This is a genomic window from Pararhodobacter zhoushanensis (assembly GCF_003990445.1).
Taxonomy (GTDB): Bacteria; Pseudomonadota; Alphaproteobacteria; order Rhodobacterales; family Rhodobacteraceae; genus Pararhodobacter; species Pararhodobacter zhoushanensis.
The window spans coordinates 275,578-388,091 of the sequence record NZ_REEZ01000004.1 but is presented as its reverse complement, the minus strand read 5'-3'; the positions used below and the strand labels follow the sequence as shown (position 1 = coordinate 388,091).

The following is a 112,514-nucleotide window of genomic DNA, read 5'->3' as shown; positions in this document are numbered from 1 at the left end:
CATGTCACCCAGCACGGCGTCAACAACGCCGCTGGCATCGCGCAAGGGTCCACCGATCAGGCGATCATCCATCAGGAAGGCTCGGGCCACACCGGCACGATCTCGCAACACGGCGGCAACAACGCCTATGGCCTCTTCCAGTTCGGCCAAAACACCAACGCCGCCGTCGCCCAGAACGGCGGACAAACCGGCCTGACGCTGCAATTCGGCTGGTAATCGCAACCCCCTCCCAGCCGGGTGGCGCGGGCGGTCCTTCGGGGCCGCCCGTTGCCTTTGGCGCAGTCCCGGTGCATGTCGGGGAAAACGGAGGGAGCCATGCAAGGCAAAAGCTGTTGCGCACCATCGGGCCGGGGCACTGTCCCCGCCGCCCCGGCCCTGACCCGGCGCGCCTCGGATGAGCTGAAGGCGCTGGTGGCCGCCACGCTGGTCCCGCTCAAGGGCGGCTTCTTCGAGATGGGCGCCGCCAGGGGCCGCTACCCCGATGACCGCGACAGCCCGCCGCGCCGCGTCTGGCTCTCGCCCTTCTCGATCGCGCGCACCAGCGTCACCAACCAGCTCTTCGCTGCCTTCGTTGCCGAATCCGGCTATCGCACCACGGCGGAAACCGAAGGCTGGTCCTTCGTCTTCCACCTGTTCCTTGCCGACCCCGCCGGATACCGCGAGTTCCCGGTGCAAACCCCGTGGTGGCGCGCCGTCGCCGGGGCGACCTGGGCCGCGCCCGAGGGGCCGGGCAGCGACTGGCACGACCGCGCCACGCACCCCGCCGTGCATCTCAGCTGGTTCGACGCGCAGGCGCTGGCCGAGTTCACCGGCACCCGCCTGCCGACCGAGGCCGAGTGGGAATTCGCCGCGCGCGGCGGGCTGAAGGGCAAGCGCTTTCCTTGGGGCAATGACCTCGTCCCCGCCTCAGGCCATCGCCACAACATCTGGCAGGGGGATTTCCCCCACACCAACACCGCCGATGACGGCTTTACCGGCACTTGCCCCGCCGATCACTACGCGCCGAACGGCTACGGGATCCACAACATGACCGGCAATGTCTGGGACTGGACGGCCAGCTGGTTCGGCGACCTGCCGCAAGCGGCCGCCCTGCCCCCGCGCGATCCGCAGGGACCGGACCAAGGCCCGGGCCGGGTGATTCGCGGCGGCTCGTACCTGTGCCACGTCAGCTATTGCGAGCGGTATCAAACCCATTCGCGCAGCCACAACACCCCCGACAGCACCACCGGCCATACCGGCGCGCGTCTGGCGCTCTGACCCATCATCTTGTTCTAAATACTCAAAAAAAGAGGGGGCCAATCGCGGCCCCCTCTCACATTCATGCAGCTGATCCGCCTCAGGCGATCTCAAACTTCAGCGGACGCACCTGACGGAACATGCCGGTCTGGTTCAGCGTATCGACCACTTTGGGATCAATCGCCTCATCCAGATACAACAGCGCAATCGCTTCCTCGCCCGAGCCCGACCGGCCCAGCGTGAAGTTGGCGATGTTGACGCCGTTCTTGCCCATGGTCATACCCAGCAGACCGATGATGCCCGGCACATCCTCGTTCGTGGTATAGAGCATGTGCTCGCCAATCTCGGCGTCGATGTTGATGCCCTTGATCTGGATGAAGCGCGGCTTGCCGTCCGAGAACACCGTGCCGGCCAGCGAACGCTCGCGCTTGTCGGTGACGATGGTGATCTTGATGTAGCCCGCGAAGGTGCCCGACTTCTCCTGATGCGTGGTCGAGATCTGGATGCCACGCTCGCGCGCGACGATCGGGGCCGAGACCATGTTCACATCGGGGTTCGAGAACTTCATCACACCCGAGATCACCGCGCAATCCAGCGCCTTGAGGTTCATCTCGGCGGCGGTGCCGTCGTAGAGCACGTTGATCGCGCGGATCGGCTCTTCGGTCAGCTGCCCGGCGAAGGTGCCCAGATGCTTGGCCAGCGCGATCCACGGGCCCATGACGGCGGCTTCCTCGGCGGTGACCGAGGGCATGTTCAGTGCGTTTTGCACAGCACCGGTCAGCAGGTAGTCCGACATCTGCTCGGCAACCTGAAGGGCGACGTTCTCTTGCGCCTCGGTGGTCGAGGCACCCAGATGCGGGGTGCAGACCACATTGGGCAGGTTGAACAACGGGCTCTCGGTGGCGGGCTCGACGGCGAAGACGTCCAGCGCAGCGCCGGCGATGTGGCCCGAGGTCAGCATCTCGGCCAGCGCCTCCTCGTCGACCAGACCACCACGGGCGCAGTTGACGATGCGCACGCCTTTCTTGGTCTTGGCAAGGTTCTCACGCGACAGGATGTTGCGGGTCTTGTCGGTCATCGGCACGTGCAGGGTGATGAAATCGGCCCGTGCAAGCAGATCGTCCAGCTCGACCTTGGTCACGCCCAGTTGCTTGGCGCGCTCTTCCGACAGGAAGGGGTCATAGGCGATGACCTTCATTTTCAGACCAACGGCGCGGTCGCAGACGATGCCGCCGATGTTGCCCGCACCGATCACGCCCAGGGTCTTGTTGAACAGCTCAACGCCCATGAACTTGGATTTTTCCCACTTGCCGGCGTGGGTCGAGGCATTGGCTTCGGGGATCTGACGCGCCACGGCGAACATCATCGCGATGGCGTGCTCGGCCGTCGTGATCGAGTTGCCGAAGGGCGTGTTCATCACGATGATGCCCTTTTTCGACGCGGCGGGAATGTCCACGTTGTCAACGCCGATCCCGGCGCGGGCGATGACTTTCAGGTTGGTCGCGGCGGCGATGATCTTTTCGGTGACCTTGGTCGCCGAGCGGATGGCAAGACCGTCATACTGACCGATGATTTCGGCCAGCTTGTCTTTGTCCTTGCCCAGTTTGGGCTGGAAATCGACGTCGATGCCACGATCGCGGAAGATCTGGACGGCGGATTCGGACAGGGCGTCGGAAACGAGAACGCGGAGGGCCATGATGGGGCTCCTGAAATCTGGGGTAAGGTGGCGTAAGGTGGGGTTGAACCCCACCCTACGGGCCGGGCTCTGTAGGGTGGGGTTCAACCCCACCCTTGTGATGTCAGGCGGCCTGTGCCGCGATCTCGGCCTCAAAGGCCCATTCCAGCCACGGCATCAGCGCGGCGACATCGGCGGTTTCCACCGTCGAGCCACACCAGATCCGCAGACCCGCCGGCGCATCGCGATACGCGCCGATATCCAGCGCCACGCCTTCCTTCTCCAGCCGTTTGGCAACGGCTTTGGCGAAGGCAGCGCCATCGGTGATGCGCGCATCGGTGAACTTCAGGCAGACCGAGGTGGTCGAGGCGATCGCCATGTCTTCCGCCAGATTGGCGATCCAGGGCTTCGCGGCGACGAAATCGTGGATCACCTGCGCATTGGCCTCGGCCCGGGCGATCAGCGCCTTGCGGCCGCCCAGCGATTGCGCCCATTTCAGCGCAACGAGGTAATCCTCGACCGCCAGCATCGAGGGCGTGTTGATCGTCTCGCCCTTGAAGATGCCCTCGATCAGCTTGCCGCCTTTGGTCATGCGGAAGATCTTGGGCAGCGGCCAGGCGGGGGTGTAGCTTTCGAGCCGTTCCACCGCGCGCGGGCTCAGGATCAGCACGCCATGCGCGCCCTCACCACCCAGCACTTTCTGCCAGCTGAAGGTCACCACATCGAGCTTGTCGAAGGGCAGCTCCATCGCGAAAGCGGCGCTGGTGGCGTCGCAGATGGTCAGGCCCGCACGGTCCGCCGGGATCGCATCGCCGTTGGGCAGACGCGCACCCGAGGTGGTGCCGTTCCACGTGAACACGACGTCCTTGTCGAAATCGACGGTGGTCAGGTCGACGATCTGGCCATACGGGGCTTTCTTGACCACCGCGTCCAGTTTCAGCTGCTTGACCACATCGGTCACCCAGCCTTCGCCAAAGCTTTCCCAGGCGAGCATCTCGACCGGGCGCGCACCCAAGAGCGACCACAGCGCCATCTCGACAGCGCCGGTGTCCGAACCCGGCACGATGCCGATGCGGTAATCGGCGGGCACGCCCAGAACCTCACGGGTCAGGTCGATGGCCTCGGCCAGCTTGGACTTGCCCACCGCAGCGCGGTGCGAACGGCCCAGCGGCGCGTCAGCAAGCATGTCCAGCGAAAAGTTGGGGATCTTGGCGCAGGGGCCAGAAGAAAAACGCGGATTTGCCGGCCGCGTGGCCGGGGTGGTCATGGTAGACATAGTACCCTTCCAGATAGATGCCTCTCGTTGGGGAGAGGTGTCCCGCTGCAGGGCATAGCCGCGACACCCCCGGTTCCACAAGCGGGAAAATCGCGGCCCAGCCCCCGCCTGTGACGATTCATCAGCCCCGCTGTTCCCGATCGGAAACCTGCGCACCGGGCGGCGACCGGATGCACAGACACTGGCATCACCAGCGCATTCGTGCTTAACCGCGCGCGTGTTTTGCTTGCACGAGAAGGGCCCGCACCGCCATGTTCACCGCCACGCTGCTGACCTCACCCACGGCTCCGACCCTTGAAACGGCCCTCGCCGAATCGCTGCGCAACGCCTGGGGCGGCGGCACGTTGCGCTGGCTGAATCCCGGCATCGCTGCCGAGTTCGAGGTCGCCACCCTCCCCGCCAGCCGGTGGGAAGCCTGGGACCAGCTGCAATCCATGGGCGTGGACCTGTGCGTGCAAGACAGCGCCAACCGCCGCAAGGCGATGCTGCTGGCCGATATGGACAGCACAATGATCGAACAGGAATGCATCGACGAGCTGGCCGATATGGCCGGCGTCGGCGCGCATGTCGCGGGCATCACGGCGCGCGCCATGAACGGTGAACTGGATTTCGAGGCGGCGCTGAACGAGCGGGTCGGCTTACTGAAAGACCTGCCCGTCACCGTCATCGAACAGGTGCTGGCCGAACGCATCACCTACATGCCCGGCGGCAAGGTGCTGATCGCGACGATGAAAGCCCATGGCGGCCACGCGGCGCTGGTTTCGGGCGGGTTCACCGCCTTCACACAGAAGGTCGCGGCGGCGCTGGGGTTCGACGAAAACCGCGCCAACACCCTGCTGGAAGCCGGGGGCAAACTGACCGGCACGGTCGCGATGCCGATCCTTGGCAAACAGGCCAAGGTCGATGCGCTGATCGAGATCACCGACCGGCTGGGCATCACCCCCGCCGATGTCATCGCGGTGGGCGACGGGGCCAATGATCTGGGCATGCTGCAACTGGCGGGTGCGGGCGTTGCGCTGCACGCCAAGCCCTCGGTCGCGGCGCAGTGCGAGCTGCGGGTGAATCACGGCGATCTCACCGCGCTGCTTTATCTTCAGGGTTACGCTGTCAGCGATTTCGCGGCAGTCTGAGCGCGCGCCGCTTGCGGCGTCGGACGTGGGGGTTTTGCACCCCCACACCCCCGCAGAGTATTTATGACAAGATGATAAGGCGCACGGGCGCCTGGCAGGGAGGTTGCGCATGGCTCAGGAGAGCATCGTCATCGGCGGGGGCGGCGAAGCCTATGCGACGCCCGAGGAACTGCTGCTGAAATACGGCAACCGCCACGGGCTGATCGCGGGCGCGACCGGCACCGGCAAGACGATCACCATGCAGATCATGGCCGAAGAATTCAGCCGCGCCGGGGTGCCGGTGTTCCTGACCGACATCAAGGGCGATGTCGGCGGCATGGCCGTGGCCGGAACGCCGCGCGACAGCTTCCAGCGCCGCGCCGATACCATCGGGCTGGGCACGCTGAGCTACGCCGCGATGCCGGTCACCTTCTGGGATCTGTTCGGCCAGAACGGCCACCCGGTGCGCACCACCATGGCCGATATGGGGCCCTTGCTGCTGAGCCGCATTCTGGAACTGACGGACGCGCAGGAAGGGGTGATCAACGTCGCCTTCCGCATGGCCGATGAAGAAGGCTGGCCGCTGCTGGACCTGCCCGACCTGCGCGCGATGCTGCAGTTTCTGGCCGATAACCGGCAGGACGTGTCGGCCAAATACGGCAATGTCACCACGGCCAGCATCGGCGCGATCCAGCGTCGCCTGCTGGTGCTGGAGAATCAGGGCGCGGCCAGTTTCTTTGGCGAACCCGCGCTGGACATCCACGACCTGATGCAGGTCACCGCGCAGGGCCAAGGCCACGTCAACATCCTGCACGCCGAGCGCCTGATGACCACGCCGCGCCTCTATGCGACCTTCATGCTCTGGCTGTTGTCCGAGCTGTTCGAGGAGCTGCCCGAGGTCGGCGATTCCGACCAGCCCAAGCTGGTGTTCTTCTTCGACGAGGCGCACCTCTTGTTTACAGGCGCGCCGCGCGCGCTGATCGAGAAGGTCGAGCAGGTGGCGCGACTGATCCGCTCGAAGGGTGTGGGCGTGTATTTCATCACTCAGAACCCCGATGACGTGCCCGACACCATCCTTTCGCAGCTGGGCAACCGCGTGCAGCACGCCCTGCGCGCCTTTACCGCGCGCGACCAGCAGGCCCTGCGCCGCGCCGCGCAGACCTACCGCACCAACCCGCGCTTTGACACCGAGGTGGCGATCCGCGAAGTCGGCGTGGGTGAGGCCATGACCTCGTTCCTTGAGGCCAAGGGCATCCCCGGCATGGTCGAGCGCACGCTGATCCGCCCGCCTGCCTCGGCCATGGGCCCCTGCGATGACGCCGTGCGCCGACAGATCATCGCCGCCTCACCCATGGGGCGCAAATACGACACGATGATCGACCGCGATTCGGCACAGGAAATGCTCGCCCGCCGGGCCGAGGCCGCCGCCCGTCAGGCCGAAGGTTTTGACGCTCGCGGCAAAGACGACGAGACCGAGGAGCGCTATTCCCGCGCCCGCCGCTACCAGCCGCCGGGCAGTATCCGCAATCGACGCGGTGACGATGACGACAAGCCGCGCAGCACATCCCGCTCGAGCGGGCGCAGCTCCAGCCGGTCCTCGCGCAGCGATTCGGTGGTCGAGGCTTTCACCAAATCCATGGCCCGTTCTATCGGCACCCGCGCCGGCACCGCCATCGTGCGCGGTGTTCTGGGCGGATTGTTCCGGGGGCGGTAACGCCCCTGCCCCCTCACCTTGTCACAAATACTCAAGGCCGCCGATGAAAACCCACGCCCCGATCCCCATCCTGCGCAGCTTCGACGAAACCAGAGCGCGGGAGTTCTACCTTGATTTTCTGGGGTTCGAGGTCGTGTTCGAGCATCGGTTCGACGCCGACGCGCCGCTCTATCTGGGCCTGCGCATGGGCGACTGCGTGGTGCACCTGTCCGAGCATTACGGCGATGCCAGCCCCGGCGCGGCCCTGCGCATCGAAGTGGACGACGTTGACGCCTATTGCCGCGCGCTGAACGCCAAGGGCTACCGCAACGCGCGGCCCGGTGTGACCGAGCAGCCCTGGGGCAGCCGGGACATGGCGATCAGTGACCCGTTCGGGAACCGGCTGGTATTCTGCACAAGGGTGGCGTGAGGGCGGCAATCGTTAAGATTTCGCGAACGCGCGCCTGCAAGCCGTTGAACTTAAACGCAGCGGAAGGTGTCCCATCGTGGGACATCACCCCTGCGGCGACATCGCTTTCCTTTGGCGGGAACGCTCCAGCCCCAGCTGACGCTCGCGCCAGATGATCAAGATCCCCGCCGACATCACGATTGTCGCGCCGATCAGCATCGTCTTCGTCGGCACCTCGCCGAACACCCAATAGCCGATCGCCAGCGCCATCAGCATCGACGCATAGTCGAAGGGCGCGATCAGCGACGCGTCGGCCTCGCGGTAGCTGGAGGTCAGGAAGATCTGCCCGACCCCGCCGACCAGCCCGATCAGCACCAGGAGCCCCGCCTCACCCGGTGAGGGCAGCACCCAGCCATAGGGGATGGTCAGCAACGACAGCCCGGCCGAGGTGACCGAGAACCAGAAGACGATGGCCGAAGTCTGCTCGGTCGCCACCAGCTTGCGCACCGTCACCTGCGCCAGCGCCGCGCAGACCGCCCCGGTCAGCGCCAGCATCGCGCCCAGCGCCTGCCCGTCGCTCAGATCCGCGCCGACCGACAGGCGCGGCGAGAGCACGATCATCACCCCGGCAAGCCCGGCGAAAACGGCGGTCAGCCGGAACACGCGGACCTCCTCGCCCAGAAACATGGACGCGAAGATCACCACCAGCAGGGGGGCGGCGTAGCCTATTGCCGTCACTTCGGGCAGTGGCAGAAAGGCCAGCGCGGCAAATCCCATGCCCATCGCGCAGGTGCCGACCAGCCCGCGCCAGAAATGCCCCAGCGGGCGCGAGGCCTTGAGCCCGGTGCGCAATTCTCGCCGGTAGGCCAGCCATCCCAGAATCACCGGCAGCGCAAAAGCCGACCGGAAAAAGACCGTTTCGCCCGGAGGAATGTCATCAGACAGCGACTTGACCATGCTCGACATCGCGATGAACATCGTGACCGCGATCAATTTATACAGGATGCCGCGGATCGGGCGCATGGGCTCTCCTAGGTCGTGAACAGGTTTACTATCACATCTTGGCAAAGGCGCAGGAAGTGCAAAATTCCCTCTGGACACCGCCCGCGCCCTCGCCTAATTAACGGCCACCCAGAAGGCAGACGCCTTCACCCGTGCCCGGGTAGCTCAGGGGTAGAGCAGTGGATTGAAAATCCTCGTGTCGGTGGTTCAAATCCGCCCCTGGGCACCATTTTACCAAATGATATCAATATTTTGCGCTATAGGCGCCGGCAGCTCTATGAGCGTATTCAGAACTGGGTGCCAACCGGGCGCCTCGAGTGATGAGGTGTGTGTAATCGGTCGGATGCCACTTCCAGAGATGTAGAGGGTCTTCGGTGGACCCTACTCCGGCGGCGCAAGAGCCTAGCCGCCTTGCCCGGCTCTCAGGAAAAGCCGGGCAGACGGTGCCTAGCCGTCAGGCGCCGCGCAGGCGCTGCATCAGGGGTTGTGCGTCGATGCTTGTCCCCGCCCAGGCGACGAACTGATCGGGACGGACCAGCACCAGCGGCGCGCCATAGGCTTCGGCAGCAGTGCCGGTGTCACGGACGACGGTGAGCGGCACGCCCGCAGCCTTGGCGGCATGAGCAAGGGCTGTGACCTGAGCCTCGGCGGCCCCCTTCAGGGCCAGAAGGGTGTAACCGGCACCCAGGGCTTCAAACACATTGCACCCATCCGCCAGCACTTGCGGCGTCAGGTGGTGGCCTACGCGCGCCGCAACCTCGTGCCCGCCGGTGGCCGAGGGTGCGCCCGCGCTGACCCCCACCACAGGCGATCCGGCATAGTTGGGGGCGAACAGGCGCACATCGCTGTCATCCTCGCTGCGCGCCTGCCATGCTTTTTCGAAGGCGGCGCGGTCCTGATCGGGCGCGTAGGTGGACAGAAAGCTGCGGTCCTCGCGGATGTATTTGGCGATGAAATCCTCGATGGTCGAGGCGAAGACGCCGTGCCGCTCGGTGTGATAGCTGTCGAGCAGCGCCTCGGTGCCCCAGCCCTGCACCATGGCGGCCAGTTTCCAGCCCAGATTGACCGAATCCTCCAGCCCCGAGTTGATGCCGAAGCCGCCGTAGGGCGGGTGCGAATGCGCCGCGTCGCCGGCCAGGAACACGCGGCCCTGCCGGTACTGATCGGCCAATGTGAAGCGCAGATCCCAGAAGCCGACATGGTCGATGCTCAGATCAAAGGGCACGCCTGCGGCCTCGTGCAGGAAGGCCGGGAAATCAAAGTTGTCAGCCGTGGTGCCCAGCGGCACGGGGGCGTGGAAGAACCAGCTGGTGCCGTGGTCGACGCGGCCAAAGAACAGCCAGTAGCCGTCATATTTCGGGTTCAGCACGTTGTAGAACGCCTTACCCGGATAGCGCTTGAGCAGCGCGTCCAGCTCTTCCGAGGTGAAGACCACCAGCGACATCAGCTTGCGGTGTTCCTGCTGCGTCTGGGTGATCCCCGCCGCCTGACGCACCATCGAATGGCTGCCATCGCAGCCGACCAGATAGCGGCCGCGCACGCTGTCGCGCCCGGGGCCATCCTTTTTCTCTATATGCAGCGTCGCGCTGTCGGCGTCCTGTTCCACCCCGGTGCCGGTCCAGCCATAGCGCAGGGTGATCGTGTCGATCTGCGCCGCACGGGCGCGCAGGACCGCTTCGGTCGCGTATTGCGGCAGGCGGGCGTTGCGGCTGTAGTAGAAGTCGCGCAGCTTTGAACGTTCCAGCCAGTCGTGCTGATACTCCCCGGTCAGTGACCCATAGCAGGTGATCCCGCCGATGCCGCTGTCCTTGGGGATCGGATGCGCCTCGTGCAGCGCCTGCTCGCAGCCCCAGAAGTGGAAATGCTCGACCGTGCGCTGGGTCAGGTTCTGGCCCTTGGGGATCGGTTGTGGCGTGGCGTGGCGCTCGACCACGCAGACCGATACACCGCGCAGGCCCAGCTCGATGGCCAGCCCCATGCCGACGGGACCGCCGCCGTTGATCACCACATCAAAGATCTGGGCGTGGGGGCTTGTGGGTGTCATGAGGGCTCCGATTCGCGGCTATTCAGGGGTCAAAATCTTGCAGTTTGAGAAAACGGCGGCTTTCCAACCCAGATTCTCTATCTCAGGATGCCGAATATACAAGGAGACTCAAGGGGGAGAAGAAAAATCGTATGTGGTATGACTATTTTGTTTGAACACCCCAGAATTCTTGCGTAGCTTGAAGGGGCTGAAACAAGGCAACGGCCAATGAGGCGGGCGACTCACGCAGAGCGGAGGCTGTGCGCCCAGAGCTTCGGGCCAGAGGGAGGATATATGACGATTGTGAGACCCCTGACGGGGCTGACGGCGCTTGCGCTGGCTTTGGCCCTTGGTATCGTGCCGGCAACCCGCGCCGCACAGGCGCAGGCCACGCCCGACAATTTCATCGTGGCCGTGGCCGAAGAGCCCGACACGCTGGACCTGACCTCGACCTCGCACGCGCCGGGTGGTCGGATCACGCTGGAGAACATCACCGAAGGCCTGTGGCGCACCACGACCGACGGCGAAGTTGTGCCGGGGCTGGCCTCGTTCGAAGCGTCACCCGACGGGATGATGATCACCTTCCACCTGCGGCAAGACGTGGTCTTCCACTCGGGCGACCCGTTCACCGCCGAGGATGTGGTCTTCAGCCACGAACGCATGACCGAACGCGCGCCGCAATATGCGCGCCGGGCGCGCAACGTCGATCATCTTGAGATCGTCGATCCCTATACCGTGCGGATGGTCTTCAGCCGCCCCGACGCCGGGCTCTTGCCCGCGCGCGGGTTCTCGATTGCGTCGAAAGCCTATTTCGACCGCGTGGGCGAAGAGGAATTCACCCGCCACCCGGTTGGCACCGGCCCCTATGAATTCGTCAGCTACACGCCCGGCTCCAACATGGTCCTGCGCCGCTTTGACGGCTACTGGGGCGACGCCGTGCAGGTCGAAAACGCCACGTTCCGCTTTGTGCGCGAGGCCTCGACCCGTCTGGCGCAGTTGCAGACCGGCGAAGTCGGCATGACCATGGACGTGCCCTATACCGACGTGGAATCCCTGCGCAGCGCGGGTTTCGGGCTGGAGTTCCTGAACGCCCACCCGACCGTGGGCATTCAGTTCCAGACCACCAATCCCGATGTGCCGTGGCATGACCCGCGCGTGCGTCAGGCCTTTGCCTATGCCATCGACCGCGAAGCGATCATCGGCGGCTTGCTGCAAGGCGTGCCTGCAGTGTCCGAGGCCGTGACCGAAGGCGAGCTGGGCTATGATCCCGCGCTTGAGTTCCGCGCCTATGACCCGGCCCACGCGCGGCAACTGCTGGCCGATGCGGGCTATCCCAATGGCTTCGACATGCCGTTCTACATCTGGGGCGGGGCGTTCGCTGGCTTGCGCGAAACGGCGGAAGCGGTGGTTCTCTATCTGCAGCAGGTCGGCATCAACGCCGATGTGCAGACGCTGGAGGCCTCGCAATTCCTTGGCATGCTGCGGGAGGTTTCCGGCTCTGAGGACGGCGTTTACGTTGGCATCAGCGCGATGCCCTGGGCCAACCAGAGCGACCCGATCGAGGCGCTGACGGTTGCCTTCTATGGCCGCTCGCCCTTTGCGCCCTACCGCAACGCCGATGTCGATACGCTGATCGCGCAGGCCAACACGCTGCTGGACCCGGCCGAGCGCGGCCCCGTGCTGCAGCAGATCTTCGCGCTGATGTACGAGGATGCGGCGCTGGTGCCGCTGTGGAACTTCGTCGCCGTCTATGCGCAGGCCGAAGGGGTCGAGTTTACCCCGACGCAGCGCTGGTTCCCGGTGGTGCAGCTGCGCGATGTCAGCTTTGACTGAGTAACTGACCGAGCGACTGGCGGCGGGCCACACCGGCCCGCCGCTCCCCAAGACCTGAAACGCGGAACATTCCCATGACCGACCTGTCCAGCGCCGAGCCGATCTGGCTCAAAACCATGACCCCCCAGCTGGAATTCGCCTTTGCGACCAAGGTGATCGTCAATCCCGCCCGCGCTTTGGGCAACCTGCACGGTTCGGGCACGCGGTTGATCATGACCGTCGGCGGCGGCACCGTCGAAGGCCCCGCGATCCGCGGTACGATCCTGCCGGGTGGCACCGAATGGCCGCTGGTGCGCCCTGACGGCGTCGACAGCATCGACGCGCGCTATTCGTTTGAAACCGACGATGGCACATTGGTGAACATCCGCAACACCGGCTACCGCGTGATCCCCAAGGCCCTGCGTGACAACATGAAGGGCGAGGTGATCGACGCCAGCCAGTATTATTTCCGCACCTATTCGGTGCTGGAAGCGCCACAGGGCAAATACGACTGGCTGACGCGCAATGTCTTCGTCGGCTTTGGCGAGCGTCACCCCGAGATCCTGCATCTTTGGTACTACAAAGTTCTCTGACGCCATGGCCGATTACGACTACATCATCGTCGGTGCCGGGACTGCGGGCTGCGTGCTGGCCCGCCGGTTGAGCGAGGACCCGCGCAAGCGGGTTTTGCTGCTGGAAGCGGGCGGTGGCGACACGCACCCCTATCTGCGCATGCCCCTGGGTTTCATGAAAGCCCTGCGCACGCCCCGTTTCACCTGGCCCTACTGGTCCGAGCCCGAGGCGCAGACCGGCAACCGCCGCGTGCCGATCCCGCGCGGGCGGGTGATGGGCGGCTCGTCCTCGATCAACGGCATGTTCCACATTCGCGGTCATCGCGGCGACTATGACGAATGGCGGGATCTGGGCTGCGCGGGCTGGGGCTATGACGATGTGCTGCCCTATTTCAAACGCTCGGAAACCTCATGGCGCGGCGAAGGGCCGTATCATGGCGGTGACGGGCCGGTGCAGCTGAGCCGCATCCACAATGTCGGGCTGTTCGAGGAGGAGCTGCGGCAGGCCTATGCCGACGCGGGCTATGCCCTGACCGACGACTACGACGGCGAAGATCAGGAGGGTTTCGGCCCCGGCCAGATCACCGTCGACAAACGCGGTCGCCGCGCCTCGGCCGCGCGGGCTTATCTGACGGCGGAAGTCCGCGCGCGGCCCAATCTGGCGATCCTGACCCGCGCCCTGACCGAACGCCTGCTGTTCGCGGGCGAGCGGGTCAGCGGCGTTGTGGTCCGCCACGGCGGTGGCGTGCACGAGATCACGGCGGGCGAGGTGATCCTGTCCGCCGGGGCCTATAACACCCCGCAACTGATGATGCTGTCGGGCCTCGGCCCCGCCGCGCATCTGCGCGAGCACGGCATCCCCGTGCGCGCCGATCTGCCGCGCGTGGGGCAGGACCTGCTGGAACACCCGCGCCTCGATCTGGTCTATCAGGCCGCGCGGCCCGAAACCTTCTCGCGCCAGCTGCGCTGGGACCGCGCCGCGCTGTCGGCGCTGCGCTGGTGGGTCAGCGGGACGGGGCCGTTCTCCAGCCACGTCTGTTCCGGCTCGGCGCAGTTGCGCGTGACCGAAGGCGTGGACCGGCCCGACATCCAGATCCTGTCCAGCCCGGTCGCGATCCGCGCCGATCTGTGGTTCCCGGGCCTGACCCCGCCGCCGCCGCATGCGTTCTACGCGTCGATCTGTCTGCTGCACCCCAAAAGCCGGGGGCATATGGAACTGCGCTCAGCCAGCATCACCGATGCGCCCAAGGTCTTTCTGAACCTGCTGAGCGACGACGAAGACGTCGCCACCTTGCGCCGGGGCCTGAAAGCCGCGCGGCATGTCTACGACATGCCGACCCAAGCCGCGCTGATGGCGCACGAATTGCAACCGGGCGCGCCGCTGCAAACCGACGCCGAGATCGATGCGGCGATCCGCGCGCAGGCCGGTGTCACCCAGCACCCGGCGGGCACTTGCCGCATGGGCGTCGATGACGCCGCCGTCCTCACCTCCGATCTGCGCGTGCGCGGCGTCGCGGGGCTGCGGGTTGCGGATGCGTCGATCATGCCAACGATCCCCGGTTCGAACATCAACGCTGCGGTGCTGATGATCGGTGAAAAAGCCGCCGATCTGATCAAGGGCGCGGCGTGATGCACGCGCCCGCTTTGCCCTTCCCTTCGTCCTATGACGACCTCGCGCTGTGCGTCCCCCAAAGGACCGGCGCCCCGACCTCAGGAGACGCACGGTGACCACCACGGACGCCCCGCCCCTCACCTCGCCCACGCTGCGCCGCGCCAAGCGGCGGCTGACCACGCTGTTCGGCCTGCCGATCATCCCGGTGCTGCTGCTCGCCCCCATGGTGATCTGCGGCCTGTTTGGCCCATGGATCTGGCCGCATGACCCGCTGGGCATCAGCTTTGGCATCCGCCTGCTGCCGCCGCCATGGCTGGAAGGCGGCAACTGGAGCTATATTCTGGGCACCGACCAGTTCGGCCGCGACCTGTTCAGCCGGTTGATCGAAGGCGCGCGGATCGCGCTGATCGTCTCGACCGTCAGCGTCTCGGTCGCGGCGGTGATCGGCACGGCGGTCGGCATGATGGCGGGCTATTACGGCGGGGTCATCGACATGATCCTGATGCGCATTGTCGATGTGAAAATGTCGATCCCGCCGGTGCTGCTGACCATCCTGATCGGCGCGGCGCTGGGCGGCGGGCTGGCGACGATCCTGATTTCGATCATTCTGGTGTTCTGGGCCGATTACGCGCGAGTGATCCGTGGCGAGACATTGGCGCTGAAACGCACAGGCTACGTGCAACTGGCCAAGGTGGCCAATGTCAGCGACCGGCGGATTTTCCTGCGCCACCTGCTGCCCAACCTCGCCCCCACCTGCATCGTATTGATGACGCTGCAATTCGGCGCGTCCTTGGTGATCGAGGCTGCGATCACCTTCATCGGTCTGGGCATCCAGCCGCCCGCCTCGGCCTGGGGCCTGCTGGTGGCGGATGGGCGCACGTATCTGTCGACCGCCTGGTGGATTCCCACCTTCGCCGGTCTGGCCATCGCGCTGACGGCGCTGGGGGCCAACCTGCTGGGCGACTGGCTGCGCGATTATTTCGACCCGAAACTGAAGAAACGGTAAGCGCCATGCTGAACTATATTCTCAAACGGCTGGGGCTGGCGGCGATCACCATCTTTGGTGTGCTGCTGCTGATCTTCATCGCCGCGCGCGCCTCGGGCGACGTCACGCTGCTCATGCTGCCGCAGGATGCGACCGATGAGATGATCGCCGCCTTCCGCGCCCAGCACGGGCTGGATCAGCCGGTCATCGTACAGTTCTGGCAGTTCCTGATGGGCATGCTCGGCGGCGATTTCGGCACCTCGCTGCGCTATCAGCGACCTGCCATCGAAGTGATCCTGCAACGTCTGCCCGCCACGCTGGAGCTGACGCTCTCGGCCTTCGGTCTGGCGCTGGTGCTGGGTGTGACGCTGGGCATGCTGTCGGCCTATTGGCGCGGTTCGGTGTTTGACCGGGTGATCCGCGTCGTCGCGATCATGCTGCAATCCATGCCGGGTTTTTGGCTCGCGATCATGGCGATCCTCGTCTTTGCCGTGACGCTGGGCTGGCTGCCGACCTCGGGGCGCAACGGCTTTCTGTCGCTGATCATGCCCGCCGTCACGCTGGCCACATTCCCGCTGTCGGGCATCCTGCGCATGACGCGCTCGTCGATCCTTGAGACGATCGAAAGCGAATACGTCAAATTCCTGCGCATCAAGGGCGTGCCCGAAAGCACCATCCTGTGGCGCCACGCCCTGCGCAACGCGCTGATCCCGGTGATCGCGCTGTGCGGCTTGCAGCTGGGCAACCTGATGGGCGGCGCGGTCATCACCGAGACGATCTTCAACTGGCCCGGACTGGGCAGTCTGATGATCGAGAGTTTCGTCAGCCGTGACTATCCGGTCATTCAGGTTGGCGTGTTGTTCATCGCGACGATGCTGATCCTGCTCAATCTGGCGGTTGATCTGCTGTTCTGCGTCGTTGACCCGAGGATCCGTTACGCATGAGCTTTGACCAGACCACAATCGAACCGCTGCTGGCTGTCAGCGACCTCTCGGTGGAAATCGAAGGCCGCGAAGGCCGCACCGTGCGCGCCGCGCGGGGCCTCAGCTTCTCGGTCGGCAAGGGCCGGGTGATGGGCGTCATCGGCGAAAGCGGCAGCGGTAAAAGCATGACCGCGCTGTCGGTGATGCGCCTGCTGCCGCGCGCCGCCAAGGTGACCGGCGGGCGGGTGATGTTTCAGGGCGAAGACCTGCTGACCAAATCGCCGCGCGCCATGCGCAGCTTGCGTGGCCGCGCGATTGGCATGATCCTGCAAGACCCCTCGGTGTCTCTGGACCCGCTTTATTCCGTCGGCGATCAGATCGACGAGGCGCTGCGCATGCACGCCCGCATGGGCAAGGCGGAACGCCACGCCCGCGCGGTCGAGTTGCTGACCTCAGTCGGCATCCCCTCGCCCGAGGACCGGCTGGACCAGTACCCGCACGAGATGAGCGGCGGCATGTTGCAACGCGTGGTGGCGGCGATTGCGATTGCGCTGAACCCGGCGCTGCTGATCGCGGATGAGCCTACAACGGCGCTGGACCCCACCATTCAGGTGCAGGTGCTGGATCTGCTGGCAGGGCTGCGCGACCGGCTGGGCATCTCGATCCTGCTGATCACCCATGACTTCGGCGTCGCGGCGCATATCTGCGACGACATCATGGTGATGTATGCCGGTGAAGTGGTGGAAATGGGCCCTGTGCGCCAGATCTTCGACCGCCCGGCGCATCCCTATACCCGCGCGCTGATGCATTCCTCGGGCGCGCCCGAAGGGGGCAACCGGCTGCCGACCATCGACGGATCGCCGCCCGATCTGGCCGACCTGCCGCCGGGCTGCGCCTTTGCACAGCGTTGCCCGATGGTGCAACCGCGGTGCCGGGCCGAAGCCCCGCCGCGCCGCGCCCTGACCCCGGACCACAGCGCCGCCTGCTGGCGCAGCGAGGAGATCCCGGCATGAGTGATCTGTTGTTGGAAACCCGCAACCTGAGCAAGCACTTCTTCTTTCGCAAGGGCCTGCCCTTCGCGCGCTCGAAAAGCGTGATCCGCTCGGTTGATGGCATCAACCTGCAAGTGCGCGCCGGGCAAACCTTTGGTCTGGTTGGCGAAAGCGGCTGCGGCAAGTCCACCACCGCACGGCTACTCTTGCGGCTGATGGAGCCGACCGAGGGCGAAATCCTGTTCGACGGCGCGCCGGTGCATCAGGCGACGGGGCCTGCGCTGAACGCGTATCGCAGCAATATCCAGACGGTGTTTCAAGACCCTTATGGCTCGCTCAACCCGCGCATGAAGGTGCGCGAGATCATTGCCGAGCCGATGATCGCCACCGGCCGTTTCAGCCGCACGCAGATTGACCACCGGGTGGCTGAACTGCTGGAACTGGTCAACCTGAGCCCGCGCATGGCGCAGCAGGGACCGCACGAGTTTTCCGGCGGGCAGCGCCAGCGCATCGCCATCGCCCGCGCTCTGGCGCTGAACCCACGGCTGCTGATCCTGGACGAGCCGGTCTCGGCGCTGGATGTGTCGGTGCGCGCACAGATCCTGAACCTGCTGGCCGACTTGCAGGACGAACTCGGGCTGGCCTATTTCATGATCTCGCATCATCTGGAACTGGTCGCCAGCATGTGCGACTGGATCGCGGTGATGTATCTGGGCCGCATCGTCGAACAGGGCCCGGCGCGGCAGATCGCCGACAACCCGCGTCACCCCTACACCAAGGCGCTGTTTGCCTCGGCGCTCACGGTCAATCCGGGGCCGCTGAAAACCGAACAGCGCAAGATCGAGGGCGAGGTGCCGTCGCCCCTGAACCCGCCCAAAGGCTGCCATTTCCACCCGCGTTGCCCGCTGGCGATGGATGTCTGCCGTCAGGTGGCACCCCCCAGCGTGCCGGGACCGGACGGGTCCGTGGCGACCTGCCACGCCCTGACGCAGAGCGTCGCGGCTTAGCGCGGGTCGGCGGACGGCACGAGGCCGTCTTGCAAGAACTGAGCGGCGCGCTGGGTGACGGCGCGCTCGCTCGCCACGCGGCTCAGCGAGTCGTTGGACACCAGAAACAGCTGCATCAACCGGCCGAACTCGGCGGCATCGTCGCCCAGCACCGCCAGCGCCCGCAGGCTGGCAGCGCGCGCCAGTGGCAGCGCGGTTTCCACCAGCGTCCGGCCTTCATCCGTCAACTGCAGCAAACGGCGGCGGCGGTCGCTGGGATGCGGGGTGCGGTCCAGATGTCCCCGCCGCACCAGCTCGGTCACCACCGACGCCGCGGTCGAGCCATCCAGCGCCAGCCAACGCGCCAGCGCGATCTGCTCCAGCGGCTCGGCCACCTCGACCACGCGCAGCACGCCGTAGCGGCGCGGCGTCAGGTTCACCGGCTGGCAGCAGTCGATGAACGCGGCCTCCAGCGTCTGATGCGCCCGCCGCAGCAGGAAACCAAAGGCGGTGTACAGACCGAAATGCCCCGGAAAATCCTCGGCGAAAGCCTCTTCGGTGCCGAAATGGACGGTGCCATCCGGGCGGATCCATTCGGGCGGCGAGGCAGGAACATTGTCGATCAGCCGCTGAAGCAGCGATTGCAGCGTTGCCTCATCCTGGGGCGTGAAGGCATGCAGCAGCTTGCCCTTGTTGGTCATCGCGAAATCGCGCGCCAGCTGGGTGCAGGCCATGCCGGCGCGGGTCGCCGTCACCTCATTGCGGCGGGCATCACGGGCCGAGCGTTCGCAGCGCAGAAAACCGTGCTGTGCCAACCCGTTGACCACCATGGACGCGGTGGTGCGGTCCACGCCGATACGCCGCGCAAGGGTGATCTGATCAATGCCGGGGCAATCGCAGACAACCACCAGCGAGGACATCTGCGTCGGCGTGATGCCCAGCGATCCCAGATCCTCGACAAAGGATGCGTTCGAGATCTGATGCGCGCGCCGGATCATGTAACCGGGGCGCGTATAGAACGTATCCAGCGTGGCCGCGATGCGCTGCGCTTCGGCATCGACCGGCTCTTGGGTCAGCGCCGCAAGCAGCGTGTCAGCATTGGCAGTTGCGTTCATCCCGGGCCCTGATCATTCCACGCGCAGTGTCATCTGATGATTTCTCTGTCGATTGGCGGATTTGCCCCCCTATGGCAAGGCTAAAGCTCCCAAGTCTGGCGCTTTGTCACCGCCTGTGGCCTTGAAGGCAACGGCGCTGCAGCGCGGCAAAGGGGTGCTTCTGCCGTTGGATCGCAGCAAGGAACAAATACGGGTCCCGTATATTCATTTCTTGACTCACTAATCCATCAGACATATGACGAATAAGGCCGGTCTGTGGTGCAACGCGTCGCAGAGATCCGGCCCTTGCGGCGGCAAAACAGGGGGCGGGAGACCCTTGCGTCGCGGGATCAGCGAATGGGAGGAACACCATGACAGTGAGACGCACCGCCTCTGCGGTGGCGATGGCACTTGGCCTCACGGCCGCCAGCTTTGCCCCCGCTCTTGCCTCGGACGACATGTTCGTCGTGGCGATCAACCACCAGCCCGACACGCTGGACCCGACGATTTCGGTCAACACCGTGATCTCGCGCCCGGTTCTGGAAAACATCATCGAGCCGATGGTCGGTCTGGATGCCCAGGGCAATCTGGTGCCCGGCGTCCTGTCGTTCGAATACTCGGACGAGGGCCGCATCCTGACGCTGCGTGTGCGCGAAGGCGTGACCTTCCATTCCGGCGATCCGCTGACCGCCGACGACATCATTTTCAGCCACGAACGCACGGCGGAACGCTCGCGCATCTACCAGTCGCGCCTGCGCAATTTCGACCATATCGAGCGCGTCGATGACATGACCGTGCGCATGGTCTTCAGCTCGGCGGACGTCACCTTCCTGCCGCCGCGCAACCTGTCGATCGTGTCCAAGGCCTATTACGACCGCGTGGGTGAGGACGAGTTCGTCTCGCACCCCAACGGCACCGGCCCCTACCGCTTTGTCAGCTATACCCCGGCGCAGGAAATGATCCTTGAGGCCAACCCCGACTACTGGGGCGGTGAGCCTGACGTGAAGCATCTGCGCTTCGTGTTCGCCGGTGAGGACAGCACCCGCGTGGCCATGCTGCGCGCTGGCGAGGCTGACCTGATCCTGAACGTCCCGTTCATGGAGCGCGACCGCCTTGAAGCCGACGGCTTCACCACCGCACAAATCGCGGTCACACCGACGGTTTCGGTTCAATTTACCCTCAACAACCCCGATGTGCCCTGGCATGACGTGCGCGTCCGGCTGGCGGTTGCCCATGCGATTGATGCCGATGGTATCGTCGAAGGGCTGTTCCACGGCGTTCCGGGCCGCCACCCGCGCTTTGCGCCCGGCGAAGTCGGCTATGACGAGACGCTTGAAAACTACAGCTACGATCCGGCGCTGGCACGGCAGTTGCTGGCCGATGCAGGTTACCCCAACGGCTTTGATATGCCGCTGATCTGGTGGCACGGCGAGAACTCGGGCCTGCGCGAAACGGCCGAGGCTGTGGCGCTGTATCTTCAACAGGTCGGCATCAATACGCAGGTCTCCAGTCTGGACGTGCCCGATTTCGTCGGCCGCCTGCGCGCCGCGACAGCGAACCCGACGACCGAGGATTGGGTCGGCATCACGCCCACTCCGATGGCCGAATATTTCGACCCGACCATCGCGCTGGCCTTCACCTATTGGTCGGCCTCGCCCTTCTCGCAATACCGGAACGAGGCGTTTGACGCGCTGGTGGCACAGGCCGTCCAGACCGTCGATCCCGAGGTTCGCGGCCCGCTGGTGGTTGAGGCAACGCGCATCCTGCACGACGACGTGCCGCAGATCTCGCTGTGGAACAACATGGCCGTCTACGCCATGCGCGACGGGGTCCACTATAACCCGCCGCCGCGCCATCTGGTCCGCGCGATGATCTCTGAAGTGACGCTCGACGATTGATCTGGCGGGCGCCGGGCCTGTCCCGGCGCCCCCTTGCCTTGACGGGGAACTGCAATGAACGAACCGGGTCTGGAATTCGTGTTTGAAGCCACCGGCGGCGTCAGCCCGCCGCAGGTTATCGGTCCGGTGCCCACAGGGCGGCGGCAGGTGATCCCGATTGATGCGGGCGGCCCCTTCGTTGGCCCGGACATCAGCGGCCATATGGTCAGCGGCTTCGACTGGCAGCTGATCCGCGCCGATGGCGTGACCGAAGTCGACGCGATGTACCTGCTGGAAACCGACGACGGCGTGCGCATCGAGTGCCGCAATCGCGGCGTTCGCCACGGCCCGCCGTCCGTCATGCAACGCATGATGCAGGGGCAAGAGGTTGATCCGGCCGAATATTATTTCCGCACCACCCCCGTCTTCACCGCGCCCGAAGGCCGCTACGACTGGCTCAACCGCAGCGTCTTTGTCTGCACCGGCGCGCGCTATCGCGACGGCGTGAAGGTGCGTTTTTACCGGGTGACCTGATCGCCCCTTGCGGCCCGCGCAGCGCGCGGCCTGACCCCACAGAACAGCGAGACGATCATGCAGGCTTTTCCCAACCATCCCAGCTTTCAGGGCTTCAACAAACCCTCGCGCATGGAGGCCGACGTCAAGGATCTTGAGGTCATCGGCGAGGTTCCCAGCGATCTGGACGGCATCTTTTTCCGCGTCGCTCCCGATGCGCAATTTCCGCCCCGGCTGGGCAACGACATCCCGTTCAACGGCGACGGCATGGTCTCGTCCTTCCGGTTCAAGAACGGGCGCGTCGATTTCAAGCAACGCTACGTGCGCACCGACAAGTTCAAGCTGGAACGTGAGGCCGGCAAGGCCCTGTTCGGCGCCTACCGCAACCCGCTGACCGATGATGAAAGCGTCAAGGGCGAGTATCGCGGCACTGCCAACACCAACGTCGTCGTGCAGAACAAGAAGCTCTGGGCGCTGAAAGAAGACAGCCCGCCGGTGATGATGGACCCCTGGACACTCGAGACCGAGGGCTACAGCGATCTGGGCGGCCAGATCACCAGCCAGACCTTCACCGCCCACCCTAAATTCGACCCTAACACGGGCGATATGTGCGCGTTTGGCTATGCGGCCAAAGGTCTGATCACCCGCGACATGGTTTACTATGAGATCGACCCGCAGAACAAAATCAAGCACGAGGTTTGGTTCGAGCTGCCCTATTACTGCATGATGCACGACTTTGGCCTGACCGAGGATTACGCCTGTTTCCACGTCGTCCCCATCGTCAGCTCATGGGAGCGTCTGGAAGCCGGGCTGCCGCATTTCGGTTTTGATACCACCAAAGAGGTCTATCTGGGCATCCTGCCGCGTCGCGGTGATGCCAAGGACGTGCGCTGGTTCAAGGCCCCCAACTGCTTTGCCAGCCATGTGATGAATGCCTTCAACGACGGCGAGAAGGTCTATTTCGACGTCCCGATGGCCAAGAACAACGGCTTTCCCTTCTTCCCCGATGTGCACGGGGCCGAGTTCAACCGCGCCGAATCCGCCGCCCGCATGACTCGCTGGTGCGTGGATCTGGGCAGCAAGTCGGACGGGTTCCATTCGATGGTGCAGTTGTCCGATTTCATCGGTGAATTCCCCCGCATCGACGACCGCTATGCCTCGATGCCCTACCGCCACGGCTACATGCTGGCGCAGGATTTCGCGCGCCCGCTGGAGCTGCCCAATGGCCGCTCGATGTCGGGCCTGATGACCAACGTCCTGGGCCACATGGACCACGCCACCGGCGAGACCAAAAGCTACTGGACCGGCCCGACCTCGACCCTGCAGGAACCCGCCTTCATCCCGCGCCCCGGCAGCATCAACGAGGGCGACGGCTATCTGGTCGCCATCGAGAACATGCTAGCCGAGCATCGCTCGGATCTGGTGCTGTTCGATGCGCAGCGCGTCGATGAAGGCCCCATCGCCCGCATGCCGCTGGAACTGCGTCTGCGCGGCGGGCTGCACGGCAACTGGGTGCCATCGTCGATGCTGCCCGAGGCCCCCGCCGCATGACCACCGGCTACGATGTCATCGTTGTCGGTGCCGGGTCGGCGGGCTGCGTGCTCGCCGCCCGCCTGTCCGAAGACCCCGCACTGCGGGTGCTGCTGGTCGAGGCGGGCGGGTCCGAGCGCACGCCGGTCGTCTCGATGCCGCTGGCGTGGTTCAAGGCGATGAACACGCCGTCGCTGGGCTGGGGCTATGAAACCCAGCCCGAACCCTACGCCGACAACCGCCGCATCCCCGTGCCGCGCGGCAAGGTGATCGGCGGGTGCTCGTCGATCAACGGAATGATGTATTCGCGCGGCGCGGCCAGCGACTACGATGGCTGGGCGCAAAAGGGCCTGCGCGGCTGGTCGTTTGACGACGTGCTGCCGTATTTCAAACGGTCCGAGAACCACTGGGCGGGTGCGTCCTCGCACCACGGGGCAGGCGGGCCACTGAGCGTGGCCGCGCACCAGCCCGACGCCTACGTCCACCCTCGCCTGCAACAGACCGCGCAGGCGATGGGCTATGCGCTCACCGATGACTTCAACGGCGCGCAGCACGAAGGCTTCGCCACGCCCGAATTCAACACGCATCAGGGCCGTCGCGGCTCGACCGCCGCGCGGTTCCTGCGCCCGGCGATGGCGCGCGGTAACCTGACGGTTCTCTCCAAGGCGCTGGTCAGCCGCGTGCTGATCGAAGCGGGCCGCGCCGTGGGGATCGAGGTGCAGACGGGCGGCGCGGTCCAACGGATCACCGCCACCCGCGAAGTCGTCCTCTGCGCCGGTGCCTACGGCTCGCCGCAAATCCTGATGCTGTCCGGCATCGGCCCGGCGGACGAACTGCAAGCAGCGGGCATAACACCCCTGCACGACCTGCCCGGCGTTGGCCGCAACCTGCAGGAACACGCCTCGATCGCGCATTTCTATCAGGCCTCAGGCGATTTCACCTTTGACCGCGAGCTGCGGCTTGACCGCATGGCCCGCTCGGTCCTGCGTTGGGCCGCGAATGGCTCGGGCCCCGTCGGGGGACTGCCGGTCGGTTTACAAGGGTTCGTGCGCACGCGCGAAGGTCTCGACCGGCCTGACCTGCAACTGCTGATCAGCCCGCTGGCGATGAACAACCACGTCTGGGTGCCCGGCCTGCGCCCCTCTGTCGGTTCGCGCTTCTCGGTCGCCAGCGTGCTTTTGCATCCCGAAAGCCGGGGCTGGGTCAAGCTCGCCTCGAACGATCCCGCCGCCAAACCCTTGATCCAGTACAACCTTCTGCAAGCCGAGGCCGACCGCGCCGCGTTCCGCCGCTATGTCCGGCTGGTGCGCGATTTCTTCGCCACCGAGCCCGCCGCCAGCATGGTCACCCGCGCCATCCTACCCCCCGACGCACTGCAATCCGATGCCGAGATCGACAGCTTCGTCCGCGCCGCCGTGCGCACAGCGATGCACCCGACCTCGACCTGCGCGATGGGCACCGGGCCGGATGCTGTGCTCGACGCCGAGTTGCGCGTGCGCGGTATCGACGGGCTGCGGGTGGCCGATTGTGCCTCGATGCCCGACATTCCCGGTGGCAACACCCAGGCCCCGGCCATCATGATCGCGGAAAAGGCAGCCGACCTGCTGCTGGGCCGCACGGCCCCCGCCCCTCAACACATGGAAGACGCATGACCGATCCTTTGGCGCTCACCTATGAGCATGCTTTCGACATCCAGATCAACTTTGACCGCCGCTGGTCCACCGGGCCGATCTATGGCGGTGCTGTGCAGGGCTATACCTCGGTCGGCGAGGGCAGCGTGATCACCGGCCCGCTGCTGAACGGCAAGCTGGTCGATTATTCCGGGGCCGACTGGCCCGTGGTGCGCGCCGATCACGTGGTCGAGCTGAACGCGCATTACATGATCGAGGCCGACGACGGCGCGCTGATCTACATCCGCAATCTGGGCTACGTACACCGCCCGCTGCGCACACAAGGGCAAGGGCCGGACGAGCCCGCCGATGTCCCCGCCTATTTCCGCTGCACGCCCTATTTCCGCGCGCCCGAGAATGGCCCGCATGCCTGGCTCAACCGCACGGTGATCGTCGGCGTCGCGCAGCGCCGCCCACAGGTCGATCCCAATGACCCGCCCGACCATTCGCTGTTTCGCTACTACGCCATTCGCTGAGGTGATCCGATGACCCAAGACCCCACCATCCCCCTGCGCGCGGCTCTGGCACAGGCCCCGGCGCAGCAGTTCATCGACGGCGATTTCCGCACACCCTGCGGCGACGGGCTGATCGACATCCTCGACCCCGCCACCGGCGCGCTGCTCTCGCAGGCCTCGGCCGGTGAGGCGGCGGATATCGACGCGGCGGTGAAGGCCGCGCGCCAAGCCTTCGACGATGGCCGCTGGTCGGGCCTGCCCCCCGCACGGCGGCAGGATATGTTGCTGAAACTGGCAGATCTGGTCGCCGCCGATGCCGACGCTCTGGCGCTGACCGAGAGCCTCGATAACGGCATGCCGCTGATGATGGCCAAGATGGGCGGCGTGATGGGCGCGGTCGGCATGCTGCGCTATTTCGCCGGTTGGGCAACCAAGCTGGGCGGCGAGACGATCACGCCCTCATGGCCCGGTGAATGGCTGGGCTACACCCGGCGTGAAGCCGTCGGCGTGGTCGGCGCGATCACCCCGTGGAATTTCCCGCTGGTCATGGCCGTGGGCAAACTGGCCGCCGCACTGGCCGCTGGCTGCACCGTGGTGCTGAAACCCGCCGAGCAAGCGCCGCTCTCGGCCATGCGCCTCGCCCGGCTGGTGGCTGAGGCAGGCTTTCCGGCGGGTGTGGTCAACATCGTCACCGGCTATGGCCATCAGGCCGGGGCCGCGCTGGTTGCGCATCCCGGCGTGGACAAGATTTCCTTCACCGGCTCCACCCTCGTCGGCCAGCAGATCCTGCGCGAGAGCGCGGCGACGATGAAGCGCGTCACGCTGGAACTTGGCGGCAAATCCCCCACCTTCATCTTCGGCGACGCGGACCTTGAGCGCGCCATCCCCGCCGCCGCGATGGGCATCTTCGGCAATGCAGGGCAAGTCTGCGCCGCCGGCTCGCGCCTGTTCGTCCACACCAGCGTTTTTGACCGCGTGGCCGAGGGGCTGACCGCCCGCGCGCAATCCTTGCGCGTCGGGCCGGGCACCGATCCGGCGACCGAGATGGGCCCGCTGATCAGCGCCCGCCAGCGCGACCGGGTGGCCAGCTATATCGAGGCCGGGCGCGAGGCGGGCGTCAGCCTGCTGGCCGGTGGCAACACCAAGGGCGACGCGGGCTATTTCATCGAGCCGACGATCCTGCTCGAACCCGGCGCCGATCTGAGCGTCTCGCGTGAGGAAATCTTCGGCCCGGTCCTGTGCCTGATGCGCTTTGGTGACGACGATCTCGACACCATCGCAGCGCGCGGCAACGATTCGCAGTACGGGCTGTCCTCGGCCATCTGGACCCAGGACATCACCCGCGCGCACAAGCTGGCCAACCGGCTGCGCGCCGGGACCGTGCGCATCAATGGCTCGGGCCCGCCCGATCCGGCGCTGCCGCTGGGCGGCTTCAAGGCCTCGGGCTTTGGGCGTGAAAACGGGCGCGCCGGGCTGGAAATCTATACCGAGTTGAAAACCGTCACCGTGGCGCTGACCTGAGGAATGACCATGACAACCATCACCGGTTCGCAGGATTACCCGCAACTCAAGCTGCACATCGACGGCGAATGGCTGGGCGCCGAGGGGCGCCGCAGCTTTGAGGTGCGGCACCCGGCCACGGGTCAGGTGCTGGCCGAACTGCCGCTGGCCAATGCCGCCGATCTGGACCGCGCTTTGGAGTCCGCCGACAAGGGCTTCAAACTCTGGCGCAAATCGACGCCCGAGGAACGCGCCGCCGTGCTGACCGGGGCCGCGCGCCTGCTGCGTGAGCGGGGTGAGATGATCGCCCGCAACGCCACGCTGGAAGAGGGCAAGACCCTGCAGGAGACCAAGATCGAGCTGCACGGCTGCGCTGATCTGTTCGACTTCTACGCCGCCGAAGCCAAGCGCATCTATGGCCGCGTGCTGGTGCGCCCGGATGGTGAACGGTCCTTGGTGATGAAAGAGCCGGTCGGCCCCGTCGCCGCCTTCGCGCCGTGGAACTTCCCCATCCACAACCCCGGCCGCAAGCTGGGCGCGCCCATCGCGGCGGGCTGCTCGGTGATCCTGAAACCGGCCGAGGAGGCCCCGGCATCCGCCATGGCCGTGGTGCAGGCGCTGCTCGACGCGGGCCTTCCGCGCGGCGTGTGTCAGCTGGTGTTCGGCGTGCCCGATGAGGTCTCGCGCCATCTGCTCGCCTCACCCGTCATCCGCAAATGCAGCTTCACCGGCTCGACCGTGGTCGGCAAGCACCTGATGAAACTGGCGGCTGACAATGCCTTGCGCACCACGATGGAGCTGGGCGGCCACGCGCCGGTCATCGTGTTCGACGATTGCGATTTCGACCGTACCGTCGATCTGCTGGCGATGGCGAAATCGCGCAACGCCGGGCAGGTCTGCGTGTCACCGACGCGCTTTTATGTGCAGGACGGCATCCACGACCGCTTCGTCTCGGCCCTCAGCCAGCGGCTGGCGGCGATGCGGATCGGCGACGGGCTGGACCCGGCCACACAGATGGGCCCGATGGCCAATGCCCGCCGCCCTGAGGCGGTCGAGGGCCTGCTGGCTGACGCCACCTCGCGCGGCGCGCGGGTGCTGACGGGGGGTGAGCGGATCGGCAATCAGGGTTACTTCTTCCAGCCAACCGTCCTGACTGACCTGTCGCTCGACGCGCGGATCATGAACGAAGAGCCGTTCGGCCCGGTGGTCGCCGCCGCCCGGTTTCAAAGCTTTGATGAGGTCGTCGAGCAAGCCAACCGTTTGCCCTTTGGTTTGGCCGCCTATGCGTTTACCGAGAACGGGCGCATGGCGAACCGGATCGGGGCCGCGCTGGAGGCCGGGATGGTCGGCATCAACGTGATGCGCATGGCCTATGCCGATGCGCCGTTTCAGGGCGTCAAACACTCGGGCCACGGGTCCGAGGATGGCCCCGAAGGACTGGCCGCCTGTCTGGTGGTCAAGAGCATTCACCAACACTGAGAACGGGCCCCAACAGGCCCAAAAGGGAGGACTACCATGAAGATAGACATGCTGATCGCGGGCAAATCCGTGGGTGCCGACAGCGGCAAGACGTTTGATCGCCGCGATCCGGTGACCGGCGACGTTGCCACCACCGCGCCCGCCGCCACCGCCGCCGACGTGCCCGCCATCATCGCCGCCGCGCAGGCAGGCTTTGACGTCTGGTCCAAGACCGGCCCGAACGAGCGCCGCCGCATCCTGAACGCCGCCGCTGATATTCTGGCGTCGAAATCGGCTGAATTCACCGAACTGATGACGGCCGAGACCGGATCGACCGGGCCGTGGGGCGGGTTCAACGTCTGGTTCGCGTCGGGCATCCTACGCGAGGCGGCCTCGATCACCACGCAGATCAAGGGCGAAATCATCCCGTCCGACAAGCCCGGCTGCATGGCCATGGGTCAGCGCCGTCCGCATGGCATCTGTCTGGGCATGGCCCCTTGGAACGCGCCGGTCATTCTGGGCGTCCGCGCCGTGGCGGTTGCGCTGGCTTGTGGCAACTCGGTGATCCTGAAAGCCTCGGAAATGTGCCCGGCCACGCACCTGCTGATCGGCACCTGCTTTGCCGAAGCCGGGCTGCCCGATGGCGTGCTGAACGTCGTCACCAACGCGCCCGAGGATGCCGCTGGCCTCGTCGCCGCGCTGATCGAACATGACGCGGTCAAGCATGTGAACTTCACCGGCTCGACCGGCGTGGGCCGCATCATTGGCCGTCTGGCTGGTGAGAACCTCAAACCGGTGCTGCTGGAACTGGGCGGCAAGGCCCCGCTGATCGTTCTGGACGACGCCGATCTGGACGGCGCGGTCAACGCGGCGGTGTTCGGCTCGTTCATGAACCAGGGCCAGATCTGCATGTCGACCGAGCGGATCATCGTTGACGAGAAAATCGCCGACGCCTTCGTCGCCAAACTGGCTGAACGCGCCGCCGCCCTGCCGGTCGGCAACCCGCGCGGTCAGGTGGCGCTGGGCTCGCTGATCACCCAAGGGGCGGCGGAAAAGATCGACGCGCTGGTCGCGGACGCTGTGTCCAAGGGCGGCAAACTGCTGGCCGGTGGCAAGCGCGACGGGGCGATCGTTCCGGCTGGTGTCATCGACGGCGTGACCTCGGAAATGCGCATCTACCGCGAGGAAAGCTTTGGCCCGGTCAAATCGGTGATCCGCGTCAAGGGCGACGACGAAGCGGTGCGCGTGGCCAATGACACCGAATACGGGCTGTCCTCGGCTGTCCATTCGCGCGATCTGAAGCGCGCCATGGCGGTGGCCGAGCGGGTCGAGAGCGGCATCTGCCACATCAACGGTCCGACCGTCTCGGACGAGGCGCAGATGCCCTTTGGTGGCGTGAAAGCCTCGGGTCACGGGCGTTTTGGCGGCAATGACGGCATCACCGAGTTCACCCAGATGCGCTGGATCACCATCGAAGATCCGCACCAGCACTACCCGATCTGATCGGACGTGAACGGCAGGTCGCGCCCCGGCGCGGCCTGCCTGCAGGTGGCACCAGTCGGGTGCAGAAAGGGCGGCCCAAAGGCCGCCCTTTCGCGTGTCTGACGTGTTCCCCCGCCAACCCGGGGGGCGTGCCGGATCAGTCTTTCTTGATCGTCTTGTCGTAATAGGGCACCGGCGCGATGGTGGCGCGGATCTCGGTCAGCTCGTGCTCTTCGACCGTGCTGCGGCGGCTGTTCGGCTCGCCCCAGAGCAGCGTCACCTCGTTGCCGACCACGGCGTGCTCAATGTCCATCAGCGCCGTCGACAGAACCGCACCGGCGTTCGACGAGTACGACATCCAGTTCGACACACCGACCGGCTTGCCGTTCGAGAGCACCTGATCCGCCTGAAACGACGAATACATCGGCACCGGCAGCGAGATGAACTTGGTGCGCGGCCCGTCGGTGCGCAGCGAGTTCTTCAGCACGCGGAACACATCGTCATTGTTCCAGATCAGCGTCATCTTGCGGCGCTTCTGGTTCAGCTTCAGCTCTTCCAGCGCGGCCCGACCGATGAAATCGTGGTCGAAGTTCACCAGATTGCCGTAACCCACTTCATACGGCTCGACATAGTAATCGGCGATCTTGTCCGAGATATAGCTGCCGCCCAACGATCCGGCGGCCTCGAACGACTGGGCCGGGATCCAGGCGCGATATTCGGCCATGTCGTCGGTTTCATAGATCGCGGGCAGCGGGCGCGGCATCCAGCCGCTTTCCTGCGCGGCGGTGCCATAGGTGACCGAGCCCGCCTTGCGCAGCTTGTATTTCGCACCGACACGCTCGACCGCCTCACGCACCGCAGCCTGATCGTCCCAGTCGCCGTACACCTCAAAACCCGGCGTTCCGGCCATGCCATGCCGCACGGCGCGCACATCGCGACCAGCGATCTTGAAGGCACCCATATGGAAGAACTTGATGTCCGGCAGCGTGCCGTCGGTCACTTCCTGCATCAGGGGCAGCGCGTTGGGGCCCTGCACCTGAAAGCGGAACACATCACGCCGGGCGCGCGGGCGGATGAAATTCTCGTCGCGGGTGGAGGTGACGTTCAGGTCGGTTTTGGTTGCGTTGAACTCAACCCAGTTCGCCGCTGTGGGCGGGCCGACGACGCGCATGAAATCGTCTTCCTCACGGAACACCACCGCGTCCGAGATCATCCGGCCGTCGGGGCCGCACATGACCACCTGCTTGGCGCGCATGGTGGTGAAATTGTCGTGCCGGTTGGTCGACAGGCGCGACATGAACTCCAGCGCATCGGCCCCGCGCACATGCACTTCGGTCATGTGATAGGTCTGCTCCAGCAGCGCGACGCTTTCTTTCCACGCGCGCTGTTCGTCGCGCCAGTTGGTGAATTCAGCCGGGATGCCCGGAAAGATCGTGGTGCCCAGCTGCGACGAGCGCAGCAGGTTGATCGCGCCGCCTGCGGTGTCGAGCGCGTCTTGCAGCGTCGCCGGGGCGAAGGTTTGGGGTTTGTTCATCGGATCCTCCCTGGTGTCTGATGGTGCGCGGCTTTCTGGCCCGGCGCAGTCTAATGTTTCGCAATGCGAAAATTCTTGCTTATAACGAAAAGTACGGAGCGGTTTAGGCTCCGTCAAGCCTGTTCGCGTGACGATACACGTAAATTTCGCGCTCAGTCGCCCAGCACCGCCCGCAGCGTTGGATAACGGGCCAGTTGAAGGGCAATCGACGACGCAACGGCGCGCAGCTCGTGCAGGCGTTCGCTGACCAGCGCCTCGGGCGCGACCATGCCGCTGTAGCCCGAGCTGTTGATCGCGGCGACGGTGCGACCCTCATCGTTGACGATGGGCACGGCAATGGCGGTGATGCCATAATCCAGCTGATCCACCGTCGTCGCATAGCCCTGCTCGCGCACGCGCAGCACCTCTTCGCGCAAGGCCCCCTTGTCGGTCAGCGTGCGCGAGGTCAGCGGCACCGGCGTCAGCCCCTCAAGCCAGCGGTCCAGCGCGTCATCGGACAGTCCCGCCAGCATCACCCGGCCAATCGAGGTGGCAAAGGCAGGATAGCTGGCCCCCACCACGGCCGAGGCGCGCCGGGCGCGCTGCTGCGAGTAATGCGCGACGTAGATCACGTTGTGATCGTTCAGCGTCCCGACCGAAGCCGCATCGCCAAACGTCTCAACCAACCGCCGCAGATCGGGCAGGATGATCTCATCCACCCGCGTGGCGAAATAGAACGACGAGCCCAGCGCCATCACCTTGGGTTTCAGGTGAAAACGCTTGGCGTTCTGGCCGACATAGCCCAGCTCGATCAGCGTGATCAGACCCCGCCTCGCCGCTGCCGGAGAAACGTCCACCCGGCGCGCGACCTCGGACAGCGTCATTTCGCTGTGGCTGGCATCGAAGCTCTCAAGGATCGCGATGCCCTTGGCCAGAGCCTCGACAAAGCCCGCTGGTCTGTTTTCGTCGTCGCTCACAGCGTCTTAACCCTCTGGTGCCAGCACAAAGTCGAATTCGATCACGGCATCAGGCTTCTTGTCCAGCGTGTAGCCCAGCTTGTCGATATCCTTGGCCGGTTTCAGATCGGCAATCAGCGACTGCCGGACGCCGAACACTGCGTCATTATCCAGATATTCGGTATTCTTGAAGAAGATCTCGGTGGTGATCCCGGCCATACCCGGCGCAGTCACGATGAAATGCATATGCGGCGCGCGCCAGGCGTGGCGGGTGCCCGCCCGCAGCAGCACACCGACCGGGCCGTCATAGGGCACGGTATAGGGCTTGGGCAGCACGGTGGTGTAATAATAACGCCCGTTTTCATCGCAGGTAAACTTGCCACGCAGGTCGTATTTGTCCTGCTCGACCTCTTGAATAGGATAGGTGCCGGTCGCGTCCGCCTGCCAGGTGTCGATGGTCGCGCCGGGCAGCGGGTGGTGCAGCGTGTTGCTGACCTTGCCATGCACCAGCACCGTCACCCCATCGCGGTCATCGGCCAGATTGCCGCCCAGTTGCTTGACCGGTGCGTTGTCCAGATAGAACGGCCCAAGGTTCGAGCCCTCGGTCGCGCCGCCCTTGGTGTTGATCATATCGACCAGCGAGGACCAGCCCAACACGTCGGACAGCAGGATGAACTCGTGGCGCTCAGGCGTCGAGATCTTACCGCAGTCGTAGAGGAAGTTGAGCACCCCCATCCATTCCTCATGGGTGACGTTCTGCTCGCGGGTGAAGTCGTGCAGATGCTCGACCAGACCGTGCAGCAGGGATTCAAACCGGCTGCCCGGCTCGGTCTTGAACGAATCCTTCACCGCCTGGGTGATGGTGAACTGGTTGATATCCTTCACGGTGCCTTCTCCCTCATTCGCACGTCCGGCAAGGGCCGAACAAAGTGGCTTGACGAAGCCTAATCTGCGCCCGTAGTCTTCGGCAAGAGAAAAAAGTTTCGCAATACGAAAAGAATGACATGCGCATTGGAAAACAAACCGACGCCTATACGGCGATCGCCACATCGGACGCCCATTCGATCACGGTGCGCGGCCGCGATCTGTGCCATGACCTGATCGGCAAGATCGGTTTCACCGACTACTTCTGGCTGCTGGTGGTTGGTGAAATGCCCACCAGCGCCCAGAGCAAGATGCTGGACGCCTGTCTGGTCTCTATCGCAGAACACGGGCTGGTGCCCAGTGTGCAAGCAGCGCGTATGACCTTGGCTGCAGGACCGGAATCCTGGCAAGGCGCGATGGCGGCGGGGCTGCTGGGGATGGGCACGGTGGTGGCCGGGTCGACGGAAACGGCGGGGCGGTTCCTGCATGAGGTGCTGACCGGCGCGACCGACGGCGATATCGCCGCCTCGGCGCAGGATCACGTCACGCAGCTGAAGATCGAACGCAAGAAGGTACCAGGCCTTGGTCATCCGCAACACGCCGAAGGCGATCCACGCGCGCTGCGTCTGCTCGAGCTTTGCGATGAGCTGGGCCTCTCGGGCCGCTATGTCGAAACCCTGCGCGTGCTGGGCGAGCAAGCCCCCGGCATCATGCACCGCCCGCTGCCGGTCAACGTCTCGGGCGCAATCCCGGCAGTGATTCTGGATGCGGGCTGGCCGCTTGAAGCGCTGAAAGCCGTGCCTCTGCTGGCCCGCGCGGCGGGGCTGTCAGCCCATCTCTATGAGGAAAGCCTGCGCTCGATTGGCTTCATCATGTCCAACCATGCCGATCTGGCGATCTCGTATGACGGAGAACGCTCTGGCCGCGAAGAGCAGGAGCCCGGCGCATGAAGATCCTGCAGAATATCCGAGTGGTCGAGCTGGGCACCTATATCACCGGCCCCGCCGCCGCGATGCATCTGGCCGATCTGGGCGCGGATGTGATCAAGGTCGAGCTACCGGGCTCGGGCGATCCGTTCCGTGCGTTCAAGGGCGGGCTCTATTCACCGCATTACCAGACCTATAACCGCAACAAGCGCTCCATCGCGCTGGACACGCGCGGCGAGGAAGATCGCAAGACCCTGCACGAGCTGATCGCCACGGCGGATGTGTTCATCCAGAACTTCCGCCCCGGCGTTGCCGAAAAGCTGGGCGCCGGTGAGGCCGAGCTGCGGGCGATCAACCCCGGCCTGATCTATTGCGCGATCTCGGGCTTTGGTCCCTCTGGCCCGGCGATGAACCGGCCCACCTTCGACTCCGTCGCGCAGGCGGCTGCCGGGTATCTGCGTCTGCTGACACCGCCCGAGAACCCCCGCGTGATCGGCCCGGCAATCGCCGATTCCGTCACCGGCCAATACGCGGCGATGGCGATTCTTGCGGCGCTGGTTGAGCGGAAGGAGGGCAGCACCGGGCGGCGCATCGACATCTCGATGCTCGAAGCCATGTGCCATTTCAATCTGGACAGCTTCACGCATTATTACAGTGCGGGCGAAGTCATGGGGCCGCTGTCGCGCCCCGTCGTCTCGCAGAGCTATACGTTTGCGTGCGCCGACGGCAAGTGGATCGCGTTCCACCTGTCCTCACCCGTAAAGTTCTGGGAGGGGTTGCTGGAGGCCACCGGCCTGCAAGCCCTGAACGACGATCCGCGCTTTGCCGAACGGCCCGCCCGGATTGATCATCAGGACGAGCTGATCGCAGCCTTCGCCCCGGTCTTTGCCACCAAAACCCGCGACGACTGGTGCGCGGCGCTGGAAGCGGCGGGCGTGCCCTATTCCGCCGCCTATGACAGCGACGAAGCGCTGGAAGATCCGCAGGCGCGCCATCTGGGGATCAAGGTGCAGGTGCCCGGCGTCATGGCCGATACCTTCACCACCGTACGCGCGCCCTACAATTTCGACGGTCAGGCCGAGACCGATCTGCTGCCACCGCCGATCCTTGATGCCCATGGCGACGAGATCCGCGCCGAACTGAAGGCGCGGCGCGGCTGACAGGCCCGCCGTGAGGGAGGAAAACACATGACCACCGACGTTCTTAAAGTCACCCTGCTGGGCACCGGCATTCCCAACCCCAGCATCCACGCCTTTGGCACCTCAACCCTGATCGAGGCGGGCGACCAGCGCGTATTGCTCGACTGTGGCCGGGGTGCGGTGATCCGCATGTCGCAGCTGGGGATTCCGGTTGGCTATGTGGATACGGTGATCCTGTCGCATTACCACTCGGACCATTATTCAGGTCTGTTCGATCTTTTGATGTCAGGCACCATCCCGCAAGGCTGGGCCGGGCGCGGCAAGCCGCTGACGGTCTATGGCCCCGCCGGGATCGAGCATATCGCTGAGGGTGCGTGGATTGTCACCAAGCCCGACCGCGACATCCGGGTGAATGACAACGAGATCGACGCCGAACACATGCGGATCATCCCGCATCAGTACGAAGAAGGCGTGGTCTTTGACAAAGGCGGGCTGAAGATCATCGCGATTCTGGTGGATCACGGCGACAACATCCCCTCGGCCTACGGGTTCCGGGTCGAATACAAGGGCCGCGTCTTCGTCCATTCGCACGACACGCGGTATAATGAGAACCTGATCTCGCAGGCCCATGGCGCAGATGTGTTCGTGCACGAGGTCGCCGCCGCGCGCGCCTCGACGCTGGCGAATTATCCCAAGGTGAAGGTGGCGATTGACCACCACGCCTCGCCGTCCGAGGTGGGCCGCGTCTTTGCCCAGACCAAGCCGCGGCTGGCGATGCTCACCCATCTGGCGCTGCTGCCGCCCGATCCGCTGCCGATGGACGATCTGCTGGACCAGCTGGCCGCCGAATACGACGGCACCGTGCTGATCGCCGAGGATCTGATGACCATCCGCATCGGCCGCAACATCTCGATCGAGCCGTATCGTCACCCGGCCCGATAGCAACCACAGACCCGGCGCGCGAGGAGGTGCGCCGGGTCGTTTTCGTTCGACGGCACCGAAGACGGGCAACAGACCCGACCCCGCTGCCGATAACCATCAACGGGAGGACACCATGAAGACATTAGCCACAGTTGCAGCCTTTGGGCTGGGCGCTTTCGCCACCGGCGTCGCGGCGCAAGAGAACCTGACTGCGATGACCTCGACGCCCGGCGTCGCGGTCCATCTGACCGTCGCGCATCTGGCCGAGGTCGCCTCGCAACGCGGTATTGCCGATATTCAGATCACGCTGGGCCAGACTGGCGCAAACGCGACGCTGGCGGTCGCCGAAGGGCGCACCGATATCGGCATCTGTCCGTTCATCATTCCCTTCCTGATGTCGCGCGGGGTTGGCCCCTTCGCCGATCTGGGCGCCGAGCGCGGCGCGGAACTGGCAGGTTCGCTGCGCGTGCTCTACCCGTATTCCTTTGGCGCTTACGTGCTCTATGGCTACGAAACCGCCGGTGTGTCCGGCTGGGACGATCTGGCCGGCCGCCGCGTTCTGGACGGCCCGCCCCGGGGTGCCGCCACCAGCGAGGCCCGCTCGACCATTCAGGTGATGACCGGGCTTGAGGCCGGTGCCGGTTTCACCGCTGTTGAAAGCGACTGGTCGCAGATGGCCACCACCATCACCGAAGGCTCGGTCGATGTAGCCTTGCTGCCGGAATACATCCCCTCGGACCGCCCGCTTCAGGCGTTGTCGGCGGGGCGGATGAACTTCTATTCGATCCCGATCGCGCAGTTCGAGAGCGAGAGCATGCAACGCCTGCTGACCTCGCCCGGTTCGGCCCCGTTCGTCCTGACCGCCGAGCAGATGGCGGCGCTGGGTGAGAATGCGACCATCGTGTCCGAAGACGGCATGTTCCGCACCCGGGGTTCGGTCGGCGGCAACTGCGTGAATGAGTCGATGAGCGAAGAGCTGGCCTATCAGCTGACCCGCGCGCATATCGAAACGCTGAGCGATCTCTATGAAAAGGCGCTCTATGCCCGCAACATCGGGCTTGAAGATCTTGATCCGGTTGCGTCGGGCATGTGCGGGCTGAACCCGGTTCACTACCACCCCGGCGCGGTGCGGGCGTGGGAAGAAGCGGGTTACACCGTGCCCGAGTGCGCGCAGTAACACCAACCGGGCCCGCCAACCGGCGGGCCCCATCGCCCTGATGCGAGCGAGTTATGGAAACCGAACCCCCTGTCATCCGGCCCGCCTTGCGCCGGGTCGTTTATCTCATGGCCCTGCTGTTCGTGGTCGTCGGGATGATCAATTCGACCCCGTCCATACCGGGCTGGGACCAGTTCTGGCGTGATCTGACCGGCTGGGACAGCCTCGATGTGCGCCGGTTCCCGTATGAATATTACTACCCCATCGCCTTTGCGTGGATGATGATCATCGTTGCCATCTGGCATTCGGTCGCCCGCAAATGGAGCGAGGTCAGCCCCGCCAAGCGCCGCCTCGGGCTGGCGCTGGACGCGGCGCTGGTGGTGGCGGCTGTCGGCATCGCCGCGACCTATCTGATCGAGAACGAAGCCGTCTGCCTGATCGACGTGATCACCGGCGAACGCGCCGCGCTGATCGAGCGGACGCTGACCGCCGAGCGTGAGCTGGCGCAGATGATGGGCCTGCCCGCCCCCACCAGCATCGACAACCCGCGCTGCATGGCCACGACCGGCCCCTGGCTGACGCTGATCGTCGGCGGGGCGGTGGTGATCTTTCTGGCCTATAACACGCAGGTCTGGGGCTTTTCGCTGGTCATGGTCTCGATCGCGCTGGCCGTCTATGCCATCGCGACGGTGCTGATCTGGTACGCCTTCGGCTCGGACGGCATGAACCGCTACTTGATCACCGCGCTGGGGGGTGAGCCGCGAAGCCTGGCGGACGGGCGCTATCGGGTGCAGGATTTGCTGGTCAATCAGGGCTCGGGCCTGCTGGGTCAGTTCCTGCACATCATGCTTAACACCGTGTTCCCCTATATCGTTCTGGGGTCGCTGCTGTCGGTCTCGGCGGGCGGGCGCACGCTGATCAAGCTGGCAGTGGTGTCCACCCGCCGCCTGCGCGGTGGCTCGGCCCATGCGGCAATCGTCGCCTCGGCGCTGTTTGGCACCACCACCGGCACGCCGGTCGTGAACGTGCTGGGCACCGGCACGATCACCATTCCGATGATGGTCAAAAGCGGCTTTTCACGCACCTATTCAGCGGGGGTCGAGGCTGCGGCCTCGTCCGGCGGGCAGGTCATGCCGCCGATCATGGGCATCGCCGCCTTCATTCTGGCCGCGATGACTGGCGTGCCCTACCGCGACGTGGCGATTGCTGCGGCGATCCCGGCGGTGGCGTATTTCATCTGCATGTTCCTGTCGGTCATGTTCCAGTCGCGCAAGCAGGGCATCGACGCCGTGGGCGAAGTGCCGCCCGAGCTGCGCCTGACCCGCAATGACGGGCTGTTGCTGAGCCAGATCTTCCTGCCGCTGGCGATCATCATCGTGCTGCTGCTGGTGCCCAAGGACGCCATCGGCTGCGATCCGATCAGCCGGATGCTGGGCGCCGAGATCATCCAGACCGCCACCGGCTGCCGGGCCGAGAACCTGCCGTGGATCATGCAACTGATCCAGAACACGCTGGGCGATGCCGGTAGCGTCGGCTGGTGGGCGGCGGTGACGCTGATGGGGATGCTGTTCATCGAGCCCGCCTTCCGCAAGCGCCCGGCCAAGCTGCTGGATGCGCTGTCGGATGCCGGGATCACCTCGGCCGGGTTGTATCTGATGTTCCTTGCCGTCTCGGTGATCGACATCGCGCTGAACCTGACCGCGCTGCCCAGCTTTATCGCGCTGGATATTCTGGGCTGGCTCAGGGCGCTGAACATCGGGGACGGTGCGCCGCTGGCGTTTCAGTTCATCGCTTTGGGCGTGACGATGGTGCTGGCGATCCTGTTCGGCATGGGGATGCCGGCAGTTCCGGCCTATGTGAACGCGGCGCTGCTGATGGGACCGTTGCTGGTGGGGCTGGGACTGGCGCATTTCACCGCGCATATGTTCATCTTCTACTTCGCCTGCGTCAGCGCGATCACACCGCCTGTGGCCGTGGCGTCCTATGCCGCGTCGACCATCGCCAAATCGGACCCGGTGATGACCTCGTTCTCGGCGGTGCGGTCGGGGATCGTGATGTTCGTGATCCCCTTCGTCTTTGCCTTCAACCCTGAGATCCTGCTGGTGCAGGCGGCGGTGATCAGCCCCGACTTTGCCACCAGCGGCCAGCGGTTCCTGACCGGTTATGATGGCGCGTTCCACCTGCTGCCGCTGCTCTGGTTGCTGACACGGCTGGGCTTGACACTGTACCTGCTGGCCAGCGCGCTGGCGCGGTTCGACCAGACGCGCCTGCCCAAATGGGAGATCGCGGTGCGGCTGGCGCTGTCGCTGCTGGTGCTGTCGGGGGATCTGACGCTGCAACTGCCCGCCGTGGCGCTGAGCGTTGTCATTCTGGGCTGGCATCAGGTCAAGACGAGACGGACAAGGGCCATCGCGGTCTAAGCGCGGCGCGCACCACGGACATGGTGCGGCCCTCAACCTGTTTGACGCGGTCAGCCCCGATGCTGGCCGCGTCTTACGTTTGATAAGCGGGGATAGCGGGGCCAAGTGCCTGAGCGGCAACTGCGGGACGCGCCGTAACACCGGCGGCAAAGAAAAACCCCCGGCTTATGAGCCGGGGGTTTTCAGTGCTTACTTCTCAGGGATCAACCCGCGGGGCGCGAACCTGAGCACCAGAAGCAGGATGATACCCATCGTCATCAGGCGCATATGGGCCGCGCTCTCCAGCAGATGCGCGCGGATGGCGCTGTCGTCGGGCATGGTGTCGGTCAGCGTCTGGATCAGCCACAGGCCGATCGGCTCGACCTCGACCCACAGGAACCAGATCAGGAACCCGCCCAGCACCGCGCCCCAGTTGTTACCCGACCCGCCGACGATCACCATCACCCAGATCAGGAAGGTGAACCGCAGCGGCTGGTAGGTGCCCGGCGTGAACAGCCCGTCCAGCGTGGTCAGCATCGCCCCGGCAATACCGCAGACCGCCGAGCCCAGAATAAACACCTGCAGGTGGCGCTTGGTGACGTTCTTGCCCATCGCCCGCGCGGCGGTTTCGTTGTCGCGGATGGCGCGCATCATGCGGCCCCAGGGCGAGTTCCACGCCCGCTCGGACAGCCACATGATGATCGCCAGAACGACGACGAAGAGCAGCGCGTAGCACAGCTTGACGAACAGCGACGACGCCTCGACCGCGTCAAAGCCGAAGTATTGCGCCCAGGCGATGAACTCGGGGTTGGATTGCAGATTGACCTCGTAGGGCACCACCAGCGGGCGCGGCAGCCCGTTGACGTTGCGCACGCCGCGCGACAGCCAATCCTCGTTCTTGATGACCGCGATGATCGTCTCGGCGATGCCCAGCGTGGCGATGGCCAGATAGTCCGACCGCAGGCCCAGACTGACCTTGCCGATCACCCAGGCCGCTCCGGCGGCCAGCAGACCGCCGACCAGCCACGACAAGATCACCGGCATCCCGGCCCCGCCCAGATAGCCCGCAACGGCGGTGTTGGTGCCCTCGATGGCATCGACGGCCGGGTCCATCACCGCGCGGAAGGCGAAGAACCCGCCGACGATCACCACCAACAGAACGGCGGCACGCAGCCAGCCCTTTTGCATCCGGCGGTAAACCTGTACTGCCGCGATGATGGCCAGCACACCGACCGCAAGCCCGGCCAGCACACCGACGCCCCCTGCCGACCACGCATCACGCACCGGCGGCATCGAGGTGAGCACGACGCCCAGTCCCCCCAGCGCGACAAAGCCCATGGTGCCGACCGAGAACAGCCCGGCATAGCCCCACTGGATGTTGACCCCCAGCGCCATGATCGCCGAGATCAGGCACATGTTGACCAGTCCCATCGCCACCGACCAGCTTTGCAACCAGCCGACCAGCACCAACAGAACCGCCATGATCGCGAAATAAGAAGCGTGACGAATGGTCATACGGATTGCCCCTTGAAGAGCCCGGTCGGGCGGAACAGCAGCACCAGCACCAGAAGCACGAAGGACACCGCGAATTTATAGTCGGTCGACAGAAGCTGCATCAGTGAGTTTGGCTCCAGACTTTCCGGCAGCAGGTACTGGAAGAACTTGCGGAACGCATAGGTCACGCCGACCTCGGACAGCGCGATGACAAAGGCTCCGGCCAATGCGCCCAGCGGGTTCCCCAGGCCGCCCAGAATGGCGGCGGCGAACATCGGCAGCAGCAGCTGGAAATAGGTGAAGGGCTTGAAGCTCTTGTCCAGACCATAGAGCGTCCCGGCCACCGTCACCAACACCGCGACGACCAGCCATGTCACCGTCACCACCCGCTCGGGGTTGATGCCTGACAGCAGCGCCAGATCCTCGTTATCCGAGTAAGCACGCATGGATTTCCCGGTGCGTGTTCGGTTGAGGAACCAGAACAACGCCGCCACCACCAGCGCCGTAATCGCCACGGTGATCATCTGCGAATAGCGGATGCCCAGCCCCTCATCGAGGCCGGTATAGTTGCGGAACTCGCGCACGGTGAACAGGAAGCGCGCACCATCGGCAAAGTTCTGATCATTCGGACCGATGACAAAGCGCACCAGCCCGTTGACCACGAACATCACCCCCAGCGAGGCCATCACCACCACAATCGGCGCGGCGCGCACTTTTCGGTAAAAGCGATAGACAACGCGGTCGGTGCCCAGAAGCAGGATCGCGGTGCCGATGATGCCAATCGGCAGGGCCAGCAGCGCGGTGGGAAGCGGATCAATCGACACACCCGCCGATTGCAGCGCCCAGGTGACAAGGATCACCAGCATCGTGCCAAAGGCCATCACGTCGCCATGCGCGAAATGCGAAAAGCGCAGGATGCCGTAAATCAGCGTGATGCCCAGCGCGCCCAGCGCCAGTTGGCTGCCATACGAAATGGCGGGGATCAAAACGAAGTTGGCCAGCAAGACCAAAGCATTCAGGATTTCCATAAAGGAGCCTTTCCAGACAGCGGACCTGAGGTCATTGCGGCGAACAGTGCAGCCAGAGGACGGTTGTTTCCTCGAACGAGGCACCATTGGCCATGGACAGCGTGAGCAGGCCTCCGCCGTCGCCCGTCAGGCGCAGCTGATAAAAGCCGGTGCCCCGTTCCCAGGCGGCGATCTGCAGGGTGCCGTCATAAACAGGCTGAATGACTGTGCCGCCCATCTCGATTTCCAGCCCGCCACCGAGGAAAGCCAGACCAAAACCCTCTCCTCCGTCGGTGCAGGGCTGGTTCACGATACAGGTCATCAGGGCGTCGCAGGTGAAAGCATCGCGCTGACCTTCGGCAAGGGCAGGCGAGGCGGCGAGCAGAAGCGGAAGCAGAAAGCGCATCTCTACCCCCCCAGAAAGCTGCGGCGGACCTCGGGGTCGGCCAGCAGCGCCTGCCCGGTGTCGGTGAAGCGGTTCGCACCCTGTACCAGAACGTAGCCCTTATGCGCGATCTCCAGCGCCTGCCGGGCGTTTTGCTCGACCATCAGGATGGAAATCCCGGTGCGGGCGATCTCGATGATTCGGTCGAACAGCTCATCCATGACGATGGGCGACACGCCCGCTGTCGGCTCGTCCAGCATCAGGACAGACGGCTTGGTCATCAACGCACGGCCCACGGCAACCTGTTGGCGCTGACCACCGGACAGTTCGCCCGCCGCCTGATTGCGCTTGTCGCGCAGGATGGGGAACAGGTGGTAGATCTGCTCCATCGTCTCGCGGTAATCGTCACCGCGGATGAAGGCGCCCATCTCAAGGTTTTCCTGCACCGTCATCGACGGGAAGATGTTGCGCGTCTGGGGCACAAAGCCCATGCCCTTGGCCACGCGGTCCTGCGGCGACAGGCTGGTGATGTCTTCACCGTTCAGCCGCACCTGCCCCTTGCGCAGATTGAGCATGCCGAAGACCGCCTTCATCGCCGTCGATTTGCCCGCCCCGTTGGGGCCGACGATGACCGCGATCTGGCCCTTGTCCACGGCGATGGTGCAATCGTGCAGGATGTCTGCGGCACCATAGCCGCCGGTCATCGCATCGCCGATCAGCACGGCTTCGGGATCTGGTGTCACGGGATGTTCAGACATGACCGACCTCCGCCTTGACCTTGTTTTTAAGGCCGGTGCCCAGATAGGCCTCGATCACCTGCTCATTCGCCTTGATCTCATCCAGCGTGCCTTCGGCCAGCACCTTGCCCTCGGCCATGCAGATCACCGGGTTGCAGATGCGGCCGATGAAATCCATGTCGTGCTCGATGACGACAAAGGTATAGCCGCGCTCTTGATTCAGGCGGACGATGGCGTCGGCGATGGTGTTGAGCAGCGTCCGGTTCACGCCCGCGCCGACCTCGTCCAGAAAGACGATCTTGGCGTCGGTCATCATCGTACGGCCCAGCTCAAGCAGCTTTTTCTGCCCGCCCGAGATGTTGCCCGCCTTCTCATCCGCGATATGCGAAATGGTCAGGAACTCCAGCACCTCATCGGCACGGCGGCGGATTTCTTCATCCTCGCGCCGGACGGCACCGCGTTGGAACCACGCGGCGAACAGACCTTCGCCAGCCTGGCGCGGGGGAACCATCATCAGATTCTCGCGGACGGTCATCGAGCCGAATTCGTGGGCGATCTGGAACGTCCTGAGCAATCCCTTGTGGAACAACTCGTGCGGCTCCAGTCCGGTGATGTCCTGACCCGCCATGGACACCGTGCCCGAGGTCGGTTTGAGAACGCCGGCGATGACGTTGAAAAGCGTCGTCTTGCCCGCGCCGTTGGGTCCGATCAATCCGGTGATCGAGCCTTCGGCAATGGTGAGACTGGCGCCGTCGACGGCATGGAAGCCGCCAAAATGCTTGTGCAGGTCTTCGACCCGGATCATGCGCGTATCCTTGCAAAAAGACAGCCCGGAACCGTCAGTCCCGGGCTGCTTGTTGTCAGCCAAACTTCTGCATCAGCGGAAGCGCACGGTCTCGAACGCGCCGTTCTGGACTTCCAGCTCACGGTAGTTACCGGCGCTTTCTCCCGAACCGATCAGCTCGACCGCCGACGCACCGACGTAATCGACGTCACCGCCGGCCGCGATGATTTCCAGCGCGTGGGCCAGCTGACCCGGATAGATCTGCTCGCCGGGGGCGTTGGCGACGTCCATGACGTGGTCTTTGTAGTCAGCCGAAGCGGTCGAGTTGGCCGCAGCCATCGCCAGCAGCATCAGTGCAGCCGCGTCATAGGATTCCGGTGCGAACGCCGACGAGCCGTCGAAGCCCGCAGCGGTGGCCAGATCCTGGAACATGCCGGTGCCCGGATTGTCAGCGCCCGGCAGCTGGCCAAAGGTGCCTTCCAGCTCGTCGCCCATGGCTTCCAGCAGGCTGTCGCCGATCATGCCGTCAACCAGTTCGAACGTGTCGAACGCGCCCAGATCCAGCGACGAACGGATGATGCCGCGACCGCCCTGGTCAACGTAACCGGCAACCACCAGCACTTCACCACCGGCAGCCGACAGCGCACCGACTTCAGCCGAATAGTCGGCTTTGCCGTCTTCGTGCGAGGCAACCATCGTGACGGTGCCGCCCGCAGCGGTGAAGGCGGCCTGAATCGAATCAGCCAGACCCGCGCCGTAGTCATTGTTGGTATAGGTGATGGCAATGGTGCTGACGCCGCGATCGACCAGGATATCGGCCACAACCTGCCCCTGACGCGCATCCGACGGAGCGGTGCGGAAGAACAGGCCGTCATCTTCAGCCGTCGACAGCGCGGGCGAGGTGGCCGAGGGCGAGATCATCACAACGCCGTTCGGACGCGCGACGTTCTGCAGGATCGCGCCGGTGACGCCCGAGCAGTCAGCGCCGACGATGCCGACAACGCGGTCCGAGGTCACCAGACGCTCGGCCGTGGCAACAGCCAGACCCGAGTCGATGCACCCGTCATCGCCGCGTACCGTGGTGACCGTGCCCAGCGAGAACAGGCCCGAGGCGTTCACTTCCGCCACAGCCATTTCGGCGCTCTGCGCCATGGCCGGGGTGATGGATTCCAGCGGGCCGGTAAAGCCGAAGATGATGCCCAGCGGAACATCGTCAGCATACGCGGTGCCGGCAAAGCCGACGAGGGCGGTAGTGAGCAAGAGTTTCTTCATGTCGTATCCTTCCTGTGGATCAAGTATGTGGCCGTCCGGTTGCCGGCCTCGCGGGCCGGTTCCAGAGCCGTTGTTGTGCGGTCGCACTGCCCGGTGGGTCAGTACGCTCCGTGTCGCAAAGGCTGCGAGCAGAGGTCGTGGCTAGAGCTCCCCTTTTTCTGCGCGCCGTTGACCGGCCGTCTGTTCAGCGTTCCGCGACTCAGGTCAAAGTTTCATCAACCGGTCGCAGTGTTGCGCTAACGCCAACTTTACCGTTCGGCGCGCATTCGGCAACTGTCTTCCTGTTCCGGGATCACCGAACGCAGCAACTTGCCGGTTCGCGGGGTGGTTGACGTTGGGGAAAATCCTTGTCCGCGCGTGCATTCGGCCGCGCCCTTAAAGAGCCGACGGCCCGGATGCATTGAACTTGGGTCCGAATTGGCCGACAACCGGGCCAAACGCCAACCGGACGGATCCATGACCCTTCGCACCTATGCCATCGGCGACATCCACGGCCAGATCCACCTTTTGCATCAGGCCCATGACCTGATCGCCGCCGACCGCGCGCGGGTTGGCGATGCTGACTCGCCGGTCGTCCATGTCGGTGATCTGGTCGATCGTGGCCCGGATTCGCGCGGGGTGGTGGATCTGCTGCTCAAAGGGCAGTTGGCTGGCAAGCCCTGGGTCGTCCTCAAGGGCAACCATGACCGCATGTTCACACTGTTTCTCGACGGCAAACATGACCCGATCCTGCGGGCCGATCTGGATTATCTGAATCCGCGCATCGGGGGCGGCACGACGCTGCAAAGCTACGGCGCCACGCCCGACGCCAGCCCGGCCGAGGCCAGCGCCGCCGTCCCGCAGGGGCACCGCGCCTTCCTGAACGATCTGCCGGGCTATTGCCTGCGCGGCGATGTCCTTTTCGTGCATGCCGGCGTGCGCCCCGGCGTCGCGCTGGACGATCAGGTCGAGGATGATCTGAGCTGGATTCGCGGCCCGTTTCTTGAGTTCACCCAGCCGCACCCTTGGCTGGTGATCCACGGCCACACCAATATCGACGCCCCCACCCATTACGGCAACCGCGTGAATATCGACAGCGGCGCGGCCTATGGCGGGCCGCTGACCACCATCGTGGTTGAAGGCCGTGCTGTCTTTATGCTGACGCCTGAAGGCCGCGTGCCGCTTCGCGCGCCCGGCAACGCTTAACTCCCGCTTCACACCTGTCTGCTAGCGTTTGGCTTGGGTGACTGAAGGAATGATGGGATGAGCCGGCAAAACAACGCCGCGCCGATCATCGTCAAACGAAAGAAAATCGTGAAGGGCGGCGGCCACCATGGCGGCGCCTGGAAGGTGGCTTATGCGGACTTTGTGACCGCGATGATGGCGTTCTTTCTGATGATGTGGCTGCTGGGGGCAACAACCGAATCACAACGCCGCGGGCTGGCGGATTACTTCAATCCGTCGATACCGGTGCACCGGATCTCCTCTGGCGGCGAAGGCATGTTTGGCGGCACCGATGTGGAAACCCGCACGCAGGCCGCGCCTGCCCGGCCCGAAGACGAAGCAACCGAATCAGGCACCGACACGCGCGCCGAAACCGCCAGCTTTGAACAGCTTCAGGAACATCTGAACGGTCTGGGCGGCGAAAGCGCGCTCATGGATCAGGCGCTGCGCCACGTGGTGACCCGCGTCACCGACGAAGGGCTGGTGATTGAACTTTTCGATCTGCCGGGCGCGCCGCTGTTCATCACCGACACCGATGTGCCCGAGCCGGTTCTTGAGCAGATCATCATCGTCACGTCGCAGATTTTCTCTATGGTCGTCAATCGCTTGTCGATTGAAGGCCATACGCGCAGCTATACCGTGGTGCAGGCCAATGACCCGCGCTGGCACCTCTCGACCGCGCGGGCCGACCGGGTACGCCGCCTGCTGGGCGACGCTGGTTTCGACCCGGCGCGCCTGGCCCGCGTGACCGGCCACGCCGACCGTCGTCCGGCGGACCCGAACCCGATGTCGGTGCGCAACAACCGTCTGGAACTGATCCTTTTGCGGCAGCAATCGTGACGGTGGATCGGCGTTAGGCGCGCATTAACGCCCGTCGTGCAGTGTCGGATCAATCGCTCCGCACCAGCTCGAAAGGCCACTGCCATGTCTACCCTCTATTCATCGTTCAACGCCGGGATCGCCGGTCTGAACGCCAACTCGACCCGGCTCGCCGCAATCTCGGACAACATCTCCAATTCGGGGACGCAAGGCTACAAGCGCGTGGTCGCCTCGTTTCAGTCGATGGTCATCGGGGGCGCGCAGTCCGGGGCCTATATCGCCGGCGGCGTGCGCGCCTCGACGCTGCGCCTGATTGATCAGCATGGCGCGATCACCGGCAGTTCGAACGCGACCGATCTTGCGATCAGCGGGCGCGGCTTTCTGCCTGTCACGTCCAGCAATGCGGTCCTTGCGGGCGGCACGCTGCCCCTGATGATGACCACCACCGGATCCTTCCGCCCTGATGCCAATGGCGTCCTGACCAACCCCGCCGGGCTGGTCCTGCTAGGCTGGCCGGCTGAAGCCGATGGCTCCATCGGTGCCTACCCGCGCGACAACATCGGCGGGCTGGTCCCGGTCAATATCAACGCCAACCAGTTCGCGTCGGACCCGACCTCGCGCATCTCGGTCCGCGCCAACCTGCCCGCCACCGCCACCCGCTTTGATTCCGAAAGCGTCGGGCATGATGTCGGACTTGAATATTACACCGCTCTGGGCACCACCGAATCGCTGAATCTGCATTTCGAGCCGACGATTCCGGCCACCGGCAGCTCGAACGAATGGCTGGCGACGATCACCGACACCAACGACGGCTCGGTGATCGGCGAATACCGCATCACGTTTGACGACACACCGCCCAATGGCGGCCGCATCCTCAGCGTGACGCAGGATGTCGGCGCGGCGGGCGGGGCCTATGACGCGGTGACCGGTGAATTCACCGTAACGGTCGCCGGACAGGACATCGCCCTGAACATCGGCGCCGTCGCGGATGAGGACAGCCTCTCGCAAATGGCGAACGACTTCATTCCGGTTTCCATCGACCGCAATGGTGCGCCGGTTCAGGCGCTGGCCGGGGTGCAGGTTGATGCCAACGGGCTGGTCAAAGCCTATTACGACTCGGGCCTGATCCGCACCATCGCGCAGGTTCCGCTGATCGACGTGCCCAATCCCAACGGGCTGACGGCGCTGGACAGCCAGGCTTTCCGCGCCTCAGCCGAATCCGGCAGCCTGTTCCTGTGGGATGCGGGCGACGGCCCGACTGGCGAAATTCTCAGCTTCGCCCGGGAGGAAAGCGCAACCGACATCGCGGCGGAACTGACCGACATGATCCAGACCCAGCGCGCCTATTCGTCGAACGCCAAGGTCATCCAGACCGTGGACGAGATGTTGCAAGAAACCACAAATATCAAACGATAACCGGTGAAAGGGCGCCATCATGAGCATTGCCAGCGCACTCAACAACGCCACCTCGGGCCTGACGGCATCCGCGCGCGCCGTTCAGGTGGCCTCGGCCAACGTGGCCAACGCCCTGACCGACGGCTATGCCGCGCGCGAAATCAACTTGGTGTCCGCCTCTTTGGCGGGCACCGGCGGCGGCGTGCGGGTGGCTTCGATCACCCGCCGCGTCGATCCGGCCTTGCTGGGTCTCGTACGCGACTCGGGGGCATCGGCGCATGCTGGCACGCGCAGCAATGCATTCTGGCAGCGCGTGGAAAACGCCGTGGGTCTGCCCGGCAGCGGCCTGTCCGCCGCGCTTTCGGCCTTTGACACCGCGCTGATATCCGCCGCGGAACGCCCCGATCTGGACAGCCGGCTCGCCGCTGTGGCCGACAGCGCGGTCGCGCTGACCGGGCATCTGGGCCGGATTGAGGAAACGGTGCAACAACTCAGGGCTGATGCCGATTACGCCATCGCGCAGGATGTCCGCAGCCTGAACGAAGGTCTGGCGCGGATCGACACACTCAACGACCAGATCGTGCGCCTGCAATCCAGTGATCAATCCGTGGTTGGCCTGATGGACGAGCGTCAGGCCGTGATCTCGCACCTGTCCGAAATCGTGCCCTTGCGCGAATACCCGCGCGAGCATGGGCGCGTGATGCTCTATACGGCCTCGGGCCAGCTTTTGCTGGATTCCAAACCGGTCGAGTTCGGCTTTACCCGCACCCCCGCCGTCGACGCCAGCATGAGTGTCGGCAGTGGCCTGTCCGGGTTGACGCTGAATGGCAATCCGCTGAGCACCGCGCCCAGCGGGCCAATGGGCGGCGGCCGTCTGGCGGCGAATTTCGCAATCCGCGACACCGACGCGCCATCGGTGCAAACCCAGATCGACAGCTTTGCCGCCGATCTGATTGGCCGCTTTGCCGATCCCGCGACCGACCCCAGCCTGGGCGGCGCGCCGGGTGTCTTCACCGACGCCGGTGGTGCCTTGACCGCGACGCCGGGCCTCGCCGGGCGGATCGCGGTCAATACCGCGATCCTGCCCGATGCGGGCGGTGAGCTGTGGCGCATCCGCGACGGCATCGGGGCCGCCGCGCCCGGAAACATCGGCGATAGCACGCAGATCGGCCGACTGCTCGGCGCGTTGGACAGACAGATCGCCTCAGGCCCCGGCGCGCCCTTGCAGACAGCTTCTGCGACACTCGGCGGCCTGATGAGCTCCCTCTCCCGATCGCGCCAGAGCGCCGAAGATACGGCCACCACCGCGCAGACCCGCAATCAGGTCCTTAACGAAACCCTGTTGGCGCAGGGCGTCGATACCGATGAAGAAATGCAGCATCTTTTGCTGATCGAACAGGCCTATGCCGCCAACGCCCGCGTCATCCAGACGGCTGACGCGATGCTTCGCCATTTGCTGGAGATCTGACCCATGACATGGTTATCCATCGGCACCCTTGCCCTGCCCGCCACGCTGAAACGCCATGGCCTTGCCATGCGCGCCGAGGTCGCGCGCCTCGGGATCGAGCTGACGACGGGCGAGCGGGTCGCGCCGCAAAAGCAGCTGCGCGGTGATCTTGGCGCGCTCTCGGCGATCGAGGCCCGCACGACGCGCATCGCCGCCTATGCTGAGGCCGCCAAACAGGCGAGCGCCGCCACTGAAGCCGCACAAAAGGCGCTCGAGCGCGCCTCGACGATGGGCAGCGACACGGCCAGCCGGATGCTCGCCGTGTCCATCGAAGGCACCACGCCGGCGACCCTGCGCACCGCCGCAACCGCCGCGCGCGGCGCGCTTGAGGATCTGACCAGCACCCTGTCCCAGCGCATTGCCGGTCGCGCTCTGTTTTCGGGAACCGCCAGTGACATGGCCCCCCTGCCAAACGCCGAAACAGTTCTGGCGACACTGGCTCCCGCGCTGGTCGGGCTGACCTCGGCTCAGGATGTCGCGAACGCGATCAACACCGAGATCATCACCCCCGGCGGGCTGTTCGATACCGCCCTGTATCAAGGCGGGCCTGCTGCCTCGGGCGCCGCGATCGACCGCGATTCGACCGTTGCGCCGCTGCCCACCGCTGCCGATCCTTCGCTCCGGCAACTGCTGGCGGGGTTGGTCATGTCGGCGGTTGCGGGCGACGACACGCTGGCACTGACCGAAGGCCAGCGCCGGACGCTGGCGCGCACCGGGGCCGAGGCCCTGCTCGGCGCAGCCCCCGCCCTGGCTGAAACACAGGGCGCGGTCGGCACGTCGCAAGAACGGCTGGATCAGACCCTGACCCGCCTTTCGGGCGAGCGAGACGCCCTGTTGATCGCCCGCAGCGATCTGGTCGGCGCCGACCCGTATGAGGCCGTGACCCGGCTTGAAGAAGCGCAGGCGCGGCTTGAGACACTCTATGCCGTCACCGCGCGCACCTCTCGGCTGAATCTGACGGAGTATCTGTAATGCGCTATGGGCTCTGGCTGATCGGAGCGCTCGCATTCTTTGCCAGCGCGGCCACCGCGCAGGTGCGCCTCAAGGATCTTGTCGAATTCGACGGCGTGCGGGGCAATGATCTGATCGGCTACGGCCTTGTGGTGGGTCTGGACGGAACCGGCGACGGTATCCGCAATGCGCCCTTCACCGAGGATATCATGACCAATATCCTGGAGCGTCTGGGGGTCAATGTGACCGGCGAGCAGTTCCGTCCCCGCAACGTGGCCGCCGTTCTGGTCACCGCAACCCTGCCGCCCTTTGCCCGCACCGGATCACGGGTCGATGTAACGGTGTCGGCCATCGGCGACGCCGGCAGTCTGTTCGGGGGCACGCTGGTGATGACACCGCTGAACGGGGCCGACGGGCAGATTTACGCCGTGGCTCAGGGGTCGGTGATCGCAGGGGGCGTCGCGGCGCGCGGCGACGCAGCGCAGGTTGTTGAGGGGGTGCCGACGTCGGGCTCGATCCCCGGTGGCGCGCGGGTTGAGCGTGAGGTCGACTTCGCCCTGGCGTCCCTGCCCCGCGTCCGGCTGGCGCTGAGGCAAGCCGATTTCACCACCGCGCTCAGGATCGAACAGGTGATCAACGGCTATTTCGGCCGCGGCGTGGCGGCGATGCAGGATTCGGGCACCGTGGTGCTGGATGTCGCGTCGACCCGCGCTTCGTCGGCAGCGCATGCCCTCAGCCAGATCGAAAACCTTGTGGTCGCGCCGGGGACACGGGCGCGGGTGGTGATTGACCAGCGGTCGGGCACCATCGTCATGGGCGAAGACGTGCGCATCAGCCGGGTCGCCGTGGCGCAGGGCGGGTTGACCCTGCGGGTCGAGGAAACGCCACAAGCCGTCCAACCGAACCCGTTCAGCCCCGGCGAAACGGTCGTTGTGCCCCGCACGGATGCGACGATCACCCCGGCGCCCGGCGTCGGTCTTGCCGAAGTGCCGGGCGGCACTTCACTGGCGCAGGTGGTCGCGGGGCTGAATGCGCTGGGGGTCGGACCGCGCGACATGATCGACATTCTGAACACGATCAATGCCGCCGGGGCCCTGCACGCCGATCTGGTGGTGCGCTGAGCGCTATGGCTCAAGCGCGCCTTCGACGAAGCTGATCAGACGCGGCAAGCAGATCCGCTTGAGGTCATAGTTGTTCACGATATGCGCGCGCGCGGCGCGGCGCATATCGGTAAAATCCGAGGGGCTGGCAAGGCAGTCGATCAGTGTTTCGGCGATTTCGCGCGTGTCGAAGAAATCGACCAACAGACCGTTCACCCCGTCCTCGATCAGCTCTTCTACCGGGGCCGTGCGTGAACCGACGACCAGCGCACCCGCGCTCATCGCCTCAAGCATCGACCACGACAAAACGAACGGCACGGTCAGGTAGCAATGCGCCCGGGTGCATTGCATCAGGCCAGTAAAGGTGGCGTAGGGGACTTTGCCGGTGAAATGCACACGGGTCAGGTCGATGCGGTCGCGGACTTCGTCAAGGAAGATGTCCTTCCACGTCCGTCCGCCACCGGGGCGCGCGCCATAGCTGACGTCATCGCCACCGATGATCACCACCTGCGCGTTGGGACGCGCGCGCATCACCTCGGGTAGGGCACGCACGAAGGAATGATAGCCGCGATAGGGTTCGAGATTGCGGTTGATGAAAGTCAGCAGTTCATCGCCCGCCTGAAACGAAACGCCTGAGGGCAGCGTGACCCGCGCGGTCGGGTCAGGGAACAGCCGGTCGGTGTCGACGCCATCATGGATGATGGTGATCTTGTCGCGGAAGCAGGCGGGGAAGGTGTCGGCCTGAAATTCGGTCGGTGCCAGAGCCGCGTCGCATTGCGCCATCATCAGCGCCTGATGACCTTGCCGGGCGACAACCGAAAGCGCTTTGTCCTCATCCTTGGAGGCGAACTCAGGGTCAAAACCAACGTCCAGCCCGCGCGGGGCGTAGTACAGTTCCGCGTAGACGATCAGGCGGGCCTGCGGCCAGATCTCGCGCAGGAACAGCGTTTCGCCCCAGCCGCCGTGGCCAAAGATCACGTCGGGCACATAGCCGTGCTGATCGCGCAACACCCGTGCGGCGCGCGCGACACGGTAGGCGCGGTTGGTCATCTCGGTATAGGTGGTGCCCAGCTGGGAAATCTTGGAATCCGGTCGACCATCGGGCTTGCGGTAGCGATAGGTGGTGATGGTGGATTTGCGCGCATTGCTCTCATCGGTCAGGGCTACGACATCATGACCGCGTTCCATCAAAGCCGGTGCCAGATGCAGGAACTGGCCGGGGAAATTCTGATGGACGAAGAGAATTTTCACGCGTCCTCCACCGCCGAGCGACCGATGGTCTTTAGATCAAACGCCGCCGCCAGAAGCGCGCGGGTGTAGTCATGGGCGGGGGCGTCGAATACCTGGCTCGCAGGCCCGTATTCCAGCACATCGCCTTGTTTCAACACCATGATACTGTGTGACATCGCGCGCACAACGCGCAAATCGTGGCTGATGAACAGATAGGCCAGACCGTGTTTGCGCTGCAGGGCGCGCAGCAGTTCGACGATCTGCACCTGCACGGTCATGTCCAGCGCCGAGGTCGGCTCGTCCAGGATGACCAGCTTGGGCTGCAGGATCATCGCGCGGGCGATGGCGATGCGCTGGCGCTGGCCGCCTGAGAATTCGTGCGGATAGCGGTCCATCATCGCCGCGTCGAGCCCGACTTCCGCCATGATCGCCGCGACCGCTTCGCGTGCCGTGCCGCCAGTCGGGACGCCGTGAACGCCCAGTCCTTCGGCGATGATTTCCTCGACCGTCATGCGTGGGCTGAGGCTGCCGAACGGGTCCTGAAACACGATCTGCATCTCACGCCGCAGGTCGCGTAGGGCAGTGGCGTTCGAGCTGCCTTTGGCGTCAGGCGAGATGTCGCGGCCAAGGAAGACGATCTTGCCGGTCGAGCGGGTCAGCCGCGCGATGGCCAGCGCCAGCGTGGTCTTGCCCGAACCGCTTTCGCCGACGATCCCCAGCGTTTCCCCGGCGCGCAGGGACAGGGACGCGTCGTTCACCGCTTTGATATGGCCGACGGTGCGCCGCAAAAAGCCGCGCGTGATGGGGAACCAGACGCGCAGCCCTTCGGTGCGCAGGATCTCGGGCGAATCGGGGGCGACGGGATCCGGCGCGCCGGTCGGCTCGGCCTCAAGCAATTTGCGGGTGTAGGGATGCTGGGGCGCGGTGAAGACCTGCTCGGTCGGGCCCTGCTCGACGATCTCGCCGTTCTGCATGACGCAGACCCGGTCAGCGACGCGGCGCACGATGTTCAGATCATGCGTGATAAACAGCATCGACATGCGTTCCGAGCGTTTCAGCCCGGCCAGCAGCTCAAGGATCTGCGCCTGAATGGTGACGTCCAGCGCAGTCGTCGGCTCATCGGCCACCAGCAGCTTGGGGCCGTTGGCCAGCGCCATGGCGATCATCACCCGTTGACGCTGCCCGCCGGACAGCTGGTGCGGATAGGATTTCAGCCGCGTTTCGGCGTCGCGGATACCGACCTTTTCCAGCAGCTCCAACGCGCGGGCGCGGGCCTTTTCGCCGCTGAGGCCTTGGTGGAGCGAGAGTGATTCCTCGATCTGCCGCTCAACCGTGTGCAGCGGGTTGAGCGAGGTCATCGGCTCTTGGAAGATGAAGCTGATATCGTTGCCGCGCACGCGCCGCAGTTCGGACACCGGCGCGCCGACCATCTCGGCCCCCTCGAAGGTGATCGAGCCGGTGACCTGTGCCGCGTCCGACATCAGGCCAACTGTACTGAGCGCCGTGACCGATTTGCCCGAGCCGCTCTCGCCGACCAGCGCGACGGTCTCGCCCTCGGCGATCTCGAAGGACACGCCTTTGACGGCCTGTGTGACCGTGCCGCCCTGCGAAAAGGCGACGCCCAGATTGGTGACGCGCAGCAGGGTCATCGGAAGGTCTTTCGCGGGTCAAAGGCATCACGGATGCCCTCGAAGATGAACACCAGCAGGCTGAGCATAACGGCAAAGGTAAAGAAGGCGGTGAAGCCCAGCCAGGGCGCTTGCAGGTTCTGCTTGGCTTGCAGCGTCAGGTTGCCCAGCGAGGGCGCGCTGGCAGGCAGACCGAAGCCAAGGAAATCGAGCGTCGCCAGCGCCGCGATGGCGCCGGTGATGATGAAGGGCAGCATGGTGACCGTGGCGACCATCGCGTTGGGCAGCACGTGGCGGAACATGATGCGGGCGTTCGACACGCCCAAGGCACGGGCGGCGCGGACGTATTCGAAATTGCGCGCGCGCAGGAACTCGGCACGCACCACGCCCACCAAAGCGGTCCATGAGAAGAGGACCATCAAAAACACCAGCAGCCAGAAATTCATCGGGATGATCGCGGCGACGATGATGATCACATAAAGCGACGGGACCGAGCCCCACAGCTCGATCAGACGTTGCGCGATCAGGTCGGTAAGGCCACCGAAGAAGCCCTGAACCGCGCCCGCGGTGATGCCGACCAAAGACGAAATCGCCACGACGACAAAGGCAAAGCTGACAGACAGGCGGAAACCATAGATCACCCGCGCCAGCACGTCGCGGGCCGAGCCGTCGGTGCCCAGCCAGTGAATGTCATCGGGGGCCGAGGGGGCCGGGCCGCCCAGATTGTTGATCGTGTCATACGAGAACGGGATCGGCGGCCAGAGCAGCCAGCCGGGTGTGACCGCCTCACCCTCGACAGCGCCGGTGGCGGCCGCCTGGGCGCGCGCATCATCGGGGTCATCCAGACACCATTCGATGCCGCCGGTTTCGATCAGGCATTGCACCTCGTCTGTGCGGTAATCGGCCTGCGTGCGGAACTCGCCGCCATAGGCGGTCTCGGGGTAGAAACGGGCAATGGGGAACTGGATTTCGCCGCGATAGCTGACGACGATGGGGACATCATTGGCCAGCACCTCGGCGAACAGGGTGATGCCGTAGAGCACCAGAAACACCCACAGTGACCAATAGGCCCGGCGGTTGGCGCGGAAGTTGTTCCAGCGGCGGCGGTTCAGCGGAGAAATGTGCATCAACTCAGCTCTCCCGCGTCTCAAAGTCGATGCGGGGGTCGATCCACACATACATCAGGTCCGACACGATACCGATGACCAGCCCGACCAGCGTGAAGATAAAGAGCGTGCCAAAAATCACCGGGTAGTCGCGGGCAAGGGCGGCCTCGAAGAACAGCTTGCCCAGACCGTCGAGCGAAAACACCGTCTCGATGATCAGCGAACCGCCAAAGAACGCGCCGATGAACACCGCCGGGAACCCGGCAATGACGATCAGCATCGCGTTGCGGAAGACGTGGCCGTAGAGCACCTTGCGTTCGACCAGCCCCTTGGCGCGGGCGGTCATCACGTATTGCTTGCGCAGTTCGTCCAGAAAACTGTTCTTGGTCAGCAGCGTCAGCGTGGCAAAGCTGGAGATGGTCAGCGCCAGCGTCGGCAGGATCATGTGATGCGCGTAATCGACGATCTTCTCGCCCCAGGACATGGCATTCCACAGCTCGGCCTCGGAATGCAGCCCGCGCGAGGGGAACCATTGCCAGTATGAGCCACCCGCAAAGAGCACCAGCAGCAGGATCGCGAACAGGAACCCGGGGATCGCATAGCCGATGATGATCGCGCCCGAGGTCCAGGTATCGAAGGGCGTGCCATCCTTGACCGCTTTGCGGATGCCCAGCGGGATCGACACGATATAGGCGATCAGCGTGGACCACAGGCCAAGCGATATGGACACGGGCATTCGCTCGATCACCAGATCGATCACCGATTTCGAGGTGAAGTAACTGGTGCCAAAATCGAAGCGGATATAGTTCCACATCATCCGCAAGAAGCGTTCCAGCGGCGGCTTGTCAAAACCGAACTCGCGTTCCAGCTGTTCGATAAAGGCCGGGGGCAGCCCGCGTGCGCCGATATAGCGCTCGTCGCCCCCACCGCCGCGCGTGACATCGTCACCCGCGCCGGTAAAGCCGCGCGTCGCGTCGCCCTGGCCCTGCATCTGCGCAATGACCTGTTCGATCGGGCCACCGGGCACGAATTGCACCAGGGTAAAGTTGATGATCATCACGCCGATGAGCGTGGGAATCACCAACAGCAGCCGTCTAAGGATATAGGCGCCCATAGCCTGTGCTTATCTTCTTTCTGTTCCGTTTACCGCAAGGCGCCAGCGGCCCGCAGCTCGGCGGCGCGGTCGGTGTCATACCACCACCAGTCCATCACACCCGCCGAAAACTGCGGGATTTCAGCAGGGTGGCGGTAAACGTCCCAATAGGCGAACCACTGGTTTGCACTGTACCACAGCGGTACCATAAAGCGCTCGTGGCGCAGCACCCGGTCCAGCGCGCGCAGCGCTGTATCGCGGTCTTCGGGCGATTCCGCCATCAGCGAGGCGTCGATCACCGCGTCGACCAGCGGGCTGGCCAGACCGGCGGGGTTGAACAGCGAATAGGCCGCCGCTTCGGACCCATAGCGCTGGTGCAAGCCGGTGCCGGTGTCCAGAAACGCGACATAGGCGTCCAGGATCATGTCGTAATCGCGGTCCCGCTGGCGTTGGGTGTATTGCGCGGGGTCGATGCGCTGGCCGACGGCGTTGATGCCCATGGCCTGCAGGTTGTCGAGAAAGCTCTCGATGATGGCCTCGCCCGTGGCCGAGCCCGAGGTGGAGTAAGGGAATTCGATGGTCAGCGTCTCACCCGCCGCATTGCGACGGATGCCGTCATCGCCGACCTCCCATCCGGCGTCTGCCAGCAGACGGCTGGCGCGGCGCAGGTTGCGGCGGTCGATCAGCTGATCGGCGGACGAGGTATGCGCCAACACGGCGGGCTCGGTCAGCAGCTCGGGCGGCACCAGATCGCCAAGGCTTTCCAACAATGCCAGCTCGGCCCCTTCGGGAACGCCGGTCGCTTCCAGCCGCGTGCCCTGACTGAAGGAATAGAGCTGGCTCATCAGCCCGTATTGCAGCTGCTGGTTGGTCCATTCGAAATTATAGGCCAGCGTGATCGCTTCGCGCACACGAACGTCCTGCAGGGCTGGCCGGCCCAGATTGAAGACGAAGCCAGTCGGCGTGGGCGGGTTGCCGTCAGGGATCTCTTCGCGCACGACCCAGCCATTGTTGACCGCCGGGAAGTCGTAGCCGGTCGCCCATTGGCGCGAGTTGCCTTCGGAGCGGAAGGTGTATTCGCCGGTCTTGAACGCCTCGAACGCCGCTGCATCATCCGAGAAATACTCGACCCGCACGCGGTCGAAATTATAGCGGCCCTGATTGATCGGCAGATCCCAGCCCCAGTAATCGGGGTTGCGGCGATAGGTGATGCGGCGATTGACCTCGAAACTGTCGAGCATGTAGGGCCCGGAACCCGGCGAGATTTCCATCCGCGGCTCGTCCAGCCGTGCGCCGGTCTCTTCGTACCAACGCTGCGAAAAGACCGACTGGTAGCCGACCTGATCAATCAGCGTCCGGCGCGAGATGCCCGGCGCGAAATCAAAGCGCACGGTGTAATCGTCAAGCGCCACGGCGCTGATCACCCGGCGGCGCACAGCCTCGGCATAGGACGGCAGGCCTTGTTCGAGAATCAGATCATGGCTGAACACCACGTCATGCGCCGTCAGCGGGGTGCCATCGGAAAACCGTGCCTCGGGACGCAGGTGAAAGATCACCCATTCCTTGGATTCAGGATATTCGAGGCTTTCACACAGCAGGCAGTAGTATTCGCCATCCACATCCGCAGGCGCGGCGTCACCGAAGGGCGCGCCGATCAGCAGCAGGCTTTCATAGATCGACGCGCTATAGCGCCCGGCACGGCCCCGGCGTGAGTACGGGTTCATCGAGTCGAAGGTGCCCGACGCATATTCCGAGATTTCGCCACCGACGGGCGCATCGGGGTTCACATAGCTGAAATGCGAGAAATCCTGCGGATAGCTCAGATCGCCGTAATAGGAATAGCCATGCGCCAGAACCATGCCATCCTGGCCGCGCGCCTCGCCTGCGACGATCAACCCTGCCAGAGCCAGCGTGAGGCCCCCGGCAAGGGCGCGAAACGCGGCGGCGGTGTCGCGCGTTGCGGCGCGGGCGGTGGCGGGTCTGATCATGCGGCTCTCCTGCTTGGGGCTGACCTTCTGCGGGTCAAATGCGTTTCCCCAGCTAAAGCCAGCCCACCGGGTGGTTGCAAGTGGCGATTGCGTGAGCAGCGCGGGGAATTGGCCAGTTGGGCCTCTTGCCGGGGTGTTACGCAGCAAAAAGGGCCGCGCGCAAAGGCGGCGGCCCTTTTGGATCGGTCAGAAGGACGCGATCAGGCGCCCTGCGACTCGAGGTATTTGATCAGGTTCAGGCGGTCGGTGACATCCCGGATACCGCGGAACGACATCCGCGTGCCGGGTGCAGCCGCGCTAGGATCGGTCAGGAAGTGGTTCAGGTTCTCAACACTCCAGGTATCACCCACAGCCAGCAGCGCGCCCGAGTAGTTGAAGCCGTCGACCGCATCGATCGGACGACCGACGACACCATGCAGCGACGGACCGGTGCCGTTGCGGCCAACTTCCAGCGAGTGGCACGAGCGGCAGTTGCGCCACAGGTTCTCACCGGCAGCAGCATCGGCGTCGGCATACAGCGCCATCACGTCAATCGGGGCCGCATCTTCGGCGGGCGCAGCAGGTTCGCTGCCTTCTTCGACGGGCAGAGGATAGACCGCATGGGCATGGGCGGCATCATGGCTGGGCATATAGATCGTCTCGGCCGCCCATTTGCCGAAGAGGAAAATCAGCAGCGCCGCGCAAAGCGCGCCAACCGTTTTGGTGATAACCATGGTATCGAACATGTCGCATCCCGTGCCAGAGCATAAGTCGGGTTCTTCTACCCGCTTCCCCTCGGCGATTTCAAGCGATAGTTACCGCGACGAATTGACCGCACGGCAGTGTTTTCGCGAGCAGGGGACGGCATGATCAAACGCATCGCATTTCAGGGCGAATTGGGCGCCTATTCGCACGAGGCCTGCGCGGCCTCACGTCCCGACTTCGAAGCGCTGCCCTGCCGGACGTTTGACGAGGTAATCGACGCCGTGCGCGAAGGGCGGGCCGAACTGGCGATGCTCCCGGTTGAGAACTCCACCTATGGTCGCGTCGCCGACATTCACCGGCTGTTGCCGGAAAGCGGCCTGCACATCGTTGACGAGGCCTTCGTGCGTGTCCGCATCGCGCTGATGGGGCTGGCGGGCACCAAGCTGGAGGACGTCACCGACGTTCGCGCCCATATGGTCTTGATTCCACAAGCGCGCGGCTTTTTGCAAAACCACGGCATCCGCGCCGAGGCTGCCGCCGACAGCGCCGGAGCCGCCGCCGAACTGGCCAAACACCGCACACCCGGCCATGGCGTGCTGGCCAGCGAGATGGCCGCGCAGATCTACGGGCTTGAAGTGCTGGCGACCGACATCGAGGACAACCACCACAACACCACCCGCTTTCTGGTCATGTCGCCCAAACCTGACATGACCCGGCGCGGCACGCATGGCATGGTGACGACCTTCGTGTTTCAGGTGCGCAACATCCCGGCGGCGCTGTACAAGGCGATGGGCGGGTTCGCGACCAACAGCGTGAACATGACCAAGCTGGAAAGCTATATGGTTGATGGCTCGTTCACCGCGACGCAATTTTATGCCGACATCGAGGGGCATCCCGACGACGCCAACGTGAAACTGGCGCTGGACGAGCTGTCCTATTTCACCACACGGCTGCATATTCTGGGCACCTACCCGGCGTCTGACGCACGCGGCTGAGCGGACGCGCCGTCACGGCACGGGGCGGCTTTGCTTCCTTGCAACTGCGGTCTAGGCTCGCCTCGAAAAACGGGAGGACGATCATGAACCTGCATCACAAGGGCCGCCACGCGCTGGTCACCGGCGGCGGCACCGGCATCGGGCTGGCCATCGCACAAATGCTGGCCGCTCAGGGCGCCCAGGTCACCATCACCGGCCGTCGCGGTGACGTGCTGGCGGCAGCGGCCGAGGCAACACCGGGTCTGTATCCGCTGGTCATGGACGTTTCTGATGAGGCGAGCGTGGTGCAGGGCTGCGCCGACGCCATCGCCGCACGCGGGCCGATCACCATTTGCGTGGCCAATGCGGGCATCGCCGAGGGGAAATCCATGGCCAAGATGGACATGGCTTTCTGGCGCACAATGATGGCGATCAATCTGGATGGCGCCTATCTGACCGTTCGTGAATGTCTGGGCGGCATGCTGTCCGAGGGCTATGGCCGCACGCTGTTCATCTCGTCCATTGCCGGGATCAAGGGACTTAAGGGCGCGCCTGCCTATACCGCTTCCAAGCACGGCATGATCGGCCTGATGCGCGGTCTGAGCGAGGAATATCTGGGCATGGACATCACCTTCAACGCGCTCTGCCCGGGCTATACCGACACCGATATCGTTACCCGCAACACCGAATCCATCTCGGCCCGCGCCGGGATCGACACCGATCAGGCGCGTCAGATGATGGTAAAAACCAACCGCCACAAGCGTCTGGTCACCGCTGACGAGGTCGCCGCCGCCGCGCAATGGCTCTGCGGCCCGGGGTCGAGCAGCGTCAACGGTCAGACCATCGAAATCGCTGGCGGGCAGATGTAACCCGCTATGAGCCGCCTCGCCCGCCTGACCGACAACCTCTCTTTATCCGTGGTTCTGGTCACGTTTGGATTGGGGGGGATCTGCGGTCTGGTGGCGACGTGGCTCGGGCTGCCGCTGGGCATGCTGCTGGGGCCGATGATTGGCATCACCCTGGCCGCGCGCCTTGGGGTGCGGGTCAAAAGCCAGCCGCTCGCCGTGCCGCAAAAGTGGCGCTCGGTGTTTATCCCGATCGTCGGCGTGGCGATCGGGGCCAGCTTTCCGGCCGATTTCGTCACGCAGGCCCAGCGCTGGTGGATGAGCATGGCCGCGTTGGTCGCCTTTATCCCGCTGGCGCAGTTTCTGGGCTACCAGTTCTATCGCCGCGTCGGCCAGCTGACGCCGTCCACCGCCTATTACGCCGCCATGCCCGGCGGCTTTATCGAAGCGCTGGACATGGGCGAGCGCGACGGCGCAGAGATGCCCATGCTGATCATGCTGCAATTCCTGCGGCTGATCCTGTGCATCGTGCTGATTCCCATCGTATTTTCGTTCATCGAAGGCCACGCCGTCGGCAGCGCCGCCGGTGTGGCGCTGAACACGTCGCGCGACCCGTTGACGGCCTGGGACGCGCTGGTGCTGACCGGGCTGGGCGCCGCAGGCTATTTCACCGCCACACTGATGCGCCTGCCCGCCGCCGTTTTGTCCGGCCCGCTGCTGTTCAGCGGCATTGCGCATGCAACCGGCTTCACCCATGCGGCCCCGCCGTTCTGGGCAGTTCTGGTCACGCAATGGGTGATGGGCACATCGCTGGGGGTGCGCCTGTCGGGCTTCACGCGCGGTCAGGCAGGCAAGGCGCTCTTGCTGTCTTCGGTCAATGTGGCGCTGATGCTGCTGGTCGCGGCTGTGTTCGGCTGGCTGCTGGCGGACCGCGTCGGTCAGCCGATCTCAGCCGTGATTCTGGCCTTTGCCCCCGGCGGGGTCAGCGAGATGGCGCTGGTCGCCCTCTCGCTGCATCTGAGCGCGGTCTTTGTCACCATGCACCACCTGGCGCGGATCTTGCTGGCGGTGACAACGGCGAGGCTGGGCATCCGGCTGATGCGCGACCGCTAAACGCCTTACTTCGTCAGGATCAGCTTGCCCGCGCGGGTGATCCGCAGGTCATAGACCTTGCCATCCAGCTCAATACGCGCCTGCGTGCCGCCGCCGGTCAGGGCACGGGCCGAATGTACCGGCAATTCCGGCTGCATGACGGGTTCGGCGCGGGTGAAGTCGGGTTGTGAATAGAGGGACATAGCGGGCTCCTGTGCGTCTGGCTTAATCCTGACAAAAACACTTTGATGAGTCAATCCCGATTCGTTTACTCAGATTAAAGCGCGTGAAAAAAGCGCTGTGCGTTGGCTGTTGAGCTTTCCGCTGCACAGGCCTAGCAAGTACGCCTGAGAGTACGGAGGCACGCCATGAAGGTGATGATCAACGGGTTCGGACGGATCGGCCGCACGGTGCTGCGCGCCTGGCTCAAGGGTGGTTGGCCGGGGATCGAGATCACCGGCATCAACGACATCGCCCCGGCCGAAACCTGCGCGTATCTGCTGGAATACGACAGCGTCTTTGGCCCGCTCGCCGATGTTGAGCTGGAGGGCAACGTGCTGGTCGTGCAGGGCCACCGCCTGCCGCTGACCCAGGCGCTCGACCTCTCCACGCTGGATCTGAGCGGCGTCGATCTGGTGCTCGAATGCACCGGCAAAGCCGACACCCGCGACGTGGCCGAGCGCGGGTTGCGCGCCGGCGCGCGCCGCGTGCTGATCTCGGGGCCGTCTGACGCCGCCGATGCCACCATCGTTCTGGGCGCCAACGACGCCGACCTGCGGACTGAGATGAGCGTGGTCTCCAATGCGTCGTGCACCACCAACGCGCTGGCCCCGCTGGTGCGCGTGCTCGATGAGGCGTTCGGCGTCAGCGCTGGCTGGATGACCACGATCCACTGCTACACCGGCTCGCAACCCACCGTTGACGCGCCCCGCAGCAGCGATCCCGCCCGCAACCGTGCCGCTGCGCTGTCGATGGTCCCCACCACCACCAGCGCCGGGCGGCTCTTGGACCGGGTTCTGCCCGATCTGGCCGGGGTGATCGAATGCGCCGCCGTGCGGGTGCCCACGGCCAGCGTCTCGGCGGTGGATCTGTGCGTGGTACCCAAACGCCCCGCCGATGTGGATGCCGTCAACGCCGTGCTGCGCGCCGCAGGCGGGGTGATCGGCTCGACGCACAAGCCGCTGGTATCCTCGGACCTGCGCGCCCGGCCCGAGAGCATCGTCATGGCCTTGCCCGAAACCCGCGTCACCGGCGGCGGGCTGCTGCGCGTGTTCGGCTGGTATGACAACGAATGGGGTTTCTCGTGCCGCATGCTCGACATGGCGCTGCGCATGGGACCATCCGCATGATCACCGTCTCTGACGCGCTGCTGCACGCCTTTGACACCGGCCAGTCGCTGTCGCCGATCACAGACAGCGACCCTGATTTCGACCTACCACGCGCCTATCAGGCGCAGGCCATGCTCACCGCCGCCCGTGTTCGGCGCGGTGCGCGGGTCGTTGGCGTCAAGACCGGCTTCACCAACACCACGATCTGGGACGAATACAACGTCCATGCGCCGATCCACGGCCCCATCTTCGACACGACATGGCGCGAAGGCCCGATTGCTGCCGCCGACTTCATCGAACCCCGGATCGAGCCCGAGATTGTCCTCAAACTCGCCGCCTCACCCACGCCCGAGATGGACGACACCGCGCTCATGGCCTGCATCGACAGCGTCGCGCGCGGGTTCGAGATCGTGCAAAGCCCGTACCCCGGCTGGCGGTTTCGCGCTGCCGATACCGTCGCCGCCGGCGCCCTGCACGGCGCGCTGGTCACGGGTGCCTTCGTCGCTGCCACACCCGATCTGCTCGCCAGCCTCTCTACCCTCAGCATCACCCTGCTGTGCAACGATCAACCGATGGACAGCGGCCACGCCAGCAACGTCCTCGGTGGCGGACCACTGGCCGCGCTGCGCGACCTCACCGCCCAGCGCGGCAGGGATCTGCTGCCCGCCGGATGGGTGATCAGCACCGGCACCCTGACCCGCGCGCTGCCGGTCACCGCCGGAGAACACTGGACCACCCAGATCACCGGCGCCGACCTGCCGCCGCTCACGCTGCGCGTCACCTGACCACATCATCTGTCCGAAAATATCCTCGGGGGGTGAATTCGGCGTCAGCCGAAGAGGGGGGCGGAAGGCCCCCCTTACCCGTCACGCCACCAGCGATTCGGCGCTCTTGAGGTCCACGCTCACCAGCTGGCTCACCCCCTGCTCGGCCATGGTCACGCCGAACAGCCGGTCCATCCGCGCCATGGTCAGCGCGTTATGGGTGATGATCAGGAAGCGCGTCTCGGTGCGGCGGGTCATTTCGTCCAGCAGGTCGCAGAAGCGCACGACATTGGCGTCATCGAGCGGGGCGTCGACCTCGTCCAGCACGCAGATCGGCGCGGGGTTAGCAAGGAACACGCCAAAGATCAGCGCCAGCGCGGTGAGGGTCTGCTCGCCGCCCGACAACAGACTGAGCGAGCTCAGCTTTTTGCCCGGCGGCTGGCACAGGATCTCAAGCCCGGCTTCCAGCGGGTCATCGCTTTCCACCAGCACCAGACGCGCCTCGCCACCACCGAAAAGATGGGTGAACAGGGTGGCGAAGTTGCCGTTGACCTGATCGAAGGCCGCCAGCAGCCGCTCGCGACCCTCGCGGTTCAGCGCCGAGATGCCACCGCGCAGTTTGGCCACGGCGGCCTCAAGATCGGCCTTCTCCGTCACCAGCGTGGTGTGCTCTTCCTCTACTGCCTTGGCGTCTTCCTCGGCGCGCAGGTTGACCGCGCCCAGCGCATCACGGGCGCGGCGCAGGCGGGCGATTTCGGTTTCCAGATGGCCCGAGTCGGGGATCGCATCCACATCGGTGCCGATTTGGTTGAGCAGCCCCTGCGGCGTGGTGTCCAGCTCATCCGCGATGCGGTTGGCGGCCAGCGTGACGGCCTCCCCCGCTGCATCGACGCGTGCTTCAGCCCGCGCGCGGGCCTCGCGGGCCTCACCGGCGGCGCGTTCGGCGGTGCGCTCGGTTTCCTGTGCGGCGCGCAGGGCGCTTTCGCCCGACAGCAGCGCCTCGACGGCGGCGGTGCGGCGGGTCTCGGCCTCGCTGATCGCGTCGTTCAACTCCGCCCGGCGGGCAAGGATTTCTTCGGGCGCGGCGGTGGCTTCGGAGAGTTCGTCCTGTGCCTCTTCCTCGCGGCGTTCCAGATCGGCGATGCGCCCGGCGGCGGTGGATTTGCGCGCGGTCCAGCTTTGTATGTCGCGCGCCACTTCCTGCCCGCGGGTCCGGCGCGCGGTGCCTTCGCGGCGGATTTCTTCCTGCGCGGCGCGGCGGGCCATCATCGCGATGCGCGCGGCCTCGACCTGGGTGCGGGTGGTTTCCAGCTTGCTGCGCACGGCGTCCAGATCGTCGAGTTCGGCCAGCGCCTCCTCGGCCTCGGCCAGACGTGCCTCGGCGGCTTCCGCCTCGGCCTGCATGCGTTCCAGCGCCAGTTCAGCACTTTCGCGTTTGGACTGGGCGAGGCTGGCATCAGCCTCGGCCCGGCTCAACGCGCGGGTCGCCTCGGTCAGCCGCGATTCCGCCGAACGGCGGGCGTCCCGGGCCATGCGGTCGGCCTCGGTCAGCTGGGTCAGGCGGCTTTGCAGCTGCTGATGCGCCTCGCGGGCCGCGTCTTGCCGCGCTTCGGCCTCGTCCAGATCGGTGCGCAGGGCATCCAACCGGTTGCGCTGCGTCAGGCGGATCGCGGCGGCGCTCGGCGCATCCTCGCCGCGCTGCATCAACCCGTCCCAGCGCCACAGATCGCCCTCACCGGTTACGAGCTGCTGGCCGGGACGCAGGGCGACGTGCAGGGCTTCGGCATCGGCCGCGTCGACCAGACCGATCTGTGACAGGCGGCGCGTCAACTCCCCCGGCGCGGTGACGTTCAAGGCCAGCGGTTCGGCCCCGGCAGGCAACGCGGCGGCATCGTCATAGCCCGGCAGCGCGCGCCAGCCCGAACCCGCCTCAGCCGCCCCGGCGCGCAGATCGTCACCCAGCGCAGCGCCCAGAGCCCGCTCATAGCCCGGCGCGACGCGGATCTGGTCGAGCAGATCGCTGGCCGCGTCCCGGTCGCGTGAGATCAGGCGATCCAGCGCGTTCAGCTCGGCCGACAGCGCCGTCGCCTCGCCCTCAGCCCCGGCGCGGGCGGCGCGGGCTTCGACCTCGGCCGATTGCGCATCGGCGCGGGCGGCTTCGGTCTCGATCAGGGCTTCTTCGGCGGCTTCCAGCATATCCTGCGCCGCATCGCGCGCCTCGTTCGCCGCTTCCTGCGCCTGCTCGGCCCCCTCAACCCGCGCCGTCGCCTGCGCCGCCTCATCGGCAGCGCGCTGCGCCCCGGCGGCGGCGCGGGTGCCTTCGGCGCGGGCGTCACTGGCCTGGCGGGTCAGCGACTGGTGGCGGGCCGACAGGCGCGCGACATCCTCGGTCATCTCGGTCAGATGCGCCTCGATATCGGCCAGCACATCCGAGGCTTCACGCGCCGCTTCCACCGCTTCGGCCAGCTTTTCATCGTGGCCTTCCGAGGCCCGCGCCAGCTGTTCCTCTTCCCACTGCAACCGCTCGATCGTCTCGTCGGCATCCGCCGCCAGCCCGGCCTCGCGCTGCGCGTCCTGCCGCAGCTGGTCGATGCGGGTCATCAGCGTCTGCACGGCTTCACGCGCGCGGGCCTCCTGATCGGTCAGCGTATCGCGCTGGACGTGCAGGCGTTGCAGGATCGCGCCGGCAATCGCCTCTTCCTCGCGCAGCGGCGGAAGCGCGTCTTCACGCCCCTCGCGCGCCGTCTTCGCCTCGCGCGCGGCGCGTTCGGCCGTGGCGGCCAGCGTCACCGCCTGCCCATGCGCTGCCTGCACCTCGGCCCGCGCCTGCGAGGCCTCGCGCCAGCGGCGGTACAGGATCATGCCCTCGAACTTGCGCAGGTCGACGCCGATCTCGCGGTAGCGCGCGGCTTGTCGGGCCTGCCGCGCCAGAACGGACATTTGCTGCGCCAGCTGGTCCACCGTGTCACCGACGCGCTCCAGATTGGCCTCGGTCGCGTTCAGGCGCAGCTCGGCCTCGTGACGGCGCTGGTACAGGCCCGAGATCCCGGCAGCCTCTTCCAGAATGCGGCGACGGGCTTTGGGCTTGGCGTTGATCAGCTCGGAAATCTGGCCCTGCCGCACAAGCGCCGGTGAGTGCGCGCCGGTCGAGGCATCGGCAAACAGCATCTGCACATCGCGCGCGCGCACATCCTTGCCATTGACCTTATAGGCCGACCCGGCGTCGCGGGTGATGCGGCGGGTGATGTCCAGCGTGTCAGACTCGTTAAACCCTGCCGGGGCCAGACGGTCCGAGTTATCAACGGTCAGCGCCACCTCGGCAAAAGCCCGTGCGCCGCGGCTGTTGGTTCCGGCAAAGACCACGTCCTCCATCCCTGAACCGCGCATCGCTGTCGGGCGGTTCTCACCCATCACCCAGCGCAGCGCTTCCAGCAGGTTGGATTTGCCACAACCATTCGGCCCGACCACGCCGGTCAGCCCGTTGCGGATCACCAGTTCGGTGGGGTCCACAAAGCTTTTGAAACCGTTCAGACGCAGGCGGGTGAAATGCAAGGACAAGACCTTTGATGGTGAGTCGCGACAGTCTGTTGTCGCACGCAAAGGGAGTCAAGGAACAGGGCCGGATGTGGCGGTTTCAGGGCGGTTATCCACAAGATATTGCGGTGCCTGCGCCACACAAGGCGGGGATTGACCACGCCGCCATCCTGCCGCAGCGTGGCCGAAAAGCACGAGAGTTCCGATGCCTGTCACCGTCACCGCCGATTCCCCCCGCGACCCCGGCGCGACCGCGCTGCTGCAGGCGTCGCATGCTTATCTGCAAAGCCTCTACGCGCCCGAGGATAATCATTTCCTGTCGATTGACGACCTCTGCACGCCCGACATCGCCTTTTTCACCGCGCGTCTGGACGGGCGGGTTGTTGGCACGGCGGCTCTGGCCTTGCGCGACGGGTATGCCGAGGTGAAGTCGATGTTCGTCGACCCCGCCGCGCGCGGCCAGGGCGTGGCGAATGCGCTGATGGTCGCGCTGCTGGCCGAGGGGCGAAAGCGGGCGGTCCCCCGGCTGATGCTGGAAACCGGGCCGCTGAATGTCGAGGCGATCAAGCTGTACCAGCGCCACGGGTTCAACCGGTGTGGGCCGTTCGGCGATTATGCGGATGTGCCGGCCTCGGTGTTTATGGAATGCGGGTTGGCGCCCCGGCGGATGCAGGAGAATGAGGATATGCGCGCGGTTCATGCCCTGCTGACGGCATCGTTCGCCTATATGGACGGGGTGATCGACCCGCCGTCGTCGCTGAACCGGATGACGGTGGACGATCTGTCCCGCGATGCCGCGCTGAATGAGCTGTGGGTCATCGAACCCGGCCCCGCCGCCTGCGTGATCCTGACGCCCAAGGCGGACACGCTCTATCTGGGCAAGCTGGCGGTTGCAGAAGCCCAGCGCGGGACTGGCCTGTCGCGGGTGATGGTCGACCTGGCGGTCGCGCGCGCACGGGCATTGGGCCTGCCCTCGGTCACGCTGCAAACGCGGGTGGAGCTGGTGCAGAATCAGGCCGCGTTTCAGGCGATGGGCTTCGTGGAAACCGACCGCACCGCGCATGCAGGCTATGACCGCCCGACATCGATCACCTATCAGCGGTCGGTCTGACCAAGTGCATTCGTATATGCGCATCTCTTTATTGCGCAACCTGCTGTCTCGTGCCTATCCTGCGACTGGGTCCACATCGGCCCCACGCGTTTTGGGAGGACGCGTGTCACCCACGGGAGGACACACCCCATGATCACCACCGCCCTGCGCGGCGCAGGCCTTGCCGCGCTGCTTATCCTTGCCCCGCTCGCCGCTCTGGCCGAAGTCAACCGCGTCGCCATTCATCTGGACGAAAACGACCCCGCCCGCATGAACATGGTGCTGAACAACGCCAACAACATCATCCAGTATTACGAAGAACAGGGCGAAGAGGTCGAGATCCAGATCGTCACCTACGGCCCCGGTCTGGTCATGCTGCGCGCCGATACCTCACCGGTGGCGGACCGCATCAGCCAGATGTCGCTGGAGCACGAGAATATCAGCTTTCAGGCCTGCAACAACACGCTGCAAGGCATGCAACGGCAAGCCGGACACGACATTTCCCTGCTGCCCGAGGCACAGATTGTTCCCTCGGGCGCGGTCCATCTGATCGAGCTGCAGCAACAAGGCTGGGCCTATCTGCGCCCCTGATGGATCTCACGACAGTCCGCGCGATCATCTGTCTGTAAATATCCACGGGGGGTGTCCAGAGGGGGGAGCGTGCTCCCCCCTCTGGCGAGGGAGCGCGAGGGGCGAGCAGCCCCTCGCCCTACGCCGCCGCGCGGTCCTGCCGAACGTTCCACGCCAGCAGCACGCCAAACACCACCAGCGCCGCGTAATGCTCCCATTCCTGCACCGGCCATATCAGCACCGCGCACAGGCCCAGCAGCACCACGCGCATCGGCCAGCCAATCGGCGCTTCCATATGCCCCTCGAATGCAGCCGCCAGCGCGTAGAGCGCGGCGATGGTGAAGACCGCGATCTCCAGTTGCTGCCAGATCGTTCCCGACAAAAGCGGTGAGAAGGCAAAGAGCAGCGGGACAATGTAAAGCCCCTTGGCCATCTTCCACGCCGTGAACCCGGTCGCCATCGGTCGCGACCCCGCAATCGCGGCGGCCGCAAAGGCGGTCAGGCACACGGGCGGCGTGACCGAGCTGTCCTGCGACAGCCAGAACACGATCAGATGCGCTGCCAGAAACGCTGCGGTAATCGCCTGCGGGGCGAGGGATTGTTCGGTGATCATCCGGCTGAACTCGATGGGTGCCGCAGACAGGATCTGCGCCGCCAGCCCCGGGTCCATCGGCTGCCCGATCGCCGCCGCGTGCTCCGGCGAGCCCAGCATCAGCATTGCCCCCGGTCCCGGTCCGATGGTGCCCATGGCGATCATGTCGATCACCTCGGACCGCAGGATCATATCGGCCAGTGCAGGCGCGCTGAGCGTGGCGACAACGATATAGGCCGCCGTCACGGGCAGCCCCATTCCCAGCACCAGCGAGGCCAGCGCGATCAGCATGATCGCGATCAACACCGAGCCGCCGGACCATTCGTCGATCATCAGCGAAAACGTGTTGCCGACGCCTGACAGCGTCACCGCCGTGATCACCACGCCGATGGCGATCAGCAGCACCGCCGTCATCACCATGTTGCGCGCGCCCAGTGCCAGCGCTTCCAGCACCGCCCTTGGACCCATCGGGTTCTTGGTCAGCCAGCTGGCCACGATCACGGCAAGGATGGCGAAACCGGCGGCATAGGTCGGGGTATAGCCCCAGATCATCAGCCCGACCAAAACGCCGATCGGCACAAAGAACGCCAGACCATTCTCGCGCAGCACCTGTCCCAACGTCTTCATAACCTCATCGGTCTGCGGTTTCAGGTTCAGGCGTTTGGCCGTGATGCGGACGTAGAACGCGATCGAGACGAAATACAGGATCGCCGGGATCACCGACACGGCGGCGATGGTCAGGTAGGGCACCTGCGTGAACGAGGCCATCACAAAGGCCCCCGCCCCCATGATCGGCGGCATGATCTGCCCGCCGGTCGAGGCTGCGGCCTCGGTCGCCGCGGCGGTCTGCGCGGGCATCCCGGCGCGCTTCATCAAGGGGATGGTGATGGTGCCGGTGCTGACCGTATTGGCCACCGCCGAGCCGGAAATCGTGCCCATCAGCCCCGAGCCGATCACCGCCACCAGCCCCGGCCCGCCGACCATCCGCCGCGCCAGCACCTGTGCGAAGTCGATGATGAAATGCCCGGCGCCCGAACGCAGCAGGAAGGCACCGAACAGAATGAACATGAACACATAGGATGACGAGATCCGCCCGACCGTGCCGAACATCCCGTCATCGGTATAGAAAATCCGAAACAGCATGGTGTCCGAGCGCAGCCCGGCAAAAGTCAGCATCCCGGGCACCCAGCGACCCCACAGGGTGACATAGGTAAAGCTGAGGATGATCAGGATCGGGATCACCCAGCCCGTCGTGCGGCGGGTGAATTCGATGGCAAGCAGCAGCGCGATCCCGGTGAACAGCCAGTCATACCAGGCAAAGCCGGTGGTTTGCTGGCGGGAATAGAAGCTCAGCTCGTTGAAATAGAGATAGGCGAACAGCGACAGCGCACCGAGGCCCAGCACCACATCCAGCCCCAGCACCCAGCGCCTGCCGCGTTCGGTCGTGGCGGCGAAAGCCGGATAGAGCAGCGCACACAGAAAGCCGAACCCCGCGAAGTGGAAGCAGGCCTGCCACAGCTCGGGCCATGTGCCCAGCGTGTTCATCCAGATGTGGAACAGCGACAGCGCGACACCGAACCAGAAGGCGACACGCCCCGGCAGGCTGCCCGCCGGGCGCATCCGCAGATTGACTTCTTCGCCGGTATCGAGCGCCTCATTGACTGCGGGTTCGGGGGCAGCCGGAGCGGCGGCGGCATCGGGGGATCGGGACATGGCACCCTCGCGGTAAGCACAAACACCGCCGCGCGGGGAACGCGCGGCGGCTCAGCGTCAGCGGTGAGCGCCGGTCACTCGGCGACGGGGGCGATGTTGGCGGGGATGGTCAGCCCGGCCTCTTCATAATAGCGCGCGGCACCCGGATGCAGGGTCAGCGGCAGGCCCGACATGGCATTGTCCAGCGACATGTCGCAGGTCGCGCGGTGGATGTTGCACAGGAAGGCGAGGTTTTCATAGATCGTGCGGGTGAAGAGATAGACATCCTCTTCGGGCACATCGGCATTCACCGCCAGAAAGTTCGGCTGCGCGATGGTCTGCGTATCGGCGTCGATACCCGGATAGGTGCCGCCCGGAATGGTGAAGCGGAAATACAGCCCCGCGCCGCCATCCATGGCCGCCATCTGCTCATCGGTGATGTTCAGCAGGGTGACATCATCGCCCATCTGCGCCGCAACCTGCGTCATCGTGCTGACGCCAACGCCCGAGCCGATGATCGTGCCGTCGATGGTGCTGTTGATCATCCCGTCAACCGAGGGGCCAAAGCCCTGATACACCTGATTCCACTGGGTCCAGTCGATGCCGAAATTCTCCAGCATGAACTTGTTCGAGAACTCGTTGCCCGAGTTGCGCGCGCCAAGGCTGAAGGTGCCGCTGAATTCTTGCAGATCAGCGACAGTGCCGGTCGGCGCCATCGAGGTGCGCAGAACGTAATGCTCGACGTTCGGCCACAGAAGCGCAATCGAGCGCAGGTTTTCCTGCGGTCCGGCCTCTTCCAGCGCGCCAGTGCCGTTGCGGGCCCAGGCGCCGAAGAGACCCTGAAGAATGGCGAATTGCGCCTGATTTTCGCGCATCAGCACGACGTTCTCGCCCGAACCGGCGGACGAGATCGCCGACATGTCCATGCCTTGCGAGTTTTGCAGGTGGATCTTGGCCAGCGTCGCCAGCGCCACGCCGACCGGATAATAGGTGCCGCCGGTTCCGGCAGTGGTCAGCACATAGGCGCGCGGCGTGTTCTGGGCAGTCGCTGCAAAGGGCGCAGACATGGCAACAGCCACCGCGGCGACGCGGGTCAGGGTCTTCAGCATAAGGTATCCTCCCAAGGACTTTTATCGTGTCAGAGACGTCGCTCTGCCGTCGGTTGTTCCGACGCTGGGGAAAGGATGCCTGACTCGCTTCAGAAATCAAACATAAAGATCGTCGGCGGGTGAACGGGCACAGAGGGCAAGGCGTGCGACCCTCTGTGCCCCGCCCGATCAGCTGGCTTTCAGAACGCCGCGCTCGATCTGATCCTGTTCGATGGATTCAAACAGCGCCTTGAAGTTACCCTCGCCAAAGCCGTCATCGCCTTTGCGCTGGATGAATTCAAAGAAGATCGGCCCGATCACGGTCTTCGAGAAGATCTGCAGCAGGATGCGTGTCTCGCCGCCATCTACCACCCCTTCACCGTCGATCAGGATACCGTGCTTCTCCATCTGATCCAGCGGCTCCTGATGGCCGGTGACGCGGTCCTTGCTCAGCTCGTAATAGGCATGCGGCGGGGCGGGCATGAACTTGATGCCCCGCTCGGCGATCGCGTCGGTGGCGCTGTAGATATCCTCGGAACCGACGGCGATGTGCTGAATGCCCTCACCCTTGTAGCGCTTGAGGTATTCGACGATCTGCCCGGTCTCGCCGCGATCCTCGTTGATCGGAATGCGGATACGCCCGCAGGGCGAGGTCAGGGCGCGGCTGGTCAGGCCGGTGAACTTGCCGGCAATGTCGAAGAAACGGATCTCACGGAAGTTGAACAGATCGCCGTAGAACTTGAACCAGACGTCCATGTTGCCCTTGTGGACGTTGTGGGTCAGGTGATCGAGGTAGAAGAAGCCCACGCCCTGCGGATGCGCCGTCTCGATCCAGTCGAATTCAGCGTTATAGGGCGAGGCATCCCAATACTGATCGACGAAATAGATCAGGCTGCCACCGATCCCCTTGATCGCGGGCACATCCATGGTCTTGCCGGGGCCGGTGTAGGGCTCGGCCCCCTTGGCGACAGCGTGGTCAAAGGCGTGCTGGGCATCGACAACACGCCAGCCCATCGAGGGGGCGCAGGGGCCGTGCTCTTCCACGAAAGCGCGGGCGTGGCTGCCGGGTTCGTCGTTCAGCACATAGGTGATGTCGCCCTGCTGCCACAGCTCGATCGCCTTGGTCTTGTGGGTGGCGACCTTCTCATAGCCCATCTTGGCGAAAAGGGTGCGCAGCGTCTCGGGCTCGGGATGCGCGAATTCGACGAACTCGAACCCGTCGGTGCCGGCGGGGTTGCTTTCGCTGATCGTGGCGCGCGGGGCGTTATGCGGGAAAGGGCCCATGACGTTCTCCTATGATGCGTGTTGGGTGCATCTTAGGACGCATGGCTTGCGCGCGGGGCGCGAACTGAGGCAGTGTGGCGGCGGGTGATGCGCGTGATATGCGAATTTTGCCACTTTAGTGCGATGGACTGTCATGATCGACGAAACAGATGCGCGCATTCTGGCACTGATCCAGACCGACGCAATGCTCACCGCGCAAGAGCTTGGCGCGCGCATCAACCTGTCCCCCAGCCAGGCCGCCCGCCGCCGTGCCCGGCTTGAGGCCGAGGGCTATGTCATCAGCTACGCCGCCCGGCTGGACCCGGCCCGGGTGGGGCTGAGTGTGCAGGCCTTTGTGCAGGTGCAGATGGCCACCCACACCCCCGACCGCGCCAAAAGCTTCGAGCGGCTGCTGGGCACGCTGCCCGAGGTGGTCAGCGTCTGGACCCTGACCGGCGAGGCCGATTACCTGCTGCGCGTCTGGTGTGCGGATCTCGGGGCGCTGAACGTGCTGATCCACGAGCGGCTCCTACCACATCCGGCGGTGTCACGGGTGCAGAGCCAGATCGTGATGAACCAGCTCAAGACCTTCGCCGGACTTCCCCTGTAGGGACGGGCAAGGGGGGCTTTCCGCCCCCCTCTTCGGCTGACGCCGAATTCACCCCCCGAGGATATTTTCAGACAGAAAATGTGGCGTTAACAAATCGTTAACCGCCCCTCTTTGCTCTGTTAAATATCCTGGGGGTGAGGCGCGGAACGCGCCGAGGGGGCTAGCCCCCTTCTACCCTGCCAAAATCATCGCAGCGGCTTTTTCGGCGATCATGAGGGTGGGCGAATTGGTGTTGCCTGACGGGATGGTCGGCATCACGGACGCATCCACCACCCGCAGCCCCTGCACCCCGTTCACCCGCAGGTCCGGCCCGACCACCGCGCGCGGATCGGTGCCCATCCGACAGGTGCCCACCGGGTGAAAGATGGTTGTGCCGATCTCGCCGGCGGCGCGGATCAGGTCATCTTCGCTTTGCGCCTGTGGGCCGGGCTTGAACTCGTCAGGCGCATAACGCGCCATGGCCGGTGCCGCCATGATCCGCCGCGTCAGGCGAATCGACGCAGCGGCCACGCGGCGGTCAGCGGCGGCGCTCAGGTAATTGGGCGCGATGACTGGCGCTTCCCGCGCATCGGTCGAGGCGATGCGCACATGCCCACGGCTTTCGGGACGCAGGTTGCAGACGCTGGCGGTGATCGCTGGGAAGGAGTGCGGCGGCTGACCGAAAGCGTCCAGGCTGAGCGGTTGCACATGGTACTCCAGATCCGCGCGATCCACGTCAGGGCCCGAGCGGGCAAAGGCCCCCAGCTGGCTGGGCGCCATCGACATCGGACCCGACCGCATCAGCGCGTATTGCGCCGCGATCAGGGCCTTACCGACCAGAGAATTGGCCATGGTGTTCAGTGTCTTGCCCCCGGTGACCTTGTAAGCAAGCCGCAGTTGCAGGTGGTCTTGCAGGTTTTCCCCCGCGTCGCAGTCACGGCGCGGCGCGATTCCCAACGCCTGCAGCCGCTCGGCCGGGCCGATCCCCGCCAGTTGCAGCAATTGGGTCGACCCGATGGACCCTGCCGACAGGATAACCTCGGCCGCGGCGCGCGCTTCGGTCGGGTGGCCGTCGCGCAGGTATCGAACGCCCACGCAGCGGGTGCCGTCAAAGATCAGCCCGGTAGCCTGCGCGCCGGTATGGATCTGCAGATTGCCCGAGCGCCGCGCCGGGCGCAGGAACGCCTTAGCCGTGTTCCAGCGCCAGCCCGAGCGTTGGTTGACCTTGAAATAGGCCACGCCCTCATTATCGCCGGTGTTGAAATCCTGTACCGCAGGGATGCCCACCTCTTGCGCCGCCTTCGCCCAATCATCGAGGATATCCCAGCGCAGTCGCTGATTCTCGACCCGCCATTCGCCGCCGGTGCCGTGCATCTCACCGGGATCGCCCGCGGCGTAATCCTCGTGCTTCTTGAAGAACGGCAGCACATCATCCCAGCCCCAGCCGGTATTCCCCGCCTGCCGCCATTGGTCATAATCCGCCGCCTGTCCGCGCAGATAGAGCATGCCGTTGATCGACGAGCAGCCACCCAGCACCTTGCCGCGTGGATAGAGCAGCGAGCGGCCGTTCAGACCCGGCTCGGCGGCGGTGCGCAACTGCCAGTCGGTGCGGGGGTTGTCGATGCAGTAGAGATAACCGACGGGGATATGCACCCAGAGGTAATTGTCGCTGCCCCCGGCCTCGAGCAACAGCACCCGGTGCCTGGCACTCAGGCGATTGGCCAGAACGGCCCCGGCGCTGCCCGCGCCCACGATGATATAGTCCCAATCCGCCATGGTTCCCCCCGAAGTTATGGTAAGATTAGCAGAGGGCGATTCGCGTGCAATCACGCAGCGACCCTGATTTTGCGGCGGGGAAACCCGCCGATACCAGTGCTAGCGGTTGTCCCGATACCGCATTTTTGGTATATTTAACGTAGTGTTATAACGCGTTGTTAAGACGGCCTGCCAAGGGCTGCACTCCAGAACGAGGCATCTATGAAATATCTGTTGAGCGCCGCATTTCTTGCGGTTGTAACCTTGGCTCCGGCCACCGCATTTGCTGGCCCGGTCGAGCGCGCCTGCAATGACTCGGAACGTCGTCAGTCGAACCGCGAATTGTGCCGCTGCATCGACGCCGCCGCCGACCGCACGCTGACCCGGTCGGAACAGCGCCGCGCCGCGCGCTTTTTCACCGATCCCGATGAGGCACAGACGGTGCGCATGTCACCGACCCGGGCAGACAATGAATTCTGGGCCCGCTACCGTGCTTTTGGTGCGCTGGCCGAGCAGCTCTGCACCAGCGGTTAAGGCCGGGCTTCCGCCACCCGCGCGCGCCACAGGGTGAACAGCCCGGCGCAGACCACGATCACCGCCCCGACGGCAACGTTGGGGCGTAGTGTTTCGTTGAAGATGGTGATCCCGATGGTGCTGGCGAAGACCAGTTGCAGGTAAGCGAACGGCTGGATCGCACTGGCCTCGGCAACCTCATACGCGCGGATCAGCAGGAAATGACTGGTGGCAGAGGTGACGCAGAGCAGCGCCATCCATGCCCAGTCGCTGCCGATCATTGGCTCCCAGAACCAGATGCCGACGGCGGTGGTGACCACCGCGCCGGTAACGCCGGTCCAGAAAAAACTGACCGCGCTTGAGTCGAAACGCGAGACGAAGCGGGTCAGTAGCCCGTAGAGCGCAAACATGAAGGCGGCGAGGACGGCCATCAGCGCCTCGGGCTTGAACACGCCAAAGCCCGGCTCAAGGATAACCAGCACGCCGACAAAGCCGATGCCGATCGCGACCCAGCGCCGCCAGCCGACTTTCTCGCCCAGCACCGGCCCCGACAGTGCGGCGATCAGCAGCGGATAGGTGGCAAAGACGGCGTGGGCCTCGACCAGACCCAGCCAGACAAAGCTGATGATCGCCACGAAGATCTCAAGCGCCAGCAAGGCTCCGCGAAAGATCTGCGTCTTAGGTGCGCGTGCGCGTGCCGCGTTGCGCAATCCGCCTGCCATGCGGCTGGCGAGGACGATGACGAAGGTGGCAAAGAACCAGTAGCGGATCATCACCACCATGAAGACGTTGTATTCCCCGGCCAGATGGCGCGAGATGCCGTCTTGCAGGGCGAAGATCAACGTAACCGCGACCATCAGCCAGACGCCGAGGGTGGTGTTCTGACGGGTGGTCATTCGGGCATCCTGGCGGTGGTCATGTGTTTCTTGCGCCCGAAACCGGGCTGGCGGGTAACGGTGAAGCCTGCGGCCTCAAGCCCGCGGCGGACATGGCCCGCAGCGGTGTAGGTGGCAGCGGTGCCGCCCGGCGCGGTGTGGCGCGCAACCCGCGCCATCAGGGCTTCATTCCACAATTCGGGATTCCGGGCGGGGGCGAAGCCGTCCAGAAACCACGCGTCCGCGACATGCGGCCAGTTGGGCAGCGTCTCGCGCGCGTCACCGATGTGGATCCGGGCTTCGATGCCGGGCAGGGTGATCTGGCGCACAGGGCCAGTGGCGGCGGCCCATTGCGCGACCAAGGCGTCTGTGTGCGGCAACCCGAAGGGCGCGAGGGCGCGGGCCATGTCGGTGGCGGCCATCGGGAAGGCCTCGAAGGATGTGAATTGCAGCGTTCCCTCCCCCTGCCAGACTTCTGCAAGTGCCAGCAGGTTCAGCCCGGTGCCAAAGCCCAGCTCGGCGACGTGGAACCCGTCGCGCAAGCGCTCGGGCAGACCGTTACCGGCCAGAAACACATGATTGGTCTCCTCCAGCCCCCCGGTGAAATAGGGGTCATCAAAGGCGGTTGCGACCGGCGTGTCGGCGTCGGTCCATGTCAGGCTGGGCTGGTTCATACGCGTGTGAAGGATTAGGAACGGGTGACCTTTACGCGCAGGCGAGGGAAAGGCAATGGCACAAATCACGGTGATGGGCGCGGGCATCTTTGGCCTGACGGCCGCCTGGGCGATGGCCCGGCGAGGGGCCTCGGTCCGGGTGATCGAGGCGGTGCGCGTCGGCGCGGGATCGTCGGGCGGGATTGTCGGCGCGCTGGCGCCGCATGTGCCCGAGCAGTGGAATACCAAGAAGGCGTTCCAATTCGACAGCCTGATGATGGCCGAAGGGTTTTGGCGCGACGTCGCGCAGGCCAGCGGGCGCGATCCGGGCTATGCGCGTACCGGGCGCGTGCAGCCGTTGGCGGATGAGGCTGCGGTTGAGCGCGCCCGCGAGCGGGGCGCGAATGCGCGGGAACTCTGGCAGGGGCGGGCGGTTTGGGACGTGGTGCCGGTGGGCAGCGTGCCGGGGATGCGGCTTTCGTCACCCACCGGCCTGATTATCCACGACACACTCACCGCCCGCCTGCGCCCGCGCGGTGCGGCGGAGGCCTTGGTGTCGGCGCTGGCCAGCAAAGGGGTGGCGATCGAATTTGGCTCGGTTGCGCCCGAAGGGACGGTGCTCTGGGCGACGGGGGTGCAGGGACTCGCGGCCTTGGGCGCTGATCTTGGCCAGGCCTTCGGCAACGGGGTCAAAGGGCAGGCGGCGTTGTTCCACGCAGATTTCCGCGACTCGCCCCAGCTCTTCGCTGAGGCGCTGCACATCATCCCCCATGCTGACGGCACCGTTGCTGTGGGCTCAACGTCAGAGCGTGACTACGACGCACCCGACACCACTAACGGACTGCTTGATGACCTGATCGCCCGCGCCCGTGCGCTGAGCCCCGATCTGGCCGAAGCGCCACTGCTGGAACGCTGGGCCGGCGTTCGCCCCCGCAGCCGGTCGCGCGCGCCTATGCTGGGCGAATGGCCGGGGCGGCCGGGGCATTTTGTGCTGAATGGCGGGTTCAAGATCGGCTTCGGCATGGCGCCGAAACTGGCTGAACTGGCGGCGGATCTGCTGTTGGACGGCGAAGATGCGGTGCCGGACGGTTTCCGCGTCGGGGATAGTTTGAAAAGACAGTGAGAGAGTCGGGGTGAACCCCGACCTACGCAAACGAAAAGGCCCCGCGCGAGCGGGGCCTTTCGGGCAACATCAGAGCGCGGTCAGTGCAGACGCGCATCCACGGTTGCGATCGAGTCTTCGATCAGCTTGTTGGCATCCTCGGCACTGAGGTTCTTGGCGATCAGATCACGCGACGCCGAAATGGCCACCGCAATCGCCGTATCGCGAACCTCTTTCACCGCAGCAGCCTCGGCCGATGCGATCTGCTCCTCGGCACCGCGCAGACGGCGGGCGATCGAGGCTTCCAGATCGATGCGAGCCTGCGCAGCGGCCTGCTCGGCATCGGCTTTCGCCTTGGCCACGATGCGGTCAGCCTGCTCTTTGACCTCGGCCTTCTTGCGCTCGAACGAGGCACGCAGCTCCTGCGCTTCTTCGCGCAGTTTGCGGGCTTCGTCCAGCTCGGCACGGATCGTCGCAGCGCGCTTGTCCAGCAGGCCACCCAGCAGGCTGGGAACCTTGAAGTACAGCAGCACGCCGACGAAAAGCAGGAAGGCCAGCAACACCACGAAGTCGGTGTTGCGCAGCGACAGCGACCAACCGGCAGCCATCGCCGGCGACGCGGCAACGACCAGAATCAGGGAAAGAAGCCGGATCATGCGGCACCCCCTTTCAGGTTGCTCGACACAGCAGCGGTCACCGACCGGGCATCAGCCTTGACCCCGAACACACCCAGGATTTCCTTGGTGGTGTCCTTGGCGACGGTCGTAACCGCCTCGGCCGCGCTGTCGCGGATCTCGCCGATGCGAACCTCGGATTCCGCGGTACGCGCGGCAATCTCGGCATCCGCTTTGGCAATCGCCACATCGAGATCCTTCTGGATTTCGGCGCGGGCGTCTTCGATCACCTTGGCAGCAGCAGCGCGCGCGTCATCGAGGGCCTTGTGATAGGCTGCCTCGGCCTCGGCGGCCTGCGTCTTGAAGCTCTCGGCAGCGGCGATATCGTTGGTGATGGTCCCGGTACGTTCGGCAAGAACCGAGCCGATCCGGGGCAGCGCCACGCGCGAGAGAATGAAGTAGAGCACGACAAGCGCCACCACGAGCCAGAAGATCTGGTTCGGAAAGGTTGCGAAGTCGAGTTGCGGCATACCACCCGAGGCCGCCTCGGTCGCATGACCCGCGGCAGTGGCACCGTGCTCGGCGCCGTGTTCGGCGATTTGCTCGGCTGCGGTTTCTGCAGACATGGGCGTCCTCCTGATTGACCGAATCCGCCGGGCAGGTCGTCAGACCCACCCGGCCGTAAGGATCACGGGCGTGTCAGGATCAGACTGCGAACATCAGCAGGAGCGCAACGAGGAACGAGAAGATCCCCAGCGCTTCGGCGAACGCGATGCCGATGAACAGCGTAGCGGTCTGGCCAGCGGCGGCCGACGGGTTGCGCAGAGCGCCCGACAGGAAGTTGCCGGCAACGTTGCCCACACCCACAGCTGCCCCACCCATGCCCATGCAGGCCAGGCCAGCGCCGATGTACGCACCCATTTGAACGATATCGCCAGTCATTTTACAGCTCCTAGTTTGGAATTAGCAGAGTTGGAGAACCCGACCTCAGTGGTGCGGATGCAGCGCATCCTTGAGGTAGACGCAGGTCAGGATGGTGAACACGTAGGCCTGAATGAAGGCCACGAGAATTTCGAGCCCGTACATCGCGGTGATGGCGATGATGGACAGCGGTGTCACGGCAATACCGATGCCCGAGATCAGGATCAGCGGCGCGAAGGCAGCGAACACTTTGATCACCGCGTGGCCTGCCATCATGTTGCCGGCCAGACGAATGGAGTGGCTGACGGGACGCACGAAGTAGCTGATGATCTCGATCAGAGCCAGGATCGGACGCAGCGCCAACGGCGCGGACGATACCCAGAACAGACCCAGAAAGCCGACGCCGTTCTTGTAGAAACCGACGATGGTCACGGTCAGGAACACGCCGATCGCCAGAACGGCGGTGACAGCGATATGCGAGGTCGGCGTGAACGCCTTGGGCAGCAGGCCCAGGAAGTTCGAGGCGACGATGAACAGGAACACGGTGAAGATATAGGGGAAGAACTTCAGCGCGTCTTTGCCCGCCACGTCTTCGACCATCTTGTGGATGAAGCCATAGGCCAGCTCGGCAATCGACTGGATCCGCGTCGGGATGATCGCGCGGCCCTTGGTGCCGACGATGAACAACAACGCAATTGCCAGAACGCTCAGCGCCATCCACAGCGTGGCGTTGGTGATCGTGAACACGCCCACATCGCCGTCGCCGAACAGCGGCCGCACGATGAATTGGTCCATCGGGTGGAAGGCCAGGCCTTCGCCATGCTCTTCTGCAGCCACAGTCAGTCCCCTTCGTTCCGGACGGCCGTCGCCGTCTCTTCAGTCTTGCGCTGGATCTCGGCAGCGGTGCGCATCATCACGCGAACACCGGCCGCAAGGCCCAGCAAAATGAACAGCACCAGAAACAGGGGAATGGTGCCAAACAGCATATCCAGCCCGTATCCGATGCCAAAGCCGATCAACAGACCGGCAACAAGCTCGGTGACCATCCGCCAGGCGTGGTTCGCCATGCGGTGACCTTCTGCGACGCCATTGAGGTCGGGTGCTTGCACCTTTTTCAGCTTCGCGAGCCGCTCGTCGAGCGCACGCAGTCGCTCCAGATCCGTCGGTTCGCTCATCCAGAAACCCCTCAGAGCAGTCCGGCGCAACCTAGAAGCAGGGGGGCTTAGAGTCAACAACCAATGACGGGCCTAAGGTCATTGATATTACTGGATTTTTCCAATTCATCTCACGCGTTCGTGGGCGCCCGGGCGCCCCCGATGCCGCGCCTGCACATTCAACCATTTCATTGAATGTCCCACGCGCCACGCTTGACCGCCCCCCGGCCCACCGCTACGCCTGAGAGCGTGAGCACCCCCATCCCGCGCCCCGATCCTCTCGATATCGTCTTCATGGCCCTCGCGGACCCCACCCGCCGCGCCATCCTTGCGATGCTGCTCGAGGATGACATGGCGGTCACCGACGTCGCCGAGCCCTTCCCGATCTCCCTCGCAGCGATCTCCAAACACCTCGCCCTGCTGGCCGAGGCCGGGCTGATCAGTCAGGAGAAACGCGGTCGGGTGAAATGGTGCAAGCTCGAACCCGACGCGATGCGCGCCGCCTCGGTCTGGATGCAGGCCTTCGGCCAGTTCGAACCGCTCAACCTCGAAGCCTTCGAGCGCTTCCTCGAATCCGAACTTGGCACGCCGCCGCAACCCGACTGACCGCGCCCGTCTTTGCTCTCTAAATATCCTGGGGGGTGAATTTGCGCAGCAAAGAGGGGGGCAACGCCCCCCTTCCCCGGTCGCCCGAAAGGCGAGACGCACCGCGTCAAGCCCTGAGGGCGAAACCGCTCAGCGCCGCATCCGTTGCAGCAGTGCCAGCGACACATAGCCATCCGGCGGCAATCCGTTGGCCGATTGCCATTCCCGCACCGCCGCCAGCGTGCCCTGTCCGACGCGCCCGTCAATCGTCCCGTCGTAATGCCCCGACCGCGCCAGCACCCGTTGCAGCTCTTCGCGCTCGGCAAGGCTCAGCGGGCGGTCGTCGCGCGGCCAGTCGCCGACAAAGCCGGTGCCGCCGCGCATCCGGTCGGCCAGATGGCCGATCGCGATCGCATAGGCATCGGCGTTGTTATAGCGCTTGATGACGCGGAAGTTCTGGAAGGCCAGAATGGCCGGCCCGCGTGACCCCGCCGGGAACAGCAGCGTCGCTTCCCCCGACCGCGGCAGCGTCGCCCCGCGCACCGGCTCGATCCCCAGCGAGCGCCACTCGCCCGCATCGCGCGAGGTATTGGCCAGACGCGGGTTGAAATTGCGCGGGATCTGCACTTCGACGCCCCAGGGCTGACCGCGTTGCCAGCCGTGGCTTGCCAGATAGGCGGCGGTCGAGGCAAGCGAATCCGTCGGGTCATCCGACCAGATGTCGCGCACGCCGTCGCCCCGGAAATCGACCGCATAGGCCAGATAGCTGGTCGGGATGAACTGGGTATGCCCCATCGCCCCGGCCCAGCTGCCGACCATATGGCTGGCGTCGACATCGCCCGACTGGATGATGCGCAGCGCGCCGATCAGCTGTTGTTCATAGAAATCTGCCCGGCGCGAGCCCATCGCCAGCGCCGACAGCGCCGGGATGATCCGCGTCGAGCCGCGCAGCGCACCATAAGCGCTTTCCATGCCCCAGACGGCGACGATCACCTCGCGTTCGACGCCATAGCGTGCTTCGATCTCGTCGAGCACGCGGCGGTGGTCGCGCAGCGCCGCCTGACCGTTGCGGATGCGGCTCTCGGACACGGCGCTGTCCAGATAGGCCCAGATCGGGCGGCTGAATTCGGGCTGGCTGGTTTCGTGGCGCAGCGTACTGGTGTCCGGGCGCACCCCGGCGAAGGCCGTGTCGAACACGCGCGCCGAGATCCCCTCACGCAGCGCGCGGGTGCGAAAACCGCGCAGCCAAGTGCCAAACTCGCCGCTTGCCGCGACCGGGGCTGGTGCCGAGGCCAGCGTGCGCGGCCGTGCTGCCGGGCGGCGGCTACTGTCGGGAGCCAAGGCCTGCACCGCCGGATCATTGGCGCGCGCCTGCACCAATTGCGGAACGACAGGCGCGGCAATCACCGACGGCCGCGCCACGGGGCGCGGAGACCGCTCAACGGCAGCGGCGGTTTGGGCGGTCAGGGACAACGCGGCACTCAGCCAGAATAGTCCGGCACGGATCTGCATTCAGGGCCTGCTCTGTTCGTTTCTTTTGCACAAAGAGTAGCGCAAACTCGCCTTAAACGAAAGCGAGCCGTGTTCAGGTAAGCGGAACCACGCAATCGCAGATGCGCATCGTTACCTTGGTGCCGATGGTGTGCTGCTGGCCGGGGCCGGAAATCACGATCAGGCAGCTCTCGCCTTCCTGCACCCAATAGATCTGGTCGTGCCCGCGGAACTCGCGCCCGACGATCGTCGCTTTGCCCGCAGGGTCGGCGTCGAGCATGATTTGCTCGGGCCGCACCGCCAGCGTTACCGCGCCATTCGCCGCCCGGCTCATCGGCAGATTGCCAAAGGCGGTCTGCACGTTCATGCCGTTCGCCGTGCCGGTCAGGAAGTTCGACCGGCCGATGAAATTGGCAACAAATTCGCTGACCGGGTTGCGATAGATCTCATCCGGTGTGCCCACCTGCACCACCCGGCCCCGGTCCATCACCGCGATCCGGTCGGCCAGCGCCAGCGCCTCTTCCTGATCATGCGTGACCAGAATCCCCGCCGAGCCTGCCGCCTTCAGCAGCTTGCGCACCTCCTGCCGGGTCTCGACGCGCATCTTGGCATCGAGGTTCGAAAACGGCTCGTCCAGCAGGATCAGTTTGGGCGCCACGGCCAGCGCCCGGGCCAGTGCCACGCGTTGCTGTTGACCGCCCGACAGCTGATGCGGACGGCGCTTGCCCAGTTCGGACAGACCGACCAGCGACAGCATTTCCTCGGCCCGCGCCTGCGCTTGTGCGCGGGGCAGTTTGCGCAGACCGAATTTGACGTTGTCCAGCACGCTCAGATGCGGGAACAGCGCATAGTCCTGAAACACAAAGCCGATGCCGCGCGCTTCGGGCGGCAGTTGGGTGATGTCGTGGCCTTCAAAGGTCACGCTGCCCTCATCGGGATGCTCGAAGCCGCCGATCATGCGCAGCGTCGTGGTCTTGCCGCAGCCCGACGGACCCAGCAGCGCCATCAACTCGCCTTCACCGACGGCCAGCGAGACCCGCTCGACCGCAGCCGCGTCGGCATGGGCGAAGGTTTTGCGCAGACGGTCGACCTCGAGCAACGGACGCGACGGCCGCTGGCGATAGCCCAGCGGCGAGGCCTCGGCCGGCATGCGGAAACTCAGGGTCTTTGGCAGCTCAGTCATCGGTATCTCCGGCGGCATCTCCGGCCTCTCGGCCAATTCCAACCGTTGCGCTTGGTTATGAGCGCAGGCCTGCGATGTCAATTTGCTTTGGCGTCGCACGCATAGCGGCGTTATTTGACCAACCGGTCAGGGGTGGGGATTGCACGATGGCCGCCCCCCGCGCATACTTGGGCTGATTTTCGTTGTCGGAAACCCCCATGTCGCATGATCGCAATCCCGGACTGCCCCTGACGACCAACTGGTTTGACCGCGCTCAGGTCAACCGCCCCGCCGCCGAGCGTCGGGCAGCCACGCTGACCACCCGGCGCAGCGTGAAGAAAGAGCATCAGGCGGCATGGATGGTCAACGCCATCCGCTGCATGGACCTGACCACGCTGGCCGGGGATGACACCGAGGCACGCGTCGCCCGGCTCTGCGCCAAGGCCCGCCGCCCCCTCGCCGACAGCATCGCCGAGGGGCTGCGCTTGACCGAGATGCCCAAGACCGGCGCGGTCTGCGTCTATCCCACGATGGTTGGCGCGGCCAAACGCGCGCTGTCCAACAGCGGCATCCCCGTGGCCTCCGTCGCCACCGGCTTTCCCGCTGGGCTGATGCCGCTGGACCTGCGGCTGGCCGAGATCCGCTATGCCGTCGATCAGGGTGCCGACGAGATCGACATCGTCATCACCCGCGCGCATGTGTTTCAGGGCAACTGGACGGCGCTTTACGATGAGATCGCCACCATGCGCGAAGCCTGCGGCGACGCGCATATGAAAGCGATCCTTGCCACCGGCGATCTGGTCACGCTGAGCAACGTCTACGCCGCTTCGATGGTGGCGATGCAAGCGGGGGCCGATTTCATCAAGACCTCCACCGGCAAGGAAGGCGTCAACGCGACGCTGCCGGTCAGCCTGACCATGGTGCGTGCGCTGCGCGATTATGGCGAGCGAACCGGCGTCAAGATCGGCTTCAAGCCCGCTGGCGGGATGAAGACCGGCAAGGACGCGATCAGCTGGCAGATCCTGATGAAGGAAGAGCTGGGCCGCGAGTGGCTTGAGCCTGACCTGTTCCGCTTTGGTGCCTCGTCGATGCTGGGCGATATCGAGCGTCAGCTCGAACACCATGTCACCGGGCGCTACGCCGCCTCGCACCGTCACGCCATCGCCTGAGGCCATCATGCCCACTGTACCCGAGGCTCTCGCACTCATGGATTACGGCCCCGCGCCCGAATCGCCCGCCATCGCTCTGGACTGGTTGAAGGACCGGGCGTTTGGCCATTTCATCAACGGCGCGTTCACCAAGCCGGGTCAGACGTTTGCCGTCACCAACCCCGCCACGGGCGCTGAGCTGGCGCAGGTGACACAAGGCACCGACGATGATGTCGCCGAGGCCGTGAATGCCGCCCGCGCTGCGGCCAAGGGCTGGGCCAAGCTGACCGGCGGGCAGCGTGCGCGGTATCTCTATGCGCTGGCGCGGCTGATGCAGAAACGCGAGCGGCTGTTTGCGGTGCTGGAGACGCTCGACAACGGCAAACCGATCCGCGAATCGCGCGACATCGACGTGCCGCTGGCGGTGCGCCACTTCTATCACCACGCGGGCTGGGCTGAACTGCTGGCCGATGAGTTCCCGGGCATGCGCCCGCATGGCGTTTGCGGGCAGATCATCCCGTGGAACTTTCCGCTTCTCATGCTGGCGTGGAAAGTCGCGCCCGCGCTGGCGGCGGGCAACACGGTCGTGCTGAAACCCGCCGAGTTCACGCCGCTGACAGCACTGTTGTTCGCTGAGTTGTGTGTCGAGGCCGGTCTGCCCAAGGGCGTCGTCAACATCGTCACCGGCGACGGGCGCACCGGCGCGGCGCTGGTCGCGGCTGAGGTGGACAAGATCGCCTTTACCGGTTCGACCGACGTTGGCCGCCTGATCCGCCGCGAGACGGCGGGCAGCGGCAAGGCGCTGACGCTTGAGCTGGGCGGGAAATCCCCGTTCATCGTCTTTGCCGAGGCCGATCTGGATGCCGCCGTCGAAGGCGTGGTCGATGCGATCTGGTTCAATCAGGGCGAGGTCTGCTGCGCCGGATCGCGCATTCTGGTGCAGGAGCAGGTCGCCGAGCGTTTCACTGCCCGCCTGAAGCTGCGCATGGCCAAGCTGCGGCTGGGCGATCCATTGGACAAATCCACCGACATTGGCGCGGTGGTGCATCCGACCCAGCTGGAGCGCATCCGCGGCATCGTGGACAAGGCCATCGCGCAGGGAGCGATCCTGCACCAAGCGCCGATGCCCGAGGGGCCGGGCTCGTTCTGCCCGCCCGGTTTGCTCACTGATCTGGGTGCTGCGAACATCGCGCATACCGAAGAAATCTTTGGACCCATCGTCACGCTGATGACCTTCCGCACCCCTGGTGAGGCCGTCGAGCTGGCCAACAACACCCGCTACGGCCTCGCCGCGAGCATCTGGAGCGAGAACATCACCACCGCGCTGGACATTGCCGGGCAGGTCAAGGCCGGTGTGGTGTGGATCAACGGCACCAACATGTTCGACGCCAATGCTCCCTTCGGCGGCATGCGCGAATCGGGGTTCGGGCGTGAGGGCGCGCGCGAGGGGATGCTGGCCTACCTGACCGGCGACGAGGCCAGCGGCAAGGAACGCAAAGCGCCCGAGGCACTGTCACCCCTGCCCGGTTCGGCCAGCGGCGACACCGTTGACCGCACGCGCAAGCTCTACATCGGTGGCGCGCAGAAGCGGCCCGATGGCGGCTATTCCTATGCCGTGCCCGGCGCGCAGGTGCCGCTCGGCAGTCGCAAGGACATCCGCAACGCGGTTGAGGCCGCGCACAAGGCGTCTGGCTGGAGCAAGGTCACAGGCCATAACCGCGCCCAAGTGCTGTATTTTCTGGCCGAGAACATCGCGGCGCGGGGCAAAGATCTTGGCCCCAAAGATGAGGTCGCGCTGGCGGTTGAGCGGGCGTTCTACTGGGCGGCCTGGGCGGATAAATACGACGGGCGGGTGCATTCGACGGCCTCGGCCAACATCACGCTGGCGCTGAAGGAACCCTTTGGCGTGATGGGGGTGATCTGCCCCGAGGAAGCGCCGCTGCTTGGTTTTGTCAGCACCGTCATGCCCGCCATCGCGATGGGCAACCGCGTGGTGGCCGTGCCCTCGCAATCCAACCCGATCCCGGCGCTGGACCTGTATCAGGTGTTCGACACCTCGGACCTGCCCGGCGGCGTGGTCAACATCGTCACCGGCCCACGCGGTGAGCTGACCGACACGCTGGCCAAACACGACGACGTGGCCGCGCTGTGGGTCTTTGCCGAGGCAGAAACCTGCACGCTGGCCGAAACCCTGTCCGCCGGGAACCTCAAACCCGTCTGGACCGAGCAGCGCCAGCGCGACTGGACTGGCCCGGCCGGTCAATCGCGCAGCTTCCTGCGCCGGGCGGTTCAGGTGAAAACGGTCTGGGTGCCTTACGGAGCGTGACATTCGCGCTCTCCACCTTTTTGCGCCGAGCGGTGTCGTTGGCATTGCTCGGCGGCCTGAGTACAGGGGGTGCTTTGGCCGATACGGTTGAAATTCCCGGTCCGCTCGGCCCCTTGCAGGGCGAAGCCTTGGCGGTCGAAGGCGCGCAGCACGCGCTGGTGATCATCCCCGGCTCGGGGCCGACCAACCGCGACGGAAGCACGCCATCGGCGGGCCTGCAATCGAACGCGTACCGGCTTCTGGCCGAAGGGCTGGCTGAGGCGGGCATCGCTTCGATTCGCATCGACAAGCGGGGGCTATTTGGCAGCGAAGGGGCGATTGCCGACCCGAATGATGTCACCGTGCGGGCCTATGCCGATGATGCCACCGCTTGGGTTGATCGGGCGCGTGACCTGGCGCCCTGTGTCTGGCTGGCCGGGCATTCCGAGGGCGGGCTGGTCGCCTTGGTTGCGGCGCAAGAGCCACCCGAAGGGCTTTGCGGGCTGATCCTGCTTGCCACGCCGGGCCGACCCGTGGGTCGCCTGATGATCGAACAGATCAGCCGCAACCCCGGTGCGGCACCCTATCTTGATGAGCTGACCGGAATCATTTCGGACATCGAGGCCGGGACACCCCGCCCGACCGCCCAAATCTCGACGCCGCTGCAACCGCTCTTTTTCGAGGGGGTGCGTGATTACATGATGGATCTGTTTTCGTGGAATCCGGCACAACTGGCCGAGAGCTGGCCCGGTCCGGTCCTGATCGTGCAGGGAGGTGCGGATAGTCAGGTCCGTGCAGAGGACGCGCAGGCGCTGGCCCAAGCCATGCCCCAAGCCGATCAACTGGACCTGCCCCGCGCCACGCATATGCTCAAACCCGATCAGCCCGGCGACCCGCTGGCAACCTACCGCGACGCTGACATCCCGCTGGACCCGGCTCTGGTGCCGGGAATTGCCGCGTTTCTGGCCCGTCACGACCCTTAATGGTCCCGAAACGGCAACGCAAAAGGGCCGGGGATTTCTCCCCGGCCCTTTGCATAACTGGCGGTCAGATCAGAGCGAGCGCTCGACCGTTTCGCGCTCGAAGATCTCGATGACATCCTTGACGCGGATATCCTCGTAATTTTCAAAGGCCATACCGCATTCCTGACCCGAGATGACTTCTTTCACCTCGTCCTTGAAGCGTTTCAGCGTCTTCAGCGTGCCTTCGTGGATCACCACGTTGTCGCGCAGCAGGCGGACGCCAGCCGAACGGCGGGCAACACCTTCGGTGACCAGACAGCCGGCAACCGTACCGACGTTGGACACTTTGAAGACTTCGCGGATTTCCGCATAGCCGATGAAATTCTCGCGAATCTCGTCTTTGAGCAGGCCCGAGGCCGCCGATTTGATGTCGTCGATCAGATCGTAGATGATCGAGTAGTATCGGATCTCGACACCTTTTTGCGACGCCGAGTTGCGGGCGGTGGCATTGGCACGGACGTTGAAGCCGATGATCGGCGCGCCGCTGGCTTCTGCCAGACCCACGTCCGAATCGGTGATCGCGCCGACGCCATAGTGCAACACGCGCACGCGGACCTCTTCGTTGCCGACCTTCTCCAGCGCCTGAACGATCGCCTCGGCAGAACCCTGCACGTCGGCCTTCACCAGAACCGGCAGCTCGGACACGCTCAGATCGGCTTTGGCTTTCGCCATCAGCTGTTCCAGCGTCGTTGCAGCACCGGCGGCAGCGCGTTTGTCCTTGGCGGCTTGTTCGCGATAGTCCGCGATCTCGCGGGCCTGCGCTTCGGTTTCGACGACGTTCAGAACGTCGCCGGCACCGGGCGTGCCGTTGAGGCCAAGCACCTCGACCGGAACCGAAGGACCGGCTTCGTCAACACGCTGGCCCTGATCGTTGATCAGCGCACGAACCTTGCCCCACTGCTCGCCGACGACGAAGATGTCGCCTTTGCGCAGGGTGCCGTGCTGCACCAGAACCGTCGCGACCGGGCCACGGCCCACGTCGAGTTTGGCTTCGATAACAGCGGCTTGCGCCGAACGGCCCGGGTTGGCGGTCAGTTCGAGGATCTCGGCTTGCAGCGCGATGGCTTCAAGCAGGGTATCCAGACCTTTGCCGGTCTTGGCCGAAACTTCGACGGCCTGAACGTCGCCGCCCATTTCCTCGACCACAACTTCGTGCTGCAACAGCTCGGTGCGGACGCGGTTGGCATCGGCGCCGTGCTTGTCGCTCTTGTTGATCGCAACGATCATCGGCACCTTGGCGGCGCGCGCGTGGTTGATGGCCTCGATCGTCTGCGGCATGACCGAATCATCGGCTGCAACCACCAGAACAACGATATCCGTCACGTTCGCACCGCGCGCCCGCATCGAGGTAAACGCAGCGTGGCCCGGCGTGTCGAGGAAGGTCAGAACCGCCCCGGCATCCGTGGTCACCTGATACGCCCCGATATGCTGGGTGATGCCACCGGCTTCACCCGACACGACGTTCGCCTTGCGGATCGCGTCGAGCAGCGAGGTTTTGCCGTGGTCAACGTGGCCCATGATCGTGATGATCGGCGGACGGGTCACGAGGTCTTCGGACTTGTCCTGAACCGTGTCGATGACCTGTTCCACGTCGGCATCCGACACGCGGACGGCTTTGTGACCGAATTCCTCGATCACCAGCTCGGCGGTATCAGCGTCGATGGGCTCGTTCATGGCGACCATCATGCCCATTTTCATGAGCGACTTGACCACATCGGCCGCACGCTCGGCCATACGGTTGGCCAGCTCTTGCACGATGATGGTTTCCGGCAGCTGCACGTCGCGCACCTGCTTTTCAGCCTTCTGGCCGTAACCCAGCGCCTTGGCGCGGGCTTTTTCCTGCTTGCGCTTCATCGCGGCCATCGAGCGCTGACGCCCGCCTTCACCGCCGCTGAGCGCAGCATTCAGCGTCAACTTGCCAGCGCGACGACCACCGTCATCACGGGCTTTGCCGCCTTTTTCCTTGGCTTCGCGCTCGCGATCCACCTTGCGGGGGGTCGGCGTGCCGCCACCGGGACGGGCAGGGCCACCACGGTCGGCTTGCGGTGCGGAACGCTGGTCCTGCGCAGGCGCAGCAGCTTGCTGCGACGGGGCCGGAGCGGCCTTTGCAGCGGCAGCATCGGCAGCCGCTTGGGCAGCCTCAGCGACCTTGCGGGCCTCTTCGTCTTCCTTGGCCTTGCGCGCGGCTTCGCGTTCGCGCTCTTCGCGCTCTTTTTCTTCGATCTCGGCGCGGCGGCGCTCGCGATCTTCCTCGCGCTGGCGCTCATCCGCCAGACGCTGTGCGGCCTCTTCGACCTCACGCGATTTGGCAGCGCGCACAGCGGCCAGACGGCGCTCAAGCTCGGCTTCGGAGATCCCGGCCGGACGGCGGGATGTGCCCCCGGTCGCGGAGGCCTTGGCGAGGGCAACATCGGAGGTCGAGGAGCCCGTGCCACCAGGCTTGGGCACCACAACGCGCTTGCGTTTGGTCTCCACCACAACCGCCTTGGTCCGGCCGTGGCTGAAGCTTTGCTTCACCTGGCCGGGGGTCGAACCGCCACGCAGCCCAAGGGGTTTTTTGCCGTCAGTATCGCTCATGCGTCTCGTCAATCCTCTCCGATGGCATCGGACCATCGTTCTGCCCGCGTATGCACGCGAGTTTCGCCGCTTCCTCTACTACACGTGCAGACAGACCACCAGCGGCAAGCGCGGCATGTATCACATGTTCCCGGCCGAAAGCCAAACCGATTTCCCCAGCGCTCAAACAGGTCACATGCCTGTTCTTTCCCGCCGGGGGTCGCAGCTTTGCTTTCCCCCGTTCCGAGCCATCGGCGGCCTGCACGAGCACCGCCGCTTCACCCGACATCAGCCAGTCGCGGGTCTTTTCATATCCCGCCACTGCCTGCCCTGCCTTGCGCGCCAGAGCGATCAGTTCGATCACCCGGCGGGTCAGCAGGTCGTGGACCATATCGTCCAGACCGTCAGACACCGTTACCGGCATCTTGGCAGCCCGTGCGAACAGGCGGCGCTTGACCGCCTGTCCAAGGACTGCCCTGTCAGCCGCGACATAAATGCCCCGGCCCGGCAGCTTCCCCTCGATATCGGGCACCACCTGTGACTCTGGACCGATCACGAAGCGGATCAACCCGCCTTTGGGTTGCACCTCTCCGGTGACGATACAGCGTCGTTCGGGCCCGTCCTGGTCCTTATCGCGACCGCCCCGCGTCATGGGCAGGTCTCCTTATGCGTCTTCCTCGCCCTCGACCGCGTCTTCGTCTGACTCGGTTTCAAGATCCGCCGGATCAACCCATCCCAGAAGGACACGCGCCGTCATGATCAGGGTCTGGGCTTCTTCGAGGCTCATCTCGAAAGGTTCGAGAATGCCGTTATCCTTGATGCGCTGCCCGTTATCGGTGGTCCAGCCACCGGCCAGCTCCCAATCCGCGCAGGTGGCGAAATCGTCCAGCGTCTTGATGCCGTCCTTCGCCAGTGCTTCGAGCATTTGGGGTGTCAGGCCGTCAAAGTCAATGAGGCTGTCTTCGGCACCCATGCTGCGCGCCGCATCCAGAGCCGCCTGATTGGCCGCTTCGATCTTGTCGCGGGCCCGTGCCTGAAGCTCGCCAGCCGTGTCTTCGTCGAAGCCGTCAATCGACACCAGTTCGTCGATTTCGACATAGGCGACTTCTTCCAGCGTGGTGAAGCCTTCGGCCACCAGAAGCTGCGCCATCATTTCGTCGACGTCCAGCGAGTCCATGAACAGCTTGGTGCGCTCGGCGAATTCCGCCTGACGGCGGGCTGATTCGTCCGATTCAGTCATGATGTCGATGTCGAGGCCGGTCAGCTGGCTGGCCAGACGCACGTTCTGACCGCGACGGCCGATGGCCAGCGACAGCTGCTCGTCGGGAACCACGACTTCGATACGGCTGGCGTCTTCGTCGATGACGACCTTGGACACTTCAGCCGGTTGCAGCGCGTTGACCAGGAAGGTCGCCTGATCCTCGTTCCACGGAATGATGTCGATCTTTTCGCCCTGCAGCTCGTTCACCACGGCCTGCACGCGCGAACCGCGCATACCGACGCAAGCGCCGACCGGGTCGATCGAGTTGTCATAGCTGATCACGGCGATCTTGGCGCGCGAACCGGGGTCACGGGCTACGGCCTTGATCTCGATGATGCCGTCATAGATTTCGGGCACTTCCATCTTGAACAGCGCGGCCATGAAGTCCGGCGCGGTGCGCGACAGGAAGACCTGCGGCCCACGGGCCTCACGGCGCACATCCTTGATGAAGCAGCGGATACGGTCGTTCGGGCGATAGCTTTCGCGGCCGATCTTCTCGTTGCGGCGCAGGATGCCCTCACCACGGCCGATGTCGACGATGATGTTGCCATACTCTTCGCGCTTGACGGTGCCGTTGATGATGGTCCCGGCGCGATCCTTGAATTCGTCGTACTGACGGTCACGCTCGGCTTCGCGGACCTTCTGCAAGATCACCTGTTTGGCCGATTGCGCGGCGATGCGGCCCAGCTCAACCGGGGGCACCTCTTCCTTGACCTCATCGCCGATCTGCGGATCGGCGAGATAGGCTTTCGCGTCTTTCAGCGTCAGTTCCGAGTGGTGATTCTCGAACGCTTCATCCTCGACCACCGTGCGGACACGGGTGAACTGCGCGCGGCCGGTCTTGCGGTCGATGTGGACGCGGATGTCCATGTCGGCACCGTACCGCGACTTGGCGGCGCGGGCGAGGCTGTCTTCCATCGCCTGCACGACCAGTTCGGGGTCGATCAGTTTTTCACGCGCGACCGCTTCGGCGGTTTGCAGCAGTTCAAGCTGGTTGGCACTGGTAATCGCCATGGATCACTCCTCCTCGGAAGCGCTGTCGGTTTCGATGGTGTCGAAGTCGGATTCAATGATCGCGCCGCTGCTCTTGCGGGCACGCAGGGTTTCTTCGATCAGCTCGTCGGTCAGAACCAGCTTGGCATCAGACAGCCAGTCGAATTGCAACCCGATGGTGACCGGCGTGCCCTGATCTTCGATCTCGAGCAGCACCTCGGTGCCCTCGGTCCCTTGCAGCGTGCCTTTGAAGCGGCGGCGGCCGTCGATCAGCTCGTTGGTTTCGATCCGGGCTTCATAGCCTTCCCAGGTATCGAAATCCTTGAGACGGGTCAGCGGGCGGTCGATGCCGGGGCTCGACACTTCCAGCACATAGGGATCCTCAAGCGGATCATCGACGTCCAGAACAGCCGAGACCATGGTGGTCACTTCGCCCAGCTCGTCGATCTCGATCCCGCCATCGGGCCGGTCGGCCATGATCTGCAGCGTGCGGGTCTTGCCCGACATCAGCCGCAGGCGCACCAGTTCAAACCCGGCGGCCTCGACCGCGGGTTTGACGATCTCGGCCAGCCGCTGGTCGATCGCCGTACGCGCAACCAGATCGCCAACCGATCCCGTGCTGTCGTCTTGTTCGCTCATCGCGACGCTCCAGAAATAAAAAAACGGGCCAAGCGGCCCGCGAAATTTCTCGGTGGGCTGTGAGTTTGGACCTCACAGCGCCGCTGTTGAACGGGGATATACGCCGACATCCCCTCAACTTCAAGAGATATGTCGCGGCGCGGCATTTCCCCCGCTGGTTTCCGCCGTTAGGGTCGCGCAGTCATGACCCTGTCCCGCCGCCATTTCCTTGCCCTCGGTGCCGCCGCGCTGCTGCCCGCCCGCGCGGCGCGCGCCGTCACCAACCGCCCTGATTCGCTCTACCACTGGAACAGCGGCGGGCCGTTTTTCGGCGGGTTTTCCGGTATCGAGCTGAGCAGCGACCGCCGCCGCGCCCTGCTGCTCAGCGACCGGGGGTTCATTGTCCGCGTCCGGCTGCTGCGCGATGACGCGGGCGTGATCACCGGTGTCGAAAAGATCGAACACTTTGTGCTGAACGGCACGGCGGGCAGCGCCCTGCGTGGCCACCGCGCCGACTCCGAAGGGCTGGACCAGCGCCCGGACGGCACCCTGCATATCTCGTTCGAAGGCTCGCCCAGCCGCATCCTGCAGTACCGCGATGAAACGGGACCGGCCGAGGCCTTGCCCCGCGCGAACAGCTGGCAACGCCTGCCGACGAATGAGGGGCTTGAAGGGATAGCAGTGGATCAGTCCGGCGCGGTGTTCACCGTGCCCGAAGCGCCGCTCGACGGAACCTTCCCGCTCTACCGTCTGACCAATCAGTGGGAGATCGTCGGCTTTTTGCCCGACCGCGACGACTTCCGCCCCGTAGGTCTGGATTTTGGCCCCGACGGCAATCTGTACCTGCTGGAACGCAAGTTCCGTCTGGCTTTTTTCGCCAGTCGCATCAGCCGCTTGCGACCCGGTGCCTGGGGTCAGCCCGAAACGCTGGTGGAGACCTCGATGGGCGCGCTCGACAATCACGAAGGGATCAGCATCACGCAGGATGCCAGCGGGCAGCTTTGGGCAACGACTGTCTCCGACGACAACCAGAACATGCTGCAACGGACCGAAATTGCCGAATACCGCCTGCCCTAATCGCGCAGCAGGCCGGCCGATTTCAACCCGTCCATGACCGAGACCAGTTCGCTGGTGATGCCCGGCTCGGACAGCGCATGCCCGGCCATCGGCACCATGCGCAAGGTGCTGCCGGTCCATTTGCGGTGCAGGCCCCAGGCGGTGACCGGCGGGCAGATCATGTCCAGCTGACCTTGCACGATGGTGCCACGCACCCCGCTCATCCGCCACAGATCCGCCAGCAGCTGGCCGTCGCGCTCAAAGAAACAGGCGTTGGTAAAGTAGTGGTTCTCCAGCCGGGCGAAGGCGCGGGCATAGTCGACCGGCGTCTCGAAAAAGCCGCGCGTCTCGACCGTGGCCAAAGCGTTTTCCCAATCCGACCAAAGCCGGGCAAAGCGCGATTCCTGCGCGAAGACGCCGGAAAACAGGCGCTTGTGATACGCACCGATCAGATTGTCGCGCTCGTCCACGGGAATGGCATCGACGAATCGCGACCACAGTTCAGGGTAAAACCGCCCGGCACCACCGCCATAAAACCAGTCCAGTTCGGCCTGCGTCCCGGTGAACACGCCGCGCAACACCAGCCACGCAGCGCGCGAGGGATGCGCCTGCGCATAGGCCAGCGCCAGCGTGGCACCCCAACTGCCGCCGAAAACGATCCACCGGCCAATGCCCAGCGCCTGACGGATCACCTCGATATCGGCGATCAGATGCTGCGTCGTATTGGCCTCGACACTGGCATGCGGGCGCGAGCGCCCGCAGCCGCGCTGGTCGAACAACACGATGCGATAGTGCTCAGGGTCGAAAAACCGCCGCATCATCGGGCTTGAACCGCCACCGGGGCCGCCATGCAAGACCACCACAGGAACGCCTGCCGGATTGCCGGATTCCTCGATATAGACGCTGTGCCCCTGCCCCACGTCCAGAACCCGCCGCTCATAGGGTTCGATCGGCGGGTAGAGAAACGCGGCTGCGCTCTTTTGCTCGTGGGACTTGTCCATCATCCGGTCTATATCTTGCCCTCGATCCCCATTCCACGGGATGCGAGGACAAAAGACAAGCCGGAGCGCAGAATGACAAGCACCATCGACCCTGCCGAAGTCGCGAAATTCGAGGCCATGGCCGCCGATTGGTGGGACCCGCAGGGCAAATTCAAGCCGCTGCATCAGCTCAACCCGTGCCGGCTGGACTATATCACAACGCAAATCGCCGCCGAATTCGACCGCGACCTGCGCGCACCGAAACCGTTCGAGGGGCTGCGGCTGCTGGATATCGGCTGCGGTGGCGGGCTGCTGTCGGAACCGATGGCGCGGCTTGGGGCTGACGTGATCGGCGCAGATGCCGCCCCACGCAACATCCCGGTGGCGCAGGTGCATGCCGAGCAATCGGGGCTGACGATCGACTACCGCCACACGACGGCCGAAGCGCTGGCCGAGGCGGGCGAGCGCTTCGACGTGGTGCTGAACATGGAAGTGGTCGAGCATGTGTCCGACCCGCTGGCCTATCTGACGGCGTGCCACGACCTGCTGAAAACCGGCGGGCTGATGATCTGCTCAACCCTGAACCGCAATCCGAAAAGCTATGCAATGGCGATCTTCGGCGCCGAAGTCGTGATGCGCTGGCTGCCGCGCGGGACGCATGACTGGTCCAAGTTCATCACGCCGGACGAGCTCTATGCGCTGATCCGTCAAGCGGGCCTCGACCCGGTCGACCGCAAGGGCATGGTGTTCAACCCCGTCCTGTGGCGTTGGTCGCTGTCGGAGCGCGACCTGAGCGTCAACTACGTGACGGCCTCGGTGCGCAAGGACTGAGTTGCCCGCAAAGACCGACGAACGGCTCCCGCCCGTCGCGGCAGGATCACAGATCCTGCCCCTCCCGTTGGGCCAGGCGCGCCGCTTGCGCGGCGCGCGTCAGGGGGCCTTCTGCCCCCTCTTCGGCCAAAGCCGAATTCACCCCCGAGGATATTTAAAGACAGAAAATGAACGACGCCCGCTCCCGCATCATTTTCTGTCCCTAAATATCCACGGGGGATCCCAAAGGGGGCGCGTGCGCCCCCTTTGGCGGGGTGTGGGGCTGGCCCCACGCGGCGCGAGCCCCCTCGATGGGGGCGAGCGCCGCAGCCGCCTGACGTCTCCCATGAAGAACTCAGATCAAATCTTCAGGAATGGCTGCAAAAGCCGGGGGATCAGCCCGTTGAAGCGCAGGGGCGCGTCGGTCACGGCAAGACAAATACAGGGTTCGCCCAGCGCCGCGACCGGGGTATGTTCGAGATCCTCATCCGCGATTTCGACGTCACCGGGACCGAAGTGATCGGTCGCATCTTCAAAGGCGCCCGACAGAACGAGCGTCAATTCGGTCCCGGTATGCCCGTGGTCGGGAACCGCGGTTCCGGCGGGGATGTAGAGCAGCCGGGCGCTTGCCCCTTTTGCCGTTGGCAGGATCGCCTGGCGCACGCCGCCGCCCACCGGACGCCAGCGCACGGCATCAGCATCGCCGCCGACATAGTCGCGCAGCGGCGCGGGGAAGACGCCCTCGACCGGCTCCCGCGCTTCGCGTTCGGGCGATGCGCCGCCCAGCAGCGCCAGCGTTGCGGCAAAGCTGGAATCACTCATCGCCGCGCCGTCACAGCTGTCGAGCACTGCGCCGCCGACGGCGTCCTGCGCCTCAAGCCGGGCGCGGCATTCGTCGCACAGCGACACATGCGTGGCGACCAGCAGGCTGAAGGCCTCGGGCAGCGAACCGGTCGAGTAGCCGGTCAACAGGGAATCAGAGAGGTGATGACGGATCATCGGAGATATCCTCAGGTCATGGTCTGGCGCAGCTTTTCCAGCGCCAGGCGGATACGGGACTTGATCGTGCCCAAAGGCAGGCCGGTAAGTCTGGCGATCTCGCCGTGGCTGAGATCGCCAAAATAAGCGCGTTCGATCAAGGCGCGTTGGTTATCGGGCAGCGCGGCAAGGGCCGCGCTCAGGCGTTCGGTGTCTTGTTGCAGGACCATCGCGTCCAGCTGGTCGGGCTCGGGTTCCGGGCCCCAGGGCAGATCCTGCGGTTCGGGCCGGCGGTCACGGCGCAGGATGTCGATCCGCCGGTTGCGCGCGATGGTGAAGATCCAGGTCGCGACCGACGCGCGCGTCGGGTCGAACTGCCCGGCCTTGCGCCAGACGGTTGCCATCACGTCCTGCGCGCAATCCTCGGCCAGCGACGGCGTCGCGCCTGACTTGATCAGGAACGCCTTCACCCGCGGCGCGAACCGCGCGAACAGTGACGCAAAAGCCTGCTGATCGGCATCGCGCGCCACGGCCAGCATCCATGTTACCGCTTTGGCATTGTCGTCATCCGCCGTCACGTCATGCCGCCCTTTGTCCTCATGCCGTTCAGCCCGCCCCATCAGGGCGGCTATCGGCAGAGGTAGTGTCCCCGGAATGGCGAGTTCTTGCAACATGGACCGGATACGCAGGCTGGCGGCAAGCGGATCAAACGATCCGAAACTTTTTGTCATCCAACCCCGTTCCCGCAGCGTAACCGTTGAAACCTGCAGGAGATCCCGATGCCGTTCGAGTCTATCCCCGTTGCCCCCAAGCGCATCGCCATTATCGGCGCCGGGATCTCTGGCATGGCCGCCGCATGGCTGCTGGCCCCCGGTCACCGTGTCACGCTGATCGAAGCCGCGCCGCGTCTGGGTGGCCATGCGCGCACCGTGATGGCGGGCAAGCGGGGCGATCAGCCGGTGGATACCGGGTTCATCGTGTTCAACCACGCCAACTACCCCAACCTGACCGCGATGTTCGAGGCGCTGCAGGTGCCGTCCGCCCCCGCCTCGATGGGCTTTGGCGCATCCTTCGACAAAGGGGCCTGCGAATACGCGCTCGATACGCTGGATACGATCTTCGCCTCGCGCCGCAACATCGCCGATCCGCGCTTTCTGCGCATGCTGCGCGACATTCTGCGCTTCAACGCCAAGGCCGAAACCGCCGCCACCGACCCCGACATGAGCATCGGCGCGCTCATGGATACGCTGGGCATGGGTCAGTGGTTTCGCGAGCGCTATATCCAGCCCTTCTCGGGCGCGATCTGGTCCACGCCCAAGGACAAGATCATGGATTTCCCCGCCCGTGCCATGGTCGATTTCTTCCGCAACCACGCGCTGCTGTCGGCCAATGGCCAACACCAATGGTACACCGTCAAGGGTGGGTCGATCGAATACGTCACCCGGCTTGAGCGCGATCTGCGCGCGCGCGGCGTCGATATCCGCACCAGTGCCCCCACCGCCGCCGTACGCCGCACCGCCAACGGGGCCGAGGTTCGCCTTGAGGGTGGCACGTGGGAAGCTTTTGACGAGGTGATCTTCGCCACGCATTCCGACACCACGCTGGCGCTCTTGTCCGATGCCACGCAAACCGAACGCGTCGCGCTGGCCGCCATCGGCTATCAGGACAATCATGCGGTGCTGCACCGGGACGCCTCGATCATGCCGAAACGGCGCAAGGTCTGGTCGGCCTGGACTTATACCGAACACTCGCCTCAGGACCGTGAGCGCATCAGCCTGTCCTACTGGATGAACGCCCTGCAGCCGATCCCGGCCGATGATGAAATGTTCGTCACCCTCAACTCCAACCGCCCGATCCGCGACGAGCTGATCTACGACAGCCACACCTTCCGCCATCCGGTCTATGATCGCGCTGCCTTTGCCGCGCAGGATGTGCTGCGGGTGCTCAATGGCCATCACAATACGTGGTTCTGCGGCGCATGGATGAAGAACGGTTTCCACGAGGACGGCTTTGCCAGCGCCGTCGACGTTGTGACCAAGCTGGGTGCAACCCGCGAAAGGGCCGCCGCGTGACAGCTGTCGAGCATATCGCCGGGCGAACCTTTCACGGGCGCAGCGACACGCTGACCAACCGCTTCAGCTATGGCGTCGATTACCTGTTGCTCGACGCGGAAAAACCGCAGCCCGCGCCGTGGCTCTTTGCGCGCAACCGTGCCGGGCTCTTGTCCCTGCACGACAGCGACCACGGCGGCGCGCCGACCAAAGGGCGTGGAGCCGTCTGGGTGCGCGAAGTTCTGGCGGCGGCGGGTGCGCCCTCGCCTGAACGGATCGAGCTGCTGGCCCAGCCGCGCGTGCTGGGGCATGTGTTCAACCCGGTCAGTTTCTGGCTGTGTTACGACGCGCAAAACGCGCTGATCTGCGTGATTGCCGAAGTGAGCAACACCTTCGGCGACCGCCATTCCTATCTGTGCCACCGCGACGGCTTCGCACCGATCCGCGCCGAAGACACGCTGCTGGCGCACAAGATCTTCCACGTCTCGCCCTTCCAGCCGGTCGAGGGCGACTACCAGTTCCGCTTTGACATCCGCCCCGACGCCATCGCCATCCGCATCGCCTATGGCCATGCCAAGGGCGGCCTGATCGCCACGCTGACCGGTCCGCGCAAACCGGCGACAGCGCATGGTCTGATCGCGGCGATGCTGCGCCGCCCCTTGGGGTCGCGACGGGTGCTGGCCCTGATCCACTGGCAGGCGCTCAAGCTGTGGTGGAAAGGCGCGGTTTATCGGCCTCGCCCACAGCCGCCGTCCCACGACGTTTCGCGATAGGAGATCGCAATGCTCGATGTGTTAACCATCCTCGCCCTGTTGGGAGTGCTCTGGTATCTGGTCAGCCGCTTCGTCGGCTTCACCGCCCAGCGCCCTGAGGACTACGCAGGACAGCAGCCGCAGATCGACATCCGTCGCCACCTGAGCGGTCCGATCCTGTGCGAAGGCGTGATCTATGGGCCCACGGGCCGCGTCACCTCGCGCTTTGTGGCGGATATGCACGGGCGCTGGACCGGAAACCGCGGCGTGCTGGAAGAACAGTTTCGCTATGCCAGCGGACAGGTCCAGAACCGTCGCTGGACGCTGGCGATGGGCAATGACGGCACGGTCGTGGCCGATGCCGACGATATCGTCGAGCCGGGTCACGGGCGGCAAGAGGGTGCCGGGCTGCAGCTGAAGTACCGCATCCGTCTGCCGGAACACGCCGGGGGCTGGGTGCTGGATGTAACCGACTGGATGTATCTGATGGACAACGGTACGATCATCAACCGCAGCCAGTTCCGCAAATTCGGCATCAAGGTCGCCGAACTGGTCGCTACCCTGCGGCCGGCACTGACATGAGCCTGCAAGGTCAGACATGGTGGCTGGTCGGCGCGTCCGAAGGTCTGGGGCGCGCTCTGGCCGAAGCGATGTCGATCGAGGGCGCAACGCTGATCCTCTCCGCGCGCAACAGCGAACGGCTTGTGGATCTGGCAGAAACATTGCCCGACGCACGGGCGCTGGCGGTGGATGTGACCGACGATGCCTCGGTCACAGGGGCTGCGGCTGAGGTCGGCACCGTGGACGGCGTTATTTTCCTCGCCGGAACCTACTGGCCGATGCGGGCGCAGGAATGGGACACGGGAAAAGCGCTGGCAATGATCAACGTGAACCTGCTCGGCGCGATGCGGCTGGTCGGCGCGGTGCTGCCCGGCATGCTGGCGCGCGACACCGGGCGGCTGGTGCTCACCGGCTCGCTGGCCGGGTTCAGGGGGCTGCCGGGAAGCATCGGCTATGGCGCATCCAAAGCGGGGCTGATGAACCTCGCGCAATCGTTGCAGGTGGACTTGCAGGCAACCGGTGTGCGGGTGCAATTGGTCAACCCGGGCTTTATCCGCACGCGGCTAACCGCCAAGAACGGTTTCGCGATGCCTTTCATCCAGAGCCCCGATAAGGCCGCCACAGAGGTCATGCGCGCCCTGCGCAGCGGGCGACCCATGACATCCTTCCCGATGGTCTTCTCGTGGCTGTTCCGGGCCGGGCGGCTTTTCCCGACAGCGCTGTGGAACCGGATTTTCGCCCGGCGCTGACCGGCCCCTTGCACGCGCCCGCCTTCGGCGCGATTGTCGGGAAAAAAGGAATGCCCATGACTCCCGAAATCAGCCTCAAGAAAGTCGTACACATCATCTTTCAGGCCCGCGAAACGGGCAGGACGGGCGAGCTGCACGCCTTTATCGATGCGATGAACGAAGACGAGAAGGCGAATCTGGTCGCCATCGCCTGGATCGGCCGCGGCGCGTTCGAGCCCGAGGAATACGATCAGGCGCTGGAAACCGCCTTTACCGAGGCGACGACGCCGACGGCGGATTACCTGATGGGGATGCCCCACCTGTCCGAGAATCTCGAATCAGGGCTGGAAGCGCTGGATATCGACGTGACGGATGTGGAAGAGGATTTCTTCGACCGCTAGGTGCCGCCCTGTTGCGCACGGGGACAGGGGGCGCTGCCCCCTACGCGCTGCGCGCTACCCCCGGGATATTTAAAGAGCAAAGAGTGGCGTTAATAAAAGGTTAAGGCCGCATCATCTGTCTGAAAATATCCTCGGGGGTGAATTTGGCGTCAGCCAAAGAGGGGGCTGAAGGCCCCCTCTCTTTTTGTCCTCAGCGCGCGTAAGGGTCGGTCAGCGCGGGCAGGATACGACCCGTGCAATCGCCAAAGCCGATGGAATACCCGTCGCCGTGGCAGGTGCCCTTCAGGGTCAGCGTGTCGCCATCCTCAAGGAAGCTGCGCGTCTCGCCGCCGTCCAGCGTGATCGGCTCCTTGCCGCTCCAGCTGAGTTCCAGCATCGAGCCGCGGCTGTCCTTGGTCGGGCCCGAAATGGTGCCCGAACCCAGCAGATCGCCCACCCGCATCGGGCAGCCCGAGGTCGTGTGATGCGCCAGTTGCTGTGCCGCCGAGTAATACATCTGCGTATAGTTGGTCCGCGCGATTTCCGTCGCGGTCCCGCCCTGAGGCGCGAGTTCGACGCGCAGGTCGATGTTGTAAAGCATCGGCCTCGGCTCTTCCAAATAGGCCAGAAGCGGCTTTTCACGCTCGGGGGTCGGGGCGCGGAAGGGCGCCAGCGCGGCCTTGGTGACGATCCACGGCGAGATGGTCGTCGCCGTTGCCTTGGCCTGGAACGGCCCCAGCGGCACATATTCCCACGCCTGGATATCGCGCGCCGACCAGTCGTTCAGCAGCACATAGCCAAAGATCATATCGTCAGCCTCGGCCACGGTGATCGGCCCGGTCGAGGGCTTGCCGACGATGGCGCCCATCTCCAGTTCCAGATCAAAGCGACGGCAGGGCTGGAAGGTGGGGGCTTCCTGCTCGGGACTTTTCAGCTGGCCCCAGGGCCGGCGCACACCGGTGCCCGAGACAACAACCGAGGATGCGCGGCCGTTATACCCGATCGGAATGTGCAACCAGTTGACGGGCAGCGCATTGTCGTTTCCGCGGAAGATGGTGCCGACGTTTTGCGCATGATTCCGACCGGCGTAGAAATCGGTAAATTCGGTCACCGAGAACGGCATGTGCATCGTCACGCCCGAGAGCGGGTGCAGATAAGGCTCGACCTGATCCTGCGTGTCTGCGCCCTGCGCCAGATGACCCATAAGCTGGCTGCGCAGCTTGTCCCAGATCACCGCTCCGGCGTCCATCAGCGGGTTCCAGGCGGCCGAGGCAAGCAGCGGCGTGTCAGCCAGCCGCAACAGCCCGGCTTTTTCCATTGCCGCGACGTCGAGCACCTTGTCGCCAATCGCCACGCCACAGCGCGGTTGCGTGCCAGAGGTCGAGAAGACGCCATACGGCAGGTTATTGAGCGGAAACGGGCAGCTGGGGTCGTTAGCGGTGTCGACCCAGGAACGGATGAGAGTCATTGTCAGTCCTGCGTTGGGAAGGTCAGCGTAGGGTGGGGTTGAACCCCACCCTACAGAGCCGCGCGCAGGGATGCACCCTGCAGGCGTCTTGGCTCCGGTCTATTTGATGCCGGGCGTGCCGTCGAATTTCTTCTCGAGCGAGGTCCAGCAGTCCAGATAGTCATCCTGCAGCGGCGCCTCTTTGGCAGCCCATTCGGTCAGGTGCTGCGGGAAGCGCGTCTCGAACATGAAGGACATGGTGTTGTCCAGCAGATGCGGCTTCAGATCCGCATTCGACGCGCCCTCGAACGCATCGCGGTCCGGCCCATGCGGCAGCATGCAGTTGTGCAGGCTCAACCCACCCGGCTGGAACCCGTGCGGCTTGGCGTCATACTGGCCATAGATGTTGCCCATCAGCTCGGACATGATGTTCTTGTGATACCACGGCGGGCGGAAGCTGTGCTCGGCCACCAGCCAGCGCTCGCGGAACAGCACGAAGTCGATATTCGCCGTGCCTTCCTGCCCCGAAGGCGCGGTCAGCACCGTAAAGATCGACGGATCGGGATGGTCGAACAGGATCGCGCCAACCGGGGAATAGGTGCGCAGGTCGTATTTGACCGGGCAGTAATTGCCGTGCCACGCCACCACGTCCAGCGGCGAATGGCCGATGAAGGTCTCATGGAACTGGCCGCACCATTTGATGACTACGCGGCTTTTCACCTCGCGATCCTCGAACGCCGCCACCGGCGTCTTGAAGTCGCGCGGGTTGGCCATGCAGTTCGCACCGATCGGCCCGCGTGAGGGCAGGTCGAATTTCTGGCCGTAGTTTTCGCAGACAAAGCCCCGGCAGGGACCGTCCAGCACCTCGACCCGGTAGACCAGACCGCGCGGCAGGATGGCGATCTCCTTGGGCTCAAGGTCGATCACCCCCATCTCGGTGCAGAACCGCAAACGACCCTCTTGTGGCACCACCAGCAACTCGCTGTCAGCCGAATAGAAATACTCGTCCTGCATCGAGGCGGTGACCAGATACACATGGCTCGCCATGCCGACCTGCGTGTTCACGTCGCCCGCCGTGGTGACGGTGCGCATCCCGGTGATCCAGGTATAGCTGTCGCCCGCGCCCGGCATCGGCACCGGATCCCAGCGGTACTGGCCCAGGCTGATCACATCGGGCATCACATGCGGCGCGGTTTTCCAGCCCGCGACCTCAATCTTGGTGAATCGCGACGTGTGCTTGACCGACGGCCGGATACGGTAACACCAGCTGCGCTCGTTCTGGCCACGCGGCGCGGTGAAAGCAGTGCCGGAAAGCTGCTCGGCATAGAGCCCGTAGTTGCATTTTTGCGGGCTGTTCTGGCCTTGCGGCAGGGCGTCGCGCAGGGCCTCGGTTTCGAAATCATTGCCGAAGCCGGGCATGTAGCCCTCATGCGCGCCGGTCACGCTGGGGGCGCGGATCATGCCTTTGGGCAGGCTGAGGTCGGTCATGGCCGTCTCCTGTTCGCGGATATGGATCATTTCTGATGTCCATTATTTCATTGCAGGTGCAACAATGCAAGCCCCGTGACAGGCGTCGATTGATTTCACCCCGGCTTTGTGGTCGGCTCAAAGGGACCGCCGGAGCGATTTATGACCGACACGCCTGACTTCGACCTGAATGATTTTCTGCCCTACCGGCTGAACGCCGCCGCCAGCCGCATCAGCCGCGCCTTTGCCGACCGCTACCGCGAGGAGTTCGGCATCTCGATCCCCGAATGGCGCGTGCTGGCGCATCTGCACCAGTCGGGCGATGTCTCGGTCCGCGATATCGAGGCGCGGGTGGATATGGAGAAATCCAAGGTCAGCCGGGCAGCGTCGCGGCTGGAAGCATCAGGCTATATCACCAAGGCGGTGAACACCGTGGACCGCCGCCTGCTGGTGCTGCGCCTGACGCCCGAAGGCAAGGCGCTGGTGGCGCGGGTGCTGCCGGTGGCCATGGCGTTTCAGGCCGAGATGCGCACGCGGCTTGGCCCGCTGGTCGAGGGGCTGGAGGCCGGGCTGAACGCCTTGCTCGACACCAAATCATGATCCGCGCGCTGACGCTGATCCTGTTGTGCCAGCTGGCAGGCGAGGCCGTGGCGCGGGCGCTGGGTCTGCCCGTGCCGGGGCCGGTGCTGGGCATGGCGCTTCTCTGGGCGCTGATGTCAGGCTCCGCGTCGTTGGCCGAGATCGTCCGTCCCGTGGGCGAGGGCATCCTGCGCCACCTGTCACTGCTCTTCGTCCCCGCAGGGGTGGGGGTGATCGGCCACCTCGACCGGCTGGGGAGTCAAGCCTTGGCGCTTGGTCTGGCGATCGTGGTGTCCACCGCGCTGGCCATCGCTGCCGGCGCGCTGGCCTTCACGCTGGTTGCCCGCCTGACAGGCAGCCGCGATGCATGATTTCGCCGAGATCTGGTCCTACCTGGCGCAAGGCCCACTGCTCTGGCTCACCCTGACGCTGGTCGCCTATGTCATCGCCGATCTTATTGCCGAACAGGCCGGACGAAAGCCGATCGCCAACCCGGTGCTGATCGCCGTGGTGCTGCTGGGGCTGATGCTCTGGGCCACCGGCACGCCCTATGCAGTGTATTTCGAGGGCGCGCAGTTCGTCCACTTCCTGCTCGGCCCGGCGACTGTGGCACTGGCCGTACCGATGCATGCGCAGGGCGCGAGGCTCAAGCGCGCCATTCTGCCGGTGCTGGCGGGGGTGTCGGTCGGCTCGGTGGTCGCCGTCACCTCAGCACTGGCCATCGCCAAGGCGATGGGGGTGGACATGGAAACCCTCGCGTCTCTGGCCCCCAAGAGCACCACCGCCCCCGTCGCCATCGGCATCGCACAAACGCTGGGCGGCTCGCCGACGCTGACAGCGGTGCTGGTCATCCTCACCGGCATCACCGGCGCGCTGATCGCGACACCGTTGCTGAACGCCCTGCGCCTGAAAGACTGGCGCGCCCGGGGGCTGGCGGTGGGCACGGCAGCGCATGGCATCGGCACGGCGCGCGCGTTTCAGGTCCACCCGACGGCAGGGGCCTTTGCCGGGATCGGCATGGGCCTGAACGCGATCCTGACCGCGCTGATCGCGCCCGCAGTCTTGCGGCTGTTCCTCTGAACGGCACCCGGGACGGGGGGCCAGCCCCCCGCCGCGCCCAAGGGCGCGACTCCCCCCGGGATATTTGAAGACAGAAAATGCGGCGTTCAGGTTTTGTTAACCATGCCCATTTTCTGTCTCTAAATATCCAAGGGGGTGAATGCGCGTCAGCGCAGAGGGGGGCAAGGCCCCCCTTTTCCTGACCGCGCCGCTATGGCACACCGCTGGGAACTGGAGCGCCCGCCATGCCCGACTATACCACCCTCGCCGCGACGATCCGTGCCCTGACCCATGGTGAGACCGATCCCGTCTCGCTCATGGCAACAGTTGCCTGCGAAGTCCATCATTCGGATGACCGCTTCAACTGGACCGGGTTCTACCGCGTCACCGCGCCCGAACTGCTCAAGATCGGACCGTATCAGGGCGGGCACGGCTGTCTGGTGATCCCCTTCGCCAAGGGCGTCTGCGGCGCCGCTGCGCGCTCGGGGCAAGTCCAGCTGGTGCCCGATGTCGACGCCTTCCCCGGGCATATCGCCTGCGCCTCGTCCACGCGGTCCGAGCTGGTGCTGCCGGTCTTTGACGGCAGCGGTGCGGTGATCGGCGTGTTCGACATCGACAGCGATCTGCCCGACGCCTTCACCCAGCAGGATGCCGACGCTTTGGCTGCCATCCTGACCGAAACCTTTGCAGGGGTCTGATATGGTTCATCTCTGGGTCCGCGCCGAGCAGCGGCAGAACGAAGAGCGGGTCGGTCTGACCCCCGCCGGGGCCACCGCGCTGATCGCCAAAGGCTTTCAGGTCACCGTCGAGGAAAGCCCGGTGCGCGCTCTGCCCCTGCAGCCCTATCTCGACGTCGGCTGTACGCGCGCTGCGTACGCCAGCTGGCCCGATGCGCCGCCGGATGCGATCATCTTCGGCCTCAAGGAACTGCCCGAGGATGGCACCCCCCTGCCGCATCGCCACATCCTGTTCGGTCACGCCTACAAGGGCCAACCCGACGGCCCCGCCCTGCTGGCGCGGTTCAAGGCCGGGGGCGGCACGCTCTATGATCTGGAATCGCTGGTCGACGAGCGCGGTCGCCGCGTCGCCGCCTTTGGCTACTGGGCCGGGTTCGCCGGGGCCGGGGTCAGCGTCAAGGCCTGGGCGGCGCAGGATGCTGGCGGGATCTGCGCACCGGTCGCGCGCTATGCCGACAAGACCGCGATGATCGCCGCGCTTGCGCAAGAGCTGAACGGCCGCCGCCCGACCGCGCTGATCATCGGCGCGCTGGGCCGCGTCGGCACCGGGGCTGCCGATCTGTGCGAGGCGCTTGGCCTGCGCGTCACCCGTTGGGACATGGCCGAGACCGCCAGCGGCGGGCCGTTCCCCGAGGTTCTGGCGCATGATCTGTTCTTCAACTGCATCCTCGCCCGCCCCGGCTGCCCGGTCTTCGTGCCCGCCGATGCGGGCACGATGGACCGCCAGCTGCGCGTTATTGGCGATATCGCCTGTGACCCCGGCAGCGCCTATAACCCCGTGCCGGTCTATGACCGCGCGACCAGTTGGGCGGCCCCTGTGGTCCGCGTCCATGACGCGCCGCCGCTCGATGTTATGGCGATCGACAACCTGCCGTCCCTGCTGCCGATCGAAGCCTCCGAGGACTTCGCTGCGCAGCTTTTGCCGCACCTTCTGGCACTGGACGATCTGGAGCACGGTGTCTGGGGCCGCGCGCAAGCCGAATACACGCGTTTCACACGTTAAAAAGACAACCCTGCGGGGTTGTCCTTTTCCCGGATCGCAGGCATTCAGGACGGCTCGGCGCATTTTCGCCGGGCGTTACGCTGGATTGTTCCCATGTCAGCCCCTTCGACTATTCCCGTTCAAACCGGCTTTCTGCCGAATGCCCGCGCCGTTCTTGTGCTGGGCCTGCCGCTGATCGGTAGCCATGTCGCGCAATTCGCGCTGCATGTGACCGATACGATCATGCTTGGCTGGTACACCGTCACTGCCCTTGCTGCCGGAGCGCTGGGGGCAACCGTGTTCTTCGTGCTGTTCACGCTGGGCATGGGTTTTGCGCAGGCGGTGATGCCGATGGTGGCCTCGTCGGCGGCTTCGGGTCAGGATACCGAGGTGCGGCGCGTGACCCGCATGGGCATGTGGCTGTCGCTGTTCTATTCGGCGCTGGCGCTGCCCCTGTTCATTTTTTCGACGCCGCTGCTGGCCGCGCTGGGGCAAGACCCCGATGTGGCCGAGCAGTGCGGCAGCTATCTGGCCATCGTCGGGTTCGGTCTGGCCCCCGCACTGGTGGCGATGGTGCTCAAAAGCTATCTGGCGGCGCTGGGGCGCACGCAGGTGGTGTTCTGGGCGACGATCATCGGCGTTCTGGTCAACATCGGCGTCAACTGGCTGCTGATCTTTGGCAATTTCGGCTTTCCGGAAATGGGCGTTCGCGGTGCTGCTGTGGCCTCGGTGCTGGTGCAGATCGTCACCATGGGCGTGCTGCTGGTCTATGCCGTCACCCGCCCGTCGCTGAAGCACTACCAGCTGCTGGTGCGCTTCTGGCGGCCCGACTGGCAAGCGCTGCGGCAGGTGAATGCGCTGGGATTGCCGATCGGGCTTGCCATGCTGGCCGAGACGGGGCTTTTCGCCGCGTCGGCTGTGATGATGGGATGGCTGGGCAAGAACAGTCTGGCCGCGCATTCCATCGCGCTGGAGATCACGGCAATGTTCTTCATGGTCCATCTGGGCCTGTCGAACGCGGCGACGGTGATGGTCGGTCGTGCGCGCGGGCGAGGCGATGAGGCGGCGTTGCGCTCTGCGGCAAAGGCGTCGGTCATCCTGTCGCTGGGCTTTGCCACGCTGACCATGCTGATCTACTGGGTCTTCGCCGAGCACATGGTCGGTCTGTTCCTGAAACCCGACGAACCGCAACGCGCCGTCATCGTGCCGCTGGGCGTGACCCTGCTGATGGTCGCCGCGCTGTTCCAGCTGGCCGATTCGGGTCAGGTGGTGGCGATGGGCCTGTTGCGCGGGATTCAGGACACGCGGCAGCCGATGGTAATCGCGACGGTGGCCTATTGGCTGGTCGGTCTGCCCGCCGGGTATGCGTTGGGCTTCCTGACCGATCTGGGCGGCGTCGGTATCTGGCTGGGTCTGGTGGCCGGGCTGACCACCGCCGCGCTGGCGCTGCACGCGCGGTTCTGGCGCGCGATCTGACCGCGCAGCCAGTGGATCTGGCCCAGCAGCTCGGACAGCGGCTGGCAGCGCCGGATGTCGCGGATCATCTGCACATCGGCCCATAGCCCCCGCCACAGGCCCTGCTTGCTGGCTTTTGAGGGGCTGGCCACCCCCGGCCAGTCCACCACCGCGACGCGGTGGCCCTGCGCCCTGAGCGCGT

The 112,514-nt window shown here is 65.0% G+C and carries 102 protein-coding genes and 1 tRNA gene; 59 read left to right on the top strand and 44 right to left on the bottom strand.

The genetic code is table 11. The features are described 5' to 3' along the window. Together EAE28_RS23755 and EAE28_RS12625 are read left to right on the top strand one after the other, a co-directional pair. Window positions 1-216 (top strand): hypothetical protein (locus EAE28_RS23755; RefSeq protein WP_220443925.1); only part of this gene is annotated, 216 nt, incomplete at its 5' end. Window positions 217-315: 99 nt separating this feature from the next. Further along, window positions 316-1,257 carry a formylglycine-generating enzyme family protein gene (locus EAE28_RS12625; RefSeq protein ID WP_127106737.1) on the top strand — a complete coding sequence of 314 codons (942 nt, stop codon included), beginning with the start codon at window positions 316-318 and terminating at the stop codon, window positions 1,255-1,257. 79 nt (window positions 1,258-1,336) lie between these two features. Here the strand turns inward: EAE28_RS12625 and serA are convergent, their stop codons facing one another. Further along, the gene (gene serA, locus EAE28_RS12620) at window positions 1,337-2,932 is read right to left on the bottom strand and encodes a phosphoglycerate dehydrogenase (RefSeq protein WP_127106735.1); all 1,596 of its coding nucleotides are present in this window, start codon (window positions 2,930-2,932) and stop codon (window positions 1,337-1,339) included. 103 nt (window positions 2,933-3,035) lie between these two features. Beyond that, entirely contained in the window at window positions 3,036-4,187 is a 1,152-nt protein-coding gene (locus EAE28_RS12615; RefSeq protein WP_127106733.1) for a phosphoserine transaminase, read from the bottom strand. Window positions 4,188-4,438: 251 nt separating this feature from the next. Here EAE28_RS12615 and serB point away from each other — a divergent pair, with 251 nt between their 5' ends. From serB to EAE28_RS12600, 3 genes are all read left to right on the top strand, one after another. Continuing rightward, window positions 4,439-5,317: a phosphoserine phosphatase SerB gene (serB, locus tag EAE28_RS12610; protein WP_127106731.1), complete on the top strand. Its 879-nt coding sequence runs from the start codon at window positions 4,439-4,441 to the stop codon at window positions 5,315-5,317. A gap of 109 nt (window positions 5,318-5,426) precedes the next feature. Next, entirely contained in the window at window positions 5,427-7,010 is a 1,584-nt protein-coding gene (locus EAE28_RS12605; RefSeq protein WP_127106729.1) for a helicase HerA-like domain-containing protein, read from the top strand. 43 nt (window positions 7,011-7,053) lie between these two features. Continuing rightward, window positions 7,054-7,419, top strand: coding sequence for a glyoxalase superfamily protein (locus tag EAE28_RS12600; protein WP_127106727.1), 366 nt, complete (start codon window positions 7,054-7,056; stop codon window positions 7,417-7,419). 84 nt (window positions 7,420-7,503) lie between these two features. Here the strand turns inward: EAE28_RS12600 and EAE28_RS12595 are convergent, their stop codons facing one another. Further along, a complete protein-coding gene (locus tag EAE28_RS12595; protein ID WP_127106725.1) occupies window positions 7,504-8,421 on the bottom strand; it encodes a DMT family transporter in 918 nt (305 codons plus the stop codon). A 133-nt stretch (window positions 8,422-8,554) separates the two neighbouring features. On the opposite strand from EAE28_RS12595, the gene EAE28_RS12590 reads away from it, so the two are divergent. Next, a tRNA-Phe gene (locus EAE28_RS12590) sits at window positions 8,555-8,629 on the top strand. Window positions 8,630-8,854: 225 nt separating this feature from the next. Here the strand turns inward: EAE28_RS12590 and EAE28_RS12585 are convergent. Beyond that, the gene (locus EAE28_RS12585; RefSeq protein WP_127106723.1) at window positions 8,855-10,444 is read right to left on the bottom strand and encodes an FAD-dependent monooxygenase; all 1,590 of its coding nucleotides are present in this window, start codon (window positions 10,442-10,444) and stop codon (window positions 8,855-8,857) included. Window positions 10,445-10,717: 273 nt separating this feature from the next. Here EAE28_RS12585 and EAE28_RS12580 point away from each other — a divergent pair, with 273 nt between their 5' ends. The 7 genes from EAE28_RS12580 to EAE28_RS12550 all read left to right on the top strand — a co-directional run bounded on the left by EAE28_RS12580 (window position 10,718) and on the right by EAE28_RS12550 (window position 18,326). Beyond that, window positions 10,718-12,256 (top strand): ABC transporter substrate-binding protein, encoded by a 1,539-nt coding sequence (locus EAE28_RS12580; protein ID WP_164736624.1) that lies wholly within the window; start codon window positions 10,718-10,720, stop codon window positions 12,254-12,256. 74 nt (window positions 12,257-12,330) lie between these two features. Beyond that, window positions 12,331-12,828 (top strand): DUF3237 domain-containing protein, encoded by a 498-nt coding sequence (locus EAE28_RS12575; protein ID WP_127106719.1) that lies wholly within the window; start codon window positions 12,331-12,333, stop codon window positions 12,826-12,828. 4 nt (window positions 12,829-12,832) lie between these two features. Next, window positions 12,833-14,437: a GMC family oxidoreductase gene (locus tag EAE28_RS12570; protein WP_164736623.1), complete on the top strand. Its 1,605-nt coding sequence runs from the start codon at window positions 12,833-12,835 to the stop codon at window positions 14,435-14,437. Between the two features lie 94 nt (window positions 14,438-14,531). Next, window positions 14,532-15,425 carry an ABC transporter permease gene (locus EAE28_RS12565; RefSeq protein ID WP_127106715.1) on the top strand — a complete coding sequence of 298 codons (894 nt, stop codon included), beginning with the start codon at window positions 14,532-14,534 and terminating at the stop codon, window positions 15,423-15,425. Between the two features lie 5 nt (window positions 15,426-15,430). Then, window positions 15,431-16,348, top strand: coding sequence for an ABC transporter permease (locus EAE28_RS12560; protein ID WP_127106713.1), 918 nt, complete (start codon window positions 15,431-15,433; stop codon window positions 16,346-16,348). Continuing rightward, on the top strand, window positions 16,345-17,340 hold the full coding sequence (locus tag EAE28_RS12555; RefSeq protein ID WP_127106711.1) for an ABC transporter ATP-binding protein: 996 nt from the start codon (window positions 16,345-16,347) through the stop codon (window positions 17,338-17,340). The genes EAE28_RS12560 and EAE28_RS12555 overlap by 4 nt, the downstream gene beginning before the upstream one ends. After that, the gene (locus EAE28_RS12550) at window positions 17,337-18,326 is read left to right on the top strand and encodes an ABC transporter ATP-binding protein (protein ID WP_127106709.1); all 990 of its coding nucleotides are present in this window, start codon (window positions 17,337-17,339) and stop codon (window positions 18,324-18,326) included. The genes EAE28_RS12555 and EAE28_RS12550 overlap by 4 nt, the downstream gene beginning before the upstream one ends. Here EAE28_RS12550 and EAE28_RS12545 read toward each other — a convergent pair. After that, window positions 18,323-19,420, bottom strand: coding sequence for a MarR family winged helix-turn-helix transcriptional regulator (locus EAE28_RS12545; protein ID WP_127106707.1), 1,098 nt, complete (start codon window positions 19,418-19,420; stop codon window positions 18,323-18,325). The two genes, EAE28_RS12550 and EAE28_RS12545, sit on opposite strands and share 4 nt — an antisense overlap. A gap of 350 nt (window positions 19,421-19,770) precedes the next feature. Here EAE28_RS12545 and EAE28_RS12540 point away from each other — a divergent pair, with 350 nt between their 5' ends. Genes EAE28_RS12540 through EAE28_RS12505 form a run of 8 tightly spaced genes read left to right on the top strand, consistent with a single transcriptional unit; the run spans window position 19,771 to window position 29,905 of the window. Continuing rightward, complete coding sequence (locus tag EAE28_RS12540) at window positions 19,771-21,297, top strand: ABC transporter substrate-binding protein (RefSeq protein ID WP_127106705.1); 1,527 nt, start codon at window positions 19,771-19,773, stop codon at window positions 21,295-21,297. Between the two features lie 54 nt (window positions 21,298-21,351). Beyond that, window positions 21,352-21,810: a DUF3237 domain-containing protein gene (locus tag EAE28_RS12535; protein WP_127106703.1), complete on the top strand. Its 459-nt coding sequence runs from the start codon at window positions 21,352-21,354 to the stop codon at window positions 21,808-21,810. Between the two features lie 57 nt (window positions 21,811-21,867). After that, window positions 21,868-23,340 (top strand): lignostilbene-alpha,beta-dioxygenase, encoded by a 1,473-nt coding sequence (locus tag EAE28_RS12530; protein WP_127106701.1) that lies wholly within the window; start codon window positions 21,868-21,870, stop codon window positions 23,338-23,340. Next, window positions 23,337-24,971 carry a GMC family oxidoreductase gene (locus EAE28_RS12525; protein WP_127106699.1) on the top strand — a complete coding sequence of 545 codons (1,635 nt, stop codon included), beginning with the start codon at window positions 23,337-23,339 and terminating at the stop codon, window positions 24,969-24,971. The genes EAE28_RS12530 and EAE28_RS12525 overlap by 4 nt, the downstream gene beginning before the upstream one ends. Continuing rightward, complete coding sequence (locus EAE28_RS12520; RefSeq protein ID WP_127106697.1) at window positions 24,968-25,465, top strand: DUF3237 domain-containing protein; 498 nt, start codon at window positions 24,968-24,970, stop codon at window positions 25,463-25,465. The genes EAE28_RS12525 and EAE28_RS12520 overlap by 4 nt, the downstream gene beginning before the upstream one ends. Window positions 25,466-25,474: 9 nt before the next feature. Further along, entirely contained in the window at window positions 25,475-26,965 is a 1,491-nt protein-coding gene (locus EAE28_RS12515) for an aldehyde dehydrogenase family protein (RefSeq protein ID WP_127106695.1), read from the top strand. 9 nt (window positions 26,966-26,974) lie between these two features. Then, on the top strand, window positions 26,975-28,423 hold the full coding sequence (locus tag EAE28_RS12510; RefSeq protein ID WP_127106693.1) for an NAD-dependent succinate-semialdehyde dehydrogenase: 1,449 nt from the start codon (window positions 26,975-26,977) through the stop codon (window positions 28,421-28,423). Between the two features lie 36 nt (window positions 28,424-28,459). Then, window positions 28,460-29,905, top strand: a complete 1,446-nt coding sequence (locus EAE28_RS12505; protein ID WP_127106691.1) for an aldehyde dehydrogenase — start codon at window positions 28,460-28,462, stop codon at window positions 29,903-29,905. A 136-nt stretch (window positions 29,906-30,041) separates the two neighbouring features. On the opposite strand, the gene EAE28_RS12500 is transcribed toward EAE28_RS12505, so the two are convergent. From EAE28_RS12500 to EAE28_RS12490, 3 genes are all read right to left on the bottom strand, one after another. After that, window positions 30,042-31,418 carry an aminomethyltransferase family protein gene (locus tag EAE28_RS12500; RefSeq protein WP_127106689.1) on the bottom strand — a complete coding sequence of 459 codons (1,377 nt, stop codon included), beginning with the start codon at window positions 31,416-31,418 and terminating at the stop codon, window positions 30,042-30,044. Window positions 31,419-31,570: 152 nt separating this feature from the next. Beyond that, entirely contained in the window at window positions 31,571-32,374 is an 804-nt protein-coding gene (locus EAE28_RS12495; RefSeq protein ID WP_127106687.1) for an IclR family transcriptional regulator domain-containing protein, read from the bottom strand. A 6-nt stretch (window positions 32,375-32,380) separates the two neighbouring features. After that, window positions 32,381-33,238 carry a dioxygenase family protein gene (locus tag EAE28_RS12490; RefSeq protein ID WP_127106685.1) on the bottom strand — a complete coding sequence of 286 codons (858 nt, stop codon included), beginning with the start codon at window positions 33,236-33,238 and terminating at the stop codon, window positions 32,381-32,383. A 119-nt stretch (window positions 33,239-33,357) separates the two neighbouring features. On the opposite strand from EAE28_RS12490, the gene EAE28_RS12485 reads away from it, so the two are divergent. The 5 genes from EAE28_RS12485 to EAE28_RS12465 all read left to right on the top strand — a co-directional run bounded on the left by EAE28_RS12485 (window position 33,358) and on the right by EAE28_RS12465 (window position 39,779). After that, entirely contained in the window at window positions 33,358-34,167 is an 810-nt protein-coding gene (locus tag EAE28_RS12485) for a citryl-CoA lyase (protein ID WP_127106683.1), read from the top strand. Next, complete coding sequence (locus tag EAE28_RS12480; RefSeq protein WP_127106681.1) at window positions 34,164-35,303, top strand: CaiB/BaiF CoA transferase family protein; 1,140 nt, start codon at window positions 34,164-34,166, stop codon at window positions 35,301-35,303. Before EAE28_RS12485 ends, EAE28_RS12480 begins: the two co-directional genes overlap by 4 nt. Before the next feature lie 27 nt (window positions 35,304-35,330). Continuing rightward, the gene (locus EAE28_RS12475; RefSeq protein WP_127106679.1) at window positions 35,331-36,224 is read left to right on the top strand and encodes an MBL fold metallo-hydrolase; all 894 of its coding nucleotides are present in this window, start codon (window positions 35,331-35,333) and stop codon (window positions 36,222-36,224) included. A 112-nt stretch (window positions 36,225-36,336) separates the two neighbouring features. Further along, window positions 36,337-37,380, top strand: a complete 1,044-nt coding sequence (locus EAE28_RS12470; protein WP_127106677.1) for a TAXI family TRAP transporter solute-binding subunit — start codon at window positions 36,337-36,339, stop codon at window positions 37,378-37,380. A gap of 53 nt (window positions 37,381-37,433) precedes the next feature. Next, the gene (locus tag EAE28_RS12465) at window positions 37,434-39,779 is read left to right on the top strand and encodes a TRAP transporter permease (RefSeq protein WP_127106675.1); all 2,346 of its coding nucleotides are present in this window, start codon (window positions 37,434-37,436) and stop codon (window positions 39,777-39,779) included. A 189-nt stretch (window positions 39,780-39,968) separates the two neighbouring features. On the opposite strand, the gene EAE28_RS12460 is transcribed toward EAE28_RS12465, so the two are convergent. From EAE28_RS12460 to EAE28_RS12435, 6 genes are all read right to left on the bottom strand, one after another. Next, window positions 39,969-41,273, bottom strand: coding sequence for a branched-chain amino acid ABC transporter permease (locus EAE28_RS12460; RefSeq protein ID WP_127106673.1), 1,305 nt, complete (start codon window positions 41,271-41,273; stop codon window positions 39,969-39,971). Further along, the gene (locus EAE28_RS12455; protein WP_127106671.1) at window positions 41,270-42,280 is read right to left on the bottom strand and encodes a branched-chain amino acid ABC transporter permease; all 1,011 of its coding nucleotides are present in this window, start codon (window positions 42,278-42,280) and stop codon (window positions 41,270-41,272) included. The genes EAE28_RS12460 and EAE28_RS12455 overlap by 4 nt, the downstream gene beginning before the upstream one ends. A 31-nt stretch (window positions 42,281-42,311) precedes the next feature. After that, window positions 42,312-42,665, bottom strand: coding sequence for a hypothetical protein (locus EAE28_RS12450; protein WP_127106669.1), 354 nt, complete (start codon window positions 42,663-42,665; stop codon window positions 42,312-42,314). Window positions 42,666-42,667: 2 nt separating this feature from the next. Then, on the bottom strand, window positions 42,668-43,402 hold the full coding sequence (locus EAE28_RS12445; RefSeq protein ID WP_127106667.1) for an ABC transporter ATP-binding protein: 735 nt from the start codon (window positions 43,400-43,402) through the stop codon (window positions 42,668-42,670). Next, a complete protein-coding gene (locus EAE28_RS12440) occupies window positions 43,395-44,186 on the bottom strand; it encodes an ABC transporter ATP-binding protein (protein WP_127106665.1) in 792 nt (263 codons plus the stop codon). The genes EAE28_RS12445 and EAE28_RS12440 overlap by 8 nt, the downstream gene beginning before the upstream one ends. 72 nt (window positions 44,187-44,258) lie before the next feature. Further along, window positions 44,259-45,437, bottom strand: a complete 1,179-nt coding sequence (locus EAE28_RS12435) for an ABC transporter substrate-binding protein (protein ID WP_127106663.1) — start codon at window positions 45,435-45,437, stop codon at window positions 44,259-44,261. A gap of 456 nt (window positions 45,438-45,893) precedes the next feature. Between EAE28_RS12435 and EAE28_RS12430 the strand changes: the two genes are divergently transcribed. The 6 genes from EAE28_RS12430 (at window position 45,894) to EAE28_RS12405 (ending at window position 52,433) form a co-directional block, all read left to right on the top strand. Beyond that, the gene (locus EAE28_RS12430; protein WP_127106661.1) at window positions 45,894-46,622 is read left to right on the top strand and encodes a metallophosphoesterase family protein; all 729 of its coding nucleotides are present in this window, start codon (window positions 45,894-45,896) and stop codon (window positions 46,620-46,622) included. Between the two features lie 57 nt (window positions 46,623-46,679). Beyond that, entirely contained in the window at window positions 46,680-47,480 is an 801-nt protein-coding gene (locus EAE28_RS12425; protein WP_127106660.1) for a flagellar motor protein MotB, read from the top strand. Between the two features lie 84 nt (window positions 47,481-47,564). Next, window positions 47,565-48,875: a flagellar hook protein FlgE gene (locus EAE28_RS12420; RefSeq protein WP_127106658.1), complete on the top strand. Its 1,311-nt coding sequence runs from the start codon at window positions 47,565-47,567 to the stop codon at window positions 48,873-48,875. Window positions 48,876-48,894: 19 nt separating this feature from the next. Beyond that, a complete protein-coding gene (flgK, locus tag EAE28_RS12415) occupies window positions 48,895-50,322 on the top strand; it encodes a flagellar hook-associated protein FlgK (RefSeq protein WP_127106656.1) in 1,428 nt (475 codons plus the stop codon). A 3-nt stretch (window positions 50,323-50,325) separates the two neighbouring features. Next, on the top strand, window positions 50,326-51,333 hold the full coding sequence (locus EAE28_RS12410; RefSeq protein WP_127106654.1) for a flagellin: 1,008 nt from the start codon (window positions 50,326-50,328) through the stop codon (window positions 51,331-51,333). Next, a complete protein-coding gene (locus EAE28_RS12405; RefSeq protein ID WP_127106652.1) occupies window positions 51,333-52,433 on the top strand; it encodes a flagellar basal body P-ring protein FlgI in 1,101 nt (366 codons plus the stop codon). The genes EAE28_RS12410 and EAE28_RS12405 overlap by 1 nt, the downstream gene beginning before the upstream one ends. Before the next feature lie 3 nt (window positions 52,434-52,436). Here the strand turns inward: EAE28_RS12405 and EAE28_RS12400 are convergent, their stop codons facing one another. From EAE28_RS12400 to EAE28_RS12375, 6 genes are all read right to left on the bottom strand, one after another. Then, window positions 52,437-53,663 carry a glycosyltransferase gene (locus EAE28_RS12400; RefSeq protein WP_127106650.1) on the bottom strand — a complete coding sequence of 409 codons (1,227 nt, stop codon included), beginning with the start codon at window positions 53,661-53,663 and terminating at the stop codon, window positions 52,437-52,439. Then, on the bottom strand, window positions 53,660-55,291 hold the full coding sequence (locus EAE28_RS12395; RefSeq protein ID WP_127106648.1) for an ABC transporter ATP-binding protein: 1,632 nt from the start codon (window positions 55,289-55,291) through the stop codon (window positions 53,660-53,662). Before EAE28_RS12395 ends, EAE28_RS12400 begins: the two co-directional genes overlap by 4 nt. Next, window positions 55,288-56,397: an ABC transporter permease gene (locus EAE28_RS12390; RefSeq protein WP_127106646.1), complete on the bottom strand. Its 1,110-nt coding sequence runs from the start codon at window positions 56,395-56,397 to the stop codon at window positions 55,288-55,290. The genes EAE28_RS12395 and EAE28_RS12390 overlap by 4 nt, the downstream gene beginning before the upstream one ends. Before the next feature lie 4 nt (window positions 56,398-56,401). After that, window positions 56,402-57,490 carry a microcin C ABC transporter permease YejB gene (locus EAE28_RS12385; RefSeq protein WP_127106644.1) on the bottom strand — a complete coding sequence of 363 codons (1,089 nt, stop codon included), beginning with the start codon at window positions 57,488-57,490 and terminating at the stop codon, window positions 56,402-56,404. 29 nt (window positions 57,491-57,519) lie between these two features. Beyond that, window positions 57,520-59,457: an extracellular solute-binding protein gene (locus EAE28_RS12380; protein ID WP_127106642.1), complete on the bottom strand. Its 1,938-nt coding sequence runs from the start codon at window positions 59,455-59,457 to the stop codon at window positions 57,520-57,522. Between the two features lie 200 nt (window positions 59,458-59,657). Further along, window positions 59,658-60,182: a c-type cytochrome gene (locus EAE28_RS12375; protein ID WP_127106640.1), complete on the bottom strand. Its 525-nt coding sequence runs from the start codon at window positions 60,180-60,182 to the stop codon at window positions 59,658-59,660. A 120-nt stretch (window positions 60,183-60,302) separates the two neighbouring features. On the opposite strand from EAE28_RS12375, the gene EAE28_RS12370 reads away from it, so the two are divergent. The 3 genes from EAE28_RS12370 to EAE28_RS12360 all read left to right on the top strand — a co-directional run bounded on the left by EAE28_RS12370 (window position 60,303) and on the right by EAE28_RS12360 (window position 63,073). After that, window positions 60,303-61,136: a prephenate dehydratase gene (locus EAE28_RS12370; RefSeq protein ID WP_127106638.1), complete on the top strand. Its 834-nt coding sequence runs from the start codon at window positions 60,303-60,305 to the stop codon at window positions 61,134-61,136. Between the two features lie 83 nt (window positions 61,137-61,219). Further along, window positions 61,220-61,984, top strand: a complete 765-nt coding sequence (locus EAE28_RS12365) for an SDR family NAD(P)-dependent oxidoreductase (protein ID WP_127106636.1) — start codon at window positions 61,220-61,222, stop codon at window positions 61,982-61,984. Window positions 61,985-61,990: 6 nt separating this feature from the next. Then, complete coding sequence (locus EAE28_RS12360) at window positions 61,991-63,073, top strand: AbrB family transcriptional regulator (RefSeq protein WP_127106634.1); 1,083 nt, start codon at window positions 61,991-61,993, stop codon at window positions 63,071-63,073. A gap of 5 nt (window positions 63,074-63,078) precedes the next feature. Here EAE28_RS12360 and hemP read toward each other — a convergent pair whose 3' ends face one another. Then, entirely contained in the window at window positions 63,079-63,210 is a 132-nt protein-coding gene (gene hemP / locus EAE28_RS12355; RefSeq protein WP_246022347.1) for a hemin uptake protein HemP, read from the bottom strand. Window positions 63,211-63,420: 210 nt separating this feature from the next. Between hemP and EAE28_RS12350 the strand changes: the two genes are divergently transcribed. Next, window positions 63,421-64,401, top strand: coding sequence for a type I glyceraldehyde-3-phosphate dehydrogenase (locus EAE28_RS12350; RefSeq protein ID WP_127106630.1), 981 nt, complete (start codon window positions 63,421-63,423; stop codon window positions 64,399-64,401). Further along, a complete protein-coding gene (locus tag EAE28_RS12345; RefSeq protein ID WP_127106628.1) occupies window positions 64,398-65,165 on the top strand; it encodes a 2-keto-4-pentenoate hydratase in 768 nt (255 codons plus the stop codon). The genes EAE28_RS12350 and EAE28_RS12345 overlap by 4 nt, the downstream gene beginning before the upstream one ends. An 81-nt stretch (window positions 65,166-65,246) precedes the next feature. Here the strand turns inward: EAE28_RS12345 and EAE28_RS12340 are convergent, their stop codons facing one another. Beyond that, the gene (locus EAE28_RS12340; protein ID WP_127106626.1) at window positions 65,247-68,696 is read right to left on the bottom strand and encodes a chromosome segregation SMC family protein; all 3,450 of its coding nucleotides are present in this window, start codon (window positions 68,694-68,696) and stop codon (window positions 65,247-65,249) included. A 187-nt stretch (window positions 68,697-68,883) separates the two neighbouring features. Here EAE28_RS12340 and EAE28_RS24400 point away from each other — a divergent pair, with 187 nt between their 5' ends. Both EAE28_RS24400 and EAE28_RS12330 read left to right on the top strand, forming a co-directional pair. Continuing rightward, window positions 68,884-69,789 carry a GNAT family N-acetyltransferase gene (locus EAE28_RS24400; protein ID WP_127106624.1) on the top strand — a complete coding sequence of 302 codons (906 nt, stop codon included), beginning with the start codon at window positions 68,884-68,886 and terminating at the stop codon, window positions 69,787-69,789. Between the two features lie 129 nt (window positions 69,790-69,918). Continuing rightward, complete coding sequence (locus EAE28_RS12330; RefSeq protein WP_127106622.1) at window positions 69,919-70,359, top strand: DsrE family protein; 441 nt, start codon at window positions 69,919-69,921, stop codon at window positions 70,357-70,359. A 118-nt stretch (window positions 70,360-70,477) separates the two neighbouring features. Here EAE28_RS12330 and EAE28_RS12325 read toward each other — a convergent pair whose 3' ends face one another. The 3 genes from EAE28_RS12325 to hppD form a co-directional block, all read right to left on the bottom strand. Next, window positions 70,478-72,643: a TRAP transporter permease gene (locus EAE28_RS12325; protein WP_127106620.1), complete on the bottom strand. Its 2,166-nt coding sequence runs from the start codon at window positions 72,641-72,643 to the stop codon at window positions 70,478-70,480. A gap of 74 nt (window positions 72,644-72,717) precedes the next feature. Continuing rightward, window positions 72,718-73,731, bottom strand: a complete 1,014-nt coding sequence (locus tag EAE28_RS12320) for a TAXI family TRAP transporter solute-binding subunit (protein WP_127106618.1) — start codon at window positions 73,729-73,731, stop codon at window positions 72,718-72,720. A 168-nt stretch (window positions 73,732-73,899) separates the two neighbouring features. After that, window positions 73,900-74,994, bottom strand: coding sequence for a 4-hydroxyphenylpyruvate dioxygenase (hppD, locus tag EAE28_RS12315; RefSeq protein ID WP_127106616.1), 1,095 nt, complete (start codon window positions 74,992-74,994; stop codon window positions 73,900-73,902). Between the two features lie 133 nt (window positions 74,995-75,127). Here hppD and EAE28_RS12310 point away from each other — a divergent pair, with 133 nt between their 5' ends. Beyond that, on the top strand, window positions 75,128-75,583 hold the full coding sequence (locus EAE28_RS12310; protein ID WP_127106614.1) for an Lrp/AsnC family transcriptional regulator: 456 nt from the start codon (window positions 75,128-75,130) through the stop codon (window positions 75,581-75,583). 171 nt (window positions 75,584-75,754) lie between these two features. On the opposite strand, the gene EAE28_RS12305 is transcribed toward EAE28_RS12310, so the two are convergent. Further along, a complete protein-coding gene (locus tag EAE28_RS12305) occupies window positions 75,755-77,338 on the bottom strand; it encodes a GMC family oxidoreductase (protein ID WP_127106612.1) in 1,584 nt (527 codons plus the stop codon). Window positions 77,339-77,539: 201 nt separating this feature from the next. Here EAE28_RS12305 and EAE28_RS12300 point away from each other — a divergent pair, with 201 nt between their 5' ends. After that, on the top strand, window positions 77,540-77,851 hold the full coding sequence (locus EAE28_RS12300) for a hypothetical protein (RefSeq protein ID WP_127106610.1): 312 nt from the start codon (window positions 77,540-77,542) through the stop codon (window positions 77,849-77,851). On the opposite strand, the gene EAE28_RS12295 is transcribed toward EAE28_RS12300, so the two are convergent. Continuing rightward, window positions 77,848-78,726, bottom strand: coding sequence for a DMT family transporter (locus EAE28_RS12295; RefSeq protein ID WP_127106608.1), 879 nt, complete (start codon window positions 78,724-78,726; stop codon window positions 77,848-77,850). The genes EAE28_RS12300 and EAE28_RS12295 overlap by 4 nt on opposite strands. Continuing rightward, window positions 78,723-79,379: a tRNA (5-methylaminomethyl-2-thiouridine)(34)-methyltransferase MnmC2 gene (gene mnmC2, locus EAE28_RS12290; protein ID WP_246022340.1), complete on the bottom strand. Its 657-nt coding sequence runs from the start codon at window positions 79,377-79,379 to the stop codon at window positions 78,723-78,725. The genes EAE28_RS12295 and mnmC2 overlap by 4 nt, the downstream gene beginning before the upstream one ends. A 55-nt stretch (window positions 79,380-79,434) precedes the next feature. On the opposite strand from mnmC2, the gene EAE28_RS12285 reads away from it, so the two are divergent. Next, on the top strand, window positions 79,435-80,481 hold the full coding sequence (locus EAE28_RS12285) for an NAD(P)/FAD-dependent oxidoreductase (protein WP_127106604.1): 1,047 nt from the start codon (window positions 79,435-79,437) through the stop codon (window positions 80,479-80,481). Between the two features lie 80 nt (window positions 80,482-80,561). Here EAE28_RS12285 and EAE28_RS12280 read toward each other — a convergent pair whose 3' ends face one another. The 5 genes from EAE28_RS12280 to EAE28_RS12260 all read right to left on the bottom strand — a co-directional run bounded on the left by EAE28_RS12280 (window position 80,562) and on the right by EAE28_RS12260 (window position 83,170). Beyond that, a complete protein-coding gene (locus tag EAE28_RS12280) occupies window positions 80,562-81,116 on the bottom strand; it encodes a F0F1 ATP synthase subunit B (RefSeq protein ID WP_127106602.1) in 555 nt (184 codons plus the stop codon). Then, entirely contained in the window at window positions 81,113-81,700 is a 588-nt protein-coding gene (locus EAE28_RS12275) for a F0F1 ATP synthase subunit B' (protein ID WP_127106600.1), read from the bottom strand. Before EAE28_RS12275 ends, EAE28_RS12280 begins: the two co-directional genes overlap by 4 nt. Before the next feature lie 79 nt (window positions 81,701-81,779). Beyond that, window positions 81,780-82,016, bottom strand: coding sequence for a F0F1 ATP synthase subunit C (locus EAE28_RS12270; protein ID WP_127106598.1), 237 nt, complete (start codon window positions 82,014-82,016; stop codon window positions 81,780-81,782). Window positions 82,017-82,061: 45 nt separating this feature from the next. Beyond that, a complete protein-coding gene (locus tag EAE28_RS12265) occupies window positions 82,062-82,832 on the bottom strand; it encodes a F0F1 ATP synthase subunit A (protein ID WP_264504485.1) in 771 nt (256 codons plus the stop codon). Window positions 82,833-82,834: 2 nt separating this feature from the next. Continuing rightward, a complete protein-coding gene (locus EAE28_RS12260; protein WP_127106596.1) occupies window positions 82,835-83,170 on the bottom strand; it encodes an AtpZ/AtpI family protein in 336 nt (111 codons plus the stop codon). 273 nt (window positions 83,171-83,443) lie between these two features. Here EAE28_RS12260 and EAE28_RS12255 point away from each other — a divergent pair, with 273 nt between their 5' ends. Then, complete coding sequence (locus EAE28_RS12255) at window positions 83,444-83,755, top strand: ArsR/SmtB family transcription factor (protein WP_246022344.1); 312 nt, start codon at window positions 83,444-83,446, stop codon at window positions 83,753-83,755. Between the two features lie 129 nt (window positions 83,756-83,884). Here EAE28_RS12255 and EAE28_RS12250 read toward each other — a convergent pair whose 3' ends face one another. Both EAE28_RS12250 and EAE28_RS12245 read right to left on the bottom strand, forming a co-directional pair. Next, window positions 83,885-85,246 carry a lytic murein transglycosylase gene (locus tag EAE28_RS12250; protein ID WP_127106592.1) on the bottom strand — a complete coding sequence of 454 codons (1,362 nt, stop codon included), beginning with the start codon at window positions 85,244-85,246 and terminating at the stop codon, window positions 83,885-83,887. Window positions 85,247-85,319: 73 nt separating this feature from the next. Further along, window positions 85,320-86,408, bottom strand: coding sequence for an ABC transporter ATP-binding protein (locus EAE28_RS12245; RefSeq protein WP_220443924.1), 1,089 nt, complete (start codon window positions 86,406-86,408; stop codon window positions 85,320-85,322). A gap of 197 nt (window positions 86,409-86,605) precedes the next feature. Here EAE28_RS12245 and deoC point away from each other — a divergent pair, with 197 nt between their 5' ends. The 3 genes from deoC to EAE28_RS12230 all read left to right on the top strand — a co-directional run bounded on the left by deoC (window position 86,606) and on the right by EAE28_RS12230 (window position 90,823). After that, the gene (gene deoC, locus EAE28_RS12240; protein ID WP_127106590.1) at window positions 86,606-87,556 is read left to right on the top strand and encodes a deoxyribose-phosphate aldolase; all 951 of its coding nucleotides are present in this window, start codon (window positions 86,606-86,608) and stop codon (window positions 87,554-87,556) included. Window positions 87,557-87,563: 7 nt separating this feature from the next. Further along, window positions 87,564-89,861, top strand: a complete 2,298-nt coding sequence (locus tag EAE28_RS12235) for an aldehyde dehydrogenase family protein (RefSeq protein WP_127106588.1) — start codon at window positions 87,564-87,566, stop codon at window positions 89,859-89,861. 74 nt (window positions 89,862-89,935) lie between these two features. Further along, entirely contained in the window at window positions 89,936-90,823 is an 888-nt protein-coding gene (locus EAE28_RS12230) for an alpha/beta hydrolase (RefSeq protein ID WP_246022339.1), read from the top strand. A gap of 69 nt (window positions 90,824-90,892) precedes the next feature. On the opposite strand, the gene infB is transcribed toward EAE28_RS12230, so the two are convergent. From infB to rimP, 4 genes are read right to left on the bottom strand one after another with little or no spacing between them, the layout of a single operon-like run. After that, complete coding sequence (gene infB, locus EAE28_RS12225) at window positions 90,893-93,439, bottom strand: translation initiation factor IF-2 (protein WP_127106586.1); 2,547 nt, start codon at window positions 93,437-93,439, stop codon at window positions 90,893-90,895. Then, on the bottom strand, window positions 93,426-94,070 hold the full coding sequence (locus tag EAE28_RS12220) for an RNA-binding protein (protein ID WP_127106584.1): 645 nt from the start codon (window positions 94,068-94,070) through the stop codon (window positions 93,426-93,428). Before EAE28_RS12220 ends, infB begins: the two co-directional genes overlap by 14 nt. A 12-nt stretch (window positions 94,071-94,082) precedes the next feature. Then, on the bottom strand, window positions 94,083-95,693 hold the full coding sequence (gene nusA, locus EAE28_RS12215) for a transcription termination factor NusA (protein ID WP_127106582.1): 1,611 nt from the start codon (window positions 95,691-95,693) through the stop codon (window positions 94,083-94,085). Between the two features lie 3 nt (window positions 95,694-95,696). After that, window positions 95,697-96,311 carry a ribosome maturation factor RimP gene (rimP, locus tag EAE28_RS12210; protein ID WP_127106580.1) on the bottom strand — a complete coding sequence of 205 codons (615 nt, stop codon included), beginning with the start codon at window positions 96,309-96,311 and terminating at the stop codon, window positions 95,697-95,699. A 183-nt stretch (window positions 96,312-96,494) separates the two neighbouring features. On the opposite strand from rimP, the gene EAE28_RS12205 reads away from it, so the two are divergent. Next, complete coding sequence (locus EAE28_RS12205; RefSeq protein ID WP_127106578.1) at window positions 96,495-97,367, top strand: esterase-like activity of phytase family protein; 873 nt, start codon at window positions 96,495-96,497, stop codon at window positions 97,365-97,367. Here the strand turns inward: EAE28_RS12205 and pip are convergent. Beyond that, a complete protein-coding gene (pip, locus tag EAE28_RS12200) occupies window positions 97,364-98,347 on the bottom strand; it encodes a prolyl aminopeptidase (RefSeq protein ID WP_127106576.1) in 984 nt (327 codons plus the stop codon). The genes EAE28_RS12205 and pip overlap by 4 nt on opposite strands. Before the next feature lie 72 nt (window positions 98,348-98,419). Between pip and ubiG the strand changes: the two genes are divergently transcribed. Then, window positions 98,420-99,157 carry a bifunctional 2-polyprenyl-6-hydroxyphenol methylase/3-demethylubiquinol 3-O-methyltransferase UbiG gene (ubiG, locus tag EAE28_RS12195; protein ID WP_127106574.1) on the top strand — a complete coding sequence of 246 codons (738 nt, stop codon included), beginning with the start codon at window positions 98,420-98,422 and terminating at the stop codon, window positions 99,155-99,157. A 339-nt stretch (window positions 99,158-99,496) separates the two neighbouring features. On the opposite strand, the gene EAE28_RS12190 is transcribed toward ubiG, so the two are convergent. Continuing rightward, window positions 99,497-100,135, bottom strand: a complete 639-nt coding sequence (locus EAE28_RS12190) for a ChrR family anti-sigma-E factor (RefSeq protein WP_127106572.1) — start codon at window positions 100,133-100,135, stop codon at window positions 99,497-99,499. Window positions 100,136-100,146: 11 nt separating this feature from the next. Further along, entirely contained in the window at window positions 100,147-100,653 is a 507-nt protein-coding gene (locus EAE28_RS12185) for a sigma-70 family RNA polymerase sigma factor (protein ID WP_246022343.1), read from the bottom strand. Window positions 100,654-100,893: 240 nt separating this feature from the next. Between EAE28_RS12185 and EAE28_RS12180 the strand changes: the two genes are divergently transcribed. From EAE28_RS12180 to EAE28_RS12160, 5 genes are read left to right on the top strand one after another with little or no spacing between them, the layout of a single operon-like run. Beyond that, window positions 100,894-102,186: an NAD(P)/FAD-dependent oxidoreductase gene (locus tag EAE28_RS12180; RefSeq protein ID WP_127106570.1), complete on the top strand. Its 1,293-nt coding sequence runs from the start codon at window positions 100,894-100,896 to the stop codon at window positions 102,184-102,186. Then, a complete protein-coding gene (locus tag EAE28_RS12175) occupies window positions 102,183-102,938 on the top strand; it encodes a DUF1365 domain-containing protein (RefSeq protein ID WP_246022338.1) in 756 nt (251 codons plus the stop codon). The genes EAE28_RS12180 and EAE28_RS12175 overlap by 4 nt, the downstream gene beginning before the upstream one ends. A gap of 9 nt (window positions 102,939-102,947) precedes the next feature. Beyond that, the gene (locus EAE28_RS12170) at window positions 102,948-103,499 is read left to right on the top strand and encodes a DUF3833 domain-containing protein (RefSeq protein ID WP_127106566.1); all 552 of its coding nucleotides are present in this window, start codon (window positions 102,948-102,950) and stop codon (window positions 103,497-103,499) included. After that, the gene (locus EAE28_RS12165) at window positions 103,496-104,227 is read left to right on the top strand and encodes an SDR family NAD(P)-dependent oxidoreductase (protein WP_127106564.1); all 732 of its coding nucleotides are present in this window, start codon (window positions 103,496-103,498) and stop codon (window positions 104,225-104,227) included. Before EAE28_RS12170 ends, EAE28_RS12165 begins: the two co-directional genes overlap by 4 nt. A 50-nt stretch (window positions 104,228-104,277) precedes the next feature. Then, window positions 104,278-104,607 (top strand): DUF3775 domain-containing protein, encoded by a 330-nt coding sequence (locus tag EAE28_RS12160; RefSeq protein ID WP_246022337.1) that lies wholly within the window; start codon window positions 104,278-104,280, stop codon window positions 104,605-104,607. Window positions 104,608-104,797: 190 nt separating this feature from the next. On the opposite strand, the gene fahA is transcribed toward EAE28_RS12160, so the two are convergent. After that, window positions 104,798-106,054 (bottom strand): fumarylacetoacetase, encoded by a 1,257-nt coding sequence (fahA, locus tag EAE28_RS12155; RefSeq protein WP_127106562.1) that lies wholly within the window; start codon window positions 106,052-106,054, stop codon window positions 104,798-104,800. A gap of 99 nt (window positions 106,055-106,153) precedes the next feature. After that, window positions 106,154-107,521, bottom strand: a complete 1,368-nt coding sequence (hmgA, locus tag EAE28_RS12150) for a homogentisate 1,2-dioxygenase (protein WP_127106767.1) — start codon at window positions 107,519-107,521, stop codon at window positions 106,154-106,156. Window positions 107,522-107,662: 141 nt separating this feature from the next. Here hmgA and EAE28_RS12145 point away from each other — a divergent pair, with 141 nt between their 5' ends. From EAE28_RS12145 to EAE28_RS12120, 6 genes are all read left to right on the top strand, one after another. After that, window positions 107,663-108,100 carry a MarR family winged helix-turn-helix transcriptional regulator gene (locus tag EAE28_RS12145; protein ID WP_127106560.1) on the top strand — a complete coding sequence of 146 codons (438 nt, stop codon included), beginning with the start codon at window positions 107,663-107,665 and terminating at the stop codon, window positions 108,098-108,100. Next, a complete protein-coding gene (locus tag EAE28_RS12140; RefSeq protein WP_127106558.1) occupies window positions 108,097-108,450 on the top strand; it encodes a CidA/LrgA family protein in 354 nt (117 codons plus the stop codon). The genes EAE28_RS12145 and EAE28_RS12140 overlap by 4 nt, the downstream gene beginning before the upstream one ends. Further along, window positions 108,443-109,159: an LrgB family protein gene (locus tag EAE28_RS12135; RefSeq protein WP_127106556.1), complete on the top strand. Its 717-nt coding sequence runs from the start codon at window positions 108,443-108,445 to the stop codon at window positions 109,157-109,159. The genes EAE28_RS12140 and EAE28_RS12135 overlap by 8 nt, the downstream gene beginning before the upstream one ends. 224 nt (window positions 109,160-109,383) lie before the next feature. Then, window positions 109,384-109,836 carry a GAF domain-containing protein gene (locus tag EAE28_RS12130; protein ID WP_127106554.1) on the top strand — a complete coding sequence of 151 codons (453 nt, stop codon included), beginning with the start codon at window positions 109,384-109,386 and terminating at the stop codon, window positions 109,834-109,836. Between the two features lies 1 nt (window position 109,837). After that, window positions 109,838-110,878, top strand: a complete 1,041-nt coding sequence (locus EAE28_RS12125; protein ID WP_127106552.1) for a saccharopine dehydrogenase — start codon at window positions 109,838-109,840, stop codon at window positions 110,876-110,878. Window positions 110,879-110,971: 93 nt separating this feature from the next. Next, window positions 110,972-112,333, top strand: coding sequence for an MATE family efflux transporter (locus EAE28_RS12120; protein ID WP_127106550.1), 1,362 nt, complete (start codon window positions 110,972-110,974; stop codon window positions 112,331-112,333). Window positions 112,334-112,514: the final 181 nt, after the last annotated feature.

What these genes read in the sequence shown, in the direction of transcription:
- EAE28_RS12460 (WP_127106673.1), bottom strand. Translation starts at nt 41,273, where the DNA reads ATGACCATTCGTCACGCTTCTTATTTCGCGATCATGGCGGTTCTGTTG.
- EAE28_RS12260 (WP_127106596.1), bottom strand. Translation starts at nt 83,170, where the DNA reads ATGAGCGAACCGACGGATCTGGAGCGACTGCGTGCGCTCGACGAGCGG.
- EAE28_RS12300 (WP_127106610.1), top strand. Translation starts at nt 77,540, where the DNA reads ATGAAATATCTGTTGAGCGCCGCATTTCTTGCGGTTGTAACCTTGGCT.
- EAE28_RS12550 (WP_127106709.1), top strand. Translation starts at nt 17,337, where the DNA reads ATGAGTGATCTGTTGTTGGAAACCCGCAACCTGAGCAAGCACTTCTTC.
- serA (WP_127106735.1), bottom strand. Translation starts at nt 2,932, where the DNA reads ATGGCCCTCCGCGTTCTCGTTTCCGACGCCCTGTCCGAATCCGCCGTC.
- EAE28_RS12530 (WP_127106701.1), top strand. Translation starts at nt 21,868, where the DNA reads ATGCAGGCTTTTCCCAACCATCCCAGCTTTCAGGGCTTCAACAAACCC.
- EAE28_RS12465 (WP_127106675.1), top strand. Translation starts at nt 37,434, where the DNA reads ATGGAAACCGAACCCCCTGTCATCCGGCCCGCCTTGCGCCGGGTCGTT.
- mnmC2 (WP_246022340.1), bottom strand. Translation starts at nt 79,379, where the DNA reads ATGAACCAGCCCAGCCTGACATGGACCGACGCCGACACGCCGGTCGCA.
- nusA (WP_127106582.1), bottom strand. Translation starts at nt 95,693, where the DNA reads ATGGCGATTACCAGTGCCAACCAGCTTGAACTGCTGCAAACCGCCGAA.
- EAE28_RS12535 (WP_127106703.1), top strand. Translation starts at nt 21,352, where the DNA reads ATGAACGAACCGGGTCTGGAATTCGTGTTTGAAGCCACCGGCGGCGTC.
- EAE28_RS12130 (WP_127106554.1), top strand. Translation starts at nt 109,384, where the DNA reads ATGCCCGACTATACCACCCTCGCCGCGACGATCCGTGCCCTGACCCAT.
- EAE28_RS12435 (WP_127106663.1), bottom strand. Translation starts at nt 45,437, where the DNA reads ATGAAGAAACTCTTGCTCACTACCGCCCTCGTCGGCTTTGCCGGCACC.
- EAE28_RS12510 (WP_127106693.1), top strand. Translation starts at nt 26,975, where the DNA reads ATGACAACCATCACCGGTTCGCAGGATTACCCGCAACTCAAGCTGCAC.
- EAE28_RS12285 (WP_127106604.1), top strand. Translation starts at nt 79,435, where the DNA reads ATGGCACAAATCACGGTGATGGGCGCGGGCATCTTTGGCCTGACGGCC.
- EAE28_RS12525 (WP_127106699.1), top strand. Translation starts at nt 23,337, where the DNA reads ATGACCACCGGCTACGATGTCATCGTTGTCGGTGCCGGGTCGGCGGGC.
- EAE28_RS12255 (WP_246022344.1), top strand. Translation starts at nt 83,444, where the DNA reads ATGGCCCTCGCGGACCCCACCCGCCGCGCCATCCTTGCGATGCTGCTC.
- EAE28_RS12120 (WP_127106550.1), top strand. Translation starts at nt 110,972, where the DNA reads ATGTCAGCCCCTTCGACTATTCCCGTTCAAACCGGCTTTCTGCCGAAT.
- EAE28_RS12365 (WP_127106636.1), top strand. Translation starts at nt 61,220, where the DNA reads ATGAACCTGCATCACAAGGGCCGCCACGCGCTGGTCACCGGCGGCGGC.
- EAE28_RS12455 (WP_127106671.1), bottom strand. Translation starts at nt 42,280, where the DNA reads ATGGAAATCCTGAATGCTTTGGTCTTGCTGGCCAACTTCGTTTTGATC.
- infB (WP_127106586.1), bottom strand. Translation starts at nt 93,439, where the DNA reads ATGAGCGATACTGACGGCAAAAAACCCCTTGGGCTGCGTGGCGGTTCG.
- EAE28_RS12380 (WP_127106642.1), bottom strand. Translation starts at nt 59,457, where the DNA reads ATGATCAGACCCGCCACCGCCCGCGCCGCAACGCGCGACACCGCCGCC.
- hppD (WP_127106616.1), bottom strand. Translation starts at nt 74,994, where the DNA reads ATGGGCCCTTTCCCGCATAACGCCCCGCGCGCCACGATCAGCGAAAGC.
- EAE28_RS12440 (WP_127106665.1), bottom strand. Translation starts at nt 44,186, where the DNA reads ATGATCCGGGTCGAAGACCTGCACAAGCATTTTGGCGGCTTCCATGCC.
- EAE28_RS12205 (WP_127106578.1), top strand. Translation starts at nt 96,495, where the DNA reads ATGACCCTGTCCCGCCGCCATTTCCTTGCCCTCGGTGCCGCCGCGCTG.
- EAE28_RS12370 (WP_127106638.1), top strand. Translation starts at nt 60,303, where the DNA reads ATGATCAAACGCATCGCATTTCAGGGCGAATTGGGCGCCTATTCGCAC.
- EAE28_RS12585 (WP_127106723.1), bottom strand. Translation starts at nt 10,444, where the DNA reads ATGACACCCACAAGCCCCCACGCCCAGATCTTTGATGTGGTGATCAAC.
- EAE28_RS12600 (WP_127106727.1), top strand. Translation starts at nt 7,054, where the DNA reads ATGAAAACCCACGCCCCGATCCCCATCCTGCGCAGCTTCGACGAAACC.
- EAE28_RS12190 (WP_127106572.1), bottom strand. Translation starts at nt 100,135, where the DNA reads ATGATCCGTCATCACCTCTCTGATTCCCTGTTGACCGGCTACTCGACC.
- EAE28_RS12625 (WP_127106737.1), top strand. Translation starts at nt 316, where the DNA reads ATGCAAGGCAAAAGCTGTTGCGCACCATCGGGCCGGGGCACTGTCCCC.
- EAE28_RS12475 (WP_127106679.1), top strand. Translation starts at nt 35,331, where the DNA reads ATGACCACCGACGTTCTTAAAGTCACCCTGCTGGGCACCGGCATTCCC.
- EAE28_RS24400 (WP_127106624.1), top strand. Translation starts at nt 68,884, where the DNA reads ATGCCTGTCACCGTCACCGCCGATTCCCCCCGCGACCCCGGCGCGACC.
- EAE28_RS12555 (WP_127106711.1), top strand. Translation starts at nt 16,345, where the DNA reads ATGAGCTTTGACCAGACCACAATCGAACCGCTGCTGGCTGTCAGCGAC.
- EAE28_RS12220 (WP_127106584.1), bottom strand. Translation starts at nt 94,070, where the DNA reads ATGACGCGGGGCGGTCGCGATAAGGACCAGGACGGGCCCGAACGACGC.
- EAE28_RS12295 (WP_127106608.1), bottom strand. Translation starts at nt 78,726, where the DNA reads ATGACCACCCGTCAGAACACCACCCTCGGCGTCTGGCTGATGGTCGCG.
- EAE28_RS12420 (WP_127106658.1), top strand. Translation starts at nt 47,565, where the DNA reads ATGTCTACCCTCTATTCATCGTTCAACGCCGGGATCGCCGGTCTGAAC.
- EAE28_RS12245 (WP_220443924.1), bottom strand. Translation starts at nt 86,408, where the DNA reads ATGACTGAGCTGCCAAAGACCCTGAGTTTCCGCATGCCGGCCGAGGCC.
- EAE28_RS12505 (WP_127106691.1), top strand. Translation starts at nt 28,460, where the DNA reads ATGAAGATAGACATGCTGATCGCGGGCAAATCCGTGGGTGCCGACAGC.
- EAE28_RS12545 (WP_127106707.1), bottom strand. Translation starts at nt 19,420, where the DNA reads ATGAACGCAACTGCCAATGCTGACACGCTGCTTGCGGCGCTGACCCAA.
- EAE28_RS12305 (WP_127106612.1), bottom strand. Translation starts at nt 77,338, where the DNA reads ATGGCGGATTGGGACTATATCATCGTGGGCGCGGGCAGCGCCGGGGCC.
- EAE28_RS12395 (WP_127106648.1), bottom strand. Translation starts at nt 55,291, where the DNA reads ATGACCCTGCTGCGCGTCACCAATCTGGGCGTCGCCTTTTCGCAGGGC.
- EAE28_RS12180 (WP_127106570.1), top strand. Translation starts at nt 100,894, where the DNA reads ATGCCGTTCGAGTCTATCCCCGTTGCCCCCAAGCGCATCGCCATTATC.
- EAE28_RS12425 (WP_127106660.1), top strand. Translation starts at nt 46,680, where the DNA reads ATGAGCCGGCAAAACAACGCCGCGCCGATCATCGTCAAACGAAAGAAA.
- EAE28_RS12595 (WP_127106725.1), bottom strand. Translation starts at nt 8,421, where the DNA reads ATGCGCCCGATCCGCGGCATCCTGTATAAATTGATCGCGGTCACGATG.
- EAE28_RS12310 (WP_127106614.1), top strand. Translation starts at nt 75,128, where the DNA reads ATGATCGACGAAACAGATGCGCGCATTCTGGCACTGATCCAGACCGAC.
- deoC (WP_127106590.1), top strand. Translation starts at nt 86,606, where the DNA reads ATGTCGCATGATCGCAATCCCGGACTGCCCCTGACGACCAACTGGTTT.
- EAE28_RS12145 (WP_127106560.1), top strand. Translation starts at nt 107,663, where the DNA reads ATGACCGACACGCCTGACTTCGACCTGAATGATTTTCTGCCCTACCGG.
- EAE28_RS12345 (WP_127106628.1), top strand. Translation starts at nt 64,398, where the DNA reads ATGATCACCGTCTCTGACGCGCTGCTGCACGCCTTTGACACCGGCCAG.
- EAE28_RS12375 (WP_127106640.1), bottom strand. Translation starts at nt 60,182, where the DNA reads ATGTTCGATACCATGGTTATCACCAAAACGGTTGGCGCGCTTTGCGCG.
- flgK (WP_127106656.1), top strand. Translation starts at nt 48,895, where the DNA reads ATGAGCATTGCCAGCGCACTCAACAACGCCACCTCGGGCCTGACGGCA.
- hmgA (WP_127106767.1), bottom strand. Translation starts at nt 107,521, where the DNA reads ATGACCGACCTCAGCCTGCCCAAAGGCATGATCCGCGCCCCCAGCGTG.
- pip (WP_127106576.1), bottom strand. Translation starts at nt 98,347, where the DNA reads ATGGACAAGTCCCACGAGCAAAAGAGCGCAGCCGCGTTTCTCTACCCG.
- EAE28_RS12390 (WP_127106646.1), bottom strand. Translation starts at nt 56,397, where the DNA reads ATGCACATTTCTCCGCTGAACCGCCGCCGCTGGAACAACTTCCGCGCC.
- EAE28_RS12450 (WP_127106669.1), bottom strand. Translation starts at nt 42,665, where the DNA reads ATGCGCTTTCTGCTTCCGCTTCTGCTCGCCGCCTCGCCTGCCCTTGCC.
- EAE28_RS12165 (WP_127106564.1), top strand. Translation starts at nt 103,496, where the DNA reads ATGAGCCTGCAAGGTCAGACATGGTGGCTGGTCGGCGCGTCCGAAGGT.
- EAE28_RS12350 (WP_127106630.1), top strand. Translation starts at nt 63,421, where the DNA reads ATGAAGGTGATGATCAACGGGTTCGGACGGATCGGCCGCACGGTGCTG.
- EAE28_RS12160 (WP_246022337.1), top strand. Translation starts at nt 104,278, where the DNA reads ATGCCCATGACTCCCGAAATCAGCCTCAAGAAAGTCGTACACATCATC.
- EAE28_RS12580 (WP_164736624.1), top strand. Translation starts at nt 10,718, where the DNA reads ATGACGATTGTGAGACCCCTGACGGGGCTGACGGCGCTTGCGCTGGCT.
- EAE28_RS12540 (WP_127106705.1), top strand. Translation starts at nt 19,771, where the DNA reads ATGACAGTGAGACGCACCGCCTCTGCGGTGGCGATGGCACTTGGCCTC.
- EAE28_RS12570 (WP_164736623.1), top strand. Translation starts at nt 12,833, where the DNA reads ATGGCCGATTACGACTACATCATCGTCGGTGCCGGGACTGCGGGCTGC.
- EAE28_RS12615 (WP_127106733.1), bottom strand. Translation starts at nt 4,187, where the DNA reads ATGTCTACCATGACCACCCCGGCCACGCGGCCGGCAAATCCGCGTTTT.
- EAE28_RS12250 (WP_127106592.1), bottom strand. Translation starts at nt 85,246, where the DNA reads ATGCAGATCCGTGCCGGACTATTCTGGCTGAGTGCCGCGTTGTCCCTG.
- EAE28_RS12430 (WP_127106661.1), top strand. Translation starts at nt 45,894, where the DNA reads ATGACCCTTCGCACCTATGCCATCGGCGACATCCACGGCCAGATCCAC.
- EAE28_RS12325 (WP_127106620.1), bottom strand. Translation starts at nt 72,643, where the DNA reads ATGTCCCGATCCCCCGATGCCGCCGCCGCTCCGGCTGCCCCCGAACCC.
- EAE28_RS12605 (WP_127106729.1), top strand. Translation starts at nt 5,427, where the DNA reads ATGGCTCAGGAGAGCATCGTCATCGGCGGGGGCGGCGAAGCCTATGCG.
- EAE28_RS12470 (WP_127106677.1), top strand. Translation starts at nt 36,337, where the DNA reads ATGAAGACATTAGCCACAGTTGCAGCCTTTGGGCTGGGCGCTTTCGCC.
- EAE28_RS12125 (WP_127106552.1), top strand. Translation starts at nt 109,838, where the DNA reads ATGGTTCATCTCTGGGTCCGCGCCGAGCAGCGGCAGAACGAAGAGCGG.
- EAE28_RS12185 (WP_246022343.1), bottom strand. Translation starts at nt 100,653, where the DNA reads ATGCTGGCCGTGGCGCGCGATGCCGATCAGCAGGCTTTTGCGTCACTG.
- EAE28_RS12520 (WP_127106697.1), top strand. Translation starts at nt 24,968, where the DNA reads ATGACCGATCCTTTGGCGCTCACCTATGAGCATGCTTTCGACATCCAG.
- EAE28_RS12360 (WP_127106634.1), top strand. Translation starts at nt 61,991, where the DNA reads ATGAGCCGCCTCGCCCGCCTGACCGACAACCTCTCTTTATCCGTGGTT.
- EAE28_RS12280 (WP_127106602.1), bottom strand. Translation starts at nt 81,116, where the DNA reads ATGATCCGGCTTCTTTCCCTGATTCTGGTCGTTGCCGCGTCGCCGGCG.
- hemP (WP_246022347.1), bottom strand. Translation starts at nt 63,210, where the DNA reads ATGCAGCCGGAATTGCCGGTACATTCGGCCCGTGCCCTGACCGGCGGC.
- EAE28_RS12560 (WP_127106713.1), top strand. Translation starts at nt 15,431, where the DNA reads ATGCTGAACTATATTCTCAAACGGCTGGGGCTGGCGGCGATCACCATC.
- rimP (WP_127106580.1), bottom strand. Translation starts at nt 96,311, where the DNA reads ATGAGCGAACAAGACGACAGCACGGGATCGGTTGGCGATCTGGTTGCG.
- ubiG (WP_127106574.1), top strand. Translation starts at nt 98,420, where the DNA reads ATGACAAGCACCATCGACCCTGCCGAAGTCGCGAAATTCGAGGCCATG.
- serB (WP_127106731.1), top strand. Translation starts at nt 4,439, where the DNA reads ATGTTCACCGCCACGCTGCTGACCTCACCCACGGCTCCGACCCTTGAA.
- EAE28_RS12480 (WP_127106681.1), top strand. Translation starts at nt 34,164, where the DNA reads ATGAAGATCCTGCAGAATATCCGAGTGGTCGAGCTGGGCACCTATATC.
- EAE28_RS12135 (WP_127106556.1), top strand. Translation starts at nt 108,443, where the DNA reads ATGCATGATTTCGCCGAGATCTGGTCCTACCTGGCGCAAGGCCCACTG.
- EAE28_RS12275 (WP_127106600.1), bottom strand. Translation starts at nt 81,700, where the DNA reads ATGTCTGCAGAAACCGCAGCCGAGCAAATCGCCGAACACGGCGCCGAG.
- EAE28_RS12410 (WP_127106654.1), top strand. Translation starts at nt 50,326, where the DNA reads ATGACATGGTTATCCATCGGCACCCTTGCCCTGCCCGCCACGCTGAAA.
- EAE28_RS12235 (WP_127106588.1), top strand. Translation starts at nt 87,564, where the DNA reads ATGCCCACTGTACCCGAGGCTCTCGCACTCATGGATTACGGCCCCGCG.
- EAE28_RS12320 (WP_127106618.1), bottom strand. Translation starts at nt 73,731, where the DNA reads ATGCTGAAGACCCTGACCCGCGTCGCCGCGGTGGCTGTTGCCATGTCT.
- fahA (WP_127106562.1), bottom strand. Translation starts at nt 106,054, where the DNA reads ATGACTCTCATCCGTTCCTGGGTCGACACCGCTAACGACCCCAGCTGC.
- EAE28_RS12270 (WP_127106598.1), bottom strand. Translation starts at nt 82,016, where the DNA reads ATGACTGGCGATATCGTTCAAATGGGTGCGTACATCGGCGCTGGCCTG.
- EAE28_RS12575 (WP_127106719.1), top strand. Translation starts at nt 12,331, where the DNA reads ATGACCGACCTGTCCAGCGCCGAGCCGATCTGGCTCAAAACCATGACC.
- EAE28_RS12385 (WP_127106644.1), bottom strand. Translation starts at nt 57,490, where the DNA reads ATGGGCGCCTATATCCTTAGACGGCTGCTGTTGGTGATTCCCACGCTC.
- EAE28_RS12330 (WP_127106622.1), top strand. Translation starts at nt 69,919, where the DNA reads ATGATCACCACCGCCCTGCGCGGCGCAGGCCTTGCCGCGCTGCTTATC.
- EAE28_RS12485 (WP_127106683.1), top strand. Translation starts at nt 33,358, where the DNA reads ATGCGCATTGGAAAACAAACCGACGCCTATACGGCGATCGCCACATCG.
- EAE28_RS12140 (WP_127106558.1), top strand. Translation starts at nt 108,097, where the DNA reads ATGATCCGCGCGCTGACGCTGATCCTGTTGTGCCAGCTGGCAGGCGAG.
- EAE28_RS12500 (WP_127106689.1), bottom strand. Translation starts at nt 31,418, where the DNA reads ATGAACAAACCCCAAACCTTCGCCCCGGCGACGCTGCAAGACGCGCTC.
- EAE28_RS12170 (WP_127106566.1), top strand. Translation starts at nt 102,948, where the DNA reads ATGCTCGATGTGTTAACCATCCTCGCCCTGTTGGGAGTGCTCTGGTAT.
- EAE28_RS12445 (WP_127106667.1), bottom strand. Translation starts at nt 43,402, where the DNA reads ATGTCTGAACATCCCGTGACACCAGATCCCGAAGCCGTGCTGATCGGC.
- EAE28_RS12515 (WP_127106695.1), top strand. Translation starts at nt 25,475, where the DNA reads ATGACCCAAGACCCCACCATCCCCCTGCGCGCGGCTCTGGCACAGGCC.
- EAE28_RS12405 (WP_127106652.1), top strand. Translation starts at nt 51,333, where the DNA reads ATGCGCTATGGGCTCTGGCTGATCGGAGCGCTCGCATTCTTTGCCAGC.